The sequence below is a fragment of the Sedimentibacter saalensis genome (genome assembly GCF_007830175.1).
GTDB lineage: Bacteria > Bacillota > Clostridia > Tissierellales > Sedimentibacteraceae > Sedimentibacter > Sedimentibacter saalensis.
On record NZ_VLKH01000001.1, the window covers coordinates 173015 to 288357 of the forward strand.

General features: G+C 36.4%; 103 protein-coding genes, 2 pseudogenes, 2 riboswitches and 1 other annotated feature (2 of these 108 running past the window's edge). Of the genes and pseudogenes, 38 read left to right on the top strand and 67 right to left on the bottom strand.

Translation table 11 applies throughout. From position 1 onward, the window contains the following. The 8 genes from LY60_RS00765 to leuB form a co-directional block, all read left to right on the top strand. Positions 1-666, top strand: partial view of an L-cysteine desulfidase family protein gene (locus tag LY60_RS00765; protein WP_145078626.1) — the 3' portion only. Its footprint begins 621 nt before the window's first position; the window shows 666 of its 1287 coding nt (coding positions 622-1287); the start codon falls outside the window, past its left edge; it ends in the stop codon at positions 664-666. A gap of 67 nt (positions 667-733) precedes the next feature. Next, the gene (locus LY60_RS00770; RefSeq protein ID WP_145078629.1) at positions 734-1909 is read left to right on the top strand and encodes an amidohydrolase; all 1176 of its coding nucleotides are present in this window, start codon (positions 734-736) and stop codon (positions 1907-1909) included. A gap of 13 nt (positions 1910-1922) precedes the next feature. After that, positions 1923-3092 (top strand): amidohydrolase, encoded by a 1170-nt coding sequence (locus tag LY60_RS00775; protein WP_145078632.1) that lies wholly within the window; start codon positions 1923-1925, stop codon positions 3090-3092. 92 nt (positions 3093-3184) lie between these two features. Continuing rightward, positions 3185-4558, top strand: coding sequence for a S41 family peptidase (locus LY60_RS00780; RefSeq protein WP_145078635.1), 1374 nt, complete (start codon positions 3185-3187; stop codon positions 4556-4558). A gap of 148 nt (positions 4559-4706) precedes the next feature. Then, positions 4707-4945, top strand: a binding site (T-box leader). Positions 4946-5029: 84 nt separating this feature from the next. Then, positions 5030-6553 (top strand): 2-isopropylmalate synthase, encoded by a 1524-nt coding sequence (locus LY60_RS00785; RefSeq protein ID WP_145078638.1) that lies wholly within the window; start codon positions 5030-5032, stop codon positions 6551-6553. A 10-nt stretch (positions 6554-6563) separates the two neighbouring features. Continuing rightward, complete coding sequence (leuC, locus tag LY60_RS00790) at positions 6564-7829, top strand: 3-isopropylmalate dehydratase large subunit (RefSeq protein WP_145078641.1); 1266 nt, start codon at positions 6564-6566, stop codon at positions 7827-7829. Positions 7830-7851: 22 nt separating this feature from the next. After that, a complete protein-coding gene (gene leuD, locus LY60_RS00795; protein WP_145078644.1) occupies positions 7852-8346 on the top strand; it encodes a 3-isopropylmalate dehydratase small subunit in 495 nt (164 codons plus the stop codon). Positions 8347-8637: 291 nt separating this feature from the next. After that, positions 8638-9699: a 3-isopropylmalate dehydrogenase gene (leuB, locus tag LY60_RS00800; RefSeq protein WP_145078647.1), complete on the top strand. Its 1062-nt coding sequence runs from the start codon at positions 8638-8640 to the stop codon at positions 9697-9699. A 168-nt stretch (positions 9700-9867) separates the two neighbouring features. On the opposite strand, the gene yyaC is transcribed toward leuB, so the two are convergent. The 3 genes from yyaC to LY60_RS00815 form a co-directional block, all read right to left on the bottom strand. Then, positions 9868-10431 (bottom strand): spore protease YyaC, encoded by a 564-nt coding sequence (gene yyaC / locus LY60_RS00805; RefSeq protein ID WP_145078650.1) that lies wholly within the window; start codon positions 10429-10431, stop codon positions 9868-9870. 73 nt (positions 10432-10504) lie between these two features. Further along, positions 10505-11245: a DUF975 family protein gene (locus tag LY60_RS00810; protein ID WP_145078653.1), complete on the bottom strand. Its 741-nt coding sequence runs from the start codon at positions 11243-11245 to the stop codon at positions 10505-10507. A 21-nt stretch (positions 11246-11266) separates the two neighbouring features. Further along, positions 11267-11857 (bottom strand): TetR/AcrR family transcriptional regulator, encoded by a 591-nt coding sequence (locus LY60_RS00815; RefSeq protein ID WP_145078656.1) that lies wholly within the window; start codon positions 11855-11857, stop codon positions 11267-11269. 201 nt (positions 11858-12058) lie between these two features. Between LY60_RS00815 and LY60_RS00820 the strand changes: the two genes are divergently transcribed. After that, a complete protein-coding gene (locus LY60_RS00820; protein WP_145078659.1) occupies positions 12059-12718 on the top strand; it encodes a YczE/YyaS/YitT family protein in 660 nt (219 codons plus the stop codon). Positions 12719-12943: 225 nt separating this feature from the next. On the opposite strand, the gene LY60_RS00825 is transcribed toward LY60_RS00820, so the two are convergent. The 6 genes from LY60_RS00825 to ribD form a co-directional block, all read right to left on the bottom strand. Further along, entirely contained in the window at positions 12944-13420 is a 477-nt protein-coding gene (locus tag LY60_RS00825; RefSeq protein ID WP_246145330.1) for an acyl-CoA thioesterase, read from the bottom strand. A 103-nt stretch (positions 13421-13523) separates the two neighbouring features. Next, positions 13524-14198 (bottom strand): HAD family hydrolase, encoded by a 675-nt coding sequence (locus LY60_RS00830; RefSeq protein WP_246145331.1) that lies wholly within the window; start codon positions 14196-14198, stop codon positions 13524-13526. Continuing rightward, entirely contained in the window at positions 14182-14649 is a 468-nt protein-coding gene (gene ribH / locus LY60_RS00835; RefSeq protein WP_145078665.1) for a 6,7-dimethyl-8-ribityllumazine synthase, read from the bottom strand. Before ribH ends, LY60_RS00830 begins: the two co-directional genes overlap by 17 nt. Before the next feature lie 13 nt (positions 14650-14662). Beyond that, positions 14663-15856, bottom strand: a complete 1194-nt coding sequence (locus LY60_RS00840; RefSeq protein WP_145078668.1) for a bifunctional 3,4-dihydroxy-2-butanone-4-phosphate synthase/GTP cyclohydrolase II — start codon at positions 15854-15856, stop codon at positions 14663-14665. A gap of 8 nt (positions 15857-15864) precedes the next feature. Continuing rightward, complete coding sequence (locus LY60_RS00845; protein WP_019227507.1) at positions 15865-16518, bottom strand: riboflavin synthase; 654 nt, start codon at positions 16516-16518, stop codon at positions 15865-15867. A 1-nt stretch (position 16519) separates the two neighbouring features. Next, positions 16520-17629: a bifunctional diaminohydroxyphosphoribosylaminopyrimidine deaminase/5-amino-6-(5-phosphoribosylamino)uracil reductase RibD gene (gene ribD, locus LY60_RS00850; protein WP_145078671.1), complete on the bottom strand. Its 1110-nt coding sequence runs from the start codon at positions 17627-17629 to the stop codon at positions 16520-16522. 317 nt (positions 17630-17946) lie between these two features. Beyond that, a riboswitch (FMN riboswitch) is annotated at positions 17947-18060 on the bottom strand. A 198-nt stretch (positions 18061-18258) separates the two neighbouring features. Between ribD and LY60_RS00855 the strand changes: the two genes are divergently transcribed. Beyond that, positions 18259-18834 carry a TetR/AcrR family transcriptional regulator gene (locus LY60_RS00855; protein ID WP_145078674.1) on the top strand — a complete coding sequence of 192 codons (576 nt, stop codon included), beginning with the start codon at positions 18259-18261 and terminating at the stop codon, positions 18832-18834. Between the two features lie 24 nt (positions 18835-18858). Here the strand turns inward: LY60_RS00855 and LY60_RS00860 are convergent, their stop codons facing one another. Continuing rightward, positions 18859-19521: an HDIG domain-containing metalloprotein gene (locus LY60_RS00860; RefSeq protein ID WP_145078677.1), complete on the bottom strand. Its 663-nt coding sequence runs from the start codon at positions 19519-19521 to the stop codon at positions 18859-18861. Positions 19522-19771: 250 nt separating this feature from the next. Between LY60_RS00860 and LY60_RS00865 the strand changes: the two genes are divergently transcribed. Further along, positions 19772-20716, top strand: coding sequence for a 2-hydroxyacid dehydrogenase (locus LY60_RS00865; protein WP_145078680.1), 945 nt, complete (start codon positions 19772-19774; stop codon positions 20714-20716). Between the two features lie 127 nt (positions 20717-20843). On the opposite strand, the gene LY60_RS00870 is transcribed toward LY60_RS00865, so the two are convergent. The 5 genes from LY60_RS00870 to LY60_RS00890 all read right to left on the bottom strand — a co-directional run bounded on the left by LY60_RS00870 (position 20844) and on the right by LY60_RS00890 (position 25137). Further along, complete coding sequence (locus LY60_RS00870) at positions 20844-21320, bottom strand: anti-sigma-I factor RsgI family protein (protein ID WP_145078683.1); 477 nt, start codon at positions 21318-21320, stop codon at positions 20844-20846. A 153-nt stretch (positions 21321-21473) separates the two neighbouring features. After that, complete coding sequence (locus LY60_RS00875) at positions 21474-21911, bottom strand: hypothetical protein (RefSeq protein ID WP_019227498.1); 438 nt, start codon at positions 21909-21911, stop codon at positions 21474-21476. A 231-nt stretch (positions 21912-22142) separates the two neighbouring features. Then, positions 22143-23240 (bottom strand): hypothetical protein, encoded by a 1098-nt coding sequence (locus tag LY60_RS00880; protein ID WP_145078686.1) that lies wholly within the window; start codon positions 23238-23240, stop codon positions 22143-22145. Positions 23241-23269: 29 nt separating this feature from the next. Beyond that, entirely contained in the window at positions 23270-23581 is a 312-nt protein-coding gene (locus LY60_RS00885; protein ID WP_145078689.1) for a helix-turn-helix transcriptional regulator, read from the bottom strand. Between the two features lie 107 nt (positions 23582-23688). Continuing rightward, positions 23689-25137 carry a helix-turn-helix transcriptional regulator gene (locus tag LY60_RS00890; protein ID WP_246145332.1) on the bottom strand — a complete coding sequence of 483 codons (1449 nt, stop codon included), beginning with the start codon at positions 25135-25137 and terminating at the stop codon, positions 23689-23691. Between the two features lie 243 nt (positions 25138-25380). Between LY60_RS00890 and LY60_RS00895 the strand changes: the two genes are divergently transcribed. The 8 genes from LY60_RS00895 to LY60_RS00930 all read left to right on the top strand — a co-directional run bounded on the left by LY60_RS00895 (position 25381) and on the right by LY60_RS00930 (position 31947). Next, positions 25381-26034, top strand: coding sequence for a potassium channel family protein (locus LY60_RS00895; RefSeq protein ID WP_145078692.1), 654 nt, complete (start codon positions 25381-25383; stop codon positions 26032-26034). Continuing rightward, positions 26031-26696 (top strand): potassium channel family protein, encoded by a 666-nt coding sequence (locus tag LY60_RS00900; protein ID WP_170226060.1) that lies wholly within the window; start codon positions 26031-26033, stop codon positions 26694-26696. Before LY60_RS00895 ends, LY60_RS00900 begins: the two co-directional genes overlap by 4 nt. Positions 26697-26805: 109 nt before the next feature. After that, positions 26806-28344, top strand: coding sequence for a TrkH family potassium uptake protein (locus LY60_RS00905; RefSeq protein WP_145078697.1), 1539 nt, complete (start codon positions 26806-26808; stop codon positions 28342-28344). Then, on the top strand, positions 28320-28826 hold the full coding sequence (locus LY60_RS00910; RefSeq protein WP_145078700.1) for a DNA-binding protein: 507 nt from the start codon (positions 28320-28322) through the stop codon (positions 28824-28826). Before LY60_RS00905 ends, LY60_RS00910 begins: the two co-directional genes overlap by 25 nt. A gap of 44 nt (positions 28827-28870) precedes the next feature. After that, positions 28871-30331, top strand: a complete 1461-nt coding sequence (locus LY60_RS00915) for an ATP-binding protein (protein ID WP_145078703.1) — start codon at positions 28871-28873, stop codon at positions 30329-30331. Between the two features lie 9 nt (positions 30332-30340). Continuing rightward, positions 30341-31018 carry a response regulator gene (locus tag LY60_RS00920; RefSeq protein WP_145078706.1) on the top strand — a complete coding sequence of 226 codons (678 nt, stop codon included), beginning with the start codon at positions 30341-30343 and terminating at the stop codon, positions 31016-31018. Between the two features lie 96 nt (positions 31019-31114). Further along, positions 31115-31558, top strand: a complete 444-nt coding sequence (locus LY60_RS00925; protein WP_145078708.1) for a potassium channel family protein — start codon at positions 31115-31117, stop codon at positions 31556-31558. Continuing rightward, positions 31555-31947 (top strand): potassium channel family protein, encoded by a 393-nt coding sequence (locus LY60_RS00930; RefSeq protein WP_145078711.1) that lies wholly within the window; start codon positions 31555-31557, stop codon positions 31945-31947. Before LY60_RS00925 ends, LY60_RS00930 begins: the two co-directional genes overlap by 4 nt. Before the next feature lie 293 nt (positions 31948-32240). On the opposite strand, the gene namA is transcribed toward LY60_RS00930, so the two are convergent. Both namA and LY60_RS00940 read right to left on the bottom strand, forming a co-directional pair. Next, positions 32241-33272 (bottom strand): NADPH dehydrogenase NamA, encoded by a 1032-nt coding sequence (namA, locus tag LY60_RS00935; RefSeq protein WP_145078714.1) that lies wholly within the window; start codon positions 33270-33272, stop codon positions 32241-32243. 64 nt (positions 33273-33336) lie between these two features. Further along, on the bottom strand, positions 33337-34074 hold the full coding sequence (locus tag LY60_RS00940; protein ID WP_145078717.1) for a 3'-5' exonuclease: 738 nt from the start codon (positions 34072-34074) through the stop codon (positions 33337-33339). Between the two features lie 278 nt (positions 34075-34352). Here LY60_RS00940 and LY60_RS00945 point away from each other — a divergent pair, with 278 nt between their 5' ends. Both LY60_RS00945 and LY60_RS00950 read left to right on the top strand, forming a co-directional pair. Next, complete coding sequence (locus LY60_RS00945; protein WP_145078719.1) at positions 34353-35489, top strand: ComEC/Rec2 family competence protein; 1137 nt, start codon at positions 34353-34355, stop codon at positions 35487-35489. A 91-nt stretch (positions 35490-35580) separates the two neighbouring features. Further along, positions 35581-36780: a M20 metallopeptidase family protein gene (locus LY60_RS00950; protein WP_145078722.1), complete on the top strand. Its 1200-nt coding sequence runs from the start codon at positions 35581-35583 to the stop codon at positions 36778-36780. Positions 36781-37010: 230 nt separating this feature from the next. Here LY60_RS00950 and LY60_RS00955 read toward each other — a convergent pair whose 3' ends face one another. From LY60_RS00955 to proB, 4 genes are all read right to left on the bottom strand, one after another. Further along, positions 37011-38549, bottom strand: a complete 1539-nt coding sequence (locus LY60_RS00955; RefSeq protein ID WP_145078725.1) for an AbgT family transporter — start codon at positions 38547-38549, stop codon at positions 37011-37013. Positions 38550-38609: 60 nt separating this feature from the next. Next, positions 38610-39803 (bottom strand): M20 metallopeptidase family protein, encoded by a 1194-nt coding sequence (locus tag LY60_RS00960; RefSeq protein WP_145078727.1) that lies wholly within the window; start codon positions 39801-39803, stop codon positions 38610-38612. Between the two features lie 500 nt (positions 39804-40303). Continuing rightward, complete coding sequence (locus tag LY60_RS18085) at positions 40304-41548, bottom strand: glutamate-5-semialdehyde dehydrogenase (protein WP_145078730.1); 1245 nt, start codon at positions 41546-41548, stop codon at positions 40304-40306. Further along, a complete protein-coding gene (proB, locus tag LY60_RS18090) occupies positions 41549-42355 on the bottom strand; it encodes a glutamate 5-kinase (protein ID WP_145078732.1) in 807 nt (268 codons plus the stop codon). It abuts the gene before it with no gap. Positions 42356-42800: 445 nt separating this feature from the next. On the opposite strand from proB, the gene hflK reads away from it, so the two are divergent. Together hflK and hflC are read left to right on the top strand one after the other, a co-directional pair. Beyond that, positions 42801-43859: an FtsH protease activity modulator HflK gene (hflK, locus tag LY60_RS00975; protein ID WP_145078735.1), complete on the top strand. Its 1059-nt coding sequence runs from the start codon at positions 42801-42803 to the stop codon at positions 43857-43859. After that, a complete protein-coding gene (gene hflC / locus LY60_RS00980; protein ID WP_145078738.1) occupies positions 43859-44764 on the top strand; it encodes a protease modulator HflC in 906 nt (301 codons plus the stop codon). The genes hflK and hflC overlap by 1 nt, the downstream gene beginning before the upstream one ends. Positions 44765-44924: 160 nt before the next feature. Here the strand turns inward: hflC and LY60_RS00985 are convergent, their stop codons facing one another. From LY60_RS00985 to LY60_RS00995, 4 genes are all read right to left on the bottom strand, one after another. Then, a complete protein-coding gene (locus LY60_RS00985; protein WP_246145333.1) occupies positions 44925-46865 on the bottom strand; it encodes a flavocytochrome c in 1941 nt (646 codons plus the stop codon). 555 nt (positions 46866-47420) lie between these two features. Beyond that, positions 47421-47942, bottom strand: coding sequence for a nitroreductase family protein (locus LY60_RS00990; protein ID WP_145078741.1), 522 nt, complete (start codon positions 47940-47942; stop codon positions 47421-47423). 119 nt (positions 47943-48061) lie between these two features. Further along, a complete protein-coding gene (locus LY60_RS17910; RefSeq protein WP_170226061.1) occupies positions 48062-48208 on the bottom strand; it encodes a hypothetical protein in 147 nt (48 codons plus the stop codon). A 160-nt stretch (positions 48209-48368) separates the two neighbouring features. Beyond that, complete coding sequence (locus LY60_RS00995; RefSeq protein ID WP_145079755.1) at positions 48369-50114, bottom strand: flavocytochrome c; 1746 nt, start codon at positions 50112-50114, stop codon at positions 48369-48371. Positions 50115-50329: 215 nt separating this feature from the next. On the opposite strand from LY60_RS00995, the gene LY60_RS01000 reads away from it, so the two are divergent. Both LY60_RS01000 and LY60_RS01005 read left to right on the top strand, forming a co-directional pair. Then, positions 50330-52057 carry a sensor histidine kinase gene (locus LY60_RS01000; RefSeq protein ID WP_145078744.1) on the top strand — a complete coding sequence of 576 codons (1728 nt, stop codon included), beginning with the start codon at positions 50330-50332 and terminating at the stop codon, positions 52055-52057. Continuing rightward, positions 52042-52827, top strand: a complete 786-nt coding sequence (locus LY60_RS01005) for a response regulator transcription factor (protein WP_145078747.1) — start codon at positions 52042-52044, stop codon at positions 52825-52827. The genes LY60_RS01000 and LY60_RS01005 overlap by 16 nt, the downstream gene beginning before the upstream one ends. 273 nt (positions 52828-53100) lie before the next feature. Here the strand turns inward: LY60_RS01005 and LY60_RS01010 are convergent, their stop codons facing one another. From LY60_RS01010 to LY60_RS01020, 3 genes are all read right to left on the bottom strand, one after another. Continuing rightward, positions 53101-53907 (bottom strand): class I SAM-dependent methyltransferase, encoded by an 807-nt coding sequence (locus LY60_RS01010; protein WP_145078750.1) that lies wholly within the window; start codon positions 53905-53907, stop codon positions 53101-53103. 444 nt (positions 53908-54351) lie between these two features. Next, positions 54352-55797 (bottom strand): serine hydrolase, encoded by a 1446-nt coding sequence (locus LY60_RS01015; RefSeq protein ID WP_170226062.1) that lies wholly within the window; start codon positions 55795-55797, stop codon positions 54352-54354. 41 nt (positions 55798-55838) lie between these two features. Beyond that, positions 55839-57824, bottom strand: a complete 1986-nt coding sequence (locus LY60_RS01020; RefSeq protein WP_145078755.1) for a sigma 54-interacting transcriptional regulator — start codon at positions 57822-57824, stop codon at positions 55839-55841. Positions 57825-58039: 215 nt separating this feature from the next. Here LY60_RS01020 and LY60_RS01025 point away from each other — a divergent pair, with 215 nt between their 5' ends. The 3 genes from LY60_RS01025 to LY60_RS01035 are packed head-to-tail and all read left to right on the top strand — an operon-like array spanning position 58040 to position 62327. Beyond that, positions 58040-59425 carry an APC family permease gene (locus LY60_RS01025; protein ID WP_246145335.1) on the top strand — a complete coding sequence of 462 codons (1386 nt, stop codon included), beginning with the start codon at positions 58040-58042 and terminating at the stop codon, positions 59423-59425. A gap of 39 nt (positions 59426-59464) precedes the next feature. Next, positions 59465-61102: an amidohydrolase gene (locus LY60_RS01030; RefSeq protein WP_145078756.1), complete on the top strand. Its 1638-nt coding sequence runs from the start codon at positions 59465-59467 to the stop codon at positions 61100-61102. 52 nt (positions 61103-61154) lie between these two features. After that, a complete protein-coding gene (locus tag LY60_RS01035) occupies positions 61155-62327 on the top strand; it encodes a hypothetical protein (protein WP_145078759.1) in 1173 nt (390 codons plus the stop codon). A gap of 230 nt (positions 62328-62557) precedes the next feature. Here LY60_RS01035 and LY60_RS01040 read toward each other — a convergent pair whose 3' ends face one another. Continuing rightward, positions 62558-63145 (bottom strand): putative immunity protein, encoded by a 588-nt coding sequence (locus LY60_RS01040; RefSeq protein ID WP_145078762.1) that lies wholly within the window; start codon positions 63143-63145, stop codon positions 62558-62560. 243 nt (positions 63146-63388) lie between these two features. On the opposite strand from LY60_RS01040, the gene LY60_RS01045 reads away from it, so the two are divergent. After that, positions 63389-64069, top strand: a complete 681-nt coding sequence (locus LY60_RS01045) for a lysoplasmalogenase (protein ID WP_145078765.1) — start codon at positions 63389-63391, stop codon at positions 64067-64069. Positions 64070-64223: 154 nt separating this feature from the next. On the opposite strand, the gene LY60_RS01050 is transcribed toward LY60_RS01045, so the two are convergent. The 10 genes from LY60_RS01050 to ucpA all read right to left on the bottom strand — a co-directional run bounded on the left by LY60_RS01050 (position 64224) and on the right by ucpA (position 73716). Further along, a complete protein-coding gene (locus tag LY60_RS01050) occupies positions 64224-64688 on the bottom strand; it encodes a flavodoxin family protein (protein WP_145078767.1) in 465 nt (154 codons plus the stop codon). A gap of 12 nt (positions 64689-64700) precedes the next feature. Beyond that, the gene (locus tag LY60_RS01055) at positions 64701-65078 is read right to left on the bottom strand and encodes a ribosomal maturation YjgA family protein (RefSeq protein ID WP_145078770.1); all 378 of its coding nucleotides are present in this window, start codon (positions 65076-65078) and stop codon (positions 64701-64703) included. Continuing rightward, positions 65075-65395 carry a putative heavy metal-binding protein gene (locus LY60_RS01060; protein WP_145078772.1) on the bottom strand — a complete coding sequence of 107 codons (321 nt, stop codon included), beginning with the start codon at positions 65393-65395 and terminating at the stop codon, positions 65075-65077. Before LY60_RS01060 ends, LY60_RS01055 begins: the two co-directional genes overlap by 4 nt. A 137-nt stretch (positions 65396-65532) precedes the next feature. Beyond that, entirely contained in the window at positions 65533-65913 is a 381-nt protein-coding gene (locus LY60_RS01065; RefSeq protein WP_145078775.1) for a hypothetical protein, read from the bottom strand. 180 nt (positions 65914-66093) lie between these two features. Beyond that, a complete protein-coding gene (locus LY60_RS01070) occupies positions 66094-67521 on the bottom strand; it encodes an APC family permease (protein WP_246145336.1) in 1428 nt (475 codons plus the stop codon). Positions 67522-67672: 151 nt separating this feature from the next. Next, positions 67673-68755, bottom strand: a complete 1083-nt coding sequence (locus LY60_RS01075) for an ATP-NAD kinase family protein (RefSeq protein WP_246145337.1) — start codon at positions 68753-68755, stop codon at positions 67673-67675. A 133-nt stretch (positions 68756-68888) separates the two neighbouring features. Then, the gene (gcvPB, locus tag LY60_RS01080) at positions 68889-70472 is read right to left on the bottom strand and encodes an aminomethyl-transferring glycine dehydrogenase subunit GcvPB (RefSeq protein WP_145078782.1); all 1584 of its coding nucleotides are present in this window, start codon (positions 70470-70472) and stop codon (positions 68889-68891) included. Between the two features lie 31 nt (positions 70473-70503). Then, positions 70504-71889: an aminomethyl-transferring glycine dehydrogenase subunit GcvPA gene (gene gcvPA, locus LY60_RS01085; RefSeq protein WP_145078785.1), complete on the bottom strand. Its 1386-nt coding sequence runs from the start codon at positions 71887-71889 to the stop codon at positions 70504-70506. 219 nt (positions 71890-72108) lie between these two features. Then, a complete protein-coding gene (locus LY60_RS01090; RefSeq protein WP_145078788.1) occupies positions 72109-72885 on the bottom strand; it encodes a glucose 1-dehydrogenase in 777 nt (258 codons plus the stop codon). 30 nt (positions 72886-72915) lie between these two features. After that, positions 72916-73716, bottom strand: coding sequence for an SDR family oxidoreductase UcpA (gene ucpA, locus LY60_RS01095; protein WP_145078791.1), 801 nt, complete (start codon positions 73714-73716; stop codon positions 72916-72918). Positions 73717-74084: 368 nt separating this feature from the next. Here ucpA and LY60_RS01100 point away from each other — a divergent pair, with 368 nt between their 5' ends. Then, positions 74085-75077 (top strand): sigma-54 interaction domain-containing protein, encoded by a 993-nt coding sequence (locus LY60_RS01100; protein WP_145078794.1) that lies wholly within the window; start codon positions 74085-74087, stop codon positions 75075-75077. 26 nt (positions 75078-75103) lie between these two features. After that, positions 75104-76462, top strand: coding sequence for a glutamine synthetase family protein (locus LY60_RS01105; protein ID WP_170226063.1), 1359 nt, complete (start codon positions 75104-75106; stop codon positions 76460-76462). Positions 76463-76525: 63 nt separating this feature from the next. On the opposite strand, the gene LY60_RS01110 is transcribed toward LY60_RS01105, so the two are convergent. The 18 genes and pseudogenes from LY60_RS01110 to LY60_RS01195 form a co-directional block, all read right to left on the bottom strand. Continuing rightward, positions 76526-77674, bottom strand: a complete 1149-nt coding sequence (locus tag LY60_RS01110; RefSeq protein WP_145078800.1) for an ABC transporter permease — start codon at positions 77672-77674, stop codon at positions 76526-76528. Then, entirely contained in the window at positions 77625-78815 is a 1191-nt protein-coding gene (locus LY60_RS01115) for an ABC transporter permease (RefSeq protein ID WP_145078803.1), read from the bottom strand. Before LY60_RS01115 ends, LY60_RS01110 begins: the two co-directional genes overlap by 50 nt. Before the next feature lie 12 nt (positions 78816-78827). Continuing rightward, positions 78828-80078, bottom strand: coding sequence for an HlyD family secretion protein (locus LY60_RS01120; RefSeq protein WP_145078805.1), 1251 nt, complete (start codon positions 80076-80078; stop codon positions 78828-78830). A gap of 37 nt (positions 80079-80115) precedes the next feature. After that, positions 80116-81774: a TolC family protein gene (locus LY60_RS01125; RefSeq protein WP_145078808.1), complete on the bottom strand. Its 1659-nt coding sequence runs from the start codon at positions 81772-81774 to the stop codon at positions 80116-80118. A gap of 17 nt (positions 81775-81791) precedes the next feature. After that, a complete protein-coding gene (locus LY60_RS01130) occupies positions 81792-82073 on the bottom strand; it encodes a hypothetical protein (RefSeq protein ID WP_145078811.1) in 282 nt (93 codons plus the stop codon). A 352-nt stretch (positions 82074-82425) separates the two neighbouring features. Further along, on the bottom strand, positions 82426-84174 hold the full coding sequence (locus LY60_RS01135) for a HAMP domain-containing sensor histidine kinase (RefSeq protein WP_145078814.1): 1749 nt from the start codon (positions 84172-84174) through the stop codon (positions 82426-82428). Between the two features lie 2 nt (positions 84175-84176). After that, entirely contained in the window at positions 84177-84866 is a 690-nt protein-coding gene (locus tag LY60_RS01140; protein ID WP_145078817.1) for a response regulator transcription factor, read from the bottom strand. Between the two features lie 193 nt (positions 84867-85059). Continuing rightward, complete coding sequence (locus tag LY60_RS01145; protein WP_145078820.1) at positions 85060-85851, bottom strand: tryptophan-rich sensory protein; 792 nt, start codon at positions 85849-85851, stop codon at positions 85060-85062. 242 nt (positions 85852-86093) lie between these two features. After that, a complete protein-coding gene (locus tag LY60_RS01150) occupies positions 86094-87470 on the bottom strand; it encodes a hypothetical protein (protein WP_145078824.1) in 1377 nt (458 codons plus the stop codon). 69 nt (positions 87471-87539) lie between these two features. Further along, a pseudogene (locus LY60_RS01155) lies at positions 87540-87653 on the bottom strand (gamma-glutamyl-gamma-aminobutyrate hydrolase family protein); the annotation flags it as partial. A 46-nt stretch (positions 87654-87699) separates the two neighbouring features. Next, a pseudogene (locus LY60_RS01160) lies at positions 87700-88555 on the bottom strand (type II restriction endonuclease). Beyond that, a complete protein-coding gene (locus LY60_RS01165) occupies positions 88548-89327 on the bottom strand; it encodes a DNA-methyltransferase (protein ID WP_145078829.1) in 780 nt (259 codons plus the stop codon). Before LY60_RS01165 ends, LY60_RS01160 begins: the two are co-directional and overlap by 8 nt. Positions 89328-89337: 10 nt before the next feature. After that, complete coding sequence (locus LY60_RS01170; RefSeq protein WP_145078832.1) at positions 89338-90183, bottom strand: DNA adenine methylase; 846 nt, start codon at positions 90181-90183, stop codon at positions 89338-89340. A gap of 74 nt (positions 90184-90257) precedes the next feature. After that, positions 90258-91025, bottom strand: coding sequence for a TRM11 family SAM-dependent methyltransferase (locus LY60_RS01175; protein WP_145078835.1), 768 nt, complete (start codon positions 91023-91025; stop codon positions 90258-90260). Between the two features lie 104 nt (positions 91026-91129). Further along, complete coding sequence (locus tag LY60_RS01180) at positions 91130-91660, bottom strand: DNA adenine methylase (protein WP_145078838.1); 531 nt, start codon at positions 91658-91660, stop codon at positions 91130-91132. A gap of 91 nt (positions 91661-91751) precedes the next feature. Beyond that, entirely contained in the window at positions 91752-93512 is a 1761-nt protein-coding gene (locus LY60_RS01185; protein ID WP_170226064.1) for a hypothetical protein, read from the bottom strand. A gap of 118 nt (positions 93513-93630) precedes the next feature. Further along, positions 93631-94353: an NERD domain-containing protein gene (locus tag LY60_RS01190; RefSeq protein ID WP_145078844.1), complete on the bottom strand. Its 723-nt coding sequence runs from the start codon at positions 94351-94353 to the stop codon at positions 93631-93633. 42 nt (positions 94354-94395) lie between these two features. Next, positions 94396-97542 (bottom strand): DEAD/DEAH box helicase, encoded by a 3147-nt coding sequence (locus LY60_RS01195; RefSeq protein WP_145078847.1) that lies wholly within the window; start codon positions 97540-97542, stop codon positions 94396-94398. Positions 97543-98043: 501 nt separating this feature from the next. After that, a riboswitch (cyclic di-GMP riboswitch) is annotated at positions 98044-98127 on the top strand. A gap of 18 nt (positions 98128-98145) precedes the next feature. On the opposite strand from LY60_RS01195, the gene LY60_RS01200 reads away from it, so the two are divergent. Next, a complete protein-coding gene (locus tag LY60_RS01200) occupies positions 98146-98760 on the top strand; it encodes a hypothetical protein (RefSeq protein ID WP_145078850.1) in 615 nt (204 codons plus the stop codon). An 86-nt stretch (positions 98761-98846) separates the two neighbouring features. On the opposite strand, the gene LY60_RS01205 is transcribed toward LY60_RS01200, so the two are convergent. From LY60_RS01205 to LY60_RS01230, 6 genes are all read right to left on the bottom strand, one after another. Continuing rightward, positions 98847-100187, bottom strand: a complete 1341-nt coding sequence (locus LY60_RS01205) for a leucine-rich repeat domain-containing protein (RefSeq protein WP_145078853.1) — start codon at positions 100185-100187, stop codon at positions 98847-98849. Positions 100188-100231: 44 nt separating this feature from the next. Further along, positions 100232-100696 carry an MGMT family protein gene (locus tag LY60_RS01210; RefSeq protein ID WP_145078856.1) on the bottom strand — a complete coding sequence of 155 codons (465 nt, stop codon included), beginning with the start codon at positions 100694-100696 and terminating at the stop codon, positions 100232-100234. Between the two features lie 192 nt (positions 100697-100888). Next, positions 100889-102412: a GLUG motif-containing protein gene (locus LY60_RS01215; protein WP_145078859.1), complete on the bottom strand. Its 1524-nt coding sequence runs from the start codon at positions 102410-102412 to the stop codon at positions 100889-100891. A 671-nt stretch (positions 102413-103083) separates the two neighbouring features. Next, positions 103084-104280: an oxygen-binding di-iron domain-containing protein gene (locus tag LY60_RS01220; RefSeq protein WP_145078862.1), complete on the bottom strand. Its 1197-nt coding sequence runs from the start codon at positions 104278-104280 to the stop codon at positions 103084-103086. Positions 104281-104391: 111 nt separating this feature from the next. Then, entirely contained in the window at positions 104392-105078 is a 687-nt protein-coding gene (locus LY60_RS01225) for a Crp/Fnr family transcriptional regulator (RefSeq protein ID WP_145078865.1), read from the bottom strand. A gap of 146 nt (positions 105079-105224) precedes the next feature. Next, positions 105225-105644: a TerB family tellurite resistance protein gene (locus LY60_RS01230; protein ID WP_170226065.1), complete on the bottom strand. Its 420-nt coding sequence runs from the start codon at positions 105642-105644 to the stop codon at positions 105225-105227. Positions 105645-105860: 216 nt separating this feature from the next. On the opposite strand from LY60_RS01230, the gene LY60_RS01235 reads away from it, so the two are divergent. After that, positions 105861-106193 carry a LysM peptidoglycan-binding domain-containing protein gene (locus tag LY60_RS01235; protein WP_145078871.1) on the top strand — a complete coding sequence of 111 codons (333 nt, stop codon included), beginning with the start codon at positions 105861-105863 and terminating at the stop codon, positions 106191-106193. Positions 106194-106307: 114 nt separating this feature from the next. Further along, positions 106308-106499 carry an alpha/beta-type small acid-soluble spore protein gene (locus LY60_RS01240; protein WP_145078873.1) on the top strand — a complete coding sequence of 64 codons (192 nt, stop codon included), beginning with the start codon at positions 106308-106310 and terminating at the stop codon, positions 106497-106499. A 538-nt stretch (positions 106500-107037) separates the two neighbouring features. Here LY60_RS01240 and LY60_RS01245 read toward each other — a convergent pair. Continuing rightward, entirely contained in the window at positions 107038-107409 is a 372-nt protein-coding gene (locus tag LY60_RS01245; protein ID WP_170226066.1) for a zinc ribbon domain-containing protein, read from the bottom strand. 336 nt (positions 107410-107745) lie between these two features. On the opposite strand from LY60_RS01245, the gene nhaC reads away from it, so the two are divergent. The 4 genes from nhaC to LY60_RS01265 all read left to right on the top strand — a co-directional run bounded on the left by nhaC (position 107746) and on the right by LY60_RS01265 (position 113226). Next, complete coding sequence (gene nhaC / locus LY60_RS01250) at positions 107746-109176, top strand: Na+/H+ antiporter NhaC (protein WP_145078879.1); 1431 nt, start codon at positions 107746-107748, stop codon at positions 109174-109176. Positions 109177-109197: 21 nt separating this feature from the next. After that, on the top strand, positions 109198-110391 hold the full coding sequence (locus LY60_RS01255) for a M20 family metallopeptidase (RefSeq protein ID WP_145078884.1): 1194 nt from the start codon (positions 109198-109200) through the stop codon (positions 110389-110391). 97 nt (positions 110392-110488) lie between these two features. Then, positions 110489-112024: an amidohydrolase gene (locus tag LY60_RS01260; RefSeq protein WP_145079761.1), complete on the top strand. Its 1536-nt coding sequence runs from the start codon at positions 110489-110491 to the stop codon at positions 112022-112024. 32 nt (positions 112025-112056) lie between these two features. After that, complete coding sequence (locus tag LY60_RS01265) at positions 112057-113226, top strand: AfsR/SARP family transcriptional regulator (protein WP_212633433.1); 1170 nt, start codon at positions 112057-112059, stop codon at positions 113224-113226. A gap of 85 nt (positions 113227-113311) precedes the next feature. Here LY60_RS01265 and LY60_RS01270 read toward each other — a convergent pair whose 3' ends face one another. The 3 genes from LY60_RS01270 to LY60_RS01280 form a co-directional block, all read right to left on the bottom strand. Beyond that, entirely contained in the window at positions 113312-113536 is a 225-nt protein-coding gene (locus LY60_RS01270; RefSeq protein WP_145078890.1) for an HTH-like domain-containing protein, read from the bottom strand. Positions 113537-113822: 286 nt separating this feature from the next. Next, positions 113823-114770 (bottom strand): aldo/keto reductase, encoded by a 948-nt coding sequence (locus tag LY60_RS01275; RefSeq protein WP_145078893.1) that lies wholly within the window; start codon positions 114768-114770, stop codon positions 113823-113825. Between the two features lie 236 nt (positions 114771-115006). Next, a protein-coding gene (locus LY60_RS01280) for a potassium channel family protein (RefSeq protein WP_145078896.1) crosses the window boundary here: on the bottom strand, positions 115007-115343 show its 3' portion. The gene runs 500 nt beyond the window's last position; the window shows 337 of its 837 coding nt (coding positions 501-837); its start codon lies beyond the right edge, outside the window; the stop codon is at positions 115007-115009.

Sequence of the window (115343 nt, forward strand, 5' to 3'; positions counted from 1 at the left end):
ATGAACATGAGAATTGCAAATGTGGGTTTGACTGAAAACACCGGTGTTGGCATGGGAGATTATTTTTACAAAAATGCAACTGACGTATTTTCCATGGCCAAAGCATACACTGCTGCAGCTTCTGAAGCAAGAATGTCCGGATATCCCCTGCCCGTTATGAGCAGCGCAGGTTCCGGCAATCATGGACTTGTTGCAATAATACCGATCGCATTTATAGGAAACAAAAAAAATCTTCCTGAGGAAAAAATTATCCGTGCCGTAGCACTCAGTCATCTTGTTACAATATTTGTAAAAGTCCATCTTGGAGCATTGTCTCCCGTGTGCGGCTGCGGTGTTGCAGCAGGAGTTGGCTGTGCTGCAGGTCTTACATTTCTTTTGGATGGAAGCAGCAAACAAATAAAGTCATCCATAAACAACATGGTGGCAGGAATTTCAGGAATGCTCTGCGACGGAGCCAAGCTTGGCTGCTCGTACAAGCTGTCCATTTCTGTTGATGCAGCTGTTGACGCTTCTGAAATGGCCCTTAAAAACATATTTATTCCCGATGACAACGGCATATTGGGTGATACGCCGGAAAAAACAATAATGAATCTCGCTCATGTATCGAACATCGGCATGAAAAATACAGATGGAGTAATATTAGAAGTTATGCTTAACAAATGTTAGCATAATATATAGTAAATACATTTCCCGGGCTCACAGCCCGGGTTACTTTATAAATGAGAGGTGCAAAATGGATATTAAAAATTTAGCTGAGAAATACAGCGACTACATAATTGAGCGCAGGAGATTTTTCCATTCAATTCCGGAACTCAGTTTTGAAGAAGTGAAAACAACAGAAGAAATTAAACAAAACCTGGAATCTATGGGCATTGAAGTCGAAACCTTCCCTGACTACAACGGACTGGTTGGAACAATACGCGGCTCACAGCCCGGAAAGACTGTAATGCTCAGGGCTGACATAGATGCCCTTCCTGTAGAGGAACACACGGGTCTTAGCTATGCCTCCACAAACGGCAACATGCATGCATGCGGACATGATGCTCACATTTCAATGCTTTTAGGTGCATCAAAAATATTATGTTCTATGAAAGAAGAAATTAAAGGAACTGTTAAACTATTGTTCCAGTCTGCGGAAGAATCATGCTACGGAGCAAAATACTACGTTGAGAACGGAGTTCTTGATGGTGTTGATGCCATATTTGGAATGCACATCTGGGGAACGCTTGATGCTCCGTACTTCAACCTTGAAGCAGGCAACAGAATGGCTTCAGTTGACAATTTTAAAATAACAGTTGAAGGTGTATCATCTCACGGCTCAGCTCCTCACCTTGGAAAAGATGCTGTAATTGCTGCATCATCAATAATCATGAACATTCAGACAATAGTGAGCAGAATAAACAATCCTTTAAATCCTCTTGTTGTTTCCATAGGAACAATAAAAGGCGGGAAGAGGTTTAACATTATAGCTAACCATGTAGAAATGGAAGGAACCATAAGGACCCATTCCAGAGAAGTCAGAGCTGAAATTGAAGGGCATTTAAGAAACATAGTTGAAAATACAGCAAAAGCTCTCGGCTGCAATGCTCAGCTTGACTATACATACTATGCTGCTCCCGTAATCAATGAACATGACCACATAAACAACATAGTACGAAATGCGGCAGTGAAGCTTTATGGTAAAGAAAGCCTCACACCAATGCCAAAACTCATGGGCTCCGAAGACTTTTCATACCTTGCTGAAAATGTTCCTGGTTTTTACGGATTCATAGGTACAAGAAATGCAGACAAAGGTTATATTTATACAAATCACAACGATAAATTCACTGTGGATGAGAGTGTACTTCACAGAGGAGCTGCTCTGTACGCACAGTTTGCATATGATTTTCTTGAAGAAAAATCAAAATAGTATTGGAGGCATTATGACTATTAAAGATCTAGCTAAAAAATATGAAAATTACATAATAGAACAACGACGTTTTTTGCACGGGATACCTGAACTCAGCCTTAATGAAATAAACACCACAAAAAAATTAGTGGAAGAGCTGGAGAAAATGGGTATAGAAACCATACACTTTCCTGATTACAACGGATGCATAGGAATAATCAGAGGCGGAAAACCAGGGAAGACAATCATGCTAAGGGCAGATATAGATGCTCTGCCGGTTGTTGAAAAGACAGGTCTTTCATTTGCTTCAACCAACGGCAACATGCATGCATGCGGACATGACACCCACATGGCTGTACAGCTTGGAGCAGCAAAGATTCTAAACGACATCAGACATGAACTGCCGGGAACAGTGAAACTACTTTTCCAGTCAGGAGAAGAAGCAGGAATTGGTTCACATTATTATGTTGAAAATGGATACCTTGACGATGTTGATGCAGTATACGGCGCACATGTGTGGTCCGGAATAGAAGCAGGAAAATTCAATCTGGAACCAGGTGAAAGAATGGCTTCCTGCGACACATTTAAAATCATTGTAGAAGGCGTGTCATCACACGGTTCAGCACCAAACCTAGGCAATGATGCCCTTTATGCTGCTGCCTCCATAGTAATGAACATACAGTCATTTATGAGCAGAAGAAACAACCCTCTTGAGGCTGCTGTAGTTACTGTGGGAACCATAAACGGAGGGCAAAGGTTCAACATAGTAGCCAATGAAGTGGAGATGGAGGGAACGACAAGGGCATTTAACAAAAAAGTCAGAAACTCCATAGAAGGTGAACTCAGAAAAATAATAGAAAACACTGCAGAAGCTCTTGGGGTTAAGGCAACTCTGGAATACAACTACCTCACTCATCCAATAACAAATGAAGATGAACTCCTTAACAAAATAGCACACAATGCTGCAGTTAAACTTTTCGGAGAAGATTCACTTGTATCAATGGAAAAGGTAATGGGAGCAGAGGATTACTGCCACCTTGTGGCCGACAGACCAGGCTTCTTTGGATTCTTCGGGTGCTACAATGAAAAAATCGGAGCCGTGCACAACAACCACAGCGAATATTTTCTGGTTGATGAAAGCACATTATACATGGGGGCAGCCCTGGCAGCTCAATTTGCATACGACTACCTTACAGAAAAATAAATTTTTACGCTGAAGTTATTTTCAGCGTTTTTTCTTTACACAATTGCTTTTTTAAAATATACTTAAATGAGATTAATCTAACGAGGTGAAACATGAAAAGAAAAATATGTTTGTTTTTGGCTGCAGCCATGATGATTTTCTCTATGAACTCAGCAGCCTATGCAACGGAACTGGACAAGGAGAAATTTGAACAGGACGTTGATTTTATGGAAAAGGTAATATATTTTGTACTTGATAATTATCAGTATGAAGTTTCCCAGGAAGACGTGATGAACGGACTTTATGACGGTTTCTTTGGAGTACTTGATGATTACAGCGTATACTACACTCCCAAGGAATACCAGGCAATGCTTGAAGACACTGCAGGTGAATTTTCAGGCATAGGAGTTCAGATCATAGATGTTGACGGTAATGTTGTTGTATTGACTCCTCTTCCAGGCTCACCTGCCATTGAAGCAGGAATCAAAGCAGGAGATATCATAAAGTATGTGGACGGAAAAGACATTACAGGTCTCACTGTAAATGAAGCTTCCATGATAATCCGCGGACAGGAAGGGACAAAAGTTAAAATCGGCGTTGTACGAGACGGAAAAGACATAAATTTTGAACTTACAAGAAGAACAATTGTTACAAGCTCTGTGGAAGGAAACATTATGGATAACAACATAGGATACCTAAAGGTTACAGAGTTTTCAGATAACACTGTAAAATATGTAAAAGAAGAGCTTGCAGAATTTGACAAAAACAATGTAGAAAAAATAGTAATAGACATGAGAAACAACGGAGGCGGAACTCTTGATGCAGCAGTTGACATGCTCAACCTCTTTGTTACGGAAGGCGATGTTGTTTATGTGGACTATGCAACCGGAAAAGAGGATGTTTATACAAGCGATTTGAAAGAGCAAAAATATGAAATTGCAGTGCTCATCAATGAAGGAAGTGCCAGCGCCACTGAAATTTTTGCAGGGGCTGTAAAGTATAAAAAAGAAGGAACAATTGTAGGAACACAGTCCTTTGGCAAAGGCATAGTGCAGACGCTCTACCCTCTTATAAACGGCAGCGGTGTTAAATTTACAACTGCGGAATATTTTTCAGTTGACAGAACACCCGTACATAAAATAGGAATAACACCTGACATAGTAGTAGAAAACGAAACTATGGATTTATCACGTTTTCCTGCATTCAGCAATACAAACAAGCCGGTCATGGGCTCCGTGAGCCTGGATGTTCTTGCTGCAGAAATGATTCTTGATACTCTTGGATATGATGTTCCTGATCCTGATGGAGTTTATGACCAATCATCATTTAACCAGATGATAAAATACCAGGAAGACAATTCCTTGTACCCATACGGCACCATAGATTTTGCAACTCAAAAATCTTTGTACAGCTCACTTTTAGACCATGCTAAAAACAGCGTAGTTGATAAACAGCTCCAGACTGCTGTGGATGTACTCACAAAATAATATATTAATCACTGCATAAAAATACAAATTCAAGCCACGGTTTAACATTGTCGGCTTGAATTTTTTTTAGAAAATTTTTATAAAAATTTTTCTAAAAAGACTATTGACAAACATTTTTTTCTCTGTTACAATTCATAAAAATTAATCAACAAAAGCTGTGACGGAGAAAAAACTTTTCAATATGACAAGTTACAGAGAGTCGGCGTACGCTGAAAGCCGATACTGTCAAGAAAACACACTCGCTCCAGAGCTGATCGTCTGAAAACAGTAGGATGATACGTTGCCCCGTTAAAGGCTAAGATTTGTCAGAATCTGAATCGAGTGGTTTAGTGTATTTTTTTATACATAAACAATATGGGTGGTACCGCGGATATATCCGTCCCTGAGAGCTAATGCTTTCATGGACGGATTTTTTATTTCCATCGGAAGCCAGATTCTGCAATTACAAACAAACATTACAGGAGGTTTCAAATGGAAAGAATAGTAAAAATTTTCGACACAACATTAAGAGACGGAGAGCAGTCACCTGGCTGCAGCATGAACCTGAAGGAAAAAATCGAGATGGCCACTCAGCTTGAACGTATGAATGTTGACATTATTGAAGCAGGATTTGCTGCAGCTTCACCGGGAGACCTGATGGCAATTCAGGAAATTTCTAAACACATAAAAAATTGTACCATTGCCAGTCTTGCACGTTCTAACAAAGATGACATCGACAAAGCATGGGAAAGTTTGAAATATGCTGTTCGTCCGCGCATACACGTCTTCATTGCAACGTCACCAATACACATGGAATACAAGCTTAACATGACACCGGAGCAGGTTGTTAAGACTACTGAGGAATTGGTTTCTTATGCAAAATCTAAATGCAGCGACATTGAATTTTCATGCGAAGATGCTACAAGAAGCGACGTTGATTTCATCGCAAGAGTCATTGATACAGCTATCAAGGCAGGAGCAACAACAATAAACATTCCTGATACTGTGGGATACACAACACCTGATGAATATTACAACTTCATAGTTTCAATCACTGAAAAATGCCCGGCAATAAAGACAGTTGACATTTCTGTCCACTGCCACAATGATTTGGGCATGGGAGTTGCAAACACACTGGCGGCCATAAAAGCAGGAGCCACTCAAATCGAATGCACAGTAAACGGAATAGGAGAAAGGGCTGGGAATGCAGCACTTGAGGAAATAGTCATGGCTATAAAGACAAGAAAAGACTATTTCAAAGCTGACACAAGAATAGACACAAAGCAGATAATGAGAAGCAGCAACCTGTTAACAAGAATAACCGGCATCAAGGTACAGCCCAACAAGGCAATTGTAGGAAACAATGCATTTTCTCACGAGTCAGGCATTCACCAGCATGGAGTTTTGAAAAACAAACAGACTTATGAAATAATGACTCCTGAATCTGTGGGGCTTGACAAAAACAAGCTTGTTCTTGGGAAACACTCCGGAAGGCACGCATTCAGGGACAAATTGGAACAATTGGGTTACAAGCTGACAAACGAAGAACTGGATGAAGCATTCAAAAAGTTCAAGGCACTGGCAGACAAAAAGAAAGATGTATTCGACAAGGACATCGAAGCATTGGTTTCAAGACAAAAAATTGATGTTCCAAGAACATACGAGCTTCACAATTATGTAATTAACACCGGCAACGTTATAACACCTACAGCAACAGTTTCAATCAAAAAAGACAAAATGATCAGAGAAGAAGTTGCAACAGGCGATGGTCCCATATACGCTTCATTTAAAGCCATAGAAAAAATATTGGGCAGGGACTACCGGCTTGATGATTTCTCAATCAATTCAATCACAGAAGGCGAAGATGCACTGGGAGACGTTATGGTAAGATTGAGCGACAACGGTGAGAAGTTCGTTGGAAGAGGAATGAGCACCGATATTATTGAAGCCAGCATTACCGCTTATATAAATGCAATAAACAAAATGATATATGAAAAACAAAATATTGTACAATGAGGAGATTATCATGGGTATGACAATGACACAAAAAATCCTGGCAGCACATGCAGGATTGAATGAAGTAAAAGCAGGACAATTTATTGAAATGAACCTTGATCTGGTACTTGGCAATGACATAACAGCCCCTGTAGCCATTAAGGAATTCAAAAAAATGGGGGCAGAAAAAATATATCACAAAGACAAGGTAGTCATTGTTCTTGACCACTTTGTTCCAAATAAGGATATAAAATCAGCACAGCAGTGCAAAATATCAAGAGAATTCGCCAAGGAACAGGAAATCACGAATTTCTTTGATGTGGGACAAATGGGAATCGAGCACGCTCTTATTCCTGAAAAGGGACTCATTGTTGCAGGCGAAACATGCATTGGAGCAGATTCTCACACATGCACTTACGGCGCCCTGGGAGCTTTTTCAACAGGCATTGGTTCCACAGACATGGCCGCCGGAATGGCAACAGGTCAGGTGTGGCTTAAAGTTCCTTCAGCAATAAAGTTTAACCTCACAGGAAAGCCAAACAGATGGATAAGCGGCAAAGACGTCATTCTCTACATCATTGGAAAAATCGGAGTTGACGGAGCTTTGTACAAATCAATGGAATTCACAGGAGACGGTGTAAAGGAACTTTCAATGGATGACCGCTTTTCAATTGCTAACATGGCCATTGAAGCAGGCGGAAAAAACGGAATTTTCCCTGTAGATGAAAAGACCATTGAATACATGAAAGAACATTCAGTTAAAAATTATACTATCTTTGAAGCTGACGAGGATGCAGAATATGACCAGGTAATAGACATTGACTTAAGCACGTTGAAATCAACGGTATCATTCCCCCACCTTCCCGAAAACACAAGAAGCATCGATAATGTGGGCGAAGTTAAAATTCATCAGGCAGTTATCGGCTCATGCACAAACGGCCGCATAGAAGACATGAGAGTTGCAGCAGAAATATTAAAAGGCCGCAAGGTTCATCCGGATGTAAGAACAATAATCATTCCTGCAACACAATCTATTTACAAACAGTGCATCACTGAAGGGCTGGCTGAAATATTCATCGATGCGGGAGCAGCCATAAGCACACCTACCTGCGGACCATGCCTGGGAGGCTACATGGGAATATTGGCAGACGGAGAAAGAAGTATTTCCACAACAAACAGAAACTTTGTAGGCCGCATGGGCCACACAGGTTCAGAAGTGTACCTGGCAAGCCCGGCAGTGGCAGCCGCTTCTGCCATAGCAGGAAAAATTGCTGATCCAAGCGACATAGTTAAATAATTAAAATACCGGAGGAATAAAAATGATTGTACAAGGAAAAGTTTTCAAATACGGCAATGACATAGATACAGATGTAATCATACCTGCAAGATACCTGAATGTAACAGACCCCAAGGACTTGGCATCACACTGCATGGAAGACATAGACAAGAATTTCATCAATGAAGTCAAAGACGGAGATATCATGGTGGCACTGAAAAACTTTGGCTGCGGCTCATCAAGAGAACATGCTCCCATAGCCATAAAAGCAGCAGGCATATCATGCGTCATTGCTAAAAGCTACGCCCGAATTTTTTATAGAAATGCTTTTAACATCGGTCTTCCAATACTTGAATGTGAAGAAGCAGCAGACAAAATACAAGCTGGCGACGAAGTGAACGTAGATTTCAAAAACGGCACTATAAAGAACATAACAAAAAATGAAACTTATCAGGCAGAGCCGTTCCCGGAATTCATCGAGCAGATAATCAATGCAGACGGACTTGTAAATTACGTAAAAAACAAAATCCAAAAATGAAGAATTAATTTAGGTTGATGACAAGTTATTTAAATTAATTAACATCGGTAATTGTCGATGAATTTGAAATCACATTTTGTAGGGGAGGACTACTGTCCTCCCGAAAAAAATATTGAAATAGCAAAACGGGCGGATACAAGATCCGCCCCTACGTACTGGTTAATCTGGCATTAAGCGGTGAATCCGGATTTCAATGCGTAGGGGAGAGCCTTGTGCTCTCCCGCATTAATAACCTCGGGCGGATACAAGATCCGCCCCTACAATATGTAGAAATTAATAGCGGAGGGTTCAATGAATTATAAAATAGCAGTTATAAAAGGCGACGGAATCGGCCCTGAAATAGTTGATGAAGCCGTCAAGGTTTTAAATAAAGTAGGAGAAGTATACGGTCACACATTTGAATACACAGAGGCTCTTGCAGGAGGCGCTGCCATAGACAAGACCGGAGTTCCTCTTCCGGAGGAAACATTGGAAGTCTGCAGAAAAAGCCATGCTCTTTTGTTCGGAGCAGTTGGCGGACCTAAATGGGACAGCCTGCCAAGTGAAATAAGACCTGAAAAGGGACTTCTTTCATTAAGAAAGGAACTCAACTTATACACAAATATCAGACCTGCCATAATGTTCGATGAATTGAAGGACACATGCCCCTTAAGACCGGACATTGTTGAAGGAGGTTTAGATGTTGTAATACTGAGAGAGCTTACAGGAGGTATTTATTTCGGAAAGAAATTTACCGAAGGAGATTATGCCTGTGACTGCATGGAATACTCCAAGTATGAAATTGAAAGGATTGCCCATCAGGCATTTAAAATTGCCCAAACAAGAGACAAGAGAGTAACAAGCGTGGATAAATCAAATGTGCTTGAAACTTCAAGGCTGTGGAGAAAGACTGTTGAAGAAACAGCAAAAAAATATCCGGACGTAAAATTAAACCACATGTATGTTGACAATGCCGCAATGCAGCTTGTAACAAACCCCAAACAATTTGACGTCATAGTAACTGAAAACATGTTTGGAGACATTCTTTCTGACGAAGCAAGCATGATTACCGGTTCAATAGGAATGCTTCCATCTGCTTCATTAGGTGACAACAACTTTGGAATGTATGAACCTATTCATGGTTCAGCGCCTGACATTGCCGGTCAGGGAAAGGCAAACCCCATTGCAACAATTATTTCCGTATCAATGATGCTCAAATATACCCTGGGATTGCCAAAAGAGGCACAGTCAATAGAAGATGCTGTAAAAAAATCATTGAAAGATGGTTACAGAACCATGGACATTGCTAAGAAAGGCGAAAAGGCCATCAGCACACAGGAGATGGGAAAAATAATAACAGAAAACATCAAGTAAAAAAACAGAGGACCGTGAACTTGAATTCACATTTTGTAGGGGAGAACCTCGTGTTCTCCCGCAAAAAAGATGTTATTGAATCAACAGCACTGGCGGACACAAGATCCGCCCCTACCATATGTAGAAATTAGGTTTGTCAATAGTCTGAGGACCGTAAGGTCCTCATGTTTATGTGCTGCTTAGAGATGCCTGTTCATTAATGGCCGAAGAAAATCTGTTGTTCATGTCTGCTGCCAGAAGTATTCCTTCACATATGACTTCAGCCATTTCATAAATTAAGGAAAGCCTTGTATCCTGAACCAGGTCATGAAATTCCTTGTCGCTTGAATCAACAACCCCTATTATTGAAACATCCCCTATTTCCGGAAGCAGCTTCCCAATTCCCTTTCCGGGAGTTATGGAACCTTCCCGCACCTCTATTATTCCTTGGTTTTTTTTATTGCTTAAGCATGCATCAATCGCTATGATGCTATCATAATTTTTCTTTTTTAATGTTTTTATGTAATCGTTGATATTTATTGCATGGACAGGTTTTTCCAGCGTACCGTAAATATCGCCGCAAAAATTTTCTTTCATAAGCAATGTTCCGGTTAACGGACCCAGGCTGTCAATTATACATTTATCTGTTCCGATACATACCAAAGCAAAATTGTTTTTCATATGTTCAGCCAGATAATTTCCGATTTTTATGGCTGCAAAGCTGTTTTTGTAATGCACTTCCAATGGATTCAAAGGAAACACCCCCTATGCATTAGTATATACAGCCAGGGGGTGCTTTATGTGCAGCATTTATTCAATTTTATTTTTAATCGCGATAGTACCTGTCATAATCGTTGTATCCGTCTTGTGCGTTAAAATCATTTAAATTAAAATCGCCTGAAGTTGCCGTTCCGTTGTCCAGCGAAATTTTTCTGAGAGCCACATAAAGCTGTGCACATGTTGCATCGTAATAAGGATTCACGAAAAGCATTCCTATGACCAGCGCCAATAATCCCAGAAGATACCATCCCAAAAATGATATATCAAGTACAAAAGCTTCAAATTTGTTTCCATCCATCATTTTTCTGCTCAGGGTAATTGCCTCATTTGCCCCTATGTTTGGATTGTCTCCCAGTATGTACGGAACCATCCTGTACGAATATGCTTTTATTATGCCCGGAATAACAAAAAGCAGCGTCCACAAGATGTTGTAGACATTCATAAGAAACATTGTTGATACAATTCCCTTGTAATTCATGCTGTCAAAAGAAAACCCGTAACATCCCTTTGTATTTTTGTACTGTGAAAGCTTTACAAAATACCTCCTTGAACCAACTTCCAGCGAATATCCAACTAAGACCCTGAATACTAAAAGAAGAGTTACTACAACTAAAAAAATCATATAATATTCCGGATGACGTGCTAAATATTCCCCTGTATCTTCGCCTCTTGAACTTCCTCCTCTGCCTGTTACCAGCATCAAAACCAAGCTTACTAAAAAAGCATTCCAGTAGTTGTTTTTAAGAGACGCCTTTGCTAATGATTTAAGCTCTACCCTATCCCACATATTACCTCCTATTATAAACAGCTATTTAGCTGCAAATATTTGAACCAATAGCTTCATATATTTTCTCATTCCTTCACGCAAATTGTAGCTGCCATCATGGGATGCCCAGTCATAACACAGTCCCCTTGCGGCAATAAAAAGATATTCCGTTATTCCTTCAGGACCATAGTCTTTAATGATCTCCCCAGACTCCTGACCTTTTTTGATTGTGTCAATAAGAACTGCCTGCATATTTCTGCCCTTGGAAATGTATAGTTTATTTGCCGAAGCAAAAAGCTGCTTTGTTGTTTCAACACCTGTTATTTCATTGTACCTGGCATAATATTCAAAAAAATCAATTATATTTTCAACAGTGCTTTTTCCGCTGACATTAGGTCTTACTGTTTCTTCGAAATACACATCTCCCCTCTTGTATATTTCAATTAAAATATCATCCTTGGATTTGAAATAATTGTAGAAGGAACCAACAGACACACCAGCCTTGGTGCATATGTCGTCAATTTTCATGTTGTTGAATCCTTTTTGTTCCATGAGTTTTATTGCAGTCTTGTAAATTTTGTTTTTTGTAGCCTCAGCCTGAATTTTTCTGCTGTTTATTTTCTCTGCAGCCATTTCAGTCTCCTTACATTATATTTAAAGTATCATTTGAATTATAACAAATTAATTATGCAATTACTATTGAAATCATAAAATATTCAAATATTTTTTAATAATACTAAATTTATTCTTCCCTGAAAAATTATTGTCTTTATTTTGTTGACACCGGTGTTCAAAGACAATATAATGATTTCATTACATCAAGAAGGTGAAAATGTGGAAAATTATATTAAAAGAACTGCCAAAGTAATGTTTGGACTTGTACTATACTCAGTTGGTCTTTTGTTCAGCATCAATGCAAACATAGGACTTGCTCCATGGGATGCTTTCGGAATCGGAGTATCGAACTTAACTGGAATTTCATATGGAAATGTCAGCATATTGACCGGTATTATAATATTGTTTTCGGTTGTGCTTCTAAAGGAAAAAATAGGCATTGGGACAGTCTTGAACACCGTCCTCATAGGTATATTTGTTGATATTCTTCTTTCATTGAATATATTGCCTAAGATGACAAACTTTTTTGCCGGCTTGTTGGTTATGGTCATAGGTCAAGTAATAGTAAGCTTTGCCAGCTATTTTTACATAAGCCCCGGCATGGGATGCGGACCAAGAGACACACTCATGGTTGCTCTGGGCAAGAGGTTTCCCACTGTTCCAATCGGAGCAATCCGCGGACTCATTGAAGGCACAGTGCTTATCATAGGCTTCCTTCTTGGAGCAAAGGTCGGAATAGGAACTGTAATTGCAGTTTTCGGAATAAGCTTCATAATGCAGACAACATTCAAATACCTTAAGTTTGACATAAAGGCTGTTGTACACGAAAGCCTTTTCGATTCATTGAAAAATTTCAAGGTTATATTTGCAAAATCATAAATAAAAAGCTATGTTTCCATAGCTTAGACTATTGACAAAACTAATTTTCAAAAGTTGTAGGGGCGGATCTTGTAGAGGCCACTGAAAAACTATACATTTATTCACTGTCATTCTGAGGCGTAGCCGAAGAATCTCATGTTTTCAACAAAGATGAGATCCTTCACTGTCGTTCAGGATGACAGGAAAGACTTTTTCAGTGACGTCATCTTGTATCCGCCCGTATTATTAAATAATTTTGTTATCTTCGGGAGGACAGTAGTCCTCCCCTACATTTTCCCTTGTCGACTTTCTTGCCAAATATCTTTGTTTTCCTTCTTCAAAAAGTTTTTCTTCTTCTTCGTTCACAAGCTTCAATGGCGGTACAGCAACAGGTTTCCCATTTTTATCCAGGGCAACAAATGTAAAATAACCTGTCAATGCAACCTTGGGAGGTTCATCAAACCTCAGGTCCTCCACCATAACCGTTGCCAGAACCTCAATGGAACTTATTCCAACGAATGTAACCTGGCATATACACTTAACATAATTACCTATATGTATGGGAAGATGAAATTCCAGACTATCTACTCGCGCAGTAACAACGCTTGACCTGCAATGTCTCATTGCAGCTATACCTGATGCGTTGTCCATCATTTTCATTATTTCGCCGCCGTGGACATTTCCTGCTATGTTGGCATGCTCCGGCTGCATGAGACTTCCCATTATTATTTTAGATTGTTCTACTGTCTTGGCTTCTATTTAATACACCTCTTTCATTGGATGATTATATCAAATTGCATTAAACATTTCTACATTTTTATATTGCTCATACCAAAGTGAGAATTTCTCTTATGTCCTTGATTTTTGCAGAAGCCATGTCACCTTCTTTTTCTTCTCCGTAACCATACTGGCAGTAAACAGAATATATTTCGTTTTTCACCCCTGCTTCGATATCATGAAATCTGTCACCCACAATTACCTGATTCATAGGATAATTGTTTTTAATGATTTTTAAAACCTCATGTTTGGGAATGAAATCATACATTTCAGAACAAATGAAATCATCAAAATAACCATCGAGATTGAATGCAGCAACAGCTGCTTCCATGTACCTTACACTGCAGTTGCTTAAAAATACAAGCTTTAAACCTCTTTTTTTAAGTGATTGGAGTACTTCTGCTGCATTGTCATAAAGACAGCCATTTCCTGAAAGCAGCTGATTATGCATTTCTCTACCGATTATTGCTCCGGCTCTGTCTTTAAATGTTTCATCCAGATCTTTCATGAAATCGTCCCACATCTCAATCCTGGTGTACCCAAGCCATCTGGAAATTTCATCATCCTTCCACTCTCTTGATTCTGCTTTTTTATTTTCTACAAGAAAATCATAGGCCATTCTGAAAGCAGGCGAGTAAATTTTGATGCTGTTGTTAAGTGTTCCGTCAAAATCAAAATATATTGTTTTGACACCCGGAAACTTCATTTTACTTCTCAAGCTCATCAAAGAGATTTACCATTTCAATTGCTGTGCAGGCAGCATCATAACCCTTGTTTCCTGCCTTTGTTCCTGCTCTTTCAATAGCCTGTTCAATTGTGTCTGTAGTGAGCACTCCAAAGACTACCGGAAGTCCGGTTTCCAGAGAAACGTTGGCTATTCCTTTTGACACTTCGCTTGAAACAAAGTCAAAATGAGGAGTAGATCCTTTTATTACTGCCCCAAGGCATATAACGGCGCTGTACTTGCCGGACTGTGCCATTTTTTTTGCAGCCAGAGGTATTTCAAAAGCTCCCGGAACCCAGGCAACTTCAATTTCTTCTTCATTTACACCGTGTCTTTTCAGAGCATCCAGTGCTCCGGCCAAAAGCTTTCCTCCAATAAATTCGTTGAATCTTCCTACCACTATACCGTATTTCTTATTGTTTGATGTTAATCTTCCTTCATATATTCTCATGTTCATCCTCCTATTAAAATTGTAAATCGTGACCCATTTTTTCTTTTTTTGTTTTTAAATAAAATTCATTTTTTTCGTTGCTTTCCACCTGAATATTTTCCTTGCCTACAACTTCAATTCCAAAGCCTGACAGACCTATAATCTTTTGAGGATTGTTTGTCATGAGCCTTATTTTTCTGATTCCAAGAGCATATAATATCTGCGCCCCAATTCCGTAATCTCTTAAATCTTCCTCGAATCCAAGAGCAAGGTTTGCTTCCACAGTGTCCATTCCCTGGTCCTGCAGTGAATATGCCCTGATTTTGTTGATGAGGCCTATTCCTCTTCCTTCCTGCCTCATGTATAAAAGAACTCCTCTTCCTTCTTCCTCAATGCGCATCAATGCTTCATGCATCTGATCACCGCAGTCGCACCTTAAGGAACCGAAAGCATCTCCCGTGAGGCATTCCGAGTGAACCCTCACAAGCACAGGTTCCTCTGTCTCTACATCGCCTTTAACAAGAGCCACATGATGCTCTCCTGTGATTTTATTGATGAATCCTATCATTTTAAAATCACCGAATTTTGTAGGCATGCTTGCTTCAGCAACTTTTTCCACAAGCACTTCCTTTTTGCGCCTGTACTCAACAAGGTCCTTAATTGTAATAAGCTTCAAGTCAAACTTCTCTGCATATTTTTCAAGGTCCGGAACCCTTGCCATGGTACCGTCTTCATTCATTATTTCGCAGATTACTCCTGCAGGATATAGACCGGCCAGTCTTGCCAGGTCAACAGATGCTTCCGTATGTCCTGTTCGCACCAGCACTCCGCCGTCTTTTGCAACCAGAGGAAAAATATGTCCCGGTCTGTTGAACTCTGAAGGCTTTGCATCCTTTTCAAGCATGTGCTGTATAGTCTGTGCCCTTTCATGAGCTGATATTCCTGTTGTAGATCTGTTTGAATCAACAGAAACAGTGAATGCCGTTTCCTTTGGGTCCGTATTGTTTGTAACCATACTCTTTATGTTGAGTTCATCAAGCCTTTCCTTGAGCATTGGAAGGCATATGAGACCTCTTCCATACTTCGCCATGAAATTGATGTGCTCCGGCTTTACCTTTTCTGCAGCCATGAGCAAATCGCCTTCATTTTCTCTGTCCTCGTCATCAATTACTATTACCATGTTTCCTCTTTTGAGTTCCTGAATTGCTTCTTCAATCGTATTAAACATATTTCCTCCTATAAAAAACCATTGTCAGCTAAAAATTTCATATCTATTTTGCTTGTTTCCTGTTTTTCATCACTTTTGAAAGTAAGAAATCTTTCAATGTATTTTCCCACAATGTCACATTCAAGATTCACTTCATCCCCTATTCTTTTCTTAAGCAAGACTGTTTCTTCCTTTGTAACAGGTATGAGAGACACCCTGAATGAATTATTGTCTGTATCAACAACCGTAAGGCTCGTTCCGTCAATTGCAACAGAACCCTTTGGTATTATGTACTTAATTACATTGCTTGTAGTTTCAACCGTGAGCCAGGTTGCGTTGTCTTCATCCTTATATTCCTTTATGGTTCCTGTTCCGTCTATGTGCCCGGAAACTATGTGGCCTCCAAGTCTGTCACTCACTTTAAGTGCCCTTTCAAGATTGACAGGACTGCCTTTCTTAAGTTTGCCAAGGTTTGTCTTTCGCATGGTTTCAGGCATTACATCAACAGTAAATGAACTGTTTGTAAAACTTGCTACTGTCAGACATACGCCGTTTGTGCTTATGCTGTCCCCAAGCCTAACATTTTCAAGAACTTTTTTAGCCTTAATGGTTAGCTTCATGGACTTTCCTCCATTTTCAGCACCTTCCATTGTACCTACTTCTTCAATCAATCCCGTAAACATATTAACTATCCTTTCTAACATAAGCTTCAATCATTATGTCATCATCAAAATGGCTTATTTTTATATTCTTAAGACTCACTGCATCCTTAAGATGTTCAAACCCTTTTCCTCCAACCGGCGTCTTTGCTTCATCTCCTCCTATTATTTTAGGAGCAATGAAAGCCACTACCTTGTCTGCAAGTTTCCTTTCAATTATGGAAAAATTAAGAGTTGAGCCTCCTTCAACCAGTACACTGTCAATACCTTCGCTGCCCAGCCAGTCAAACAAATATGATAAATCAACTTTTGAATCGAATTCCGGAGTAATTACAACCTGGACGTTGTTAAACCCTTTCAATAGTTCTATTTTTTGTTTGTCGGCTCTGTCAGTTGTGGCAATGATAGTTTTTTTGTCTGAATCAATACTAAGCACTTTTGAATCAGGCGGTATTCTCAAACTAGAGTCAACAATTATTCTTGTTGCATCCGTTCCTCCGTTTTTAAGCCTTGTAGTAAGAGATGGATCATCTTTTATTATGGTGTTTACACCAACCATTATTCCTGAAACCCGATTTCTTAATTCATGCACATAATGTCTTGATTTTTCGTTAGTTATCCACATTGACTCCCCTGTGCTTGTGGCAATTTTGCCGTCTAATGTCATGGCAGTCTTCAGTATACAAAAAGGTTTTTTTTCTCGTATGAACTTTAGGAAAATTTCATTAATTTTTTGTGCCTCCGCCTCAAGAACACCTGTGACAACTTCGATGCCGTTTTGCATTAGTATGGATATTCCTTTTCCTGCCACTTTAGGATTTGGATCAATCATTGCAACAACTGCCCTGGCAATTTTCTTTTCAACCAATAGATCAGCGCATGGAGGTGTCTTTCCATAATGTGAGCAGGGCTCAAGTGTCACATAAATAGTTGATCCTTCCACATCTTCATGGGAATTGTTTATTGCATTTACCTCGGCGTGAGGACCTCCGTAATATTCATGGTATCCTTCGCCTATGATTTTGCCGTTCTTAACAATTATCGCTCCCACAAGAGGATTTGGACTGGTTTTTCCTATTCCCTTCAAGGACAAATCCAATGCTTTTTTCATATAAAACATGTCTTTAGATTCCATAGTCACCTCCAGGATTATAATTTCCAAAATTTCATCTTTTACTTCTTGATACCCAAATTTTATAATTGTATTCATAGTGCGGAAAATTGTACGGGCAAAAATTACAATTTCTCATTTTTCCAATCACTGAAAGCCTGTTCTTGTCATCCTGAGCGTAGCAAAGGATCTCGTTTTAGATTGAAAGATGAGATTCTTCGAGCAAGCTCTCAGAATAACAGAAATCTACGGTCTCAACAATTGGGTTAGGGCATAATAAAAGGTTCTGAAGATAGTCTTCAGAACCGTATGTTCAAAATTACGAATACAAAAATATATTCGTCTTTCTTCTCCCATCCAGACTTTACTGTCGGTCTTGGAATTTCACCAAGTCAACCTTTCGGCTCGCGGACTTTACCGCCGGTCGGGAATTTCACCCTGCCCTGAAGATATATTCAATTTATTGTGATTATAATACCAAATCATTTGATTGTCAAATATTTTTTATTAAATTTGTCAATTGATATATTTAGAGACAATTGATTCAGTCTGAACAAATATGCCAAAAATCCCACAAAAGAGGGATTTTTTGTATACTAAATCATTGATTTTTTTAATTCTGTATAATATAATCTTAATGGCGGTGATGAATCTTGAACTTATACAAATCAATCTCAAAGAAAAAGACAATCGTTGATGTAATAGTAAATTTAATGGATGAAGAAGGCCTGAAAAATGTCACCATAAAAGACATCTGCGAAAATGCAGACATTTCTATAGGTTCATTCTATCATTATTTCAGCTCAAAAGATTCAATTGTGCAGGAAATGTATCAGCTCATGGATGAATATTTTTTATTGAACAAAGACAATATATGCAGCCATTTTACTGCAATCGAAGATATAATTGATTTTGTCACACATTTTGGTTTATATGTGGAACAATGGGGTTATTATGCTAACCTTCTTGTAATTCGCACGTCTTTAGAAGAAGCAGCCAAAGGTTCTCTGAATCAACACAAAAAAATTTACAATGTCCTTAAAGATATCATAGATATAGGAATTGAAGATAAATTCTTTAAAATAAGCATTGATGATGAAGACCTTGCTTCAACAATATTTGTTATAATAAGAGGATATATGCTTGAATGGACAAAACGCGGAGCCAATTACCCCGTCAAGGATAATATGGTCAGACAAGTAAAATATCTTTTAAATTCCATTAGTTAAAATAAAATCCACCGAAGTGGATTTTTATTTTTCTTTGTATTCTCTGCACTTTTGCAAAAATACATGAATATTTTGTTTTTCTTTTCCTATGTCGCTGCCCTTTCTGCCCAGCCTGTCGCAGAACCCCAAAAGAGCTACTTCTTCTATGTCTGTTTCTTCCTTCATACTTTTTATGTCGGCAAATCCATTGTTCTTGACCACATGAAGTATCTGCATATGCCATCTTATTAAATGTTCAACCTGATGGATGAATTTATGGTCTGTGGTAAATTCTTTTAAGAATTCTCCAGCCATTACAGCTCCAACCTTCTCATGATCGTAAGATGTAATTTTGCCTTTTCTTTTTTTAGTTGTGTCTGGTTTTCCTATGTCGTGAAGCAGAGCTGCCCACATAAACACTTTTTCATTTCTGCTTTTATGTTTTTCTCTGGCAGCATAATCTATTACCATCATTGTATGGTTCCACACATTGCCTTCCGGGTGATAAACCGGCGACTGTTCGGCGTATTTCATGTTGTATATCATATTAAAGGGATGTTCCCTGAATATAGCCGTACTAGCTATGCTGTCAAAAAATTCGGAAGGTTTGTCATCCATCAGCAGGTGGTTGTTTATTTCATACAGTAAAATTTCTTTTGTTTCATCATCTGTTAAATCATAATTAAGCTCTTTTTGTTTTAGCTGCATGTTCACCTCTTTAATATCATTAATTTTATCATTATTATGATGCCAATGTAAACATAAAATATACTTTTGTATTAATGGCAGCATTTCCAATAATAAATACATTGGAAGTTCATGTTTTTATATAATTGAATTTTTTAATTTGTTTAATAAATTTCACTTTATAAATTTTTTATAATATTGACTAATGTAACAAAAACTTATATTATAATAACCATAAACATTAAAAATAAGCAAGAGAAGGTACTGAAATATGAAATTAGTTATAATCGAACCATTAGGAGTGGAGCAGGAAAAACTTCTTAAAATGGCAGAAGAAACTCTGGGAAATTCTTTAGAAATTGTTTACTACGACAACAGGACAACAGATACTCAAACACTCATTGAAAGAGGCAAAGATGCCGATATAATAGCAGTTTCTAACCTGCCCCTTAACAAGGAAGTTATTGAAGGCTGCAAGAATTTAAAAATGCTTGCAGTTGCCTTTACAGGAGTGGACCACATAGCCATGGATGCATGCAGAGAAAGAAACATAGTTGTAAGCAACTGTGCAGGCTATTCAAATGCAGCAGTAAGTGATCTTGTATTCGGACTTTTGATTTCACTTTACAGAAATATAATTCCTTGCAATGAAGTTGTTAGAAAAGCAGGTACAAAAGATGGCCTTGTTGGATTTGAACTTGAAGGAAAAAAATTCGGAGTTGTTGGAACAGGTGCTATTGGAAGCAGAGTTGCTTCAATAGCAAAAGCATTTGGATGCGAAGTTTATGCTTATTCAAGAACTGTTAAAGAAATTGAAGGCGTTAATTTTGTTGACCTTGATACATTGCTTTCAACATGCGATGTAGTGTCTCTTCACGTACCATTGAACAATGCAACAAAGGGCTTGATAAATTCAGAAAAATTATCGTTGATGAAGAAAAATTCAGTTCTCATAAACACAGCAAGAGGACCTGTGGTTGACAGCCAGGCATTGGCAGACGCTTTAAATCAAGGCAAAATCGCTGGAGCATGCGTTGACGTGTTTGAAGTTGAGCCTCCTGTTGATGAAGATCATCCTCTGTTATCAGCTAAAAATCTTATTGCAACACCTCACATTGCCTTTGCAACAAAAGAAGCTTTGGTAAAAAGAGCAGTCATAGTATTTGATAATGTTAAAGCATTTTTGGCAGGGAAACCACAAAATGTAATGAAATAAAATTAAGGGACTGGCATTAGTGTTCGTGTCATCCTGGAGCTTTAGCCCGAAAAATCTCAGCTTTTCAAAAGATGAGATCCTTCGCTATCGCTCAGGATGACATTATACCTAATAACAGTCCCTATTTTTATTCTGTGCTTTTTTGAGTAACATTGACAGCTGTTTCAATTTTTACATTTTCAACTTCACTATTGCCTTCAAGATAAGTCTGTACGTCCTTCTTTAGTTTTTCCATCAAATCGTTGGCTTTTTTTTCATCTTGATTAGAAATTGACAATGTAAACCCTGAATTGTTGTACTGGGAAACATATCCTCCTGATGATATTCCTTCTAGAGTTCTTTGAACAGCCTCCGAAATATTTTTGTTGTTAAGACTTAAATCTTCTACCATGTTGCTGATTTCTATGTTGCTCTCATCAGTTTCCACTTTGATCACTCTGTTGAAAGAATTTACTGAATACCTGATTGAAGGATTTCCTTTCAGGCTTATAACGCTTGAAGGAGTAATATATAAATATCCGCAATATGCGGCACCAGAAAACACAATTGATAAAACTACTATAAAAGCAAAAAATTTAATTAAGAATCCAAATATTTTTTTCATATATTCTCCCGTCACCCAGACTTCTATTGATACCATTATTAATATATATTTGGCTATAATTTATATATACCATTATTCCATAAACTTAAACAATAATACTGCAATATCCAAACATAACCAAAAAACCGCTTAGCGGTTTCTTGGCCTTAGCTTTTACAAAAACTTTTTAAGCCTGTCAATGTTATCCTGCTCAAGCTTTATAAACCTGTCTGCAAGTGCCTGAATTTCCTTATCTGAACATTGATGAGAATTTAAACTTTTTGTCATTTCTGTAACGCCCATTGTGTTTCCCTTTATAAGCATATCCGCCACATGTGATGGATTGTTGCTGATTAAGGTGTTGATGCCTACGCTCATTTTTGCACTCATCTTGTTGAACATTGAAATATCCTTAGGCTCACTTTTTCTTCTTTCCAGCTCTGTACACGCTTCACTGGCAATTTCCTCATATGTTCTAAGCTGGTACTTTAGCTCATCATATATGTTGTTGTTATCTACTTTTGTCAATAGGTTGTTGATTGTTTCAACTCCCATTTTAGCTCCGCGATATATTTCTGACAGGAAATCTACAGTACTTTTTCCATTTTCCATAGTTAACCTCCTTAATATCAATATTTTCTGCAAAAATGAATTATTTAGTCATGTATAATTTTACTATTTTTAAAAAAAAATTTCCGATTGCAGAACTCAGATATAACAAATCATTCAACTGCACATGGAGGGCATCACACATCCAAAGGAGCAATTGATTACTTGTCAATTCTGAATTCCGCAGCCGGAATAAAACAACAGTCCAGGTAAGTGTTCAGAAATTTTTTTAATTTATTTCATCTTTTCATAAGTTCTGTATGACATGAGTATTGCTGCTTCTCTTGTAGCCATTCCATAACCGGAAGCCTGCTGTGCTGTTGTTGTTGCCTTTGGCATGAAGCTGCCTGTTGAAGCATCACCCTTTATTATGCCAAGCTTTGACATATATTTTGTAGGCTGTACTGCATATTCGGAAATATTCGCCTGGTCAGGAAAATCCTTTATTCCTTCTATGCTGTAATCTCCATTTGGAGCAATAGCTTTAATTGTTCTGAAAAGCATTGTGGCACATTGCTCACGGTTAATCAAAACCTTTGGAGAAAATGTTGTAGGTGAAGTTCCTTGTGTAACGCCTATGTTAAGAGCCTTCAGTATCTGAGGATTTGTTGTGTCTGTAAAAGGATTGGCTGCCACAGTTTCAGCAGTTATTCCTGATGTTTTTTCATAAAGAACCAAAGCAAGCTCTGCAAATTCTTCTCTTGTGATTGGCTTTGTCATGTCTGCTCCCATGAGTATTTGTGGAATCAAGTCTGCTGCCTTTGCCTTGTCAAGTTCACCAACTGCCCATGAGCTAGCATCCTGGTAGAAGCTTTCCGATTTGTTAGCAAGTTCATTGGACCATGGAGAATACACGTAATCCCATTCTCCGGGGCCATCGCCGTAGTAATAGGTGTAAGAGAACCTATATCTGAAAGAATATGCCTTCGCCTTTATGTCAGTTTCAGTCATGCCTCCTTCATCAATCAGTTCAAATGTTCCATAGTATGTGTTTACCTTTCCCGGAACAGCATTTTCCTCATTTACCCATACAGAAAGTCCTCCGCCGTCTGCTAATGGTTCCTGGTCATCCCCTTCACCATATGTTCCTTCCATTTCCATGTCAACCCATCCGTCAGTCGGTCTTGCTTCATCCAGCTCTATAACTGAAACCGGCACAGTAACTTCCACACGGAAATATGGAACACCGTCCTCATTTTTCAAAAGCTCCAAATTGCTTATGGTCGGAGCTTGAAGGGTACTTGGAACCCCCTCCGGTAATTCAACTGCAAATGCAGCAGGCAAACACAACATCATCATTGCTGCCATCAGTAAAGCTGTAATTTTTTTCATTTTTTCCCTCCTTATAATTTAAAAATATATTAATGATTTCTTATGTCCCTGTACTTAATGATAAGTTCAGCCCTTGTTTTGATTTCGAGCTTCTTATACATGCTGGTCATGTGCGTATTGGCTGTTGGATACTTTACATTGAGTCTGTCTGCGCATTCTCTGAGGGAATAGCCTTCGAGGAGCAACAGGTACAGCTGGTATTCCCTGGGAGTGAGCCTTGATACTCTTTCAAGGCGTTCACTGTCAATGTCCGGCTCCCTCATGCCGGTTATCTGTCCTTCATCGACTTCTTCACTGTTATTTTTGTCTGGAATCAATATTTTTTTCAGTTTATCAAACATACCCGCCTCCGCAATTAATCCGAATCATTGATTATATTTTCAGTCAGAAAGCATAATTAGTCTATTCATTAGTTCAAATCAGTGCAAAAAAATAAGCCTCATTAGTTTTAATGAGGCTTATTTTTTATTGGATAATCCTTAAACAGCACAAATAGTTCCGTCCTGCTGTTAATTTTTAATTTTCTATACAACGATGTGCAGTATGTATTGACTGTTGGATAAGCAATGGAGATGATTGCAGATATCTGCCGCAGTGTGTAACCTTCCAGAAGAAGTTTGCACACTTCAGTTTCTCTTTTGCTTAAAGAATACTTTTTGAACATGCTCATATGGTCGTTGTCTATTTCTATTTTTTGCGAATCATCAGCCCATTCATCACTGTAATAAGTCCGTGTAAGTATGGGAGACATCATAAGAAAAACAATCATTATTCCGGCTGATATCAATGATGATATGACTGACAGATTAAAAACATCAACTTCATAAATAAGATTTCCAAGCAGTACTCCTGCCAGGCCTCCGCAGATGCCTATAAACAATATTGACAGCCTCACATATCTGAAACTGTTGTACTTCTTGCCTATTACTCCAAGTATGTAGTACATGTTTATCATTCCTATGGTGCTTCCTATTCCTATAAATATGGAAAATGCAGCAGTGAGAACTTCAATGTGGCTTATGAATGAAAAACATAAAAAACCCATTGTTATTGATCCAAATGTAATGTTCCATGCCAGATGTATTGCCTTTTGTGTGCGTTTGTAAACAGTGAAATACAAAATGCAGCCAATAAGACCCCCTATGTAATATATGTTCATAACAGGCATACTTGATGTTGTTGCTGCGGAGTTAAGCATTCCTTTGGCAATCCCTTTGCAAAGCACAGCAAAAACACAGTTTATAACAAGAGTCATGTAAACTCTTGAAGGCATTACTACAGATTCATTGTTTTCAAACAGTTCAGAATCTTCCTTGAAATATAAAACAGCAACAAGACCTGCAGCAAGCATGACAAATGAAAACAATGCACCTGACACTCCAGGAACAAAGCTGCTCTCTGTAGAATCTTTAATTATTGATAGAATATTGATCAAAATATTGCTTCCCACAACAGCGTAGAACTTTTCAGTGTTGTTCAAAACAAAGACAAAGGGAATCAAAATACTTATGTTTACACAGCCGAGAAAAATTCCTGTAATGGCTGCAGAAGATACCGACAGCACAGGAAAATCATTTTTAAAAAACAAAAACCCGGCCATTCCTACCAATATAAACACTGATCCAATTTTTGCAGTCCATGTATACCATTCTTTTTTTATCACAAAAACAAAGACAGCAGAAGAAATAAGGTTTACAGAATGAAGAATGTTTCTTATTCCAACACCATAAACTCTGTCCAAAAGAGGCGATGCCGTCCACCATGTAGTAAACACAATAACCCAGGCATAATAAACAACCCAGATGAATATGTATGGATAGTTGTTTTTGCGCACAACTCTAAAATTAACCACGTTTTCTGAATTTTCAGCTGCAATAGCTGTTCCCCTGTTCAGCATAATATCCTCATTTTTGGTAATCAATTTCCAGTTGATTATACTACACATGAACAGTCACATCAACAAGAAATTTGCGTTTATCCTTATTTAAGCACTATAACTAATCATAATCTTTATATAAAATTTATATTCTGCTTGTTTTCTTTACACCAAATTTATAGTGTTTCTGTTAGCATATGAAAGAAATAATCTGCTGGTCAATTAAATGTGTTCCAGCTAATTCAAATCAGGAAGAGAGAAAAAATGTATATAATAATAGTTGGCTGCGGAAGGCTCGGAAGCAATCTGGCAAAGCAGCTGTCGGATGAAGGCCATGATGTCTGCATTATTGATCGTGACAGCAATAAATTAAGCGTTTTGGGAACAGGCTTTAACGGCTTAAGGTTAAAGGGCATAGAATTTGACAATGACAAACTTATGGAAGCAGGAATAAATCAGGCTGATGCTCTGTTGGCTGTTTCCTCAGATGATAACATTAATATTACAGTATCCTTAATTGCCGAAAAAATATATCATGTTCCAAATGTTATATCCAGAGTGAGCGAACCAGGCAAGGAATATATTTATGACAAACTGGGAATCAAGACTCTGAAAACAATCAACATAGGTATTGCTAATTTAAAAAGGATGCTTAATTTAAACAAGGTGAATGTTATTCACAGCATAGATGAAGATTTTGAAATTGTAGATGTTCTTGTAGGAAAAGAAATTAAAGCAACAGTTGATAACATCGAAAAGAACTGTTCTTGCATTATATCTTTCATTGTTTGCGGAGAAGACAAGCTTATTCCTCAAAAAAACCAGATTGTTCACAGCGGTGACAGAATAATATGCACCATGCAAAAAAAGAACATGGATGCGTTAATCAATATGGTGGGAAAGGGGACAATTTTATGAAAACAATAATAATAGGCGGAGGAAAGGTCGGTTCAAACCTCTTCAGAACATTGCTTGAAAAAAATCATGATGTGGTAGTTATAGAACGAGACAAGGAAACATGCCTCAAAATAGCAGAAGATACAAATGCGGAAGTTATATGCGGCGATGGAACAAATTTTGATGTATTAATGGATGCAGGAATAGATGAAGCAGAAATAATTGCAGCAGTAACTGGAACCGACGAGGAAAATCTAGTCATTTGTCAGATAGCAAAATTCAACTGCAATGCAGCTAAAACAATAGCCCGGGTAAACAACCCCAAAAACATTCAAATGTTCAAAACATTGGGAATTGATAACATAGTGTGCAGCACAGAAGTAATTGCAAACTTAATTGAGTGCGAACTCGATAAAAACAAGTACAGAATTGTTAGCACAATTGAACGAGGATCCATGGTAATAGCCGAATTAATAATAGACGCTGCAAATGAATGGCGAGGCAAAATGATTCAAGAACTGTCTATGCCTGAAGAATGTGTGATTGTTTCAGTATTGAGGGATTCCTTTGTAATATATCCCAAGGGCAGCACAGAAATTATGGACAAGGATAAGGTCCTGGTAGTTGCAAGCAGAGCTGCATTGTCTGAAATAACCAGGAAAATGAATAAGAGGAAAATATGATGTCTTTAAATAAAACGGAATTAAAAGGAATTACAAAAGAACTTCTCACAATAGGAGCGTATGTTGCTTTGACATTTGGTGCTGCTTTTTTGATAATGAGGTGAGATTAATGAGTTCAATTAAAATTAAAAATCAAAACATGGGTATCATAAGCTACTACACAGGTTTTATCATACTCATAGTAACAACACTGATGATAATACCCATTTTAACATCACTGTTGTTCAGGGAATGGAATCCTCTGCTTGATTTCATAATCAGCATGTCAATATCCACCATTACAGGCCTTGCACTCATGTTGTACGGTATAAAGGCCAAAAAAAGCAAATCAAATATTCAGTGGAAGCATGGATTTGTTGTGGCTTCACTGTCCTGGATACTGCTGGCAGTCCTTTGTGCCATACCATACAGATTAAGCGGAAATACACTATCGCTTCTGGATGCTGTTTTCGATGTAATGAGCGGATTTACAACTACAGGAGTTGTTCTTACACAGGACCTGGACCACTTGTCAAACGGACTTAACATGTGGAGACACCTCCTCACATTTATTGGAGGTCAGGGAATGATTGTTCTTGCTCTTTCCCTTTTAGTAAAGGAAACAGGAGGAGCTTATAAAATTTATGCCGGTGAGGGAAAGGATGTAGAACTTGTCCCCAACGTAAAAGGAACAGCAAGGCAAATATGGAAAATAAGCATGGTTTACCTTATTATTGGAACTGCAGCACTTTGGATCAACGGAATAATAATAGGTTTACGTCCATCCTCAGCTTTTCTTCATGCTCTTTATATATTTGAATCGTCCTGGAGCACAGGAGGCTTCGCTCCCACTACTCAAAACATAATGTATTACCACAGCGCTTCATATGAAACCATAGCCATGGTAATATTCATACTTGGTTCACTGAACTTTGGTCTGCATTATGCCATTTGGCACGGTAACAGCAGAGAAATTTACAAAAACATAGAAACACAAAGCTTTTTTGCAACATCCTTCACAGCTTCAATGATTGCACTATTGTGGCTTTCAAAAATTGATGCATATTCGGATGCTGTCATGGGTTTAAGAAGAATTATATTCAATATACTATCGGCGCACACAACAACAGGTTTTGGTTCTGTTTATGCAAGACAGTTTGCCCTTGAATGGGGGGACTTTGGAATCATGATTTTAATCATTGCCATGCTCATAGGGGGCTCTGCATGCTCAACAGCCGGCGGTTTTAAAGGGTTAAGAGTTGGAATTGTCTTTAAGGGATTGATTATGGATGTAAAAAAGATTCTGTCTTCGGAAAGAAACATGAGACTTTATAAATTTCACCACATCAAGGACTACATTTTAGAAGACGGAGCCATTAAATCTTCAGCAATTATAATATGCTGCTACATGTTTACATTTGCAGCAGGCACAATGCTTGGAACATATTACGGCTATCCACTTTCAGAATCAGCATTTGAATCGGCATCCATAACAGGAAATGTAGGACTGAGCATTGGTATCACTGCTGCTTCAATGCCTGCTGTTATGAAAGTTTACTACATTGTGGCCATGTATCTTGGAAGGCTTGAATTTATTTCGGCATTTGCGCTGATTGGGTACATTTTCGGAGGTATTAGAAAAACATGCTTAAGCAAATTAAAACATTAATAATAGTAACTGCATTTATAATTTCATTTTCTGAAAATGTATATGCCGATGAAATAAGTGAAATTATTGACATCAGCAATCTCATTGAAAATGCAGCAGAACTTGACCAGCAGGAAGTTACGGTTTCAGGTGAAGCTGTAGGAGAAGCCATGAACAGGGGCAAACATTCCTGGATAAACATCAATGACGGTACAAACGCAATTGGTATCTGGATGAGTTCATCAGATGCACAAAGGGTTAAATATTTCGGAAACTATAAATATAAGGGAGATGTTCTGAAAGTATCCGGCATATTTAACAGAACATGCAAAGAACATGGAGGAGAATCTGATATACATGGGGCTTCCATGGAAGTTGAAAAAATGGGTCATGTGGAAAATGAACTGATTTCAGCCACAAAAATTACTGTTGCTGCCTTATCGGCAGTCCTTGCAGCATCTCTTATGACATTGTTCTTATTAGAAACCAGGCACAGCAAATAGATGAGCGGCAATTATTATACCAATCAATTACCGGGAGGAATGAGATGTTAACTCTGGATAGAAAGAATTATTCGAATATTATAAAGCAATGCGCTGTAACTATTTCTCTTAATGCATCCAGCACATTACTGTCGCTTATGATTGGGCACCTTGGGTTTAACGAAGCAAACATTGTGGTTATTTACCTGCTTTCAGTGTTGATAACGTCAAGATATACTAAAGGATATGCTTACGGAATCGTAGCTTCAGTTATATCCATATTGTCTTTCAACTTTTTTTTCACCATTCCTCTTTACACGTTCAAGGTTGAAGATAAATCATACTACTTTACATTCATTGTCATGCTGACTTCCGCTGTTTTTACAAGCGCACTTACAAGCAAACTGCTGCATTCAAAGGAAATGACAGATGACCGTGAAAAACAGGCTCACATATTGTACAGCCTCACAAGCTCCCTTGCTAAAGCCAGCGAAATATTGGATGTTGCCAAAGTGTCTTCTAAATGTCTGTCAAACCTTCTTGGCTGCGATATTTCCTGCATTTTAGCAAATGACAAATCCAAATCACAAATTCTTACAGTAAAAAGAGGATGTTTTGATATTAACAACATAGAAGCTGACTGGAATGAAATTGAAATAATTGTTAAAAATCATCATTCCTTCCCCATTAAAATTCGCGGGAAATGCATAAGCTACATTTGTTTTCCTCAGGAAATGGATGAAATGATAGAAAGCAACAAATTTCTTTTTGATTCAATTGTCATGCAGATAACCATAGCCATGGAAAGAGAAATTCTTATAGAGGAAAAAGAAAACGCAAATACTGAAACACAAAACGAACGTTTCAAAAATAACCTTCTACGCTCCATTTCTCATGACTTGAGAACTCCATTGACAAGAATCACAGGCGCATCGGAAATGTTGTACCACAGCCTCAAGGAGGATGAGAGTCTTAAGCTTGTGTCCGAAATATATGAAGATTCAAGATGGCTTACAAAGCTTGTTGAAAATGTCCTAAGCCTCACAAGAATTCAGGAAGGAAGGCTGGCACTCAATATCAAGGAAGAAGCAGTAGAAGAAATTGTTGCAGAGTCCATTGCACGTGCGTCTAAGTACTATCCTGATCACAAAGTTTCAATAAATCTACCGGATGAAGTTTTATTTGTGCCAATGGACGGAAAGCTTATTGAGCAAGTTCTTATAAACTTAGTAGACAACGCCATAAAGCATACAACTCCGCAAAATGAAATTATTGTATCCATATGGCCTGAAGGCGGCAAGGTATGGTTTGAAGTATATAACAACGGCCTAAGCATTAATGAAAATGACATTCCAAATCTTTTTAAAATGTTTTACGTTGGCAGCAACAAAATACCTGATTCCAGACATGGTATGGGTTTGGGCCTTTCCATATGCAAGGCCATAATTAATTATCATGGCGGTGAAATTTACGCAGAAAATAATGAAGAAGGCGGTGCAACCTTCAAATTTTACTTAAAGGCATAGGAGGTAAGAATGTTTTTAATAGTCGAAGATGATAAACAAATACGAAACTTCATAAATTTTTCATTAAAATCACAGAATTATGACTGCATGGAGGCTTCTACCGGAAAAGAAGCCATGAACATCATTGCAACCCAGAACATCTCAATGATAATACTGGATCTTGGCCTGCCTGACATGGATGGAATAGACATCATAAAAACAGTTCGGGGCTTTTCTGACATTCCCATAATTGTTGTTTCATCAAGAGACCAGGACAACGAAAAAGTAGAAGCACTGGATGCAGGGGCAGATGATTATCTTACAAAACCATTCAGCATTAAGGAATTCCTGGCAAGAATAAGAGTTGTTTTCAGACACAAAGGAAACTCAAAAACAGAAGTTTCCAAAATATACAAAGTTGCAGACCTTGAAATAGACCTGGAGAAACACATTGTGCTGTTGGAAGGCAAAGAGGTGCACTTCACACCCATGGAATACAACGTGCTCACTCTTCTTGTTAAAAATGCCGGCAAAGTACTTACTCACAATTATATATTGAAAGAAGTTTGGGGCTCATATATAGAAAGTGATATGCAGTCTCTTAGAGTATTCATGGCAAACATACGGAGAAAACTTGAAAAAAGTCCTGCTAAGCCGCGATATATATTGACGGAAGTTGGCATAGGATACAGGTTTGCAGATGAATAACATGGTATATGTCTTAATACATTTTTTATATTATTTGTTACATGTTAATACTGTCTTTATATAATATTTTGTACAATTGAACAAGAGGTGAATAAAATGAATATTTTTAAAAAACAAAACAAAGAGCTTGCAGTCATAGCAGGATGCGGCGAGTTCGGTTCAAAAATAGCTGTCTTACTGCAAAAGAAAAACATGAATGTACACATTATTGACATAGATGAAAATTCATTTTCAAAGCTTTCTCCTGAATTTGATGGTTTTACAATAACAGGAGATGCTGCAGACATTGACCTGCTTGAATTTGCAGGTGCCGGTAAAGCAAGTATAATCATTGCAGCAACAAATGATGACAACACAAATATAATGATCGGACAGATGTCTAAGCATTTGTATAAGGCTGATGAAGTTGTTGTAAGAATATATGACTCCGCAAAAAAATTTTTATGTGCCGATATGGACATAACATCCATATGCCCATGTGTACTTTCGGAAAATGAATTTAAAAGGATTATTTCAGATAAGGAGAGCATAGCTGTATGAAAATATTATTAGTGGGCGGTCACACGAAGCTGAGTTATTTAGCAAAATTGTTGAAATCCAGCGGACATGATGTAACAATTGTAAATGCGGATAAACAGTTATGCGAAATGCTCTCTGACAGCCATGAGGTATTTGCCATATGCGGAGACGGCACCAAATCCTCCGTACTTGAAAGCGCTAATGCTGCAAAAATGGATGCAGTGATTGCACTTACGGGAAATGATGCTTCAAATCTCATCATATGTGAAATTTCCAAGAAGCAGTTCAACATAAAAACCACGCTTTCAATTGTTAATAATCCCCAGAACATAAACATGTTCAAGGAACTTGGGGTAGATAAATGCATCAGTGCAATTCAAATATTTGCAGATTTCATAGAACAGATGTAGTAAATATCAATGTTTTGCAAAGATGCGGGCGGATACAAGATCCGCCCCTACATATTGATAATACTTATTTTCACTATGAATTTGAAATTCCAGATCGTAGGGGAGGACTACTGTCCTCCCGCGTATAACATAAATTCAACCCCCGGGCGGATACAAGATCCGCCCCTACAAATTGATAATATTTACTTTCACTATGAATTTAAATTCCAGTTCGTAGGGGAGGACCTCGTGTCCTCCCGGATATAACATAAATTCAACCCCCGGGCGGATACAAGATCCGCCCCTACAACGTACTATCTTTTTCTTAGTCTTCCTCTTTCATACTGAACAGGCCAGTTTGTTTCATTGCTGAGCTCATAGTCTGCCTGCAAAGGCCAGTATGGATTTCTTAATAAGGCTCTTCCAATAAAAATCAAATCAGCCCTGTTGTTTTGTAGAATTTCTTCAGCCATGTTTGGATCTATTACCAGTCCTCCTGCAACGACAGGCAGGACTGTTTTTTCCTTTATTATTTCGGCAAATTTCACCTGGTATCCCTGGAATGCTTTTGGAGCTACGCTCACCACTCCTCCTGAACTTACATCTATCAAATCTAGGCCGTATTCTTTCACCAGGTTGATCAATTCTGCCAGATCGTCAGGATGATTTCCTCCATCAACATAATCCTCGGCTGTGACTCTCATCATTAAAGGCTTTTCTTTAGGCCATACATCTCGAACAGCACGAATTATTTCCTTTAAAATTCTTGCTCTGTTTTCCGGTGAACCGCCGTATTCATCAGTTCTCTTGTTTGTAACAGGAGACAGGAACTCATTAATAAGATAACCATGAGCACCATGAATTTCAAGCACATCATACCCAGCCTGTTTTGCCCTTTGAGCTGCAGCCTTAAATGCTGCAACTACTGCCTTAATATCTTCTTTAGTCATTTCAGCAGGAACCCTGTATTCTTCATTGAATGCTATTGGGCTGGGAGCTATTATTTTTTCGCTTTCAGCTTCACACTTTCTTCCTGAATGGCCTAGCTGAATTCCTATTTTAGCTCCATTTGATTTGACTGCTTCAACAATTTTTTTAAGTCCATCTATGTGAGAATCATCCCATATTCCCAAGTCTCTGGATGATATTCTTCCTCTTGATTCAACTGCAGTTGCCTCCTGTATGATCAGTCCAACTCCTCCCACTGCTCTTGAAGCGTAGTGTATGACATGCCAGTCAGTGACTTTACCATCATCTCCTGCAGAATACATGCACATAGGAGCCATTATGATTCTATTTTTCAATTCTAAATCCTTAATAATATAGCTTGCAAAAAGTTTTGACATATTCCCTCCAAAGTTTTTATACTAATTTAATGATACCCATAGATAAAAATATAAAACATATTAGTCATTTTAAAAATTGCCCTGTCTTTCCCATTTTGTATGACAAGATGATTATTGATTTTTCTTCCGGTGTCAATTCACGCTGATACATCTTTTCAAACTGCTGCAGCAATCCTTCAGTATCGATTTTTTTCCTTGGATTAATTATTCTTGGTCTCACATAATCAGGATCGTATTCTTTTATTTCAACTGAAGAATTGTACAATCTTTTAAAAATTTCTGCCGTATAATACGCATCGTTAAGTGCATCATGAAAATCTGAAGAAACAGGAATATTCATCAGTTCAACCACATGTTGAAGCCTAAGTGGATTTTTCTGTGGAGAATTAAAATATGCGGATGCATGATGCTGAATATTGATATACCTTTTAGGCAACAGTGTCAAATCAAGACCATGGTATGATGAATTTCTGAACAGTTCCTTAATATCGGACATTCCCCACATACAAAGAACTGAATCAACTCCTGCAAAGTTGATGAATTCACTAAAAACAGATGGAAATGTTTCCTTGTCCATCAGCTGCTCTGTTTCGATGCCTGTAAGCTTAGTTATGAAAGGAAGGATGCTTGAATAAATTGTAGGCTTAACAAGCCGGTTGAATGTACCAACAGCATTAAAACTTTCATCAAGTTTAACTGCTCCTATTTGAATTATTTCAAAAGGATATACCGACCTTTTATCGCTGTTTGTCAGTGCTTTAATATTTTGATTAAATTCAGAATCGAAAACAACAAAGTTCATAGGAAACTCCTCAATTGTAATTATATTATTCTTGCACCGGATCAATAGAATATTCAATTCATTTTATTAGTTTTATACATCATGATGTGTTGTCTGTCAACTTTTTATTTCAATCATGTTATTTCATAATTTTCACTGTTGTGTTACAATATTACATAATGTTATGAAGCAGTAAGCTCTTTCAAAAACCGGATGCTGGCCGGTTTTTATTGTTATTGTACTCATCGCACAATAAAACTTAACATAACATAGTATAAAACAAGAAAGAGGATGATTTTATGAAAAGCACTAAAAGAAATATATTGATTTTATTTTTAGCACTGATGACTTATGTTTTAGCATCATGCGGAGTAAATGCAGAACAGGTTTCAAACACAAGCCAAGAAACAAGCAATACATCAGACAAGAATTCAGGGCTTATTGTGTACTTTCTGGATGTTGGCCAGGCTGACTGTACGCTCATACAGCTGCCAAACGGAGAAGAAGTCCTAATCGATGCAGGGAACTATGGAGATGGCAGTTATATAAAAAACTACCTTGAAAATCTCAATGTGGACGACATAGAATACTTTATTTTAACCCATCCCCATGAAGATCACATTGGTTCTGCAAAAGAAATAATAAACAACTTCACCGTAAAAAAAATCTATATGCCCGATGTGTTAGCAAGCTCAAATTTATATGAGAGCACGATGCTTGCAATTGAAAACAAAGACATTGAAACAATATTTGCAAAACCGGGATTAAAAATAATCGACAGCCCTGGTTTAAAATTGGAACTGTTATCCCCAAAGAGCATGTATTATTCTGAGCTAAATGAATATTCTGCAGTTGCACGACTGGAGTATGATAATACATCATTTTTGTTTACAGGAGATGCTGAAAGCGTATCTGAACTGGAAATGCTTGGGGGAGGCTTCAATCTTGATTCAGATGTATTAAAAGTAGGCCATCACGGGGGACGAACAAGCTCCAGCATTGATTTTCTTAAGGCTGTCACTCCTGAATATTCCATCATTTCGTGCGGAGAAGACAACAGCTATGGTCATCCACACATTGAAACACTAAACAGGCTTTCAGACATAGGCTCTGACATTTACAGGACTGATGAACTTGGAACAATAGTGGCTGTATCAAATGGAAAGGATATATCAATAACAAGCGATGAAGTTATGGAAATTCCATTGGCACCTCTTGAGATTTTAAATACACCGCCGATTCCAGACTCTTCTGAGGTCAAAGAAACTCCAGTAATTTCCGAAACAAATTATGTTGGAAACAAGAATTCCCTTGTTTTCCACAAGACTGACTGCAGCTCTGTTGCAGACATGAAAGAATCAAACAAGGTATTTTTCACCATAAGACAAAATGCCGTGGACCAAGGCTACACTCCCTGCGGTAGATGTAATCCATAAGTTATTTATATACATTTATGTAAATATTTTTGACTTCTAAAAACCATTGCTATATAATGAATTTCAGAAAATTAAAATAAGGGGTGATCATATGACTAATATTTTAGAAGAAGCAAAATCTCTGCAAAATTCCATAGTCAAAGACAGGAGATACATTCATCAGAATGCAGAGCTTGGAATGGACTTACCGGTAACCACAGCATATGTAATTGAAAGGCTCAAATCAATGGGCTATGAACCTGAGGTTATAACTAATTCAGCGGTGGTTGCACTGGCTGGCGGCAAAAAGGAAGGCAAGACAATATTGTTAAGAGCTGACATGGATGCTCTTCCCATAGTGGAGGAAAATGGACTTGAATTTAAATCCATTACAAAAAACATGCATGCTTGCGGACATGATACTCATGCAGCAATGCTTTTGGGAGCAGCTCAAATTCTTAAAAATCATGAGGATGAAATTGAAGGCACTGTTAAATTGATGTTTCAGCCTGCTGAAGAACAGCTGTCAGGAGCAAAAGCCATGGTAGAAGCAGGCGTTCTTGAAAACCCTAAAGTTGATGCAGCTATCATGATCCATATTTTTTCCGGCATGCCTGTTCCGGCAGGAACACTGATTATTCCTAACCCAGGATACTTCACATCATCCGGAGACATGTTCCACATAGATATAAAGGGAAAGGGCGGTCATGGAGCTATGCCTCAGGACTGTGTAGACCCTCTTAATGTAATGGCTCACATACATACTGCTCTGCAGGAAGTAATAGCAAGAGAAATTGCACCGTCCAACACAGCAGTAATAACAATCGGACAAATGCACGGAGGAAACGCTTCAAATATAATTCCTGACACCGCCTTTATAGAAGGAAGCATAAGAGCATTCAGCAGCAATGACAGAGAATTCATGAAAACAAGAGTTGTTGAAATTGCAAAGGGAGTTGCTTCAACATTCAGAGCAGAAGCAACGGTTGAATACAGAATTAAATGTCCTTCAGTATACAATGATCCTGAACTTTACAAAAAAGTAGTAGAAATAAATAACCAGTTGTTAGGTGAAGATAATACGCTGGGATTTGAAAAAGCATTCCCCGGAGGTAAAATGACAGGTTCAGAAGACTTCGGATACGTAAGCGAAAAAGTTCCTTCAGTTATGATGGCATTAGGCGGCGGCTCTCCTGAACAAGGATTCCCCTATCCTCAGCACCATCCAAAAGTAGACTTCAGCGAAGATGTGTTCTACATAGGTTCGGCAGTCTATGCAAACACAGCAATAGAATGGCTGAAAATGAGTTAATATTAAAAATATTGTAATAACAACCTATTTTACAAAAAATTGTAGGCGGACCTTGTGGAGGCCACTGAAAAACTATACATTTATTCACTGTCATTCTGAGGCGTAGCCGAAGAATCTCATGTTTTCAACAAAGATGAGATCCTTCACTATCGTTCAGGATGACAGGAAGGACTTTTTCAGTGACGTCACCTTGTGTCCGCCCGTTTTATTTTATTTTTAAATTCAAAACTCTATGGTAACAGCAGCGGTCCGCCAGGTCCCAGCGGCAGCTTTGTAAAGTACCAGATTAACAAAAGGGCAATCCATCCAATCATGTAGAAAATTGAGTATGGCAGCATTGTGGCGACCATTGTGCCCAGCCCAAGGTTCTTATCATACTTTCTGCCCAGTTCAAGCATCATGATATAGTATGCCAACAAAGGAGTACATACGTTTATAACTGCATCTCCTATTCTGTATACCATCTGAGTAAATGCCGGGTGGAATCCAAGGAACATGAACATAGGAACAAATATAGGAGCAAATATTGCCCATTTTCCTGATGAACTTGCAAGGAAAACATCAAGTGGAATAATGAACAGTATGAGCAGGATCATTACAACAGGAATTGGGAAACCTGAAGCCTGCAGTGCATTTGCACCCTTTATTGCCAGAACGATACCCATGTTAGACCATGCAAATATATTTGAGAACAAAGCCATCATAAATGTAAGCGCAATATATCCGCCCATTTCAGACATTGACTGGTTTAATGCCTTAACCATTGCTCTTGAATCTTTTATAGTTCCTGTAATTCTTCCGAAAACCATACCAGGGATAAAGAAAGCCAAAGTAATTAATACGACAAGCCCTTGCATCAAAGGAGCCTTGCTGCTAATAATTTTAAAAGTTTCAGGATCTCTTAAAATACCATGTGACGGTGCTGTTCCTGCAACTACTAAGGCAAGCAATACTAACAATGAAATACCAGCAGCTTTCATACCTTTGCGCTGTATATCCGTAACTTCTTCTATACGTCCTTCTACTTGAACGTTCTCCAGTTTTCCCAACCTTGGTTCAACAAATTTCAGTGTAACCCATACGCCAACACCTGTAACCAATACTGTAGATGCAAGCTGGAAGTAATAGTTCATCATTGGGTTTGTTTCAGCAGGCAATCCTGAAATTTGAACTGCATTTTCAGTGAAACCTATGAGAAGCATATCAAGAGATGTTGGTATGAAGTTTCCGCCGAATGCTCCTGCAACAGATGCGTATGCAAGCATCATTCCGGCAAGAGGATTTCTGCCGATTGATAAGAATATCAATGCTCCCAGAGGAGGCATTACGATGAATCCAGAGTCACCTGCTGCCATTGAAAGTATTGATAACATAATAAGTATTACAATAATCTTAATAGGCGATCCTTTAACATTTCCAAGCCCGTGTTTGATTGCAATTTGTAAAAGCCCTGATTTTTCACAAAGGCCAACGCCCAGCATGCAGACAAGTACAACACCCAGAGGTGCAAAACCTGTAAAACCGGATACAGCACTTGTAAGAATCTTAGTCAATCCAAAGACTGAAATCAGGTTTTGAACAACCAATGTTTCCCCTGTAACCGGATGAACTGCAGACATTTTGAAAAGTGAAGCAACTAATGATAATACCATCATGAAAACACCTAAATACAAAAATATCATAAAAGCTTCAGGCAATTTATTGCCTATTTCTTCTATTTTATCAAGAAACTTATCAAACTTTGATTTCTTTAACTTTGCTTGTGCCATTTTACTTCCTCCTTGTTTTTTAACTATTAATATAAATTAGAATTAAGATATAAATATTTCTCACTGCTTATTATTATTAAGATAATCTATGGCACATTGAGCCATAACAGCCGAAGCCTTTGTAAGTATGTCTTCATCAATATTAAATCGAGGATTGTGAAGAGGATTTGTCAATCCCTTTGAAGGATTATAAGTACCTATAACAAAGAATGATGCCGGAACCTTAAGCTGAAAATACGAAAAATCTTCTCCTCCCATAGTTGGACTGACCATTCTGACTACATTTTCACTTCCTAATATTACTTTACCTGCTTCTTCAATATAACTGTTAATTTCATCATTATTTACAACCGGTGGGTAATGTGGGTCATAAATAAATTCATAAGTTGCATCATTTGCTTCGCATACACCCTTAATAATATTTTCTACCATCTTAGGAACCTTTTCTCTTAACTCATATGTCAGTGTCCTTATAGTTCCTTCCATTTGTACTTTTTCAGGAATTATGTTGTGCGTAGTTCCCCCCTCTATCCTGGAAATTGTAACAACCGCAGATTCAACAGGACTGATTCTCCTGCTTACTATAGTCTGCAGTGCCATTTGAACCTGGCATGCTGTTGTGATAGGATCTATGCAGCTGTCAGGCACTCCGCCGTGTCCACCTTTACCATAAATATTAATCAGTATACGGTCAGGTGATGCCATCATTGAGCCATACTTGACTCCTATCTTACCTGATTCTAAAGAAGTCCACACATGCGCTCCTATTGCAGCGTCAACATGAGGGTTTTCCAAAGCGCCGTCTTCTATCATCCGTTCTGCCCCGCCGTCATTTTCTTCATCAGGCTGGAATAAAAATTTTACATTTCCGTGAAGTTCATCTTTATACTGCGACAATATCATTGCTGCTCCAAGCAGCCATGCAGTGTGAGAGTCATGTCCACAGGCGTGCATCAGGCCCGGATTTTGAGACTTGTATTCAACATCGTTAAGTTCTTCCATTGCAAGGCAATCCATATCTGCTCTCATGAGTATTGTTTTTCCTGGATATTTGCCTGTTAATGTACCTATTACTCCTGTTTCTGCCACATTTGTTCTAACTTCAAGTCCTAATTCCCTCAACTTATTTGCCACAAGTTCTGATGTTCTCTTTTCCTGTCGTCCAATTTCCGGATGAGCGTGTATATCCCTCCTAATCCTTATGAGTTCATCCTTAATTGCTTCTGCACTCTTAAGTATGTCTTCCTTTTGCAAAAAACCACCTCCATTCCCAAATTTCACTAAATTGATAGAAGTATAGCATATTAAATAGACACAATCAATAAATAATTTAAATTTTATACATTTTTTTCTTATGAAAACAATCCTCTTATCAGTAATTATATATAATAAAAAACCGATATATGATTTATTTTTATTCCATTTAAGTTTTCCGGCATTAAAATTTGTTTTTAATTTTATATATCTTATGTTTACAAATCACAAAATATGAACATCACATTTTTCTTTAAATTACCGTGGTTTGTCCCAATGATACATAGATTTTATGACCCCTTGATTTTGTCAGTTATTCTAAGTTTATCCATGGTATACGCCATTGAAAACCCTTAATAAAATTATATTAATTTTGCATATATTCTAATAAATAAGTCTTTATAATACGGACATATGTACAAAAACAGAGCGGCATAAAAATACCGTTCTGTTTTTATATTTTCATATATAATTGTTGCTCTGAAATCCTGCTTATTCTGCTATCTGATTTGTCCGTTTCCGTAAATTATATACTTTGAAGTTGTAAGTTCCTTAAGGCCCATGGGACCTCTGGCATGCATTTTTTGAGTGCTTATTCCTATTTCTGCTCCAAATCCAAATTCAAATCCGTCAGTGAACCTTGTTGACGCATTGACGTAGACGCAAGCAGCATCCACCTGGTTTAAAAATCTCTGTGAATTTGTGTAGCTTTCAGTCACGATTGTCTCAGAATGTCCCGTTCCGTACTTGTTGATGTGTTTGATTGCTTCATCTATGCTTTCAACTACCTTGACTGAAATAATGAGGTCGAGAAATTCTGTCCCATAATCTTCCACTGTTGCTGGAATTACATCGCTGCATATTTTCACTGTTTCTTCACAGCCTCTTACCTGAACATTTTTTTCCTTCAGTCTTTTAACTGCTTCAGCCATGAATTTGTCCTTGATATTTTTATGTACAAGGAGACTTTCACATGCGTTGCAAACGGAAGTTCTTGATGTCTTTGCATTTATGAGGATGCTGTACGCCATTTCAATGTCTGCAAACTCATCTACATACACGTGGCAGTTTCCTGTTCCTGTCTCTATGACAGGAACCGTAGCATTTGCGAGAGTTGTCTTAATCAGTCCTGCTCCGCCCCTTGGTATGAGCACATCAAGATAATCATTGAGTTTCATGAACTGTGAGGCTGTTTCCCTTGAAGTGTCTTCTACAAGCTCTATGGCGCCTTCATGTATTCCTGCCTGTGCAAGAGACATTTTCATGATTTTCACCAGTTCCTTGTTTGAATTGATGGCATCACTTGATCCTCTTAACATGACTGCATTTGATGACTTAAGACATAGAGAGGCAGCATCCACAGTAACATTAGGTCTTGATTCATAAATTATCCCTATTACACCTAAAGGAACTCTCTTTTGTCCTATGAGAAGACCATTTGGTCTTTTTTTCATGGACATTACTTCACCAACAGGATCTTCTAGTTCAGCAATCTGCCTTACACCTTCAGCAATTGATGCTATTCTTTCCTCATTGAGCATGAGCCTGTCAACCATCTGAGAACCCATTCCCTTGTCCATGTAATTTTTGATATCCAGTTCGTTTTTTTCAATTATTTCAGCCGAATGGAGCACGAGGTTTTCTGCTATTTTTTTCAATGCATCATTTTTCAGCTGAGTTGAGATGTTCATGAGCTCGTAAGAAGCTTCTTTTGCATTTTTTCCCTTTGCTTTAAGTTCTGACATTTACTTACTCTCCTTCTTTAGAAATAATGTTCCCACAGCCTTTCCGTCAAGCACATCATATATAAGTTCAGGACTTTTGCCGTTTACTATTGCCATATCAATGCCGCTTGCAACTGCTATCTTTGCTGCAGCGATCTTTGTTGCCATGCCGCCTGTTCCTACCAAACTTTGCGAACCCCCTGCGACGCTTTCAATTTCTTCAGTAATTTCCCTTACAACAGGGATTAATTTTGCATCAGGATTGTTTTGAGGATTGCTGTCATACAACCCATCAATGTCACTTAATATAATGAGCAAATCAGCACACACAATCTTTGCCGTAACAGCCGACAATGTGTCATTGTCACCGTATACAAGTTCTTCTATTGCAACGCTGTCATTTTCATTTACAATGGGAATAACATTGTATGTGAACAATGTTTCAAACGTATTTGTTACATTCTCCTTAAGCAGTGGATTCTCAGTTATATCCCTTGTCAAAAGAAGCTGAGAAACTGTCTGGTTGTATTGTGAAAAAACCTTGTCGTAGGCAAACATGAGTTCACATTGTCCCACAGAGGCTGCTGCCTGTTTTTCCTTTGTTGTCTTTGGTCTTTCCTTTAAGCCCAGTTTTGATACTCCGGCTGCCACTGCTGCAGATGTTACAAGAACCACATCTGTGCCTTCATTCTTAATATCACTCAGCACCATTGCAATCTTGTCCATCATTCTGAGATTTAACTTGCCCGTGTCATGAGTGAGTGTTGAACTTCCCACTTTCACAACTATTCTTTTGTGTCTTTTATCTGAAATGTTATTGATTTTCATTGTCTTCCTCGTCTTATATAATCTTATGTTACATTTTAACAACTTTCCTGAGAATTGCAATGTTTTTTTAAAACAGCCCCAAAGCCTCCATTACTTTACGACAATTTAATTGCATTTTTTGGACTTAGAGTCAAAAACAAGCGCTGTTTTTTGACGTTAAGCAATCATTTTTATGCTATTATGCACTATATTTTTTACGCACAAAACTTCAAGTGTTACCCTTAAGTTTTGTGCATTATTTAACATTAAAAATCTTCCCTTGACTTTATCAATTGAATTTTACCATATCCTTCTTTAAGCACATACTTTAAAAAAGCTGAATAGATAATAATATCTTGGATATATATGATATTTATGATATAATTCAAATACCAATACTTTGTAAACTAAGTCAGCATTGACTACGTTAAAATTGCATTATTGGGAAATCGTTTAAGGGGGAACTATGGATTACAGAGAATTGCTTTTTAAATTGCAAGGCTTTTTACAAAAGCAAAAAGAAAAGGGATTTGAAAATCCCGAATTTAAAGAAAAAAAACCAAGACGCAAATTCCATGGTAAGACTTTTTTGGTCTTGCCGCTGGTAATTGTTGCTGTATATGCAATACTGTCATGCCAGTACACTGTTGAAGAAACAGAACAAGCTGTTGTTACAACTCTAGGTAAGGTGACAAGCGTCGAAAGTGCAGGGCTGCACTTTAAGCTGCCATATCCCATACAGGGAGTAACAAAGGTTGAAGTAAACAGAACTCAAAAGTTACAGATTGGTTACAAAAGCGGCAGCGAGAATCAAGGCTACTCAGATAATACTTCGGTACCAGACGAAGCAAAAATGATTACCGGAGATTTCAACATTGTAAACATCGACTTCTTCATTGAATGGAAAATTTCTGATCCGGTTAAGTTTTTGTACAATTCTGACGAACCTTCACAAATTTTGAAGATGATTTCACAGTCATCAGCAAGAAGCATAATAGGTTCCAAGAATGTAGACGGTGTTCTTACTACTGAAAAATCAATAATACAGGCAGAAATCAAAGAAAAGATAGTGAACAAGCTTGGAAATTATGATTTGGGAGTACAGGTGCTGGACGTAAAAATCCAGGACAGCCAGCCTCCGACATCAGAAGTTATAGCTGCATTCAAGGACGTTGAAACAGCAAAACAGGAAAAGGAAACTAGAATCAACGAAGCCCTGGCATATAAAAACAAGACACTGCCTGCAGCAGAAAGCCGTGCCGACAAACTCATCCGTGATGCAGAAGCGTACAAGGAATCCAGAATCAACGCAGCAAGAGGCGATGTTGCAAAATTCAACGCCATGTACACCGAGTATGCCAAAAATAAAAGTATAACCAAGACAAGAATGTATCTGGAAACAATCGAAGAAATATTGCCGGGAGTTACAGTCTATGTTGATTCCACTGAAGGCGGAGTTGAAAAAATGCTTCCATTGAAAAGCTTCACCACAGATACTGAAACTACAACAGGAGGTGCAAACTAATGCAGGAAACTAACGAACCTAAAAAGAAAAGCAGCCTCGGCGCCATCCTCAAATTGCTCATATTAATCATATTATTTGTTGCAGTTACAAACACTGCATACATTGTCCGTGAAAATGAATATGCATATGTTACAAGATTTTCAAAATTTGTAAAAATACAGGATACAGCAGGAATTCACTTCAAGGTTCCAATGCTTGACAAGGTTGAAACAATTCCGCAGTACAGAATGATGTACGACATACCACCTTCAGAAGTTCTCACCGGAGACAAGAAGACATTGGTTGTTGACAATTTTGCAGTGTGGAGAATTGATGACCCTCCTAAATTCATGAAAACAGTAAGCAGAATCTCTGAAATGGAAAACCGTATTGATGCAGTTGTTTACAGTGCAGTTAAAAATACACTGGGAACAATGAATCAAGCTGATATTATAAATTCAGATAAAGGAAGCATCGATTACGTCAATGTTAAAATCACGGAAATAGTAAATGCACAACTTAAAAATTACGGAGTTTCAACAATTGCCGTTGAAATTAAAAGGCTTGACCTTCCTTCAGACAATGAATCTGCAGTATACAACAGAATGGTTTCTGAAAGAACACAAATGGCCGAAAGCTACAGGGCAGATGGAAATCTGGAAGCCAGCAAAGTTGTCAATGAAACAGACAAAGAAGTTGGAATACTTCTGTCAAAGGCAGAAGCAACAGCAGAAGAGCTCAAGGGACAAGGCGAAGGTGAATACATGAAAATCATAGCAGATGCATACTCAACAGAAGACAGAGCAAGCTATTATGAATTCATACGCAGTCTTGAAGCTTTGAAAGCCACCATGAAAGGTGACAAAACAATATTCCTTCCGGCAGACAGCTACATCGTAAGAGTTCTGAACGGTTCACTGGAATAAGTAACTAATCATTAAATAAAGGCGGCAATTTATGACTATCCATAAACTGCCGCTTTTAAATTTCATACTTATGTCTTGAATTAAGTGTTTAAAAACAGAACCTTGAAAATTATATATATTCCAAGGTTCTGCCTACTTATTTTAACATTTTAAACTACTATTACTTAACAAAATCAGGAACATTTCCTGTCACTGAAACTTCACCTGCAATGTATCCATGAACCATGGCATCCGGAATAGCATTAGAGCCAAGTCTGTTTGTTCCGTGTACACCTCCGGTAACTTCTCCTGCAGCATAAAGACCAGGTATTACCTTGCCCCATATATCCTGTACTTCTGTTCTTTCAGTTATTGTAAGTCCTCCCATTGTATGGTGAACTGAAGGCCACTGAGGAATTGCATAGTATGGACCTTTATCTGTTTTCAGCATTACACCTTTGTCTATAACTTTTCCAAAGTCAGGGTCCTTGCCTGCATCAATATATCCGTTGTGAGTATCAATAGTAGCTTTTAAAGTTTCGCCGCTCATGTTGATTGATTTTTCCTTGTATTGATGAGCATTTATTATTTCAGCAAGTTCTTCCAAAGTATCTGCTTTGAATATACGTTCAGCTTCCATGCCGCTTTGAAGCTGTGATTCTGTAATGAATCCCGCCTTGTCAACTATATCCTGTCCGAATATTGAGAATGTTGGGAATCCGCCGCTTTCCTGCGCTGCTCTTGAGCATACGTCACGTCTTTCACCTTCATTTACATATCTCTTTCCATTTACATCAACATAAACAATTCCTGAACTTGGACCACTGAAAGGAATTACAGCATATGCATCCAAAACTCCGTTGTTTGGATTAGCAAATGGATAAAGTTGAATGTAAGACATTTGTGTAGTGTTTGCTCCAACTTCCTGTGCCATTATTATACCTTCGCCTGTTGCTCCTACATGGTTTGTAGTAGGCAGATCAGCAGTGAGGGCAGGCACGTGTTTTGAACGCATTTCAACGTTTCCACTGAATCCTCCTGTTGTAAGGATAACACCTTTTTCTGCCTTAACATTTTTAACGCCGTCTTTTGTTTCAATTTTTATACCTATTACTCTTTGTTCACCTGTTGTCTCTCTGTATATCTGAGTCATCTTGGTGTTCAGCATAACTTCAGTTGAAGTTTTTTCAAGCATTTTCTTTTGAACAGCAACAATGTCTGCTCCTATGCCGTTAATTGTAGTATATGTACGATAACCGTAGTGTCCGCCTGGTCTGGTAATGGATTCACGCACTTGAAGTCCGTTATCTAGCAGCATGTTAAGCATTACAGGTGAACCATAAACAAAGTTTTTAACCAACTTCACATCACCCATATAGTCTCCGCCCTTAATGGTATCCTCAATATGTTTTTCTGCTGTATCTGGTTGAAGACCTAGCTTAGTGTAAAGTTCGTCTGCTATCTTACTTGTATAAGAAGCATAAACGCCGCCGTTTATTTGTGAGTTTCCGCCTAATACCGGCATTTTATCTATAAGAAGTGTGCTTGCACCTTGAGTGGATGCATTGTAAGCAGCTGATAATCCTGCAAATCCTCCGCCTATAACAACTACGTCATAAGTCATATCCCATGTAGACGGTAAATCCTTTGTTCCCATAGGTGGTCTTGCATCATCTGCTGTCTCTGCTGCAGCTTCTGCAATATCAAATTCAGCAACAACTCCGCCTGCCATTTCAATTGCTTTAGTAGCTGCTTCAATTATGGCGCTGCTTGTTCTGGTAGCTCCGGTAACAACATCAATACCAATGCTTTGCTTTTCTACAATTTTTGCCGGTATTTCTTTTAATGCAGCATCAGAAACTCCCTGAGTTTCACTTTGTGATACAACCTCAACTGCTTCAATAGCCTTTTCGCTTAATGTTACTTTCACTTTCATCGGATGCATACCAGTAACATCAACAACATACTCTCCTGCTTTCATAGGAGTGATGTTCACTTCCTGTTTTGGTTCCTCTTTTTGCTCTGGTGTCGTGGTATCGGTTGTTTTTGGTGCGCAAGCTGCCATGGAAAACATCATGCACAAAACAAGAATTAATGATACAACCTTTAATGCCTTTTTCATTTACCCTTCCTCCAATTTATTTTATTGTTGAATTCTATTGAAGCCTTCCGAACCAATGCACAATATAAATGTATAAACTACGTTCAAAGACATCAGAATCTTCAATAAATTCTTATATAGTAATGGCCTATATTTCACTTAGCCAAAACTGCCACATATGTACACTTGCAATATCGACTAAATATTAACACTTATAGGTATTATTGTCAATCGTTTAACAATAAAAAATAATAATATATTTTTATTATTTATGCACTTTATCATTCATTTTTCTAAAATAAAACGCTCTATAATAGGACATTCTTCACCGAACTGACTCATATTTATGCGTTGACTTCATTGTTATGTTAGGTTGTTCAATAAATTTAAATAAAATATAAACTCAAGTTCGACAATATTCGATATTTTTTTAACTATTATATGTATTATGTTAATTTATTAAAATGGTATATTTGCTTTCAAATAAGTATGAGTTGTTCATTATCTAAATAAAAAGAGACCGAAGCATAAATCAATCTCAGCTACGGTCCTTTTATTAATTTTAATTACATTAAATTACTTCACAAAGAAAACTCGGTTGTCATTTCTTGCCGGAGGTGCAGGCAGTTCACAGTCAGGATATCCCAGAGTGAGTGCACCAACTCCTATGAAGTCTCCTTCAACTCCCCATTCCTTTAGAAGAGCTAATCCTTCTTCACTTTCAAACATCTGTTTTTCCCTGTGTACCCAGCATGCTCCCAGTCCCAGTGAATATGCTGCATTGTACATGTTTCCCAGAGCAAGGCTTCCGTCTTCAACTGGTGTTCGTTTATTTTTGTCAGCCAGCACAAGCACGATTGTAGGAGCACCATAGTATGTATCTATATCTTTTCCGAAAAATTCGGCATTCATCTTTGTAAGTTTTTTAATCACATCTTTGTTCTGAACAACAATGAATACAGCAGACTGTTGATTGGCTCCGCTTGGTGCATATAATCCTGCTTCTAAAACAGCATTCAGTTCTCCATCAGTTATTTGTTCCTGTTTGTACTTTCTTATAGTTCTTCTTTTAATCATTGAGTTAATAGTTTCATTCATAATTTTACCTCATAGTTTTTTTATATTTTTAATCATTATTAATCTTTTATACCAAGCTCCGCGTCCCATACAATTCCAAGTCCTGCAGCACCTAACTCGCGTTATACAATAGGGAAGTCTCACTTCAACGGAAATCTAAGTATTCTCATGCCCAGAACAGCAAAACTGTCCGGACACGAAATGAATGCATCTGCATAATTACGAAGAATCAGCCATCCCAAAGTGCTTGGTACCCCACAGGCAACCCCTTCTCTTTGAATTATCACTACAATATAACATGATTAAGATTTACTGTAGCAAGCATGCTAATTATTACTAAATACTCCGTCCTACTATTTAATTATATACAAATGCGTACAAAAAGCTATCCCTCAATAAAAAAATGCCAAGACAAGTTAGTCTAAAGCATTTTTTTATTGCTAATATTTACTTAGCTGCATTTTGTCCGGCAATTCTTCCAAACACTGTTATGTCTGCAAGAGCATTGCTCCCTAATCTGTTTGTTCCTTGTATTCCTCCGGTTACTTCACCTGCTGCGTAAAGTCCTTCAATTACATTTCCTTCAGTATTCAACACCTGTGCTTTTGAATTGATTTCTATTCCTCCCATAGTGTGGTGAACAGCCGGTGCAGCTTTGCATATATAGAACGGCCCAACTTCCACAGTAGAAGGCAGGCTTCTTTTATTAAATTCAGGATCTTTTCCGTCAGCCACATAGCCGTTATATCTGTCAACGGTAGACTGCAATTCTTCTGCATCTATTCCGAAGAAATCTGCTGCTTCTTTAATTGTGTCAGCCTTTACAAGAAGGTTATTTTTATAGAGATACTCAAGTTCCGGTCCATGATTTTCCTGAAGCTTGCTGGCTTCAAATCCTTTTTGATCAAGCAGTTCATAGCACACATGACCAGTTTGAGCCTTGATTGCCATTGACATCACATCACGTCTGCCCAACTCTTCAACAAACCTCTTGCCTTCCTTATTTACTATAATAGTATGACCGTACAATCTTGCATCATCATAGTAAAGTAGTGTTCCGGTCAAAGGGTCGCAGATTGGATAGGTCTGAATATATTCCATTCCTAAAAGTGAAGCACCAATTTCTTCAGCCATTACAATTCCATCGCCTGTACTTCCCACAGAATTAGTAGAAAGAATAGTTTTATCTATTTCAGGATTATATTTTACTCTCATTTCAATATTAGATCCAAACCCTCCTGAAGCAATTATTACAGCCTTATTTGTGGTAAATGTATAATTTGCATCTTTTCCTTCAGCTTCAACTCCGATTACCTTGCCTCCATTGTCTGTAATCAAAGAAACAGCCTTTGTATTTAAAAGTATTGGAATATTCAATTCCTTTGCCTTAGCTAATTGTTTTGTGATTATTTCTTTTCCGCTTGCTCCTGACGGAATCAAGCTTCTTTTAACAGAATGGCCTCCAAAGAACATTAATTCTTCTTCCCATACAACTCCTACTTCATCTCTTAGCCACTCAGCCCCTGCAAGAGCATTTTCTGCCATGGTCCTTACCAGTTCTTCCTTAGCCTTATAGTCTCCGCCTTTTAGTGTATCCTGCACATGTTGTTCAACACTATCCTCTATACCTTCTTTCTTTTGAAGCCAGTTGTTTGCAGCTGCATATTCAGCACCTGAAATTAAAGTATTTCCTCCAGCAAGAGGCATTTTTTCAAGAACTATTACATCTGCTCCAGCATTTTTGGCTTCTATGGCTGCAGTAAGTCCGGCTCCTCCTGCACCTATAATAACTATATCATGAGTTTCTTCAATTTGTTTTTCATCGCTTGCATCCGAAGATACATCAATTTTTTTAAGCATGTCAGGAGTTGCTCCTGCTGCAGCAAGCGCAGCATTCACTGCCTCAAGAAATCCCTTTGAAGTCAGCGTGCAGCCTGAAACTCCGTCTACATCAACACTGTTCTTTAATATGATGCTTTCAGTCAAAGTATCCATTGCAGAATTGAACCCAGGTGTTTCATTGTTGCTAAGTACCTTAATATCAGTTATTGTGTCATCAACTATAGTTGTTTCAATTTTTATTTCTCCGCCTTTGCCGTATCCTATTCCTTCATACACACCGTCTTTTATGGATGATCCTTTTGCATCTGCCTGTTCACTCTTGCTGCAGCCAGCAAGGGTCGCAACCATCATAACTGTCAATAAAAATGCTAAAATCCTTTTCAATTTTTACTCCTCCGTTTTGTTAAATATTTATTTATTTGTGTTATTAGTTTAACATCTTGAATTCATAAAGTATTTACACTAATATGCTTATTTTTACACTTTAATTCACATGTTGAAATATCCGGACAATACTGTATAATGATATATAGTCCAATATTAATAGAAATACAAGGTGAATTATTATGTCATTACGTTTAAAAATTATCATATCATTTGTGCTATGTATTGCTTTTGCTATTTCTCCTATCCTAATAATTTTGGAAACAACCGTTAAAACTTCAAATATGGAACAGGCAGAATATCAGACTTTACAGCTTATCAATTCAAAATCAAATGAAATAGGTTCCTGGCTTAACCAGCGAATAAGCGAAATCAGAATAATTCACGAGCATGCTTCTACTAAGAATCTTGATCTTGTTACCTTAAAGCCTTATTTGACAAATTTAAATAAAGTCCTGAGCAATCAATATGGAAATTTCAATGAGACTTTCGCAATAGGAGCTGTTGATGGATATGGATGGGTAAATGATAATATTACTATAGACATATCAGGGCGTGATTATTTTGAAAAGGTAATGTCATCCCCCAAAGAATACATAATTTCAAAACCTATAATTTCAAAGTCAGACAGTACCCCAGCTTTTATAATATGTTATCCTATTGTTAACGATAATGGCGATAAAGTTGGATTCATTAACGGCGCAGTAAACTTGGATAAAATTTCCGAAATAGCTGCCGGCATTGATGTTTATGATGGATTTTCGTGGATAATGAATGAAGATATGGATATATACTCTATATCAAAAGAGGAACTTACAAGCAAGTATATTGAATCAGAAGGATTATCTGAAATAATAAGGAGTTCGATGGCAGCAAATTTCGGAACAGTTGCCTTAAAAGATAAATCCGGCAATGATTCAACCGTATTTTACTCTTCAATTCCTTACACGGAAGATTTAATGCTCTGCACCATGATTAAAAATACAAACATTTTTGCCCAGACCAACGATATTATAAACATGATATTTAAGGTTGGAATAGTTTTGTTGTTGTCTGCAGTTCTATTTGCAATTATGGTATCTGGAACAATTGTAAAACCCCTGCAAAAATTAAAAATTCAAATGGTTGAAGTATCTAGCGGAAACCTTGATTCATTTTTCAATTACAGCGGCAGCGATGAAATATCTGTCTTAGGAACAGTATTCAACCAAATGTTGATGGATATCAAAAAATTAATTAAACAGGTTTATGATGTACAAGCCCAAAAAAGAAATGCTGAACTTAGGGTGTTGCAGTCCCAAATAAATCCTCACTTTTTATATAATACTCTTGACACCATACAGTGGAAAGCTTTAGATTACAACGCCTATGATGTTGCAGACATGATTAATTCACTTTCAAATTTTTTCAGATTGTCACTAAGCTGCGGAAAAGAATTCGTTACAATTTATGATGAAACTGAGCATGTGCGCAATTACCTGGAAATACAGAAGATGCGCTACAAGGACAAAGTCAATTACAATATTAATTTAACAAAACAAATTTCGCAAAACCTAATACCTAAAATGATAATTCAACCGCTTGTAGAAAATTCTATCTACCATGGGCTAAAGCTTAAAAAACAAAAAGGAACTATCAATATTGACATACTTCAAGATAATGATCAGGTAAAAATTGAGGTGGAAGATAGCGGGTTGGGAATAAATATTGAGAAACTTATGGAAATCAGAATCAACCTTTTGAATTCCATTGAATCAGAACATTACGGGCTTTATAACATCAATGAACGCTTAAAGCTCACATTCGGAGACAAATATAGCATCACTATTGATAGTAAATATGGAATCGGAACAAAAGTATCAATTAAAATACCAAAGATAAGTGAGGGATTTCAGTGTTCAGAGCTGTAATAGCAGATGATGAGGAAACAATTCGCAATGGATTAAAAAAATTAATAGAATCTTATGACCTAAATTTGTCAGTCGTAGGAACAGCACAAGATGGAGAAGAAGCACTTCAATTAATAAAAGATTACCAGCCCGAACTGATTATTATAGATATAAACATGCCATTCATGAACGGGCTTGAAGTAATAGAGAAATCAAGAATAATAGATACAAACGCTAAGATAATCATTATTTCTGGATATGATCAGTTTGAGTATGCACAAAAGGCGCTGGAACATGGTGTTTTCAGCTATCTGCTCAAACCGATACAATACCGCAATTTTAAAAATATCATTATTAAAGCTTTAGATTCATACAGAGAAAGAATGTGGGAACTAAATAAACTGGCTGAAAGCAATACAATTGAATTAAGCAGCAAGTGTATCGGCAATCAGGCAATTGTTTATATTAAAGAAAATTATTCTAAAAATGACCTTACTTTGAATCTTATTGCTGAACAGCTGCACACAAGCCAATCAAACCTGACAAGGATAATTAAGCACAAAACTGGAGAAAACTTTACAGATTATCTGAATAAACTCCGTATTGACATGGCTATTAAATTATTGCTTGACAAGGACAAAGACTTCACTATAAATGACATAGCCAATATTGTAGGATACAGCAGCCAACATTATTTCAGCAGGGCATTTAAAAATTATATGGGCGTTTCACCAATTCAATACAAAAATAAGAACAATAAATGTTACCATAAAAAATCCCCTCTATGGTAATTGGTATAACCCTAATCCTTCTATCAAAAGGGATTATATAATAATACATCTGATTCTAAATTTAATAATATTATAGATAATTAATGATTAATAATTTGAGGTTTCCTTATAATTGGACAGAGATGTGCATTGAGCAGGAGATACGGCAATGTTTGATTCTATGAGTGAGCCTTATATTTGTTATCATCGGGAGGACACGAGGTCCTCCCCTACAACAAGCTGATCCCTATAATATAGTAGGTCGCATGTTTTTTGTATACTTGAAGAATATTCTTAGTTTCGAAGCTCAAAAATAAATATTCTCTGCGCTTCCCTTGCTGACTTGAAAAATTTTGTAATATTAAACATTAACCTGTAGTAGCTGTTCAGGAACTTCACCCTGTAATCGTCATTGAGATACTTTGTATCGATGTGAGTGATACCTGAAGCATATTTTTCAATTTCGTGAGGACCGTCTGAGCCCCACTGAATTTTAGCTTCCGTCTTACCCAGAGAAGGCTGGTATTTTGAATATTTGACTGTTGTTTTTGAAAACGCGTCAAAAATAATTTCAGCATTTGTAAATTTGTTTTTAAGTTGGATGAGAAGTTCTTCAACTTCATCTTCGTTTAAGTACATCAAAAGACCTTCAGCAATGACAAGGACAGGTTCATCTTCATAATCAATCTTATCAATCCAGCTGTAATCAGTTACGGATGAGCCAATCATCCTGTAGTTGATTGTTTCCTTGTAAAACTGTTTCTTGATCTTGATAACTTCCGGAAAATCAAGGTCATACCATCTCTTTGCTTTTCTTTTAACCCTCAATACTCTTGAGTCCAGGCCGCAGCCCAAATGCAAGACAATGCATCCGGGATTTTCGTCTATGAATCCTTTTGTAAAATCGTCAATAATTGCTGCCCTGAGGCTCATAAACACCTGAATTTTTTTCGCAACCTTAAGCTTTTTGAAATCATAATCTATGCTGTCGATGATTTCTTCTGCCTTTTTGTCGGAGATAATTTTTTTCTCCTTGCTCATGCGAGCCTTGCCGTACAAAGGTATGAAAAGAGTTTCGCTTCCATTGCTTAAACTAATCATTATAACATCTCCTGTTACACAATTTTTATAATTGTTTATTTGATCGTGCAATATTTAACAATAACTCTTGTATTGTTGCTCCTATTTTCTATTATATACTTATTTTCAGATATAGCCATACCTTATTCACAGCATTGTGTTACATTTATTTAACAAAAGCATTATTATAAGCTTACACTCAGACTATCACAAACCCAGACACTTTCATACTGAACGATAGTGAAGGATCTCATGCTTATTAAAAACATGAGATTCTGCAGTTTCGCACACAAATTTATTTATTCGCTATCGCTCATATAAATTTGGTACTCATTGCGAATGACCTACCGCTATTTTTCAGAAAAAAACCTGAAAAATAGGGTTAGGTCATCTTTCGAGCTATGCCCTCAGAATGACAACGTCAAAAATTACTTTGTCATCAACATAAGTTTAAGCGCATGTTTATTAGAGCTTTGTGAAAATTATGTCCGGAACCATTTCTTCAAAACGAACAGCAACAGATTTTACCGCTCCGTTTTCTGTCTGAAAACTTACAGGCAATGAAATTGTATATATGTCTTCCAGCACGTCATCTGCCCGGAACACATCCTTGTGATAATGCTTTAAACATATATTCATATCACGGTATAACATGTAAATATTATCATTTTCATAAATGATTTTAACATTGCCATAACCGTCATCATGATATGTACCCTCATAATTTTTCAAAGGAAGTGTTGGCTGAGTACCAGGGATTTGTTCTTCTGTGAAATAATTCAGTTCGCAGTCGTGATAATCTTCTTCTTTTGGCAGTTCTTCACCATGGAACTTCTCTGTCCAGTTTTCAGGCTCTTCTCCCAGTATTTCATCAAGAATTGTATACAGCGAGCTGTACATAAACGGCACAGTTGGCGAATGAAGATTTGTAAGAATTACCACACCTGCTTTATCATCAGGAAGAAATGATTGTATGGAGCTGAAGCCTTCTATTTTTCCTGTATGCTTAAAAAACGCATGACCTTTGTAATACCCTCTTCTCCATCCCATTGAATAATCGCTGCACTCATAAAATCCTTCTCCACATCCAATGGAATCTTCCATGGAGGACAAGACAGTGTGCATCTCTTTAAATGTCCCGGATTTAATCAAGACAGTGCCGTCTTCTTTTTTTCCTCCGGCAATGTGCATCATGAGCCATCTTGCCATGTCATTGGCAGTGGAATTAACTGAAGCAGCAGGGCCTGCCAGATCCACATTCCACAAATCAACAGCACAGCTTTTCATGTTTCTCACACGGTATGGCAAAGAATAATCCAAATCCTTTTTCATCTCTTCAACTGAGCAATTTGTGCGTTCCATGCCCAGAGGGCTGAAAATATATTCCTTCATCAAATCATCCCACGTCTCTCCTGTTGCACATTCGGCAACATAGCCTGCCAATGCATACATTACGTTGCTGTAAATGGCTTCTTTTCTATAGTCTGAGCATGGATTTATGTATCTCATCCTTCCTGCCAGGTCATCCCTGTCTGTGTCTCCGGGCCACAAGGCATCATGAGTTCCAAAACCTGTCATGTGAGAAAGTATGTCTCTCAGCGTCATGTTCCTTGCTGCAGGATCCTTCATCACAAGATTAGGTGCATAAGTTGTCACCGGCTCATCATAATTTAATACACCTTTGTCCACAAGAATTGAAATAAGTGCAGATGTCATGGACTTAGAACAGGATGCTATTCCAAACATTGTATCAGCCGTTACAGGCAGATTTTCTTCTGCATTTCTAAATCCCAATCCAATTGACTGCATCAATTTCCCATCTTTAATCACTGCAATTGAAACTCCGGGTATCTTCCAATAATTCATTTCACTTTCAATGGTCTTGATTGTTTTTTCAGATAAATTTCCCATAATTCCTCCCTCAATTATTATCAGCTTAATTAAAGCAATTTTCATGCCATGTTTAGAAAATTCATGCCCTTTTCTGTTATTCTGTTGCCTGATCTTCCCTTTCTTATTTCAATGAATCCATTCTGGCTCAGCGATTCCAATATCACCCTTGTCCTGGCATCACTTATTCTGATTCCTCTTTCCTTCAAATAATATATTATGCCTGTCCTGCCTATTCCATGAAAATCGTCCGTGTTTTTACTGATGATTTTCAATATTTCAATTTCATCTGCTTTGGATTCCTTTGGAGCAATTTTTGTCTCACTTTTTGTAATTCCCTTTGGAAACTCTTCCAGAGTCATGAAATAATTTGCTGCACTTTCAAGCTCCCTCACATTGCCCGGCCAACTGTATTCCATTATTGATGTTTTTTCTTCGTCAGTTACCTTTGAATAATTTGAACCCAGAAAATATTTAAGAAGCAAAAAAATATCTTCTTTTCGTTCCCTGAGAGGAGGAATTTTTATCGGAATAACGTTGAGCCTGTAAAATAAATCGCTCCTGAAGTTGCCCTTGTGCACTTCTTCCTCCAGATTTTTGTTTGTAGCAACTATTATTCTTACATCAATGTTGATAACACGGTCACTTCCTATTCGCATTATCTGTTTTTCCTGAATAACTCTCAAAAGCTGACTTTGTACGTTGGGAGAAATGTCTCCGATTTCATCCAGGAACAATGTTCCCGTGTTTGCCTGTTCAAACAATCCTATTTTTCCGTTTTTGCTTGCACCGGTAAACGAACCGCCTTCATAACCAAACAGCTGACTTTCCAGAAGAGACTCTGGCAGCGAAGCACAGTTGATTGCAACAAATGGCATCTCCTTTCTGTCTGAAAAATTATGGATGGACTGCGCCATGAGTTCCTTGCCTGTTCCGCTTTCTCCTTGTATGAGTATGGTGAAATTTGTGAGGGCTGCCTTTTTTGAAAGGCTTATGCAGTGCATCATGGCATTTGATTTGTGTATAATTTTTTCAAATGAGTATTTTGCAAAAAGACCTTTCTTCACCAGGTTATTCTTCAGATTGATTTCCAGATCCCTTATGTCTTTTTCATGCCTGAATATGAAATTGTATCCTATGGCATGGTCCATAAGCATTACAGGAGATTTTTCAACAGCATAATTTTCTTCATTAATCTTTATAAGCTTGCTTTTAAAATCTGCACAGCATATGAGATTACAAATTTCCCCCTCAACAAAATTATCTATGCTCTTGTCTGTATAGTCGTCATATACATTGAAAATACGGTTGAGTTTTTCATTGGAATAAACCAGGTTGTAGCTGCTGTCCGTCAGCAATATTCCTTCATAGGAATTAAATATCATTTTGTCAAGCATTTCACCCTTTAGATAACTGTTCAGGTAGTTGCTTTTAAAAACAGCGTTAGGCTCCACAATGTCGTTCATGTTCTTTATGATGTTGCGGTTCACAGACTTATGGCCCAGCCTCAGTTTCTGCATTATTCTGATTGTGGTGTCATATCCTATTTCCCTGTATCCAATGTTAATAACCTTTTCGATGTGAGGCGGAATCAGGTTCATCTCATCAGGAGTGATGGCAATTTTAATATCATTGTAAAAATTGTTCACATCCAGCCTTTTTTCATAGGGTATGAAATTGATGTTGCTTATGCCCAGTTCATAAAATGTGTTTGTGGTCTGAATGGTGCTTTCATATGAATCGTTCACAACAAGTATGTCTGTGTTGTCTGCAACTTTTCTTATTTCATTGACAAATTTTTTATTTATTCCCCTTGTCATTACAACAACCTTGTCAAAGTCAGTAATGTGTTTTTTCAAAATATAAATCATGTGTTCGTACAAAACCAGGTATATGTCACCTTCTATCATTTCATGTTCACCCAGTTCTGTTAAAAACACATTTTCAACCTGCACATAATTTTCAAAAATAGATTCCACACATCTTTTAAGGTATTCAATAACGTTCCAATTTTCTCTGTTATTATATATCATCAATATGGTCTTCATAGTACCTCCAAAACTTTTACCTTATTATAACACAAATAAGATATTAATAGGATTATTTTCTATTTTTATCCTATTATTTTGTTGTCACAAGGATAATTTGCTCCACAAAACCCAGTCATATTGTAGTGATATAATAGAATTATACTTGGCACAGTAATTGCTTGATTGTTATTTGAGTAACAAGCACTATTAAATCAATTATAAAGGAGAAGAGTATGAGTAAAAATGAAGCTACAAAGATGATGGAATCCACAAAATCCGAATTCAAACAAGAAATCGGCGTATTCGGCGGTGTGAGCATCATCGGTGGAATCATGATTGGTTCCGGAATTTTCTATTTAGGTTCTTATGTTTTGATGAGAACAGGCATGAGCATGGGTCTTGCCATATTGTGCTGGATCGTGGGAGGTATTGTATCACTGCTTGGAGGACTTTGTTTTGCAGAACTTGGTGCTTCAAGACCTGTTGCTGGAGGTATGGTTGTTTATTTGAATGAAGCTTACCACCCTATAGTTGGATTTTTGTTTGGTTTTGTAAGCTGGCTTATTAGTGGAGCAGGCTCCATTGCAGCAATTGCTGTTGCACTGCCTACAGCTCTTAGAAGTTTCTTTGACCTGAGCGACATGACAATCAAGTTAATAGCAGTTGCTCTGATTGCAGCACTTACAGTTTATAATTACATGGGGGTTAAAAAAGCATCCATACTTCAAAATGTTTCCATGGTTGCTAAACTTATTCCAATAGCAATCATCATGTTCGGAGCATTAATATTCGGAAAACAAACTCCTGATTTAAGTATGGTTCCTGCTGACGGCAGCGCTGTAAGCTTCACAAGCATATTAGGAATGATTGCCTTTGCAACTGTTGCAACATTGTGGGCATATGAAGGATGGACTAATTTAAACACAGTAGCTGAAGAAATGAAGAACCCTAAGAAAAACCTTCCACTTTCTTTAATAATTGCAATCGGCGGCATCCTTGTACTTTATACATTGTTCAACTACTCAATTTACAAAGTGTTGCCACATGATGAGATTGTTGCCATGATAAATGCAGACAACTATTATCTGGGAACGGAAGTTGCGAAGAGAATATTCGGCAACGTGGGCGGTACAATTGTTCTTGTAGGTATGATTATATCAATGTTTGGTTCATTGAACGGTATGATTCTTACATTCCCCAGAACTTATTATGCAATGGCAAAAGAAGGCCACTTCTTCAAAAGCTTTGGAAATTTACATCCTGAATACAAAGTTCCTTCAACTGCAATCATTGCACAATGCATAATTTCAGTTATACTGGTATTAAGCAGAAACCTTGACCAGCTTACAAGCATGGTTGTATTCACAGGAATGCTGTTCAACGTACTTGTTGTAGGCGCAGTACTTGTATACAGAAAAAAATATCCCGATCTTGAAAGACCTTATAAAATCTGGGGATATCCTGTTACTGTATTCATAACAATTTTAATATTCGCTGGTCTTATGATAAATACATTCATCGAAGACCCTGTAACAGCTCTTATTGGTTTCATAGTTCCAGCAATAGGCTGTGTTGTTTACTACTATTTTGACAGAAAGCTGAAAAAAGAAAGCATATAATCATAAAATTTCATAAAAGGCGTGTATGGAGGCAAATAATTGATAACTTTATTTAAAAACGGAAACATCCATACAGTAGATGCTTCAAATCCCAACGCAGAAGCATTTGTTGTACAGGATGACAAGTTTACATATGTGGGAACCCTGGATGGCGCAAGAAATTATTTAAATGAAAATGGACGTGCCCATGTGGAAATTGATATGGCAGGACGTCTGGTCTTGCCGGGACTCAACGATTCCCACATGCATTTTGTGCATTATGCCAAAAGTCTCAGGAGCATCAATCTCACAGGAACCAAAAGCATCCGCGAAGTAAGAGAACGCATTGCAGAAAGAATGAAGGATGAAAAGCTTAACGGCAGCACATGGGTTGAAGGCGAAGGCTGGAATCATGATTATTTCACTGATGAAAAAAGATTTCCAAATAAATTTGATCTGGATGACATAACAGGCGAAGTTCCTGTACTTGTAATGAGAGCATGCTTTCATATAGGAGTGCTGAATTCTGCAGGGCTTAAATTAATGGGAATAACAAAAGAAACTGCGCCTAAGTATGGAAAACTTGTGGAGCTTCTTCCTGACGGAGAACCAAACGGTGTAATCAAGGAAAGTTTGCTGGATAATGTGAAGTCCATGATTTCAACGCTGGATATGCAGATATTAAAAGAAGTGTTGGTTAAAGCTCAATACGAAGCATTTGCACAAGGTCTCACATCAGTGCAGAGCGATGACATAGGATATATGCCAAACAGCAATTACGACATGTTGTTCACTGCTTTGAAGGAATTGGACGAATCCGGGGATTTGAACATCCGTATAAGCGAACAGTGCTTGTTGATGGATAAGACTATCGCAGAAGACTTTTTCAACAAAAATTATCATTACGGCTACGGCAATGACAAGTACCGTGTTGCATGCTTAAAAATTTTAAGTGACGGTTCTTTGGGCGCCAGGACGGCAGCTCTTCGAAATCATTATAGTGACGATGAAAGTACAAAAGGAATTGAAATGTTCAGTCAGGAAGATTTGAATGAATTAGTTCTTCTTTCACACAAAAAAAATTGTCCTGTAGCAATTCACGCCATAGGAGACAGGGCAATAGAAATGGCTCTTGATTCCATAGAAAATGCAAAGAAACTAGATCCTTCCCACAACCCGCGTCACGGCATTGTTCACTGCCAGATAACAGATCATAATTTGCTTGATCGTTTCAAGGAGCTTGACGTACTTGCATTCATACAGCCAATATTCATTGATTATGACATGAACATAGTTGCTGACAGAGTGGGAAAAGAGCTGGCCAATACATCATATGCATGGAAGACAATGGTTGGCAAGGGAATTCACGCATCATTCGGCACAGACTGCCCTGTAGAATCATTTAACACAATGCCTAATATTTACACTGCAGTTGCAAGGAAAAACATTAACGGCCATGAGAAAAAGATTTATCTGCCAGAAGAAAGACTGTCCATGAATGAAGCAATAAAAGCATACACTATTGAAGGGGCATATGCTTCCGGGGAAGAAAACATAAAGGGTACAATAACATCAGGAAAGCTTGCAGATTTTATATTGCTCGACAGAGATTTGTTCAATTTAGAATCTGAAGAAGAAATTCTTGACACGCGTGTTGTTGAAACATATGTAGGGGGCAAAAAAGTTTACAGCTTATAAAAAGGGTGCCATGCAGAAATGCATGGTATCCGGTTTTTTGTTGGAGGAAGTTATGAAAGATTATGTTGTAAAGATATCAGAAAAAAATACAGGAGTTCTGGCTGTACTGGGTCACGCCGGAATAGGACACGTCCACAGCCACTCAGGCTTTGTGCAGGATGATTCTGCAGGTTTTGCAGTTGTTGCTTCCATAATGAAGGAAGCTTTTAAGGTTGACACAACCATACAATATGTTACAGGAAATTCTGAAACAGGCTCCATAACCGTCGAAACATATGGAGGGGGAATAGGAACGTCCCATACAAGAAGAGGGCTCACTCCGCAGGAAGTGCACATGCTCAGAAGAGCTGAAGGCGAAGACGGCATATATACCCAGACTGTGGCTGTGAAAACTTTCGGCAGGATGTACGGACAGGGAGCCATGGAAACACCAGTTGCACTCCAAGGTGCAATAGCTTTGGCAGTAATGGATTCATTTTGCAAAAAATTTCCCCACAAAATTCTAACAACCAATGAGAAATATGACCGACTCATAGACAAAATGTCAGGAACTGTTGTTGATATAAACGGAATACCTGTATCACTTCTTTTGAACATAAACGGTTCTGAAGGAGGAATAGGACCTGCTGAAGACAATGAAGGAAACACCGCCCTAGGTCAAAAGGGAGAAATCATGAAACTCCTTGGAACTCAAGATGTTCCAAACATAATAGTTGAAAGTAAATCATACGTGCCGTCCCTGTCAAAGGAGATAAATTGCAGCACATTTTTATTCCGTGGCCAGGAAATAATTGACAACACAGACGTTGCAAAAGCGCTGGCAAGTGCAGCCAACGACTTGAGTCTCCCATATATTTTAAAAAATGATTCACTCCCCATATCAAAAGGAAATCTGGAAAATGCAACTAGAAATTTTGCCCGAGAAATAATAAAACTTGGCGAAAGACTGTCAGGAGCCCAATCAGCAATAGACAAAACATCAATCATAGCTGAAATTGCAAGAATGGTCAGTGAAGATGCAGGAGGAATAAGCTTCATGTCAAATGATCTCCACGACACAGCAAGGGCAGCAGGCATAGTTCCTGGAACAGCCTCTGTAATGTCTCTCCTTGTGCCGGAAGATTATATAAATTACTGGAAAATTCCAGTTTTAACTCCTGAAGATGTTGAGCAATATATGAGAATAATTTTTTGTGCAGCAAAAAAATTAATTTCTGAGTGTTAGCTATGCCATTCTGAGAGCTTTAGCCCGAAAGATGCCCTAACCCTATTTTTTAGTTTTTATGAAAAATAGCGGTAGGTCACTCGCAATGAGCACCAAATTTATGTGAGTGAAAGCGAACATAAATTTGTGTGCGAAACTGCAGAATCTCAGAATTCTAAATATGAGATCCTTCGCTAAAGCTCAGCATGACATTAATGCTTAATGCAACAGCCTATTTTGCTCAATACTTATTATTTTAACTTTCTTTCTTCCCATAATAATCTTTCCTTGTTAGGTATGGAGTCTTTCAATAGGAAGTCAGCCCAATCAAGTTTTAGTTTATCGGTATTTTCATGCCAGTAAAGCAGACGTTCTTTATAATATTCTGTCTTTTCGATGACTGGTTTGTAAAAATCATTTTTATCATATTTTAAGACTATTGAAGTTAATTCATACATGGGCAGACCTATGGCATGTGTTTCTACATGCACTGTAGCACCAGCATGGCCGATAGCGTGGCACAAATCACCATATTCGTCATCATCAATTTCTTTTGCCACAGCATGTGAATCCAGTATTGCTCGTTTTGCTATGGGCATTTTGATTTTGCCCCTTGCCCAAGCTTCGCAAAGCTCCAAACATGCTCTTGGTCTTTGCTCATCAGGATACTTTTCTTCAAACTGCTTCAGAGGCATTTTTGCACAATCCAACGCCCACATAACAAGTGTTCTGTGACTTTGCAATCGAATTAATTCTAATAACTCCTGTAAACACTGACTGTCACGAGAAAATAAAATTTTATTTCTTTTCTTTATTTTGATTTCTACATCTGAAAACATATATACTCCTAAATTTTCAATTTTGAAATTATTTTTTAATATTATATCATATCGTTCATAATTTTTTGCATGTATCTAAAGCCATTTTTACAGATTACACTGTATACCCGATATTTACCGTTATGATTTTAAAGTTATAATTTATTCAAAATGAACATCATTTAAGAATGTGGTTTTAAATATAAATATTTTGGTATATATCCAATAAGTAGTGTTTTTCATATTATATAACGAGGTGAAAATATGGAAAATAGTTTGATTGTATTAAAATTGATTTCAGTTGTTTACTTGTTTGTGCTGCTTCCCGTCTACATTGTTCATGTGAAAAATCACGAACGTACTGAAAAACCAAAATTAAAACTGGCACTTTCTATTGTGTTTTGTTCCTCGGGACTAATTGGAGCTACCCTTAATGATTTCAGCCTGTATGCTGTCTTCATTTTGTTGGGTCTTATGTTGTCCCTGGCGGGAGATTATTTTCTCATTTATCTTGAATCCGACATAAAAAAATACACAACCGGTATATTGTGTTTTGGTCTGACCCATTTGTCCTTTCTTATTTCAATGTTACTAGCAGGAGGGTTTTTCCTGCCCAACCTTTTTGTTTCCATAGTCATTTATGGATTGCTGATATATTATGCAAACAAGAAGAAAATCGACTTTGGCGAAGTTAAGTATGCCCTATCCGCATACAGCTTGTTAATTGTCCTCATGACTGTCAAGGCTCTGTCCATGATTTATTTCTCTCCTTACCACATGGTATCAAGACTCTTCATGGCACTGGGAGCGTCCTTGTTTATATCATCAGACATTTTTCTTTTAATATATGAGTACATGGACGGTAAGTACAAGTTCAGAATTCTTAACAGCATTGCGTATTTCACGGGACAACTGCTGATTGCAGCTTCACTATTCTATACATAATTAATCACTTCACAAAGAACCACAAATTAATGGGGCTGTTTCATTAAGCATTATGTCATCCTGAGCCATGGCAAGAATCTCAGCTTTTGAAATTCTGAAATTCTTCGGACTAACTCTCAAATGATATAAGTCGCTAATGCAACAGCCACATCTTTTAAATCTTAACCCATTTCTTAGCCCTTTCAATTTCTCCGTCCCTAAGAGGGCCTTCAGTATCATTTACTATAAATCCTTCCGGCTGCTTAGCAAGAGTTCCTCCCTTTTTAACCAGCTTTTCCCCTATTGGTTCTGCTGCATAACCAAAATGCTTAACCATAAAATTAAGAACCTTGTTGTCGATTTTCTTCACATCAGACCTTGTGTCAAACGCCAGAACCTTTATACCTGCAAGCTCTCCGGCAGGCAACATGTTAAGAAACTCAGACACTTCCTTTGTTGGTTTAAATCCCCTTGTGGGAGAACCAACAACCAGCAAATCCACCCCTTCCAGCAGTCCCTGATGATACTTCCCTACATGGACGGCAGATGCTTCACCAATTTCCTTCATTGATTCCTCCATGGCCATAGCCACGGTCTTTGTATTTCCGAATACAGAGTCATATACTATCAATGTCTTCATTAGAAATCACCCCTATCGTAGCCGAATCGGCAAAAGTTCCAACACAAGTATGATTATAAATCCAATGAAATAACAAAACAAATCCTTCACATCAAAAGTTGAACCAATCAATATTCTGGCAAAAGTATTTTCTTCCAATCCTAAAAGACTGATTAATTGAAAATATTGCAGAACCTCTACAAGAGCAGCAAATATAAACACATAAAGAGGCATTAGCTTAACTTTGTCAGGAACAAAAATCCTAACAAAGAAATAGACAACCCCTACCACAAGGACATCACCAACGTAGGGCCTTATGAAATCATCATGTACATATATGGCAATTGCAATCTCAACCATCAACAATATCAAGAACGCAATGGCGTAATATGCTCTTTTATTCCTTATCATTGAACTACAACTGCTGTTCCCGATACCGTAACCATGAGCATGTTGTTAGCCTGCCCAAGCACCTCGTAATCAACGTCAACGCCGACTACGGCATTGGCTCCTAGGCTTGCAGCCCTTTGCATCATTTCATTCAGCGCACTTTCCCTTGCATCAATCAGCTCGCCTTCATAAGATCCTGACCTTCCCCCGAAGAAGTTTGTTAGTCCTGCTGCAAAATCCTTTACAAAATCAACTCCCGAAACAACTTCTCCAAAAACAATTCCCCTGTATTCAACTATTTTTCTTCCTTCAACAGTAGGTGTAGTAGTTACTATCATATTGCCCTCCAAATAACATTCTCTTTCTATAATTTATTCCATTTTCACACATTAATGATATAATTTGTGTCTTTATCTGTCAACCAATATAAAACATACCTACAACAGTCGTTTGAAAAAGTGTTTATTTTTTAATGTCATTCTTTTTTTCTTATACTTTTTAAAAAGTGATGGACTGTCTGAACAATAATTCCTGCAAACAGTCCTGCTGTAACAAACATGAACAATGACAGTATGCCTGCCAGGTCTCCCCAGCCATCTAAATTGTCCATAAACCTGCGAAACATTTCAAAATATCCGATTGCTATACCTGCAATGAAAAATATCAAAGCATATTTTAACTTATAGAAATGGAAAACAGCCGATATGCCTCCTAATATCAATGAAAACAATGCATAATATGCTATGTTTTCTGTTATTACTTCTGTGTTATTAATAAATCTTATCCCTGTGTACATCAATACAAATGATATTGCTGCTATGATTAATCCTATGATTATTGATTTATGTTTTTTCATGCCATGCTCCTTAAAATTCATTTTATGTTAATATTATTATACCTGAATTTTGCCGGCATAAACATGTTCTGTTCAATTCGGTTTTTATTTGTACCCTTACAAAACATCAAAACTAAAAAGCGACAATGTGATTAAACACATTGTCGCTTTTTCGCAGAAATCAAATTTGTTTATATATGATTAATATTCTTTATTACCATCAGGTGTATACATAATAACTGATGAACTCTTCCATCTGCCTAATACCATGTACATCCACAAAAATGCTCCAATTATCAAATAAATCCCTAAGCTCTTCCATGATCCTATTCCCAAGCCGGTTGCGCAAAGTAATACAGCTAACAAAGCAAATGCAAGTGCAAGAACTCTCATTCCCATTCCGCCTTTCAACTTGAATGGTGCTTCCCACTCAGGATGTTTTTGTTTTATACGAATAGCCGAAATCATGGTTAATGCATAAGCTACTGCACAGCTGAACGACATTATATTGAAAAAGTCATTCATGAAAGTCGAAGAATTCATGATAAGCAGAAATGCCAGGCTTATAACCAATATGAAGATATTTGGCAATATAGGCTGGTGATGTTTATTTACCTTTGACCAGATTGGTGGCAGGAAATTCTGTCTGCCCATTGCATAAATCAATCTGACAGCTGAAATCCAGAATCCCAGTATGCACGTTCCGATTGTAAAAAGGATTGCAAATACACCAAACAACAATGGCCATACCCTCCAACCAAGCATATCTTCCATTAATGTTATAGTGATAAAAGATTTTGTTACTACTCCGTTTTCAAGACCGATTAATTGTTCCCACGGAGCCATTCCACCTAATGCAAAGAAAAACAAAGTGTAAAGAGCTCCGCATGTCAATATGGATCCTAAAATTGCCTTAGCACTATCTTTTATAGGAAATGTGCCTTCTTCAACCATTTGTGGAACAGTTTCAAATCCAAAATACGGTGTTATAATCAAACCCAAGCCAATTACCCAGCCTTGCATTCCCCCGTCTCTCAAAACTGATCTGAACATAGGTCTCAAGTTATCAAAACTCCAATACGGACTGGTGAAGAACATAATCGAAGTTAATACTATACCTATTAATGCTCCAAAAAGCATAAATGTTTGAACCTTACCGGCTATTTGAATGTCATTTAAACTTAAAAATGTATAAACCACCAGTACAACAGATGAAATTATGGCTATATCCTTAGCTGTCATGTTGAAGTTTCCAACATGGTCAACCCATGCAATAATTCCCATCATTCCAGAAGCTGGCACTGTTACCCATGCAGCCATAATAAGCCAACTTGCCCAAAACCCCATATGCTTGTTCATTCCAATCGTATTGTAAAGAAGTTCTCCTCCAACTCGTGGAAATAACGAAGCCAGTTCACAATAAACAAATCCTATTGGTAAAACAATTATGGTCATTAACAGAAAAGCTAACCATGTGCCAGGTCCGCAGTATGACATAAATATTGTGTCCCAATACCCGATGAATGTCAAAATAGCGCCTGTAGCTAGAGCATAAACATATAATAGTCTTAAATTTCTGTTTAATCCTTCAGGTTGATTGTTTTCCATTTGAATATTTTTCTCTGACACTTTACTTCACCCCTTCAATTATTATTTAAAGTGATACGATTCGAATATATTCAAGGAATTAAACTCTTCAAAGCACATTGTTATACCATTTGCTTTTCTTCTTTCAAAAATCAACTGCTTTCTATAACTTTTGTTTGTTGTATATTAACTATCATGATATTACTTTAAACATAACAGATTCATCATAACCTACAATAACTCTGGCATAACCGCTAAGCTCCGAATTTAATACTTCGTCGCCGGTATCAACCAATAATGACTGTCCGAAAAGAGAATACATCTTGTTCTTGGTTGCAATTATTAATATGTTATCCAAACCAACCTTTCTAATGACTCGATGGCTTATTTGCTGATTACCCCTTCCAAACAAGTACCCCTGGCCGCCAATTACAGTAATGACAATCTTTGCTTTACTATACTTATCCAGATATGACAATATAGTATTTTCATTTACGTCATTGGCTATTACTTGATTATTGCAAACCAAATCCACTCCCAGAAGCGTGTTTCTCAGTTTCAATTTATCCATAACACCTCTGACTGTTGAACCTGTCCCCATTATATAAAGCACATCTTTTTCCATATTTAAAGCAATATACCTGGATACCAAGTCTAAAGCTGCTTCTTCTCCTGTTGCCCTACCGCTTTTTAGATTTTGAACCATCTTTGTATCGTAAGGTACCTTCATATAACCATATAATCTGGCATTCACAACCCCTTCTCTGAAAGCATCCTCGTCAATATCCATTACTTCCGATAATCTTAAATCTTTAACCTTTCCTTGTAGAAATTTCAATACAAGTTTACCGGCTGTTTTCGGGTTAATTGCATAAACGGCAGAATGTATTTTACATCCTCCGGGTATTCCCAAAACAGTTATTCTGTCTCCCACTGCATCCAAAATATTTCTGGCAGTTCCGTCTCCTCCTGCGAAGAGTATCAATTCCACACCTATTTCATACATCTCTTTGGCAGCTCTTATAGTGTCCTCCGGCTTTGTATTTGAAGAATGCATATGATTAATGACTATAGGTTCTAACCCACATGCCCTAACCTCATTTTCCCCCATTTCATTCGGATAAGTATATATTTCTAAGATGTCATCGTCAAATTGCTTAATCTGACTTATAGCAACTATAGCTTTGTCTGGACACTCTGGTTTTGCTCCTAATTCAATCGCTTTGGCTAATATTTCTTCACCATCTGATCCTTTTAAGCCAACTTTCCCCCCCATACCTGCTACCGGATTTACAATAATTCCGATTTTTTTAGCCAAAATTACACATCCCTTCTGTTGTTTGAAATATTGTCAGCAGCCTTAACTATAACAAGGATGTTATAGTTAAAGGCTACTGATATAAATGTTGTTACTTAACCTTAATATATTGGTCACCATGTTTCCTGAGGAACGCTCTCCAGGTTATAGCCCATTTAGTCGGATCATCAAGGTCTTCTGGATTAGCCAGGTCGTGTGATGCACTCTTATGGGGAGCGGTCAACACAACTTCAGGGTTTGTATAAGCTTCTTCAGCAGCTTGTTTCAGAGCTTGGTAATATTCTTCCAAGTCACACTTGCTGTATGTTTCACACGGTTCCAGAGTCATTGGTTCAGGAATAACCCAAGGATGGTGAGAAGCCCAATACCATGGAATACCGTAATCATTTATTCTCTTATTAATATCATTTGTTCCTACTCCAGTATCATTGTACAGTTCTTCCCATGAGTATCTGCATTGTTCTTGTCTCTTGATTCCGTTGCCCAAGAATGCCTCGCCGCATCCTTTGATTGAGAGAAGAAGTTTTTCAAGATAGTTGTTATTCAATACTGAAATAGCTGCACATTCTTTCATGCCTTCAACGCCATGCATCATAGCCCAGCTGTATGCCTTCAATATAACTCCGGCAACTCCAAAATACTCTCTTACCTTGCCAAAGCTGTCAGGCATATCGTAATTTAGATAGTATTTTTCACCATTAAACTCGACTGTAGGCTTAGGTAAAAACTTAGTCAAAAATTCTCTGCAGCCAAATGCTCCGCATGCAGGACCTTCTCCGCCGTGAGGCGTTCCGAATGTCTTATGAATATTGAAATGGCACATGTCAAATCCTGCTTCTCTTGCCCTGACAACTCCCAAAAATGCATTTGCATTTGCTTGGTCATAGTAGCATAGGCCACCTACAGAATGAACCAAATCAGCAAATTTATCTATATTAGGATTGTATATACCTATGTCTTCCGGATTAGTCATAAAAATGCCGGCCAGATGATCGCCTGTTTCCTCCACGGCTTTCTTAAGAGCTTCATAATCTGGAACTCCTCTTTCATCAGGATACAGTGTGATTACCTTGTATCCTGCAGTGGCCGGAGCAGCTGCATCGCATGGGTGAGAGAATATGGTCGTGATTATTGTGTCTCTCTTGTAATCCATTCTTGAATTGTGATATGCCCTCAAAACCGAAGCAGCACAGTAAACTGCCTGATTACCTCCGCCTGGCTGAAAACTGAATTTGTCCATACCTGAAATTTCCTTCATAATATGTTCAAACTTATAGTATATTTCAAGAACACCTTGTATTGTGTCAACATCTTGATCCGGATGTACATATGCAAAATTTTCATTTAAAGCCAAAGTTTCGCACAATCTTGGATTGTATTTCATTGTGCAGGTTCCTTCGCTCAAATCGTTGCTGACATTTGAACCCATGGTCTCCTGAGTAAGGTGAATGTAATGTGCCAGAACATGCTTTTGGTCAACTTCAGGCAATAAAAGAGGTGATTTTCTCTGTACGTTTTGAGGTAATAAATCAGAAGCATCACCAACCAAAGCCACTATTTCTTCCTCAACCTCTGGAGTTAATATTCCCCTCGTTCCGGGAGTTGAAAGTTCATAAATCATTGGTTCATCCCAACAAGCTTCATGAAAATTTTTCCTTAAATATGCTTTACTCATCTATATATCTCCCTTCATTTATTCTTTTAAATTACATTTCTCTAAATGCTTTTACTAATGAATCAATATCATCTTTAGTCAACATTTCGGTTACAGCATACAATGCGCTGTTGCCTAGAGCCGGAAAATCAACAGTCAGGTCTATTCCGCCAAAAATATTTTTTTCGAAGAGGGCTTTATTAATTTCCTTAACTGATTTTCCAAGACCATCGAAATTAACTACAAATTCCTTAAAGTTGCAGCCATCATAAATTTTAATGCCCTCAATTTTAGACAGCTCATTTTTAGCATAAGCTACTCTTTGCAATATGCCATTTCCAAGGTCCTTCATTCCCTGTGGTCCCATTAATGCCAGGTAGACAGCTGCAATCATGCCATGCAATGCTGCGCAGGTTCCTATGAAGTCCTTGCCTTTTTCTCTGGAACCGTAAGAAGTTCTTTCGAAAGCAACTTGGCCAAAGCCATACTCGCCTTCTTTAACTGTCGGCAATACTCCGAACAATAATGAAGGGTATTCAGCTACAAATTTTTCTTCATCTCTGCAGGCAATGAATCCACCCAAGCCTCCTCCAAAGGACATATGAATTCCTAAAGGCTGAAGTTCACCAAGTGCATAATCAGCACCAAAGCTTCCGGGTGCCTCCAATATTCCCAATGATGTAGGATCAACACCGACAGCCACCAATGCTCCTTTTTCATGAGCAATTTTTACAATTTCTTCATACTGAGTTTCTATAAAACCTAAGTAATTTGGATTTTCAAAATAAACACATGCTGTATCTTCAGAAATTTTACTTCTTAAATCTTCTAAATCCAGACACATATTTTCATAATCAAATTTAATTTCTTTTACTGTAATGTCCGGCTTGCAGTAGTTTTCATTTACTAGCTTCCTTTGAGGGCCGATTGCTTCAGATACAAGAATTTCTTTCCTTCCTGTAGTTCTCGAAGCCATTCTTGATGTGATAGCTAAAGCATTTGCCCAATCATAGGTAGGAGTATTGCATGCATCAAATCCTGTCAAATCACCAAGCATACTTTCGCTTTCAAACAGTATTTGGAATTTACCATGGTCAGAAAAAGCTTCGCCAACATATGAGGTTAAGATTTCATCCCTGCCGCCAATGGTATCACATACAGCAGGAACATAATGATTCCAGGTTCCTCCTCCCAAGAAGCTAATGTAACTTTTGCAATTTTTATTTTTAGAAAGAATATCTTCTACATGTCTTTGAAGTCTGGCTTCAGAATGAATAGGAGCAGGTATATTCATTTCACCCTTAAACCTAAGGCGTTCAGGAATTTCCTTGTAAATGTCTTCAACACTGTTCATGCCTAATTCATCCAGCATTGCTTTTTTTACTTCAGGAACAGAATTAGGAATATATGGATATACCACGTTACATTTATTACTCATCAATTTTACCTCCATTTACATTTAAATTTAAAATCAATGTGTGTATAGCTATCGCTTAATTAATAATGACAATAATTTGATAAAATACAAGCATTATAATTATTTAAATTCAAATTACCCTCCTTTTAAATAACTGCAGCTGTAACTTTTCATTTTGATTCCTCCTTGATTGAATATTTGATATAAAATAATAATTTTTATTAACCTCGACTAAAACATTTATTGAGCTGTCCATCCGCCGTCAATTGTTAATTCAGACCCCGTCACAAAAATGGATTCATCAGATGCCAGGTATAAGTCACCGTAAGCAATATCCATTGGTCTTCCAATATATCCTATGGGGTGCAGCTTGCCGACGTTTGAAAAATATTCATCATCGGAAAGGCCTGAATCTGATGCTTCCTTTTCAGTTAAAGAAGTATGCACATAGCCTGGATGCACAGAATTAACCCTGATTTTATAACCTTTTTTGCCGCAATGAAGTGCCGCTGCCTTAGTAAGAATAGTAACAGCTCCCTTCGAAGCACAGTATGCCGCCAAATCCGGCTCTCCTACCTGGCCATCTATTGATGATCTGTTTATAATTGAGCAATTTTCACCGTTTTCTTTCATTGCAATGATAGCATTCTTGGTTCCCAAAAATACACCTTTGGAATTAATGTCCATGACGTTATTCCATTCTGCTAAAGTTGTTTGTTCAATGTTTTTACCTAATGAAACCCCAGCATTATTTACAAGTATATTAATTTTCCCATATGTTTTAATGGTCTCAGAAATGGCATTATCCCACTCTTCTTCCTTTGCTACATTCAATTTGATAAACATAGCTTCACTGCCATCATTTCTTATTGCATCGACTACCTTTTTCCCTTGAATTGCGTCAATATCGGTTATAACAACCTTTGCTCCTTCTTTAGAAAAAAGAAGTGCATCTGCTTCCCCAATCCCCATTGCTCCACCGGTAATCATTGCCACCTTGTTATCAAGTCTGCCCATTCTATACCCCCTAATTATGTATTGTTTTATTTAATCAACATAAGCAACAGCCCCAAACGTTTCAGGCAATGTACTGCCGCCGTCTATTACAATTTGAGTTCCTGTTATGTAACTTGCATCATCTGAGGCCAAAAATGCTACCGTTTGACCAATTTCCTGTATAGTCGCAAGTCTCCTTAATGGTACTGCCGCAGCAATTCCTCTCTTGACAGCATCAGGATCATCCGGATTTGATTCTCTTGCAATTTGTTGTGCCATTGGAGTATCCACATAGCCTGGGCACACAGCATTGACACTTATTCCAAATCCAGCCATTTCAATGGCAAGAGCTTTAGTCAGCCCCCATATAGCAGCCTTAGATGCAGCATATGCTGTTTCACCCGTATCCACTACCATTGGACCTGTTACAGAAGACATGTTGACAATTCGCCCGTATTTCTGCTTTATCATGTATGGAATTACTGCCTTGGAGCAGTTCCATACGCCATTTATGTTTATGTTCCAGTGTAAGTCTCTTGTCCTGTCATCCATGTCCAAAAATGACATCACCTTAATGATTCCAGCATTGTTTACAAGAATATCTATTTTTCCATACTCTTCTGCAATTTTTACCATTACATTATTAACAGAAATAAAGTCACTTACATCTGCAGTGAATGGAATTACACCGTATCCTTGCGCCATTAATTTCTGAGCAGCACCATACACTTTGTCCGAAATATCAACCATGGCCACAGTACAGCCACCTCTTGAAAGCACCTCAGTTATACCCAAACCGTTTCCCATGGCAGCCCCGGTTACCACAGCTATTTTTCCATTGAATTTTCTCATAGCTTTGTACAGCTCCCTTCTAAATTCATATAGAAAAGTCACATTTAAGTTTTACATCTAATTGATTTCAAAATTATATTAGCAATATTCATACCTATTTTTTTACATTCCATGTCTAATAAAAAATATCGATTTGATAACCTGTTAAAATTCAGCCTAAACAAGACAAGTTGATTGTCTTTGAAATGTCGAAAATTGATAAAATGTTATCAACATTTTGTTATATGCTCTTACAATTTACTAAATTTATCGAAAAGTTGATTCAATATTTTCATAATTCGAGTTTTTTCTTTTTTAATACCTGCTATAATTCATTTAAATATTAGTGATTTACCCCATTTTCATTTTTGAACCAATGGAGTGCAATTATGGACCAACAAAGTGTATTTTATAGTGATGAAATGAAAGATATATTTAATATGGCTAAAAGATATGCCCAGTTTAAAACGACCATCTTAATAAATGGCGAAACAGGTGTCGGTAAAGAAGTTGTGGCTAAACTAATACACAAATACAGCAACCGAGCAAGCATGCCGTTTTTAACTGTTAATTGCGGAGCAATACCGGAATCTCTCCTTGATTCCGAACTATTTGGGTATGAAAGCGGAGCATTTACAGGTGCCAACACTAAAGGAAGCATGGGCTTATTTGAATCTGCTCATAAGGGCACCCTGCTACTGGATGAAATAGGCGAACTATCCCCTCTTCTTCAGGTAAAGCTACTCAGGGTATTGCAGGAGCATGAAGTTAGGAGAATTGGTGGAAGTTGGTCCAAGTCAATTGACGTCAGAATTATTGCATGTACCAATGCTGACTTATGGAACTTAGTTGAGAATGGAACTTTTAGGAAGGACTTGTATTTCAGATTAAGTGTAGCAACAATCACAATACCGCCTTTGCGTGAAAGAAAAGCAGACATTCTGCCTCTGTTGGAACAATTTTTGCATGAACTGATAAGTATGTATAACATTGACAGAACATTTGATAAATCTGCATTGTACGTAATTACTAACCATACATTTTACGGCAATGTAAGGGAATTGAGAAATATTGTTGAGTCCTCTTACATTACAGCTCTAGATAATATAATTACAATAAATGACTTACCAAAATATTTGATTGAATCCTCATCAATTAATTTAAAAACCATTACTGAAAATTGCTCTCATACATTAGATGAAATGCTCAATGATTATGAAAAAGAAATCATTACAAATGCGCTTACACATTCCAACACCATACGAAAGGCTGCGATTAAACTTGGTATAAGCAATACAACATTGCTTCGCAGAATAAAAGTGTACAACCTTGAAGAAAAAATCAACCATCATGATGATTTTGAAGCAGACATAATTACATGACGATATTTTATAATGGAGGTGATTACATGTCCAATAAAATCATTGATGAAAAGAATGTTTACATAGAACATGTAACTCAGTTAATTCAGGAAAACAGAATCAAGACCGTAATAGTATGCGTAAACGACAATTCAAATATTAATCGTTCAAGGTTTGTTTCAGTGGAACACTTCATGTCAAGTGTTGTTAATAGCGGCATTGGTTTATCTTCTGCAGTTTTTGCATTTGACACAAAAGGTGAGTTAAATGACAAAGTCGGAGGTGGTTACAAAGGGGGGTTCCCAAGCTGTGTGGTTAAACCTGACCTATCCACATTTTCCATAGTTCCATACTTGCCTAACACTGCAAGGGTAATCGGCGATGTTTATGACTCATTTGGAAATCTCATAGAATACACACCTCGAAACGTATTAAAAAAAGTGATTTCTCTTTATAAAAAAGAAGGAATCACTATAAGAGGAGCTTTCGAATATGAATTTTTTATTTTCGAAAAAAACAATGACTTATTAAAACCAATCTACAACAGTATACAATGCTACTCAGAAGTTCATGAGCCAGTGCTGATAGACATAATTCAAGACATCATGAATAATTTATCAGCAATAGGTGCAGGCCCTGAAATTGCAAACACTGAATATGCATCAGGGCAACTGGAGATTACAAATTCGCCATTTTATGGTGTTGAGATAGCCGACATGGCCTCTTATTACAAAATGACTATTAAAGAAATAGTCAAAAACAAAAATCTTATTGCAACCTTCATGGCAAAACCAAAGGCAAGACAAAACGGAAGTGGAGCTCATCTTCATATTTCCTTTTATGATGAAGATGGCAACAACCTGTTCAGTGGCAATAATTTTCCGGATGGTTTATCAGATATGTGCCATCATTTTATTGCCGGACAGTTAAAGCATGCCAACGGACTTTGCGGCTTGGTTAATCCTACTGTGAACAGCTACAAAAGACTTGAAGAGTATAGATTTGCACCAACTTCTATATCATGGGGCTATGAACACAGAGGAGCTATGATAAGAGTTCCTTTTGCAAGAAACCAAAATACCAGGATAGAAAATAAATTACCAGGATCAGATACTAATCCGTATATCACATTAGCTGCAGTATTGGCAGCAGGACTGGATGGTATTAAAAACAAAATTCAATCACCAAATTCATGCAACGGCGACACAACATATGAAAATTATTATGAAAGATTTCCCACTACCTTGATAGATGCCATAAGTCAATTAAAAAAAGATACCTACTTTAAAAATATCATGGGAGAAGAATTCATTAATCAATACATACTTCTTCGGGAATATGAATGGAACAGGTATATGAAACACGTCAGTGACTGGGAAATATCTGAGTATCTGGAGCAAATATAAAAAACGGTTGTTTATGTTAAATACCTAAAACACAAACAACCGTGTTATCATAAGCTGTTATTTTCACATAATCTCAGGAACCATAACCTTATTGAAAGTTTTTTTGTAGAAAAAAATTCCTATGGGAAGCCATACAAAAGCAAAGAGGACCATCTGCAGAATGTTAGGAATTGTTGCACTAAAATCCATGCCTTTTATTAAAACTTCCTGAACAATCTTGGCATAATTAATTACCGGCCAGCATGCTCTGATTAATATTTCCAGCAGTCTTGGCATTTGGTCAACAGGCCATACGCCGCCGCAAGAGCAAAATGTAGGAAGAGACAACATAAATTCTATTTGGGAATACTTCACCCTGTCCTTTGTCATGGAAGCAATCAATAGTGATGGCCCCGTAAGCGCAATAAGAAAAACCACAGTCAAAAGAAACACTGTCCATATGTTTCCTATCATAGGCACATGAAAAAGCTTGCGGAGAATGACAATGCAGATGGTGACAGCCGGAAGTATACCAACAAAACAAGCACTGACGGCAGCAAGAACCTTTGACAGTACATTACCACTGTTAATGTACTCATTGTCTCTGATAAAAGTTGATCCCATTGCAGAAAGCATCAATTGCTGAACAAATACTGCCAGGAAGCAGAGCATCAAATAATTCATATATGTCATCTTTGGATCAAACAACATTCTTTCTCCTACATTGTAGACAAGGGCCATGTCCTGGGCTATTTTTGGAGATACCCCTTTACCCTGGATAAGCTTCATCTCAATTCCGGCAGATATTGACTGCGTAATTAATGTTGCCTGAGCAATTGCATTGTTTGCCATAACAATATTTGTGCCATCAGTAATGGCTAATATTTGTGAAGACTGATACGTAGATACCTTACTTTCAAAACCTTTAGGAATGCAAATTCCCATTTGTACGTCCCCATCATCAATAAGTCTTTCAAGTTCTGCTCTTGTGGCTGGGTAATTTGTTACTTCAAAACGTTCATTGCTCAAAAAATAACTGCCCACAAGATTGCTGAGAGTAGAACCGTCTTCGTCCAGAATGGCAATGGGTATATCCTTAACATAGTCATTGTAGTAAATTCCTCCAAAAAACAATGTTAAAAAAATTGGTCCTATAAACAGAAGAATCATCATTCCTTTATACTTAAATATCGAGCGGAATTCCCGTATGAATGTTTCCTTGTATGTCATCATCCATCACCTCCTTGTGCTCAGACTCTCTGTCAGCAATAATCATAACCAGTTCTGTCAATATCAGAATTACAGCTCCAAATACAAACAGATATGAAACATCACCAATAATCTGCTGCAGTGATGTCCCTTTTAAATATATGTCCCTGATATTATTTGCATAATGTGCAAATGGCATGTACATGGCAAAACTTTGATAACCTGCAGGCATGGATATAATTGGCCATGTTGTTCCTGCCATAGCCGAATTAGGAATAAATAAAACTGCACCGCCAATCAGGCATACCATTCTGTTTTTTATCAATGAAGATATCATTACGCAAAAGGCAGACACTGAAAAGCTGAGTCCTATTGTCAGAATCAGTAAACTCATTAAATTTCCTTTAAACGGCACATTAAATAATCCAATTTGAAGAATCATGCAAATCATCATGCTCAGGCTTCCAAACAGCGTATAGAACAAAACCTTGCCTGATGCATAGCCTAGTCTTGTCATCTTTTCTTCATAAAATATTTTTTGATCAACAGATACTGTAGCGGTCAGTGCTATTGCTGATTGAATATATCCTGCCAGAAGAACCGGCGTCAAAAAAAACTCAAAGCTTTTTGACGAATTATACAGCACTCTGTTATTGAACTGAAAAGCCTGAGCAATGTTGTAGGCTTCTTTATAAGACATATTAAGCCTTCCTGTTAACTGCGAAATGGCGGCACCTGCCTTATAGGTCAACAGAATTTCTGTTGCTTTTGCTTTAGCCGTGCTTGTGATCGACAAATGGCTGCCGTCATAAACCATCAATACAGTTGGAGATTTTAATGAAGCTATATCGTTGTAAAAATTTTCAGGAATAATCAACCCGGCACGAACCTTACTGTTCTTCATTAATTTTTCAAGCTCCTGCTCATTGGCTGGATAACTTGTTACCTTAAAAGTCTCATTTTGATCAAATTTTTCTACCAACTGACGGCTGAATGATGAATTATCATAATTGATGACTGCTATGGGAATATCAGTTATAACTCCTTTGGACAATTCAACACCAAGCAGTATTACAACAAATAAAGGTATTATAAAAAGAACCAATAAGTTTATTTTATTTTCAACAAAGCTTGCACACTCTTGTTTGAAGCTTTTTGCTAACATCTTCCCCACATCCTAATTTGCAAAATTTACCATGGCGGTCATACCAGGTCTGATGGATTGATCCAAATTATCAATTTCTATTTTCACCCCAAATGAAACAATATCAAAACTTCCATTTTCATTTGTTGCCTTTTTAACTGCAAAATCAGGTTCTTTATTTATTGTTACTACAGTTCCTATGTATTTTTTATTTTTATAGGCAGCTAATGTTACATCAACAGTCTGTCCTTCTGATACCCCTTCTAATTTATTCTCGTCCAGATTTATGCTGATCCAGCATTTATCAAGATTGCTTACAGTTCCAATTGAAGTGCCAGTTGATACAAGTTCTCCTTCGTCAGAATTTATTGCAGTAATTGTTCCGTCTATTGGTGATTTAATAACTGTATCTTTCAAATACACTTCCACTTCCTGCAAGCCGGCTTTTGCCTGGTCAAGTTTGCCTTGAGAAGCAGCAAGTCCGGCCTGGGCCTGACTGACCTGTGCCAGTGCAATGTTCGAAGCCTCACATGCCTGGTTGAGCAATGAATTGCTTGACAATATGCCGGCTTCAGCCAATGACAGCTGTGCGCTTGCAGCCTTTTTGTCTTCAGTTCTTGCTCCTTCTTTAGCCATGCTTAGAGTTTGTTCTGCCACATTCATTTGAGTCTTGATTTCCTCCAGCTTCTGATTGGAAATTGCTCCTCCCTCATTTAAAACAACTGCTCTGTCATATGTGGATTTCCATAAATTATATGCGCTTTCCGCCTGGGCAACTTCCTGAGTTCTGGCTCCATTTTCAGCTTTCTCATTAACAGCAGCAGCCATATTTCTTTGGCTTTGACTGGCAATGACACCTGCCTCGGCTTGCTTGACTCTTTCCTGTGCCACCTCATAAGCCCCCTGTGCCATCTCAAGTGCTGCCTGTGAAGCATCTACGCCTGCCTGTGCCTGTGCAACCTGTGCTTCTAATTGTAATTTTTTTGCTTGAATTTCTTCACTGGATATTTCCACTATTGGGTCACCAATCTTGACTTGTTGTCCTTCCTCAACATAAAACTTTACTATACGACCGGGTATTTTAGTATTGATGCTTACGTCCTTGGCAGATACAATGCCTTGACGGGCACCCGATTCCATACTTCCTCCATATATTTTTGTAGTGCCGATTGTAATTCCTAAAGCACATACAATCACAACTAATGCTATAGTAATGCTTTTAATATTTTTGCTGAACCAATCCTTATTTATAGTCTTATTTAGTTTTTCCAATAAACCTTTCATAAATTATTCCGTCCTTTCTTTTCTGTTTTAGATATATTTAATGAATGATTATTCCTGCATCATTTTGATATTTTATTTTTGCCATTGTATAACCGTAACTTATTTGAGCCACTTGTGCTTCAACCTCTGATAATTTTTCCTGAGCAGCAATTAGCTCTATGATTGTCCCTGAGCTTTCCTGAAGATTCATTTGTTTTAGCAAAGCATTCTCTGCACCAAATCCCTGCTCATATTTCAGATTTGCAATGCGAACAACCTCTTCTGCGTTGGCTACAAGTTCTGTTGAAGCCAACAGCATGTCTCCGGCTGCTGTCATTGTTTCATATGACTGGTTGATTTCTGAAGTCACTGTGGTTTTTGCTTTATCAAGCTGCAGCCTTGCCCCTTCTGTCAGCAACTTTGCTTCTTTAATTCCATTTCTATTTGCTTTGTACTCAGCACGGGAATTCAATATTTCTTCATTGAGTTCATAAATTTTTAGCTGGCCAAGGGCCTTCTGTATTTCTATTCTGTTTGTCAACCCACTTTTCAGTCCATCACTTAAGTTTTCTTCTGTAACTTTGTCAAACATAGAATCTTGCAGGGTTATTTCCGTATCCATGTTTAAATTCATGTTTTCCTTAAGCTTCACAAGAGCATTTTTATAATCCGCTTCAGCAAGTCGGCAGGATATTATTGTGCTGTCATAATACATCTTGCTGAGAAGCAGATCATCTTTTGCTTTCATTCCGTTATCATAAGAAAGTTTAACCATGTTGTATTGTTTTTCACCCCGTTCCATGGCTACTTTTTTCAACTCATATACTTTTCTTGCATACAGTGCATCATAATAATTTTTTTGAATTAACATGGCAATTTGGTTTTTATATATGTTTTTGGCGTATCTGGTGACGTCAAGATTTACGCCGGCCATTGTAATCATAAGTTTGCCTGCATCAACTGCATCAAGGCTAACTAAAGAGCCGTAATCAATTTTTGCATCCAGTTTTTCTGAGGTGTCTTTAAGAATATCTTTAAATTCTTCTTTTTTTGCTTCAAGAGTTGATTTGGCCTCCTTTACTGCAATGCTGTTTTCATCTATTTTAGACTGGTTTGAAGACAATTCAGCCTCTATGCCTTGCTTTATCAATGAAAACATGCCATTTGCAGTTTCAGATGGAATTCCAATTCCAATCAATGTATCAAGAATATTTGAACCTGCCGGAATAACAATTTGATTGCCGTTTCCATCATTAATGGGATTGCCGTGAGAATCAGAAAGAGGTATGGAAATTGGAGCTATGCCTTTTGATAATAGACTTTCTGCCTGATCAACTTGTCCCTGTGCTGAATCAATTTGTTCTTCTGCATCATCAAGTTTATCCATGGCCTCCTTGAGTGTATCCTTTGCTTTTTTCAAATCTGAAGAATTTTTCTTTGCATTGCTTTCTGAAATAATTGCAAGCTGAATTTTATTTTCCAGCATGTCAATGCTCTTGTTGTTTTCCAGTCCATATTTTACTGCTGTATCCACAGTCAAGTTCATAGTTTCCTTCGCCTTTTCACTGCTTGATGAATTCAAGGCCCCCTCCGGCTCAAGTGAATAGGGAGCTGCTGTAGGTTCATCTTTAGACGTTGTATCTGCATATACAGGACAAATTGCAAACAGCAAAATCGCCGAAGCACATGTACATGCTGTTATCCTTTTAATATTCATATCTTTTTCCTTTCAATTTAATATTTACAAATATGTATTTCAATTTCATTGGATTTAACATCCAATTGTTTTAATAAATTTGCTGTTTCTATTCCCATATCCTCCAAAACTACGTGCTTCACACTCCTTCTTTCTATACAGTCATTAAGTATTTCAACAGGATTATCAGAAAAAAATGTGAGCATTTGTGCATCTGAATTTTTAGAAATCAAGAACAGGTGCTCCAATTCCTTGCTTAACTTATTGCCCCATTGGCATTTTTTCTGTACATTAATCACATATAGCTTTGTACCAGTCATGTCTGCAATTTTTCTGCCTTCTCTTATCAGTCACCCGCATTCAAATTTAGCTGTTGTACAAACAAGCGTGATATTTTCGTTTTTTATTGTTGTGTCCGGCATTTTTATACCTCTTTTATATCTTGTTCTTAACGTTATTATCATATTTCATCAATATGGCACCAATATGATATGAATTTGAACAATTGTGAACAATAAAAACGAGGCTGTTGCATTAAGTATATGTCATCCTGAGCGGCAGCGAAGGATCTCATCTTTTGAAATTCTGAGATTCTTCGGGCTAGAGCCCACAGAATGACACGATACTACACTAATGCAACAGTCTCGTTATCATTGTTGTCTTATATTAATATTAAAGGTCACATATTTGAACAGTAAATTCAAATGAACTTCCTGCCCCATACTCACTTTTAACTTTTATTTTTTCACCCATTAAATTTAATATTTCTTTTGCTATGGATAATCCCAGCCCTGACCCTTTTTTTGTTCTGGACTTATCGCTCTTATAAAACCTGTCAAAAACAAACGGCAAGTCTTCTTTTTTAATGCCTGTTCCTGTATCCTTTACCGTAACAAGCACATCTTTTGGCCTGACTTCAGTAATAATTTCAATTTGACCGCCCTTTTGAGTAAATTTATAGGCATTGTCCAACAATATCACTAGAATTTGCTCAATCCTGTCGTAGTTTGTGTAAACCTTGGGCAATGGAGCCGGATTGTAAACAAGATTGATTTCTTCGTCATACAGATTATATCTCTCATATACCATTTCTATTATAGAATCCAGATCAACTGATGTTTTTTCAATAACAGCTTCATTCATTTGCAGTCTTGAAAGTTCCATTATATCATCAACAAGTCTTGAAAGCCTCAGACTTTCCTTATAAATAATTTTATAATATCTTTTTATGTCATCTTCATCGGTTACAAAAGAGTCCATCAATGGCTCTATTAAACCTCTGATTGATGTAAGAGGTGATCTGAGCTCATGAGAAACATTCGCAACATAATCTCTTCGCATTTTTTCTAATTTTTCTAATTCCGTAATGTCCCTGAATAAAACTACAGCACCAACAACATTATCTTTTTCATCTTGTATGGAGGCGATCACTATTCGCATAATAACATTATCATTTTCATAATTTTTTACTATGGAATATTTTCCTTCTATGGCCTGAGTCAGTTCATATAATTCATCATTTATGACATGAATATCGTCTACATTCTTACCCTTTACTTCATCTTCCGTCAGTTCAAACATTTCTAAAAACACTTTATTAAAATGTGTGATTTTCTTGTTTTCATCTACAGCAATCATGCCCTCATCAAGACTGTTCAATACCTGGTGAAGCCTGTTTTTTTCAATGAAAAGCTGTGAAACATTCTTATAAAGATCAATGGACATTTTATTCAATGTCCTTCCCAAAAGCCCAATTTCACCTTTTAATGTTTCGTCTGCCCTAGCGGAAAAATCTCCCTGACTCATGGAAATTGCAGCTTCTACAACATTTTTAACCGGTTTTGTAATTCTTTTTAACACCACGTAGGAAAGTACAATTACAAAAGGAATTACAACAATCATTGCAATTAAAAGCGATTGAAAAAATCTTTTTCTTTCCGGCAGAAAATCAGCCATATCTACCAATACAAAGACGGCACCAATGCTTTTATCTTCCTTCACAATCGGTACACCTACCAAAGCAGCCGGATTGAGCTTTGATTGGTATATTTTTTCATATGTTTCATGTCCATTAAGCACTTCATCCAGAGATTTATTCATCATAGTATTAATTGTTGAATCCTTAAGTCCTTCAGCAGTAAAAACAACTGTTCCATCTGCATTTAAAACTGAATATCCTCTGATATACTCTTTTAATGAATTCATCAATATCTTTTCATATGTATCCTTGCTGATGTTCCCATCCTGATATTGTATGGTGCACTCAGCAACTACAGAAATGGCCGGCACAAATTCCTTGACCCTGTTATCTGCCTTAATGCCTTCCCATAACAACACACCCAGAAAGGCAACTAAAACAGAAGAAATTAATATGGCAATGGATATTAAAATTGTTATTCTTCGAATTAATAAATTTTTCATTATCAGTCTACCTCAAATTTGTAACCCACACCGTATACGGTTTGCAATCCCCAGTTCATCTCTTCCTGAGGCAGCTTGGCCCTTATTCGTTTAATGTGAGTATCAACTGTTCGAGTGTCTCCGTAATAATCACACCCCCAGACCCGATCAAGAATCTGTTCTCTGGAAAAGACTTGTCCCGGATTTGAGGCTAAAAGATATAATGTTTCCACCTCTTTTGGCGTTGAAATAATAACCTGATCATCGTATTTAACCTGATATTTTTTAAGACTGATTTCAAGATGCTCAAAGAATAATGTTGACGGCTTGCCATCTGCCACATTTTCCAAAATGCGTCTTCTTATTGCTTTAATTCGGGCAACAACTTCCCTGGGGCTAAATGGCTTTACAATATAATCATCAGCACCGAGTTCAAGTCCCAGTATGCGGTCAATTTCTTCACCCTTGGCAGTCAGCATTATAATTGGCACCGAGCTTGTTTTCCTGACTTCCTTGCACACTTCCAATCCATTTAATTTTGGCATCATAATGTCTAATATTATTAATGACGGCATAAAACATTTAATTTGTTTAAGTGCTTCTTCTCCGTCATAAGCTGACAAGCAGTTAAAATTTTCGTTTCTTAGATAGATTTTTAATGATTCATGAACTACCGGATCATCATCACATATTAAAATACTTATTCCTTGCATTTTTGCTCTTCCTTTATTTACTTTATGGCACTAACTACAATCAAACTTTTATGCCACAATAATAACATAATATATTTAACACCATAATCTGTCAACTTTATACACAAAAAACATATAAATCCAAGAAAAGCAGGTCGCTTTCTTGGATTTACTACATTATCATTGTATAAAACTTTTAAGTAACTACCAATTGTCATTTTCTTTTATAGTACAATAAGTAAACTTCAGATAATATAAAAATAATCATGCATGCAATAACAGTGTAAATTACAGCAGGATATTGACCGTCAAAGCCGCTTTTTGATGTGTGTTTTATGTAAATGCCTGCATATGCCCACAACATTACAAGACCGTATGCAATGTCCTTGTTAATAATCATGGTTAACGTTCCAATCAGCATACCTGTGATAATAATTATTACTGCCCATGTGGGTTCAGATATTCCAAATCCGTCCCATCCAATACTGACTAAAAGTGTTGTTGCATTGGCAATAGTTGCTACGGTAATCCAGCCAAAATAAACACTGAACGGAACATTTATAAACAACTTTTCCTTTGCTGTTAACCTTTCATTTTTTATTAAATAATTAATGAATATGAGGCAATCAAGGATTACTAACATCAGTACCATAGACAAAGGAATTTTGTTATAATGCCATGAAAATATCCAGGCTGCATTGGCAACAGATGATATTGAAAAAACTATTCCCACCTTGTTCAGCAGGTTTGCCTTGATGGTATCTGAATAATCCTGAAAAAATCCCAGCAGATAAAGTGTAAAGGCAGCCAATAACAAATAAATTAATCCCCATATAGAAAATGTTACTCCAGCAGGCGCAAACAAATTGGGATATGAATTGGAAACTTCACCTGTTGTTTGTCCATTAATGGGCAGAATATTAGCCAGAGCATTGACAACAATCATTATCAAAAATGTTACAACAACACTAATTTTAACAGAGCTTTTAACTTTATTAGCAAACATTTCAATTCCTCCTATTGGTATATTTAATCTTGAAATACCATTCTATTATTTTACATAATACCACCGCAATTTTTATCCTCTGAATAACTCATTGTCTTCAATTAAAATAAATACTTCCTGTAATTATTATATTCAATTAAAATCATAGTATATCTGAAAGGCATTGCAATCATTGAAAACATATGAAGCCAAGAAAGCAGATTGTTCTTGGCTTCATAATTTAATATTATTGAATAAATTGATTAATTCACATTTAAAACAGTGACTCCAACTATATCTTCATTTTCATCCAGCAATGTGAACATATTGTATTCATATTCCATCAGTTCAATTGGTTCTCCATCAATAAATTCACCGTTTTTCCTGTGAGCAGTAGTTGAAGTGAAGAATTTACCTAACGTTCTTTCAATATCGTTGCTGTAGTCATTGTCTGAAACGCCGCTCTGTCCATAGTAAACAGCATTTCTCATGCTTTCAGGAAGTTTAGTTCTGTCTATATTTATAAAGTATTTACCGTCTGCCTGTTCAATACTGTACGCTTTAGCCGGTATCTGGCTGATTTTGCTTAACTTTTCCGTCCTGTACTGTGCGAACTCTTTTTCAGATTCCGACTGTAATTTTTTCATGCTTTCGGAGGCTTTAATGATTACATATTTATGTTCACCTTCAGTTATATTTTCAGGCACTATGCAATAATAGTTCATTATATATGAATTATCATAAAACCTCACAATTGTATGCATATCCTGATAATATGTTTCACCTGTCTGATTGTTATAGCCTTCGTTCTTAATATTTCTTTTTTGATTATCCATCAGAAAAGCTGATCTGGCCATATATTCATCGTCAGAAAAGTCTTCCTGTCCGTTTGTACTGTAAGCTAATTTGTAATACACTTCCTTAATCTCCGGACTTAACTGACTGTAATAAAAATCAATTTTTAAACTTCCGTTTGATTTATACACCTTCACAGGCAAAACTTCATAATCTGCAACACCTGCATCATAAGCAGCCTGTGCAGAGACAACACCATTTTCAACCAATTTTTCAGACAACAAAACACTTTCACCCTTAACAGGCACCTTGAGTGTTCTATAAGAAAGCATCGCCATTTCATTTCTTCTGAACTCTAATGAGTTAAGTTTTCCGGCTTCTTCTTCAGTAATTATTCCTTTAGTCACTGCATAGTTCATAGCATCCAGATAACTGAAATCACCGTCACCATATCCTAAAGAACGCAGCATGAATGTTGTATAATCCCTGGCAATTGTTGTTTGACTAGAACCAAACAGATTGTTACCCAATCCTTTTGTATAACCCTTTTCGTACATGTAGCCAACAATGTTGTCAGCCCACTCAGGTACATCTGTAAAAGGATGTTCATAATTCTTTTCATTTGCTTCCTGTTCTGCTCCAAGCAGCCTCACCAGCATTGCTGCAGATTCAACACGTGTTGGTACCCTGTCAAGCTCGTACCCATTTTGTGTGCCATTAAAAAGCCCCATGGCATTAAGCTTGGAAGCTTCATTTGTGTAATCCATCCTGTTCTCAGCTAATGCTGTTTGAAACGAAAATAAGATTGCAACTACTAATAACAATAAAAAATATTTCTTTTTCATTTTATCCCCCTTGGTATTATAAATTTATTTTAAACATTATTAAAATGTCTATGACTATAACATGTGTTCAAGCACTTTAATTCCCCCAGCTCTCTCGATCCCTTCCATATATCCAGGCAACATCCAGTAGCTTTCTTTTATTTCATCATATAATGGAACAATACCTATCATAGGTTTTTTCATAGTTAGTCCTCCACAGTTATACATCTGCTTTCTTTTCTATCCCCAATTATACAAACACCTTGTCCATTATTCCATTCTCAAGATCATCAATGCTATAAATGTGTTCCATAAAATCGAATGTTTCTCTAAGGTTCCCTCTTGCCCTATTCCAAGCTGTCCCATCTGTAAACCATACAAAAGTGAATCCATCTACTGTATCAGCTTCTTGTGATTTTATAACTTCTAGCAGTTTCATTCAGTTTAGAACCACCAGAGTTTCCTCCATAAAAGTTTGTTTCAATTCCATATATCATGTTATCTGTCTTAACAACAAAATCAAATCTTTTTCTAGCTTTACCGTTATTTGATAATGCAGATAGATCAATATTCCATTTCTTTTCTATATCGGATAAATACATTTCCTTGTAGTACTCATTAACGTGTGACCTTTTAAGAAATTCCTCTATCAGATTTTCCATTTGATGTCCACCACGATTTTTTCTGCCATTTGAATCTAATCCAGTTTCTACACCCAGAACATAGTCAATCAAATTATTTACCAAATGTTTTTCTATTAAATTAAACAACCCCGTTTTTCTCATGAAAACTTTATACTGTTCAATACTGTAATTTCTTTTTTTAAAATCATATAAAAATGCACCTTCATCATCTTGCGCGTAAATTTCAGATTGTCTTACAGCAAGCAATAATGGGATGCACTTTAAAGTTTCTGGATATCGGTTAATTATGGTTTCAAACTCTTCTTCAATATTCTTAGAACCAATTAAAGAATTCAAAATATTTAATTCTATCTTGTACTTTGCAACATTTCTATATACTTTTTTGAAATCAATATAATAATCATATCCTGAAATACTAAATTTAAATTTTGATAACCACTCATCAAAGTTCCTATTAGTCATTAATTTTCTCCAATCTATTTTTTGTGATATTCAAATATTCTTCTACATTGTCAATACCAATAAATTGTCTCTTGAATTTCTTTGCGACTACTCCAGTAGTTCCAGAACCACAAAATGGATCTAGTATTACGTCATTCGCTAAAGTAGATGCTAATATTATTCTTTCTAATAAATATTCCGGTTTCTGAGTTGGATGTTTTCCTTCCCTTTTTTCAGATGGCTTAGTAAGACTCCCCTCCCAAACATCTTTCATTTGCTTACCATTATTCGCTTTTTTCATATCATGATAATTAAACAAATGCTTAGCATCGTTCTTTTTTGCCCACAAGACAGTCTCAGTCGAATGAGTAAAACATTTGCACGCTAAATTCGGAGGTGGGTTTGTTTTTTCCCAAGTAATATTGTTTATTATCTTATAACCCTCTTCTTCCAAAGCCATTCCAATGGAATATATATTATGCAGTGTTCCAGATATCCATATAGTTCCGTTTGGTTTTAAAACTCTTTTACACAGTTTTATCCACTTTTTGTTAAAACTGTGTTTCTCTTTGTAATTTTTGCCCTCATCCCATTCACCCTTGTTCACAGATACCATCTTTCCGCCTTTGCAAGTTATCCCATTATTGCTTAAAAAATAAGGAGGATCCGCAAATATCATATCTATGCTTTCAGACTTAATTCTCTTTAAGAGCTCGAAGCTATCCCCCAGATATAGCTGTGAATTGACACCTTCATAATATGGCTCAATCTTAGGTTTAATAAACTTGTCCATTAAATCGCTCCTAGTAGTTGTAAATAATTATTTCTTCGCCAACTCGATTATTTGCATCTGAGTTAATCATTCTTTTTACGCTTACTATATCAATTTTAATTTTTCTTTTATCAAATAACTCTTTATATAAATTAATTATAAAATCAGTGTTATGATTTGTAAGCATGCAATAGCAGCCATTATTTACTAACTTTTCAAATAGTACAGCTAATCGTTTATGGCTTTCTATATCAAATCCTTCTTTTGTATATGACTCAAAAGATGTAGGATTTATAGGGGCATAAGGACTATCGAAAAAAACAAAGTCTCCTTCTTTTGCATCATCACATGCTTTCTCAAAATCTCCATCCATTATTGTTATTGCCTTAAGATATTTAGAAATTTCCATTATATTATTAATTTCATAAGAATCTCTTATGCTATTATTATATGGCACATTAAACAGGCCCTTACCGTTAACGCGATATAGACCATTAAAACAATGTTTATTAATAAAGATAAACATCGCTGCAAGTTCAGCATCATACTGTTCCATCATAAGTTTATCATTATATTCATCTCTCTTTAGATAATAATATTCTTTTCCACCATCTTTAATATTATTATCTAAAACATCTATTAGTTTTATTAGTTCTAAAGGTGATTGTTGTATCTGTCTATAACAGTTTATTAATGACTTATTCAAATCATTAATTACTGCAGTTTTAGGTTGCAAATTAAATAATACTGCTCCCCCACCAACAAAAGGTTCAAAATATCTATTATATTTTACTGGCATTCTTTCGCCAATTTTATCTAACAATTGTCTCTTACCGCCAGCCCACTTGACAAATGGTGATATATTTAATTTATTCATTATTTTCTCCGTTTATAAATTCTAGCTATTTCATTATAATGTTTTTTGATTTTATAAACAACAAATATTAAAGTTTATTTTTCAAATACAAATATATACTCATGAGCTATTAGCAAAAAGTCGCTGCACTTTCCTATCCAAAACTTTGTTGATTTACAATTATGCTGTTCTTTAATAATTATTTCCTTTGACTTAAAACCAGAATTCAAAAAACATTCCATCACTTTAAATCCCAAAGGAATGACATTACCATTCTTACGCATATCACCCATCATTATTGCGCAAATTTTACCAGTTTTTAAAACCCTATATGCTTCCTCTGCAACTTTGTGCATTTCAATTATGAACTCAGAAAACTGCATCAAGGAGATATCTCTACCATTATCAACACTGTAATTAATAATATCTGCATAAGGAGGATGTGTACATATTAAATCAATGCTTTCATCTCTAATAAAGTTTAAGTTCCTTGCATCTCCATGAAGAAGATAAATTCTAATATTCTCATTATAATCAAATTTCAAGTTTGTTTTTGATTTTATTAATGATGAATCATTTACGTCAACACCAATACCATTTCTTCCTAATAATTTAGCTTCTACTAATGTTGTCCCACTACCAACAAATTGATCAAGGATCCACTCATTTGGAATGCTATATCTTAAAATAATATTCCTTGGTATATATGGAGACCAATTTCCACGAAAATCACCTGAATGAGTGGCCCATTTGCCCCTGTCTGGAAATGACCATAACGTAGTCGTTTCTAGACTAAAATTATCAGGTTGTAAATTAATTGACATTACCTCCCTTGTTTTAAATGGTTTTATGTACTCGAACATTAGTTCTGTATATAGTATATTCAACCATACCCTTCTTGTCAACTTAATTTTTTATAAACATGCACAAAAATGGATTGTTTAAATCAATCCATTTTCTTTTTTCTTTAAATATGCATTATTCCGTTCCATAACATATCACGTCCTGAGTAATTCCAATACCTTATATCTTGTTCAATAAAAAGCCATTTCAGTGTTTTTAAAATTAGTTCTGTAGTAAAACCTGTTTTAAAATTTAGTTTTTGATAATCATTGATAATTAAATCATTGCAGTTATAAACTTGTTTCATAAGTTCAAATAGTTCCTTATATAAATTTGGCTCAAACTTCTTTTTTAAAGATAAATCACTTATAATATCCTCATGTTTAGGATAGTTTCGATACCGCTGACCGAGTGTACTAAAATTTATATTTTCTATGCATACAAGAAAATCAAACCCATTATGCAAATTAGCTGGTCTTCTTAGATATATTCTATCACCATTTATTAGTGTTTCTACATAATATGTATATCTAGATGCTAACTCTCCACTTCCTTTCCCACATACTTCAGAAGCAAATTGTTCTACAACCCTCATACGGACTTCATTTCTTGAACCATTATTGCTAAATAAAATTGTAATATGATTTTCTGACATATTTCCTCCATTCAAATACTTAAATTAGTTTTATTATTGTGATTACATGCATAAACTATCAATTCACTTTCACCTTTTTCAAACACTAAAATTATTTTAATATTTCTTTGTTAATTTTATAAACTCTTAGTTTTTTTTTCTTTTTAAAATTCAAATTCAATAGCATATATAATTCATCCTTATATGCTAAAACTTGTGTATAAAAATGATTATATGCACTTCCGATTGCGCCATTGAATAATATCATTTCTGGTCTTGCACTCCCACAATTTAAAATGTGTTCATACGAAATCCCAGGATATTGATCAATATAATAAATTTTTTCAATTCCAGTTTGACATGCTTTTTTAGAACACAACTCACAAGGACTAGCTGTTGTAAATAAGCACCCACCCTTTACACCCATGCTACCTAAACTTATTACTTGAAGAAAAGCCATCTCTTCTGCGTGGATTGACCTAGTATACACTTGATTCTTTTCTTTTTTAAATGAGTTATATGCATCTTTAAAACAATATGAACACATTCGCCCAGATAATCGCTTAAAGTCAATATCTTTCGTACGTTCTTTTAGGAACTCTTTAAATTCTAAATTAGTGCGTTCATAAACACTCATTCCAACTTTGTCATCCTTATCATTCCTAATTAATGATTGCAAATCTCTTAAATTACATGGTACTTGATTTGAAGGGGCACTATTCCATCCTACAGATAAAATGTTATAGTCACGGTCCGTTATAACTGCTCCAACTTGTCGTGACAAACATCCAGAATTTAATTTAGAGTTGCATGCAATTTGCATACAAAATTCAATTTTTGTTGGATTAACTAAACCCGGGTGCATTATTAGACTTATATAACGAATAACTTGTTCTTTAGTATATGAGTAACTTCGAGTGGCTGAATTTTTGTTATTTATATGCACATCTGCAATTTCTATAGTCTTCTCTATATCTATTTTATAATAATCTTCAATTAAGTTATTTCTATTAGGATATTCTTTCTTATCTAGTTTATCAATTTCAGCTTTAGTAAAATTTATTTTCTGAAGGCGTTCCCTCCTTTCTTTATCGACTGAATTAATAGAAAACAAGTAGAATGAAGAATATCTATCTTTAAAAAAAGTAACTTCAAATGGATTTCTAAAAGCATCGATTACAACAAGTATTTTTTTCTTTTCTTTTATATTCCTTCTTCTTAAAATCTTTATGAGCATATTAACTCTTTGAGGCAATTTAAAAACATTTTCAGGTATAATATCATTGCTAAATGCATTTCCAGATGCACGTATATTGTCGCCTATAGTTTGTAAAATTCGTGTATATAGATCATCATTTCCAGTATTTATTATCATTCGCTTAAATTTTTCAAAAAACGATGGAACTTCTATAAAATAAAATGAATAAATATCATCATCTGCTGGTACATTTTCACCGTTCTCAGTTTGTTTTTTAGTTTCTTCTAAGAACTTAATCCTTTTTTTGTGCATTTCTTCGTATTCTTCACTTATATCACTCATATCAAGTATAGGATCAAAATTGATATGAATATAATCATTAAAGTCTTTAAGAGAATTTTCCAAAACAAATGTAAATATGACATTTTTCATTTCTATAACTTTAAATGGTTCCCAGTTTACCTTTGAATAATTATAAATAATCTCATATTGGCGTTTTTCATTACTGCCATCATTAACTGGTCTAGTTGGTTGTAGCTCTTCAAAAGTTTTAGATAATAAACTTGCAACAGTTGAACATCCAGAACCTGTTCTGCCAGTTAAACCAATTATTATGAAATCTTTCCTTTCTGAATAAAGTTTTTCTACTGCTTCACTGTTTAGTTCACTTAACATAATAATACTCCCTCCACAAATTTGTGATTTCATAAATACTATTTCACTATAAAAATCTATACTTCTTAATCACTTTCTTCTACAATTTTAATACTAAATCGATATACCAAATATAATACTACTTTTCTTTTAACACATATCTACACTTAGGATAATTACTGCACCCAATAAATGCACCGTATTTACCATTTCTTTCAACAAGATTTCCACTACATCTTGGACACTTTCCGGTTTCAGTTTTATACTTATACTCCTGAATATTTACAACATGTTCTTGTCTTGCAACCCTATCAGTGTTATTTGCATTAATAATACGTTGATATATGCTTGTTAATGCTGCTTCTGATATAATCCCTGTATCATACATTTTTATTATGCTAAGCAGTCCCAGACTGTACACAACATGCGATGTCACTTCTAGCTTCTTAAAATTAGCATTCAAGGTAAAGACTACTATTGGAATATACTTAACATCAGGATAATCAACAAGTAAATCTTGGAGAGCCTTAACATGTCCTTTGTTTTGCAATATAGGATTATAGAATTGATTTTTCGTCTTATAAATTACTTGTGTCCAATTTATACTGTTTTCATTACCAAATATCCAACCACTGTAATTTTTTGTTTCGATAACAAAGATCCCATAATTGGAAACTACAACATGATCAATTTGTGCTGTTTTTCCATTATTTGTTGGAATTAATACATCATTTATAACAATATACTTTTTCTTATTCAGAAGCTTCAGTATTACTCGAATAAAAAATTCTCCAAAGAAACCCTTAACTGTTGGCAAATTAAGTATAAAACCAGCTATTGCAATAGCAATTAGATAATACATAAATCCTCCAATTCAAATAATTTTATTTATAGAACACCAACACTATCCCACCATCACATTGCTGCTTGCTTTCTTCTTGATGAACTCTGGCATTTTGTTGTCCAGCTTCCACACTATGTTCATTGGTTTACTGCCCTTGTAAGTACTGAACTTCGCTGTTCCTAGGCAGTAGTATGGTTGAGTGACTCCATTTATGGATTTCTTCTCCCTCACAAAGAGCATAACCTTGCTGTTCATGGATTCATGGTTTATGTATCTTTGACCTGTTTGAGAAGTATCTGTTGTTCCACTCTGGGATTGCCAGTGGAAATATTCATCATCTATGGCGTAATCGTCATACATTGTTGTTTCAGAGTAGTCCTTTTCTGACTTGTTCAATGTTATGAAGAATATATCAGTCTTTTTATCCTTCAGGTACAATACGCCTTCCCTGAAAGATGATTTCTTGTCAGGTTTATTTTCTTCTAATGCTGCCAAGATTTCAGCCATGGAGTATTGGCAGTGGAGCTTCAACGGACATGGATAATCCAAGTCTAAACTTTGCTCCTTGAAATCTATGTTGTCTTTGTTGTATCCAAGCACTGAAATGATTTCTTTACATAGAAAGTCACATTGCTTCAATTTTGCAATACTGTCTTCAAAGGAAGCAAAGTTCATGACATTGAGAGAATCCTGCCAAATGGTGTAGTAAAACATGTTTAGCATTAACTTTTCATTTTGATCTAAGTCTTGATAACTGAAGCTATCAGATTTTAAAATTTTGACAATAAACTCTATCCAATCCATGGAGTCTATGTGCAGCAATCTCTGCATAGCTTTTGATTCTTTGCTGTATATGTCAGAATCGAAATTTATTGCACCAACTTGTCCACAGAAATGTGAAAAACTATTTAGTTTGTACACATCTTTTAGTTCCATGTTGTATTCTTTGCAGAACTCAACCACATTCAGATGTTTTCTTCCTGCTGCGTAATCACGAACCTTGTTTGTTATAGATCTTTTATTTAGTATTACATTCTTAATACTTTCCAATATATGTTCCTTGGCCACTCGTTCCAGCTGTATGAAACATCCTTTAGGAAGATTAGGAAATTCATTTAATATTTCTTTATATATTGAATTGCCAGTGTTTCCTGTTAACGCCCTAAACTTTTTCTCGTAAACGTCATAGCTTTTGTTAGCCTGCCCTACAAAATCAAGCACGGTCAAGCAATCCTTGCCTTCTTCAAGCCTTAATCCTCTTCCTAGTTGCTGTAGAAAAACCGTGATGCTTTCAGTGGGTCTTAAAAAAAGCACTGTGTCTACTGAAGGTATGTCAACGCCTTCATTGTACAAGTCCACTACAAAAATAAAATTGATTGCTCCATTTTCAAGATTTGATTTAGCATTGTCTCTTTGATTATCGTCAGATTCAGAAGTAAGGTATATTGATGAAATACCTACACTGTTGAAAAATTTGCTCATGAACTGTGCATGTAGCTGACTCACGCAAAATCCCAGCCCCTTTACTTGTTGAATGTCCTTTGCATATTTTTCAAGACTCCTAACCACAAGCTCTGCTCTTTGGTTGTCCTTGGTATATATCTTTTCAAGTTCAGTGACATCGTAACCGCCTCTTCTCCACTTGATACCCTTTAATGTTTCAGTATCTGTAACGGCAAAGTAATTGAATGGGCAGAGCATCTTTCTGTTTATTGCTTCTCCCAAACGAATTTCTGCAGCAATTCTGTTATCAAAATATTCAGTTACATCTTTTCCATCCATTCTTTCAGGAGTAGCAGTCATTCCCAGTAGTATCTTAGGTTTAACATATTCCAATAATTTTCTGTAGCTTGGTGCCGACGAATGATGAAATTCATCTATTACAACATAATCATAGTAATCTTCCCTGACATTTTCAGTAAATTCCTTTGAATTGTACATCTGTATTGAAACAAACAGGTGTTCCTTTTGTGTAGGGACATATTCTCCCACCCACTTGTCTCCAAAGTTTCTGTCTTTTAAAACCTTTCTGTAGCAGTCGATGCTTTGCTCCAGTATCTCTTTTCTGTGTGCAACAAAAAGAAGTCTGTTAGCTGACTTTGGGTTGTTCTTCACAAACCTTTTATAGTCAAATGCAGAAATTACAGTCTTGCCCGTTCCGGTTGCTGCAACTATTAAATTTCTGTAGCGATTGTGGATTTCTCTTTCAGCCTGAAGCTTATCTAGTATTTCTATCTGATGAGAAAATAGAATTATGTCAAAGTTGAATTCCTTATCCCTTTGAATATTATTTTTGTTTGCGCTAAGTGATATTTTCAGTTTTTCTCTGTCGCTCTCATCATCTTTGTTGAACGTGCTAAACTCATTGTCATGCCAATAGGATTCAAATGTTGCGCTGAATTTTTTGATAATGTCTTTAGATGTGTATTCAGATATTTTAAGGTTCCATTCCAATCCGCTTGTCAATGCTGCATTTGAAAGATTTGACGAACCTATATATGCTGTTGAAAATTCAGTGTTTCTGTAAAACATATATGACTTGGAATGTAATCTGGTTCTTTTTGTGTCATAGGATATTTTTATTTCAGTATTGGGGAGTTTGGACAGTTCAAAAATTGCCTTGTAGTCCGAGGCACCCATGTATGATGTTGTTATTATTCTTAGTTTTTTAGATTTTGTGAATTTATTTAGGGCTTCGATTATTTGAGACAGGCCGCTCCATTTTATAAAGGATACGAGCATGTCTATTCTGTCTGATGTGTTAATTTCCTTGATTAGTTCGCTTCCGAGGGATGGTTCGTTCTGGGCACCGGTAAATAATGAATTGGCGGCTATGGATATGATCGGTCTGATTTTTTTGTTAGTGTAGTCGTCTATTAGAGTTGTTTCCATTTTGTCCAGCATGGCAAGCAGTAGCTTTGCGTATTCGCTGATTATGAATTCATCAAAATCGCCGATATCAATTTCCTCCATCAGCATTTTGATGATTTTATTGCATACATCAATCTGGACATTGAGCTTGTCTTCTCCTGTTATTCTGCTCAACGCCTTAGTTATGACTTTAGCCATGTATCCGGAAAGCACTGAACTGCCTTCCTCCTTGTCAATGCCCTTTGTGTGGAAATAGCTGCTGTTTCCAAGAGCATTCATGTCATTGGTAATATTTTTGTTTATTACCGATTCGTATATTCCCTTACTAAGTTTCATCCCCCGACCCCTTGTAAGAACATCATTATCTATATTTTGTATAAATTATGTAACGTTTACATTTAGCTAATACCATTATACAACTTAAACTGTACCATAAACAGGACAGTGATAATTTTTTACGAAAATTTTATTTTTACAAACAACTTCACCTTTTATTATACAATATTTTACAAGATATTCCAAACTATTTTTAAACTTTTTATATATCCCAATAATCTGGTGCTGTTCAAATTTTGAAATTATTAAATTTCAACATAAAATATTGAAATTTTAAATGTTTTCTAGTTGGGAATTTATATATTATTGATTCGCAACATTTAAAAAACATGAATAAATAACTAAATTAGTTACGAAAAAATTGACAATCCTATATCATATATTTTATAATAAAATTACCTAATACGGATAATATTGCATACGACTTATTGCAGTGGAAATTAAGTAGAATGTTTAATTCTTTTAATTTAGTTTTGTGATAGTAATAAGTAGCGAGTTAGGGTGAGATTGGGACGCGGAGAAGTGTAGCCTTTATATGGACACTTGGGCTATATGGAGCTAATAGTGTAACCGTCCCTCTAAAAAATACTTAGGGGGTAACAAATGAAAAAAGTCATATCAATTATTTTAGTATTCGTATTTCTGTTAGCTATGCAAACGATAGCAATAGCAGCGCCAGCTCCAAAAACAGTAGATGTGTTACTTGATGCATCTTCTACTACCATCAAAGTAGGACAAGTAGTTACTTTAACAGCAATTACTGATAAACAAGGTTCCGGTTATATTGATTCATGGGATGAAGCTGAAAAAATCGATACAATACATGATACAGAAGCAGAAACTTATGTATCTACTGCAAAATTTACTGGAATTACACCAGGCACTTATACCATTACTTATGAAATAACAATGAGTTCCGGTAAAAGTGATGTTACATTTAATGGAGTTAAAAGTGTAGAAATCACAGTCGTACAAGATTCAAAGATTAAAGGAGCTGCCATATATAATGTAAAAGTTACACCGACATATAATCCTAATGGTCATTTAACCGGATATGATGCCGAAGGAGATTTGTACGCTGTTTGGGATAATGGTGACGAAACATACTATGGCAAAGTTGAATTTAACTTTAGTCCTAATCAAGAGTCAAGAAACTATGATGTAATAATTGAAGGCGTTACATACACTGTGAAGGATATTCAACGACCTGCTAATTAAAACCAAAAAAGACATTGAAGCCCATCACACTTCAATGTCTTATTTTTTATAAATGATGCGCTTTACCCTTATTATATTTCTAATTATTATTTTATAATTTGTATTTCTTCTTTATTTGCAATATTATCAATTACTGTATAATCCTTTATAGGATTATCAAGAATACTTATTCTTTTTAAATTATGCAATTCTGACAATACGCTTATATCAGTAATTTTATTATTAGGCACCATTATATTTTCTAGATTAGCAAATTCTTTTAAGTCAGAAATATCATTTAAGTTTCCATTAACAATCCACAAAGATATTAAATTTTTATTGTTTTTTAAATATTTTAAGCTGCTGATTTCAGTTTCACTAAAATATACAGTTTCTAATTTATTTAAATCTTCCAAAACTGTAGGATCTTCAAATTTAGAATTCAAAATTTTTAGCCATTCTAAATTTTCTAAATTACTAAAGCTTTCGTCTTTACCAATGAAATTATCAATCATATCCAGACTATCTAAATTATTTAAACTATTAATATTTTTTAATCCTCCTGAAACATGTAAGTATCTAAGATTATTTAAATTTTTAAACTTAGACATATCCAATACTGCAGGTTCACCTGAGATGTTTGATATGTCAATAAAAGCTAAAGTCTCTATAATATTTTTGTCATTATCTGATATTAAGTATAATTCATCAATATTTAAATTACATTCGAATAAATCTAAAGACTTTAAATAGTTAAATTTATTTAATGCAGAAATATTGGTGATATTACTATTTTGAATTATTAAAGATTCTAAATTTGTTAATTCTGAGATTGTATTAATATCAATATTTGAAATGCTATTTCTATAACCAATATTAGCTGACGGGCCAATATAGCTAAGATCCAGTGTTCTGAGCTGTGATAAATTATTTAACGGTTTTAGATCTTCTATATAATTATCAGATATATCAAGGTTTGTTAAATTACCGTAATTCTCTATACCGGATAAATTTTGAATCTTATTAAAGCTAAGATTTAATAAAATTATGTTTGAACTATTTTTATATGTATGTATAGAATCTATTTCATTATTATAAATAGAAATTTCACTTAGATTATTAAAATTATCAATATCCTTCATAGATGTTATTAAACCTGTCTTATTTTGATATTCTTCAGGTATTTCACATTCTTTTATGTTTGTTTCTATTTTCCAATTAGAACTTATTTTAAGTTTTGTAATATCATTTAAATCCCTTATATATATATCTTTATCAAAATTATTTAAATAATATCTCATTAGTGCTTCAAAATTTTTATCTTCCCATACTATTACAGAATTATCATTGTCAGATGTATTACTTATGGCAGCATTGTTGCTTTTTGAATTACATGAACAAAGGAATATCATCATTAATACTAATACAATAATAAAAATTTTTTTCATTTAAATCCCCCCCTATATACGGCTATAATTTATCTGATAATTTTTTAATCCTCCAAGACAAAAAGATTTTTTTCGTAATCCTTTACAAAATATCTTTTGCCTTTTTGAATTATAGTATGGCCCTCCATCTCAAGAAGCATCCTTTGATTGTCAATACCATCAGGATATTTTTCATTGAGCTCACCATCTTTTTTTAAAGTTCTCCAGTACGGAGTTTCATCTATTTTTCGTTCAACCGAAGCACGAGCAGCTATGTTCATGAATATGCCCGCAGTTAAAGGGCATGTAAAATCGGCATTGTGCTTTCTTGCCAAATAATTACGTACATAATCTGCTGTAATTAACTTGCCATATGGGACCCTTCTCATGATTTCGTCATAAGCAATGGGAGGTGCAATAAGCATTTTAGTACCTCTATACATTGAAATAGTTTTTGGATCAGTAATTTCAATTACTGTTGGCATATCCTTTGAGTCATGTAACTTTTCATTAAATGATTTCTTTGTCATATTTTATCCTCCATTTAATTTGACTTCACATTTATGGCTACTAAAAACACGCAATAATTTCATCTTTTATTATACAATTATCATACTATACTTTTTCCATTTATTACGCTAATACATTTCTGAAAGTCTTTTATAATACTCATCCTCAGGAATATCTGCTATGTCATTTTGTGATTCATCAATTGGAGTGTCTCATGAAGGTTTCCAGTTAGAAGTAGTGCTGTTATAAAAACACTCATATATATCGCCTTCATTTAATCCAACAAATGAGCCCACACATCTTGAATCTACCATTGTTTTAACCCAGACGTCAGCTCCGCAGTTCCTTATGTCAGCCCATACGTTATGGCCTGCAAAACCTCCAATGCCCATTGGCATATCCACATCATCATAAATTTTATCACATGTGACAATTCCGCTTACAGAACTGTTTGTAACAATAGTCCTGTGATTGGAGCCTATCAGGCCTCCAACCCAGTCTTCACCATAGACTTCTACATTAGCCTTGCAGTTTATAATTTCACTGCAAAGCGAACTGTCATCTGTTTTATAATCATATGTTGTCTCTCCCACAAGCCCGCCTACATTACCGATTCCTTTTACAGATCCGCTGACATAACAGTTTTCTACAATTGCACTTAACATTCTGCCGGCAAGAATTCCTGATGATACGTTATAAAAATTATTTTCATAAACTATATTCGCATTTTCAATATTCAAATTATTCACATGAGCACCATTTCCTAAGACGGAGAAAAATCCTAAATATTCACCCATTTCATTTGATTCACTGGATTTCCCCACACAATTCAGGTTGGATATCGTGAAGTTATTTCCTTCGAAGGTTCCTGTGAATCCCATGTTGTTTGGATTTCTTTCATCAAGATAACTCATGTACGATTTGCTTATTCCAATGGGTGTAAATTCCGCATTGCTCATATCTATGTCTTTTGTGAGTGTGTAAGAAGCATTCATTTCATTATATACTTCACTGTTTACTCTTTCAGACATAGCAAGAATATCATCCGGGCTACTGATTTCATATGTTTTTTGAGCAAACAAATCACCGTATCCATTTTCAGTGTATATCTTTTTTGCATTTTCTAAATCTTTTATATTTTCAATATTTTTTATTCGAAATCTCTGTTCTCCTGCCTTTATTTTATCTGCAAGAACAGCTGGAATTTCATCCTCTGTGAGATAACATGGTTCTACTGTGTATATTACAGGGTAAAGCCAATGTCTGATACCATCTTCATCAGCAATAAACCGTCCATAGAGCACGCTTATATCTTCAACGCTGTCGTTAATTTCAAATGGCTCCAGAATTATATCCTTATATTGATCCAAATAACCGGCATAAGTAATATTCTCTTTTTCTATAATTACATCGTCACTGAAAAACAAAGGTGCAAAATCATAAATTTGTTCATATGGCATTGAAAATATATTATCCTTGATGAATTCTTCATCTTTGCCATATTCATGTAACATGCCCATAGCAAAGAACCCGGGCACATAAGGGTCTAAGTTTATGCCCAGTGCATATTTTTCATACAATCTTGTTAATTCGTGAAGATTGGAATAATCAACCTCAGCCTTTAAAACAGGTATTTCTTCTTCAGCTGGTTTATTTGTTTCGATATCTTTGTCTGTTATACTGCATGAGCAAAGAAGCAGCAATACTACCAGTATAAATATTATTTTATTTTTCATATATCCCCCAATACTAAAAATAATTTAAATATGAGATTCTTCAGGCTGCGCCTTCAGAATGACAATACTATGGTGCAATTTGATTTTAACATATTTTGGGTAATTTTGAAATGTGAAAGAAGTATAAAGAATAAACAATTTATAGTTGGGGTGGTTGTGAGAAGAAATGCGGGAGGACACGAGGTCCTCCCCTACAACAACGTATTCGCATGTTATTTTTTGGATGGTGAACATGTTATTTATTTGGGGAATGTTAATTGAGGTTTAGGTTAATTTTTGTGGCGGGGGTGGTTGGTGGAAGGAATGCGGGAGGACACGAGGTCCTCCCCTACAATATCGCATTTGTATGTTATTTTTTGGATGGTGAACATGTTATTTATTTGGGGAATGTTAATTGAGGTTTAGGTTAATTTTTGTGGCGGGGGTGGTTGTTAGCGCAATTGCGGGAGGACACGAGGTCCTCCCCTACAATATCGCATTTGTATGTTATTTTTTTGGATGGTGAACATGTTATTTATTCGGGAATGTTAATTGAGGTTTAGGTTAATTTTTGTAGAGGGGGTGGTTGTTGGCGCAATTGCGGGAGGACACGAGGTCCTCCCCTACAATTTGGCTGAATTGTGATTTAGCATAAACAAAAAGGATGCACTTTGTGCATCCTAGATCTGTTGTTATTTTGTTGTTTTGCAGAGGGCTTCGGCTATTGCTGTTGCCTTGTCCAAGTCTTCTGTTTTTGGATTCCAGTTGCATTTTATTTCCGGTTCCACAACCTTGAATCCTGATTCTGTGAGTCTTTCTCTCAGCACCTTTGTTGACTCGCCGCTCCATCCGTAGCATCCGAATACTGCTGCTTCCTTGTTTTTAAACTTCAATTCTCTCAGGAATTCCAGCCATCCTCCTACTGAAGAAAGAATATTCTGTCCAACAGTTGGTGAACCTACTGCAATTGCCTTTGACTTGAATACTTCAGTCATTATGTCATTCTTATCTGCATGAGAAATATTGAATATTTTAACTCTTGTATCTGGTGATATTTTTGATATTTCTGAAGCTATTTTATGTGCCAACTGCTTTGTGCCATCCCACATTGTATCATATGCAATTGTAATCTGGTCTTCCTGATATTCCTTTGACCATTCATAGTATTTATTCACTATTTGAAGCGGGTTATCTCTCCAGATTGCACCGTGGCTTGGTGCGATTATTTCTATTGGGAGATTCAAACCTACAACTTCTTCTACTTTCTTTGTAACCAGCGGTGAAAGAGGATTTAAAATATTTGCATAATACTTCATTGCTTCTTCCCACAATCTGCACTGGTCAGCCTTGTCATTGAAAAGTTCCTCTACTGCATAGTGCTGTCCAAAGGCATCATTTGAAAACAATATGTTGTCTTCAGTCAAATATGTTGCCATGCTGTCCGGCCAATGAAGCATTCTCATTTCCACAAACACAAGCTTTTTACCATTTCCTATATCGATGGAATCTCCGGTTTTTACAACTTTATAATTCCACTCTGGATGATGATACTGACCTGTCAATGATTTTACTGCGTTTGCTGTGCAATAAATGGGTGTATTCGGTATTTTTTCCATCAATGCAGGCAATGAACCGCTGTGGTCTATTTCTCCGTGATTCATTACAATGAAGTCTATTTTCTTTAAGTCGATTTCAGATTCAAGATTGTCCACAAATTCTGTTGAATGTGGCTTCCAGACAGTATCTATGAGCACTGTCTTTTCTTCTTGAATCAAGTATGCATTTTGACTTGAGCCGTTGTTTATGGAATAATCTGCTCCATGAAATGATTCCAGCTCCCAATCCATTTTTCCTACCCAATAAACATTGTTTTTTACTAGCTTTTTCATATTTTTCCTCCTAAGTTTTCACGAACATAATATTTCTTATTTATATCCCTATTATAGTGAACATGGAAAAACGTAACTGTGATTTAAATCATTTATTTTATATTTTTTTATTTAATTTCTATTTTCATAAATTTCTCTCAGTGCTTCTTTATTGATGATTTTAATTTTCTTATGACCATCAAGCTGTATGCATCCTTCATCTTCAAGTTCATTGAGCTTCCTGCTTATGGTCTCCCTTGTAAGATTTATATAAGCTGCAATATCATCCCTGGACAATTCAATTAATTCTTTTTTTATGCGGGTATTTCTATATAGAAGAAAACCTGCAAGTCTTGATTTGGCATCATTGATGGATAAAAGCTCTATAAGTTCATTTGCCGAGGACAATTTGACGCCCACAACGTTGAGAAGTTTGACACCTACTTCTGGCCTGTTCATTATCATTTTCTGAATATCTTCTTGTGAGATGATGCATACCCCTGTGGGCTCCAATGCCACAGCATTAACATCATACTTTCCTCCTCCGAAAATGTTCTGCTCTCCGTAAATATCACTTTCAACAAGGATGTCTGTCACATATTCTTTTCCATCCATGGAATAATGATTGAGCTTGACTCTTCCGTAACGCACAATGATGATTTTATCTGCCGGGTCTGATTCCCGGAATATGATATCACCCTTTTTGTAATCCAAATGCTCAGATTTAGATATGAGTGCATTATGTTCTTCAAAAGTAAGCATGCTAAAAAGTGCAATCTTTGATGTGCATAATCCGTTGAACTTGCAACTACATTCCATATTTTCATCTCCGGTTAAATGTATGTCCTAAAACTACCATTATCATTATACCATATATTTCTATATTAATAACACTGTATTTTATGACATGTTTCATTTGCTCTGATTAATAAAGGCAGCAGTAACTTCGTTATTTGTATAATTTTTTACGCTTCATTAGAAACTTCAAGCACTTGTTTTGTTTTTTTGCTGAATTCAATATTTTCATTGACAATACCTTCTATCTCCACAAGTTTTTCAGCTTCAACCTTTAGTAATTTTGTAACTCTCTCCATTGATTTTCTTTCGATTTCCGAGTATTGTCCGTCAGAATGACATATATTCACCAAATCGTACATGAGCTGTAGTTTTGTCTGTCTGTTTTTTATTCTTGAAAGGATATTCTTAAGTGCCTTTCCGTCTGCAACTTCTTCTGTCAGCATATTTACCTTGTCCATGGTAATTCCCATGCGGCTAGCAATATTCTTTAAGGCAGTTATCTCTTCTCCAGATATTACTCCATCGCATGATACAATAAACATTATCGCCTGCAAGTAGCTATTCTTTTCTTCCTTACGCAAATTCATCTGAGGCTCCCCTTGATTGATTATTTCGATATTATTAATCATAATATATATCGGCATTTTTGTATAATTTGTTAGTTTAAACAGAGATGTAAAAAGGTCCTCTTTTTATATTGGCTAACTCAGGTTCTGTAATCGTGAACAACAGAAAGGAAAAACTAATAACACTTTTATACCAATAGCATAAAATACATTACTAATAATAAAGGAGTGATTTTTATGCTACCAGCATATTTTGGCACCTTGACGCATACTGTATCTCCGGGAGATTCTCTCTTTAATATTGCAAAGAAGTACAACACAACAATAGAAAATATCTTGAAATTCAATGATATTCCCAATATAAACATGATTCGTACGGGACAGCAGATTATAGTTCCAATGTCGCCTCCGGAATCAATTCTCTACACCGTAAGACCGGGAGATTCCTTGTACAACATTGCATTAAGGCATGGTACTTTCGTTGACAATTTAATCAGATTCAACTACCTTAACCCGCCATATATTATTTATCCGGGACAACAGTTGATAGTAACAGCGTCATTGAAATAAATTATTTTTCAAACAAAATTTAATATCACAATATTGTTACAATATGCTTATCGATGCATAATCCTGACTGTCAGGATAAAAATAATCATATCTTGAAAATAGAAAGGAAATATTATGACTGAAAAAAATTCAATTGCACCGGAAGCTCGACAAGCATTGGCAGATTTTAAAATGGAAATGTCCAAGGAACTTGATCCTGGCATTAAAAACAGTATGAGCCTTTCTGAGTATCCTATAGATATGAATGATCTGGATCCTGAAGATATAAGTCTGGACAATGAAATTCAAAACAGATATCTGTTTTAAAAAAACAAACATCCCGCGCATATGCACGGGATGTTTTTGGAGAGGGTTTCATCTTTTTTATATCGGTCTTAATAATATGTTTATATTATATATTATTGTCCTTAATTTTAGCTTAAACTTTTAATATTTCTTTTAAAACAAATATCCCGTCATTGGCGGGATATTTGTCCTTGGGGGAGGAGTACATTTATTTTAAAATCAGTAGATTGTAATTTTATATTTTATTATGTTAACTCATGTGTATTTGTATTGTTAACTTTTCTATATGATATTATTCTTATGTGTTGAAAAGATGTTGACAATATGATTGTTTCATGAAGCAGAAAAATTATAAAAAAAATACACCTTTTGGTGTATGATTCATCCGGAATTTCAGATTCATGGTAAGATATCATTTCATCGATACGTAGGGGCGGATCTTGTGTCCGCCCGGGGTTATTGATTTATTAAATGCGGGAGGACACGAGGTCCTCCCCTACGATCCGGGATTTCAAATTCATCGCTAATTTCGGGGTTTTAATTTAAATTATTTTGAATATTATTTCAGTGGTGCGCCGCAGTTCGGGCAAAATTTAAAATCCTGTTCTGATTCAAATCCACAGCTGGGACAGGTATTCAAGCCGCAGTATCCCATGTGTACAGGCTGCATGTCTTCATCTCCCAGGTATATGTCTTCTCCTTGTCCATGTTCAAGAAGCGCTGCTTTTTCCTTGTTTGTTACAAGGTAAAGACTGTTACAGCATGTTGTTTTAACGTATATTTTTTTGCTGAACTTGAAAACAGGTATAAAAAATAAATTCAGCACATTACATTCCATGAATGCTTGGTATCGCCCGTACTTATTGCAGCAGCTGCACAATATTGTTTTGTTGAAATTAAGTTCCTTTCGTTGAGGATAAACTCCTGCCATAAAAAACATCTTATCACCATTTTCTTTTAGTTTGTTTATATTATATTGATTGTCGACATAATGTTCAAGTGTTTAATTTGAAGTATTCAGAGAATTGTTTTGCTTCTTGTGAATCATCCTTTATAATATTATATACCACGAAATTAAAATAACTTGATATATACTTGCATGATTCATTTATATTTAATGTTTTGAAAGCGTTTAAAAAGTGTTTGAAATGGATTTTATGTGTTTACTAAATTTTAAACAACAAATTATTTATTTAAACAAATTTATCAACAACAAAAAAAACACGTTGTTATAAAATTATATTAAATAAATAAGGAGGGTGAAGTAATGGAGAATACTTCTAAAAAACCATCATTTGCGATATCGCTTTTGATAGTAGCATTTTTATTCGTAATTATAATTGTTCAGGTTTTTGTTGCAGGCAGTCCTGATATTCACATGACACTTGTGTTTTCAATTTCATTTGCAGTGGTTCTTCTGCTGGCTACAGGAACAAAATGGTCTTCTGTTGAAGATGGAATAATGCATGGCTGCAAAATAGCAACGGTTCCGATGCTGATATTGATGTTCATAGGAATGTTGATTCCGGCACTGATTGCATCAGGTACAATTCCGGCATTGATTTATTACGGACTTAAAATAATCAATCCAAAGGTATTTTTATTGACTGCAGCTATAATATGCAGCATAGCGTCCATGTGCACAGGAAGCAGCTGGACTACAGGTGGAACATTCGGAGTTGCATTTATGGGAATAAGCATAGGCCTTGGAATACCTCCGGCTATTACAGCAGGAGCAGTTGTTTCAGGAGCTGTAATCGGAGATAAGCTGTCACCTTTGTCAGACTCAACAAATCTTGCAGCAGGTGTAAGTGAAGCGAACTTGTTTACTCATATAAAAAGTATGCTGTACACAACAGTTCCTGCGTTTATAATTTCACTTGTAATCTATACGCTGTTGGGCATGAAATACAGTGCTTCAACAATAGACACCACTGCAGTTGATGCAATTCTTCAAGGAATTTCAGCTAATTTTAACGTAACCCCAATGTATGCACTGATAAGCCTGATACCTCTTCTTTCTGTTATCATAATGGCTGTAAAAAAAGTTAACGCACTTGCAGCAATGGTTATTGCATCGTTAATAGCCATGGTTATCGCAATAGTTGCACAGGGTTACAGCATTCTTCAGATGATGTCATTCATGAACTATGGTTTTGGAATTGAAACAGGTGTTGCAGATGTTAATAAGCTTCTGAACAGAGGCGGTATTCAGGCAATGATGTGGACTGTGTCTCTTGGCTATCTGGGGCTTTCCTATGGAGGAATTCTTGAAAAAACAGGAACTTTGGAATCATTGCTCGACAAAATGGCGGGGCTCACAAGAAGTGCAAGAAATCTCATCATTACACATATTATCTCTTCAATAGTTGTAAACTTCATTTCAGCAAGCCAATATGTTGCAATTATTATACCCGGAAGAATGTATCTTCCTGCATATCAGAAGCTTGGCATAAGAAACGATGTTGCCTCAAGAACCTGCGAAGATTCAGGAACAGTGACATCACCGTTGGTTCCATGGGGGCTCTGTGGTGTATTCTTTACAGGAGCGTTGGGAGTAGGAACTATGGAATACCTTCCTTATGCTTTCCTTTGTTACCTTACTCCGATAGTTGCAATAATCTATGCAACAACAGGAAAATTTATATGGAAAAACGAGGAAACATCTGATTCGACTGTTGAAAATATAGCAAAATAATCATGAAAGTAATGGTGTAATATGTATAAAATCGAAAAGGAACATACAACAAAATTGCTGATGAATCTTGTCTCTATTGACAGCCCGTATTTTGAAGAAGACAATGTCATGGACTTTGTCTATGAATGGTTTATTCAAAACAATATGGAACCACTCATTCATGAATATCATGAAAAAAAAGTTACAGGATTTAAAGGAAAGAATATTGTTGTTAATTTAGAAGGAAAAAAGAGCGGACCCGTAATCTGCATAAACGGTCATCTGGATACGGTGAGACTGTGCAACGGTTGGACAGTAAATCCCAAAGGTGAAATTATCGGTGACAGACTTTACGGTGTAGGAGCTTTGGACATGAAATCCGGGTGTGCTTCAACCATGATTGCCTTAAAGGCATTCCACGAAAATCACAGTGATTTTAACGGCAAAATAATTGCTACATATGTGTCTGTGGAGGAAGGTCCATACGGAATGGGAACAAATTCCCTGATCGAAGATGGCTACCTGAACGATGTTGACTTCTCAATTGTAACAGAGCCCAGTGCCGGTTTTACTGGCGAGAGTTTCCCTAACATATGTCTGGGAGCAAGGGGCGGATATGGTCTTGAGGTTGAGTTTTTTGGAGTATCTTCACATGCAGCAACTCCTGAAATGGGAATAAATGCAGTCAGCGATGCGTCTAAATTCATATGTGAACTTGAAAATATAGACTACAAAAAAGATCCTCACCTTGGCAAAGGATCAGCATGTGTGGTGGCTGTGGAAAGTGACGGAGGAGCATGCAGTGTTCCTGATTACGCAAAGTTAAGACTGTTCTGGCACATAGTTGTTGGAGAAAGTGAAAAGACCATTACTGATGAAATAGAAAAAGCATTAAAAAGAGCAAACATACAATGCAGGTACAACATTAAATTCAGAGAAGCACCTTCAGAAGGGTCCAAAGGATTTTTGCCATACACTATAACCGGAGAAGAACCGCTGGCTAAGGATTTTATGGAAACAATAAAAAATGTGTGCAAGACAGAACCAAGCGTTTCATATTTTCAAAGCATAGGAGATTTTAACTACCTGGGGTCTCGTCTGGGAGCACCGGCAGTAATATTCGGAGCAGCAGGAAGCAATTTTCATGGAATTGATGAGTATGCAGAATTAGAATCTGTTTTTAAAACTGCTGAAGTTATTTACGCTTTTCTTGAAAAAGTTTTGTGCAATCAGTGATTAAGGGAGGCAGTAATCTGCCGCCCTTTATTGATGTTAATCAATATATGTGCTATAATTTTGTTAGTATTGTAATGGATGCATTTGGAGGAGTATGATGCACGCTGATATTTTAATAAAAAACGGAAGTTGCATGACAATGGAAAATAAAGAAATAAAAAATTGGATTGCAATCTCTCAAAGCAGAATTATTGCTTTAGGTACAGGAAATGATTATGAAGATATTGTCCATGAGGACACAATAGTATTGGATGCAAAGGGATGTACTGTACTTCCTGGATTTATTGACAGTCATTTTCATGTGGTGCAAACTGCCCTTAATTCTGTCAGCTTGGATTTAAGCGGTGTTATGACACATGCGGAAGTCGGTGAAAGAATTAGGGAAGCATCAAAATCATTTATTGGTGACTACATCAGGGGAATTCGGCTTGAAGAAGGACAATTTGTTGAAAAAACATTTCCCGGGAGAAAGCTGCTGGACCAATATTGCAATGATGTGCCTGTTGTACTCAACTCCCTGGAATATCAGGTAAGCATGCTCAACACCTGCGCAATGCTTTATTTTAAAATACCCTTTACTGCAGAGGGAATCGAAACAGATGAAAAGCAAATGCCGACGGGCATATTCAGAAAGCAGGCCAATGCCATACTTCGTTCAAACATATTAAAAAACATATCTGATGAAGTACGAAAAAATGCAGTTTCAGGAATCATGGAAACACTTCTGAAGAATGGAATAACAACCGTAAATGCAATGGAAGGCGGAACATTGTACAGTGACAAAGATGCAGATTTTGTGTTCGAAAACAGCAGAAATTTTCCAATTGACATGGAATTGTTTTATCAGACCATGGACATTGAAAAAATAAAATCCATGGGATTAAAAAGGCTGGGCGGATGTTTGTACATAGACGGAACTCTGGGAGCAAGGACGGCTGCATTGTCATTTGAATATGCAGACCGGCCGGGAACCATGGGAAGTCTTTGTTTCAATCAAATGGAAATAAATGATTTTGTACTGAATTGTTACAAAAACAACCTGCAGCTTGCATTGTACACCATAGGAGACAGAGCAATAGAAATTACACTTAATGCTCATGAAAATGCACTCTACCAAACAGGCATCACAGGCCTTCGTCACAGGCTTGAACATGCTGAGCTGGCTACTGACAGGCAGATTAGAAGAGCAAAAGAACTTGGCATAATTTTTTCAATGCAGCCAACCTATGAATCATATTGGGGAGGACGAGGTAAAATGTATGAGCAGCGGCTTGGAGACAAATATACATTGTCAAACCCCTTCAGAGAAATTATTGAAAAAGGTGTTGTAATATGCGGCGGCTCTGACAGCGACGTCACAGAACCAAGACCACTTCTTGGAATTCATTCGGCTGTGAATCATCCGGTCGAAGAGCACAGGGTTGATGTATACGAAGCATTGAAAATGTACACCTGCAACGGAGCCTATGGAATTTTTCAGGAAAAAGAAAAGGGTATATTAAAGCCAGGATGTATTGCTGATGTAGTTATATTGGATGATGATATTCTTAAAAAAGCAAAGGATAAAATTGAAGAAATAAATGTATGTGTCACAATAAAATCCGGAGAAATACTTTACAACAGTCTTGTGTAAGATAGGATAATGATATGCTGAGCATTAGTTTTTTGGGTAAATCAAGATTTGAATACAATGGCAAAATAATAGAGGACCAGCTGGGAAATAAGGCCTCTGCTTTAGTATGCCTTCTTGTGCTCAATGACAAGAGATATTTGAGCAGGGATAAAATTATAGGGTATCTTTGGCCTGACAGCAATCAGGAAGCTGCAAAGTACAACTTGAGATACAATCTTTGGCTTATCAAGAAAAACATAGGTGAGGACAAGAATGGAAACCCCTTCCTTAAAGTAGACAATGACTGCTGCTGCATAAACAAAAATTTTGAATTTGAGTGTGATATTTTTGATATTATGAAATTCAAGCCAAGCGAAAATGATTCTGTGGAGAGTATTTTAAAATTAAAAAAACTTTTCAGGGGAGACTTGATGGAGGGATGTTATTTTAATAAGTGCGATGAGTTTAACAATTTAATCATATACGAAAGAATAAATTTCGAACAACGCAAGGTTAAAATTCTCAAGCGACTGGCCGATCTTTATGAAAATGAAGACTGTTATGAGGAATGCACTGAAGCAATTAATGAAATTCTCGAAATAGAACCTTTTGATGAAGAAATGGTTCTGAAGCTTCTGGATATTCATTCAAAAAACGGAAAAAGAGCATCTGCTATAGCATACTTCAACAATTTCTGCAACAAGCTTGCATGCAGCCTGGGTATACCTCCGTCAAACGAACTGAGAAACAAATACAATGAAATAAGACTTTCCCTATGTGATAATAATGAACCAGAAAATTCCTTACTCAGCAGCACTGTATCTGCAAATCTTCAAATAAGCAGTAAGGTGAAAATTACTTCACGCTGTATGAAAAACATTGATTATTTCTGGATTTCAGATGTTGTGGGCAAGATTGCCGACATGGCTGACGAGCATACAATAAATAATCTCTCTGTTAAGGAAATTATGGACCTGGGTCACATACAAGAAAACATAATGAAATATGTCAGCGTCAAGACTGACCACGAAAGTGAACATAAACGAGAAGTTATGGGAGTCTGCATAGTCAATGCTTTTGTGAAACTTATTGAAAGCTTCGCCAAGGGGCGAGATGTTGAAATTTTGATTTTAAATTTTAAAAACATTGATGAAGTGTCTGCCAGTGTTGTTGAATATCTTAAGAGTAAGGAAATACACGGACTGAATTTTGTTGAAAAATAAAACCGCTTCTTTTACAGAATGATTAACTAATAAGATCTGAAAAATAAGCGGTTTATATATTTTATTTAATTGGATATATTTTCGTCTAGATTGGTCTTACGAACTTAGAAAGTTTCACGCCTTTTCTCAATTCAATTGAATATGATGGGTGAAGTCCTGAAGCGCGGACAATATTTGTAGATTTGTAGTTTTGTTTTAAAATAATCTGTGCAAATTCAATTCCAAATAGCAGAATATTTGTGCTTTCAAATCCTTCTTCTGCTTTGTCATGCATTTCCTTTAAAATTTTTCCTAAATCCTTTTCAGTCATGTAATCACTCCTTAAGTTTGAAACTCATTTTAATTATTATATCATATTATTACATTTTTTTCAATATTTATAGAGCTGTATTACGATAACTTAACATTCATCTATTGATTATCGTTGGAAAATAGATTATAATGAAAGATTTTTAATTTCGGCTTAAGTGAGTTAGAGACTGGTTTCTTTAAGTTTATTCATTTTTATGAAATCCTTGTCATTTGATATTGGCTTTTAGAAAACAAAAAACAAGCATATTACAATTGCGTAATATACTTGTTACAACATTTAATATTTATATCATTCTTATGGCAAAATGAGGACATGAAGCAATGCAGTATCCACATTGTATGCATTTATCCTGGTCTATGAACGCTTTGCCGTCTACCATGCTTATGGCTTCGCTGTGGCAGTTTTCAACGCATGTCTTGCAGGCAAGACATACATTTTTTATGACCTTGACCATTTTTTTATTTTTCATTTTTATTATTCCTTCAAGGTCCTTTTGCCCGTTGAAATAATTCACATTGTATAGAACTTCTTCCCTGCTGATCATTCCAATTGCTATAGAATAATTGTCGCTTAGGTTTCTGGCAAACTTCATGCTCTCATCATAATCATCAATCAGCGTTCCGCCTCCCAATGCTTTCATGAGATAAATTCCTTTACCTTTTTGCTCGCATTTATAGATTGCCTTTTTCATGTCTTCAACACTTCCGTTTATTATTCCTCTTCCAACCTTGTTAATGAGGGGGAAAACAACATCTATGTCGTCGCGCTCTGAACATAAATCAACCAGCTCAACATTGTGTGTTGACACTCCTATGTTTTTAACTATACCCTTGTTTTTATAATCCTTCAGACATTCGAGAGCCCCTTTTCTCACTTCAAAAAGGTCTGTCCCCATCTTTGCAGAATGAAGGTGGAAGATGTCAATATGATCTATGCCCATTCCTTCCAATGCTTCCTTAACTGCAACGTCCATGTCTTCATATGTAGCTGCTGCAGATTTTGTTGCAATTATAGGCTTGTCCGCTCTTTTATCCAAAGCAAGCTTTATATGGTCATATGTCCTGTACATCTGTGCTGTGTCAATGAAATTAATTCCCATATCAAGGCCGTAGGACAGAACATCTGCAGCATCTTCAACAGATAAATCCTTCTGAAGAGGCCCAAACGGCAGACATCCAAAACAAATTTCAGTTACTTCATATCCTGTTTTTCCTAATACAACTTTTTTCATGCTTACCTCCATTATGCTATATATTTTGCACTGATTATATAAAATTCAAAAATGAGATCCTTCGCTGCACTCAGGATTACAGTACTAGACATTGTCATTTGCTTAAGCCGGGTGATTATCCGAAGATCTCTCTAGTTATAATTCCATGTTAAATATTATATATGATTTTATTATTTATTTCCATAATTATATATTATCCTCATAATTTAGTTGCCTGCTATCAGAAACAAATTTTATTATTTTTCTACTGCTTCAAAGTCTTCCCAAAAATTCTTTATTTTTTTGTATGTAATTTCTTTTTTAATGTAGACTTGTTTGCTGTATGTAATTGGTTTAAAGCATTTGCCGGGAATTATTTCATTTGCGTAATATTTTTTCCTAAGTGCAATTTGATTGAGGCCATAGCTTCCGGTCAGTGACATGTTTATTCTGAAACGGCTTTCCAGAGAATCTGTTTCTTTGTTAAATTGAACTGCCTTTTTTGCTTCTTCATAAACATTGAACTTCCCAAATGTATTTTTAACTGAATATGAATAATCAAGCTTCCCAAGATATGTTATGTTGTTGTCCGTT

What these genes read in the sequence shown, in the direction of transcription:
- LY60_RS00770 (WP_145078629.1), top strand. Translation starts at nt 734, where the DNA reads ATGGATATTAAAAATTTAGCTGAGAAATACAGCGACTACATAATTGAG.
- LY60_RS00775 (WP_145078632.1), top strand. Translation starts at nt 1,923, where the DNA reads ATGACTATTAAAGATCTAGCTAAAAAATATGAAAATTACATAATAGAA.
- LY60_RS00780 (WP_145078635.1), top strand. Translation starts at nt 3,185, where the DNA reads ATGAAAAGAAAAATATGTTTGTTTTTGGCTGCAGCCATGATGATTTTC.
- LY60_RS00785 (WP_145078638.1), top strand. Translation starts at nt 5,030, where the DNA reads ATGGAAAGAATAGTAAAAATTTTCGACACAACATTAAGAGACGGAGAG.
- leuC (WP_145078641.1), top strand. Translation starts at nt 6,564, where the DNA reads ATGGGTATGACAATGACACAAAAAATCCTGGCAGCACATGCAGGATTG.
- leuD (WP_145078644.1), top strand. Translation starts at nt 7,852, where the DNA reads ATGATTGTACAAGGAAAAGTTTTCAAATACGGCAATGACATAGATACA.
- leuB (WP_145078647.1), top strand. Translation starts at nt 8,638, where the DNA reads ATGAATTATAAAATAGCAGTTATAAAAGGCGACGGAATCGGCCCTGAA.
- LY60_RS00810 (WP_145078653.1), bottom strand. Translation starts at nt 11,245, where the DNA reads ATGTGGGATAGGGTAGAGCTTAAATCATTAGCAAAGGCGTCTCTTAAA.
- LY60_RS00815 (WP_145078656.1), bottom strand. Translation starts at nt 11,857, where the DNA reads ATGGCTGCAGAGAAAATAAACAGCAGAAAAATTCAGGCTGAGGCTACA.
- LY60_RS00825 (WP_246145330.1), bottom strand. Translation starts at nt 13,420, where the DNA reads ATGGGAAGTCTCATGCAGCCGGAGCATGCCAACATAGCAGGAAATGTC.
- LY60_RS00830 (WP_246145331.1), bottom strand. Translation starts at nt 14,198, where the DNA reads ATGAGCTTGAGAAGTAAAATGAAGTTTCCGGGTGTCAAAACAATATAT.
- ribH (WP_145078665.1), bottom strand. Translation starts at nt 14,649, where the DNA reads ATGAGAATATATGAAGGAAGATTAACATCAAACAATAAGAAATACGGT.
- LY60_RS00840 (WP_145078668.1), bottom strand. Translation starts at nt 15,856, where the DNA reads ATGTTTAATACGATTGAAGAAGCAATTCAGGAACTCAAAAGAGGAAAC.
- LY60_RS00845 (WP_019227507.1), bottom strand. Translation starts at nt 16,518, where the DNA reads ATGTTTACGGGATTGATTGAAGAAGTAGGTACAATGGAAGGTGCTGAA.
- ribD (WP_145078671.1), bottom strand. Translation starts at nt 17,629, where the DNA reads ATGGAATCTAAAGACATGTTTTATATGAAAAAAGCATTGGATTTGTCC.
- LY60_RS00860 (WP_145078677.1), bottom strand. Translation starts at nt 19,521, where the DNA reads ATGCAGCTAAAACAAAAAGAGCTTAATTATGATTTAACAGATGATGAA.
- LY60_RS00865 (WP_145078680.1), top strand. Translation starts at nt 19,772, where the DNA reads ATGAAATTAGTTATAATCGAACCATTAGGAGTGGAGCAGGAAAAACTT.
- LY60_RS00870 (WP_145078683.1), bottom strand. Translation starts at nt 21,320, where the DNA reads ATGAAAAAAATATTTGGATTCTTAATTAAATTTTTTGCTTTTATAGTA.
- LY60_RS00875 (WP_019227498.1), bottom strand. Translation starts at nt 21,911, where the DNA reads ATGGAAAATGGAAAAAGTACTGTAGATTTCCTGTCAGAAATATATCGC.
- LY60_RS00880 (WP_145078686.1), bottom strand. Translation starts at nt 23,240, where the DNA reads ATGAAAAAAATTACAGCTTTACTGATGGCAGCAATGATGATGTTGTGT.
- LY60_RS00885 (WP_145078689.1), bottom strand. Translation starts at nt 23,581, where the DNA reads ATGTTTGATAAACTGAAAAAAATATTGATTCCAGACAAAAATAACAGT.
- LY60_RS00890 (WP_246145332.1), bottom strand. Translation starts at nt 25,137, where the DNA reads ATGCTGAACAGGGGAACAGCTATTGCAGCTGAAAATTCAGAAAACGTG.
- LY60_RS00895 (WP_145078692.1), top strand. Translation starts at nt 25,381, where the DNA reads ATGTATATAATAATAGTTGGCTGCGGAAGGCTCGGAAGCAATCTGGCA.
- LY60_RS00900 (WP_170226060.1), top strand. Translation starts at nt 26,031, where the DNA reads ATGAAAACAATAATAATAGGCGGAGGAAAGGTCGGTTCAAACCTCTTC.
- LY60_RS00905 (WP_145078697.1), top strand. Translation starts at nt 26,806, where the DNA reads ATGAGTTCAATTAAAATTAAAAATCAAAACATGGGTATCATAAGCTAC.
- LY60_RS00910 (WP_145078700.1), top strand. Translation starts at nt 28,320, where the DNA reads ATGCTTAAGCAAATTAAAACATTAATAATAGTAACTGCATTTATAATT.
- LY60_RS00915 (WP_145078703.1), top strand. Translation starts at nt 28,871, where the DNA reads ATGTTAACTCTGGATAGAAAGAATTATTCGAATATTATAAAGCAATGC.
- LY60_RS00920 (WP_145078706.1), top strand. Translation starts at nt 30,341, where the DNA reads ATGTTTTTAATAGTCGAAGATGATAAACAAATACGAAACTTCATAAAT.
- LY60_RS00925 (WP_145078708.1), top strand. Translation starts at nt 31,115, where the DNA reads ATGAATATTTTTAAAAAACAAAACAAAGAGCTTGCAGTCATAGCAGGA.
- LY60_RS00930 (WP_145078711.1), top strand. Translation starts at nt 31,555, where the DNA reads ATGAAAATATTATTAGTGGGCGGTCACACGAAGCTGAGTTATTTAGCA.
- namA (WP_145078714.1), bottom strand. Translation starts at nt 33,272, where the DNA reads ATGTCAAAACTTTTTGCAAGCTATATTATTAAGGATTTAGAATTGAAA.
- LY60_RS00940 (WP_145078717.1), bottom strand. Translation starts at nt 34,074, where the DNA reads ATGAACTTTGTTGTTTTCGATTCTGAATTTAATCAAAATATTAAAGCA.
- LY60_RS00945 (WP_145078719.1), top strand. Translation starts at nt 34,353, where the DNA reads ATGAAAAGCACTAAAAGAAATATATTGATTTTATTTTTAGCACTGATG.
- LY60_RS00950 (WP_145078722.1), top strand. Translation starts at nt 35,581, where the DNA reads ATGACTAATATTTTAGAAGAAGCAAAATCTCTGCAAAATTCCATAGTC.
- LY60_RS00955 (WP_145078725.1), bottom strand. Translation starts at nt 38,549, where the DNA reads ATGGCACAAGCAAAGTTAAAGAAATCAAAGTTTGATAAGTTTCTTGAT.
- LY60_RS18085 (WP_145078730.1), bottom strand. Translation starts at nt 41,548, where the DNA reads ATGTCAGAACTTAAAGCAAAGGGAAAAAATGCAAAAGAAGCTTCTTAC.
- proB (WP_145078732.1), bottom strand. Translation starts at nt 42,355, where the DNA reads ATGAAAATCAATAACATTTCAGATAAAAGACACAAAAGAATAGTTGTG.
- hflK (WP_145078735.1), top strand. Translation starts at nt 42,801, where the DNA reads ATGGATTACAGAGAATTGCTTTTTAAATTGCAAGGCTTTTTACAAAAG.
- hflC (WP_145078738.1), top strand. Translation starts at nt 43,859, where the DNA reads ATGCAGGAAACTAACGAACCTAAAAAGAAAAGCAGCCTCGGCGCCATC.
- LY60_RS00985 (WP_246145333.1), bottom strand. Translation starts at nt 46,865, where the DNA reads ATGAAAAAGGCATTAAAGGTTGTATCATTAATTCTTGTTTTGTGCATG.
- LY60_RS00990 (WP_145078741.1), bottom strand. Translation starts at nt 47,942, where the DNA reads ATGAATGAAACTATTAACTCAATGATTAAAAGAAGAACTATAAGAAAG.
- LY60_RS00995 (WP_145079755.1), bottom strand. Translation starts at nt 50,114, where the DNA reads ATGATGGTTGCGACCCTTGCTGGCTGCAGCAAGAGTGAACAGGCAGAT.
- LY60_RS01000 (WP_145078744.1), top strand. Translation starts at nt 50,330, where the DNA reads ATGTCATTACGTTTAAAAATTATCATATCATTTGTGCTATGTATTGCT.
- LY60_RS01010 (WP_145078750.1), bottom strand. Translation starts at nt 53,907, where the DNA reads ATGATTAGTTTAAGCAATGGAAGCGAAACTCTTTTCATACCTTTGTAC.
- LY60_RS01015 (WP_170226062.1), bottom strand. Translation starts at nt 55,797, where the DNA reads ATGGGAAATTTATCTGAAAAAACAATCAAGACCATTGAAAGTGAAATG.
- LY60_RS01020 (WP_145078755.1), bottom strand. Translation starts at nt 57,824, where the DNA reads ATGAAGACCATATTGATGATATATAATAACAGAGAAAATTGGAACGTT.
- LY60_RS01025 (WP_246145335.1), top strand. Translation starts at nt 58,040, where the DNA reads ATGAGTAAAAATGAAGCTACAAAGATGATGGAATCCACAAAATCCGAA.
- LY60_RS01035 (WP_145078759.1), top strand. Translation starts at nt 61,155, where the DNA reads ATGAAAGATTATGTTGTAAAGATATCAGAAAAAAATACAGGAGTTCTG.
- LY60_RS01040 (WP_145078762.1), bottom strand. Translation starts at nt 63,145, where the DNA reads ATGTTTTCAGATGTAGAAATCAAAATAAAGAAAAGAAATAAAATTTTA.
- LY60_RS01045 (WP_145078765.1), top strand. Translation starts at nt 63,389, where the DNA reads ATGGAAAATAGTTTGATTGTATTAAAATTGATTTCAGTTGTTTACTTG.
- LY60_RS01050 (WP_145078767.1), bottom strand. Translation starts at nt 64,688, where the DNA reads ATGAAGACATTGATAGTATATGACTCTGTATTCGGAAATACAAAGACC.
- LY60_RS01055 (WP_145078770.1), bottom strand. Translation starts at nt 65,078, where the DNA reads ATGATAAGGAATAAAAGAGCATATTACGCCATTGCGTTCTTGATATTG.
- LY60_RS01060 (WP_145078772.1), bottom strand. Translation starts at nt 65,395, where the DNA reads ATGATAGTAACTACTACACCTACTGTTGAAGGAAGAAAAATAGTTGAA.
- LY60_RS01065 (WP_145078775.1), bottom strand. Translation starts at nt 65,913, where the DNA reads ATGAAAAAACATAAATCAATAATCATAGGATTAATCATAGCAGCAATA.
- LY60_RS01075 (WP_246145337.1), bottom strand. Translation starts at nt 68,755, where the DNA reads ATGGGGGGGAAAGTTGGCTTAAAAGGATCAGATGGTGAAGAAATATTA.
- gcvPB (WP_145078782.1), bottom strand. Translation starts at nt 70,472, where the DNA reads ATGAGTAAAGCATATTTAAGGAAAAATTTTCATGAAGCTTGTTGGGAT.
- gcvPA (WP_145078785.1), bottom strand. Translation starts at nt 71,889, where the DNA reads ATGAGTAATAAATGTAACGTGGTATATCCATATATTCCTAATTCTGTT.
- LY60_RS01090 (WP_145078788.1), bottom strand. Translation starts at nt 72,885, where the DNA reads ATGGGCAGACTTGATAACAAGGTGGCAATGATTACCGGTGGAGCAATG.
- ucpA (WP_145078791.1), bottom strand. Translation starts at nt 73,716, where the DNA reads ATGAGAAAATTCAATGGAAAAATAGCTGTGGTAACCGGGGCTGCCATG.
- LY60_RS01100 (WP_145078794.1), top strand. Translation starts at nt 74,085, where the DNA reads ATGGACCAACAAAGTGTATTTTATAGTGATGAAATGAAAGATATATTT.
- LY60_RS01105 (WP_170226063.1), top strand. Translation starts at nt 75,104, where the DNA reads ATGTCCAATAAAATCATTGATGAAAAGAATGTTTACATAGAACATGTA.
- LY60_RS01110 (WP_145078800.1), bottom strand. Translation starts at nt 77,674, where the DNA reads ATGATGACATACAAGGAAACATTCATACGGGAATTCCGCTCGATATTT.
- LY60_RS01115 (WP_145078803.1), bottom strand. Translation starts at nt 78,815, where the DNA reads ATGTTAGCAAAAAGCTTCAAACAAGAGTGTGCAAGCTTTGTTGAAAAT.
- LY60_RS01120 (WP_145078805.1), bottom strand. Translation starts at nt 80,078, where the DNA reads ATGAAAGGTTTATTGGAAAAACTAAATAAGACTATAAATAAGGATTGG.
- LY60_RS01125 (WP_145078808.1), bottom strand. Translation starts at nt 81,774, where the DNA reads ATGAATATTAAAAGGATAACAGCATGTACATGTGCTTCGGCGATTTTG.
- LY60_RS01130 (WP_145078811.1), bottom strand. Translation starts at nt 82,073, where the DNA reads ATGACTGGTACAAAGCTATATGTGATTAATGTACAGAAAAAATGCCAA.
- LY60_RS01135 (WP_145078814.1), bottom strand. Translation starts at nt 84,174, where the DNA reads ATGAAAAATTTATTAATTCGAAGAATAACAATTTTAATATCCATTGCC.
- LY60_RS01140 (WP_145078817.1), bottom strand. Translation starts at nt 84,866, where the DNA reads ATGCAAGGAATAAGTATTTTAATATGTGATGATGATCCGGTAGTTCAT.
- LY60_RS01145 (WP_145078820.1), bottom strand. Translation starts at nt 85,851, where the DNA reads ATGTTTGCTAATAAAGTTAAAAGCTCTGTTAAAATTAGTGTTGTTGTA.
- LY60_RS01150 (WP_145078824.1), bottom strand. Translation starts at nt 87,470, where the DNA reads ATGAAAAAGAAATATTTTTTATTGTTATTAGTAGTTGCAATCTTATTT.
- LY60_RS01165 (WP_145078829.1), bottom strand. Translation starts at nt 89,327, where the DNA reads ATGGACAAGTTTATTAAACCTAAGATTGAGCCATATTATGAAGGTGTC.
- LY60_RS01170 (WP_145078832.1), bottom strand. Translation starts at nt 90,183, where the DNA reads ATGAATAAATTAAATATATCACCATTTGTCAAGTGGGCTGGCGGTAAG.
- LY60_RS01175 (WP_145078835.1), bottom strand. Translation starts at nt 91,025, where the DNA reads ATGTTCGAGTACATAAAACCATTTAAAACAAGGGAGGTAATGTCAATT.
- LY60_RS01180 (WP_145078838.1), bottom strand. Translation starts at nt 91,660, where the DNA reads ATGTCAGAAAATCATATTACAATTTTATTTAGCAATAATGGTTCAAGA.
- LY60_RS01185 (WP_170226064.1), bottom strand. Translation starts at nt 93,512, where the DNA reads ATGTTAAGTGAACTAAACAGTGAAGCAGTAGAAAAACTTTATTCAGAA.
- LY60_RS01190 (WP_145078844.1), bottom strand. Translation starts at nt 94,353, where the DNA reads ATGTATTATCTAATTGCTATTGCAATAGCTGGTTTTATACTTAATTTG.
- LY60_RS01195 (WP_145078847.1), bottom strand. Translation starts at nt 97,542, where the DNA reads ATGAAACTTAGTAAGGGAATATACGAATCGGTAATAAACAAAAATATT.
- LY60_RS01200 (WP_145078850.1), top strand. Translation starts at nt 98,146, where the DNA reads ATGAAAAAAGTCATATCAATTATTTTAGTATTCGTATTTCTGTTAGCT.
- LY60_RS01205 (WP_145078853.1), bottom strand. Translation starts at nt 100,187, where the DNA reads ATGAAAAAAATTTTTATTATTGTATTAGTATTAATGATGATATTCCTT.
- LY60_RS01210 (WP_145078856.1), bottom strand. Translation starts at nt 100,696, where the DNA reads ATGACAAAGAAATCATTTAATGAAAAGTTACATGACTCAAAGGATATG.
- LY60_RS01215 (WP_145078859.1), bottom strand. Translation starts at nt 102,412, where the DNA reads ATGAAAAATAAAATAATATTTATACTGGTAGTATTGCTGCTTCTTTGC.
- LY60_RS01220 (WP_145078862.1), bottom strand. Translation starts at nt 104,280, where the DNA reads ATGAAAAAGCTAGTAAAAAACAATGTTTATTGGGTAGGAAAAATGGAT.
- LY60_RS01225 (WP_145078865.1), bottom strand. Translation starts at nt 105,078, where the DNA reads ATGGAATGTAGTTGCAAGTTCAACGGATTATGCACATCAAAGATTGCA.
- LY60_RS01230 (WP_170226065.1), bottom strand. Translation starts at nt 105,644, where the DNA reads ATGAATTTGCGTAAGGAAGAAAAGAATAGCTACTTGCAGGCGATAATG.
- LY60_RS01235 (WP_145078871.1), top strand. Translation starts at nt 105,861, where the DNA reads ATGCTACCAGCATATTTTGGCACCTTGACGCATACTGTATCTCCGGGA.
- LY60_RS01240 (WP_145078873.1), top strand. Translation starts at nt 106,308, where the DNA reads ATGACTGAAAAAAATTCAATTGCACCGGAAGCTCGACAAGCATTGGCA.
- LY60_RS01245 (WP_170226066.1), bottom strand. Translation starts at nt 107,409, where the DNA reads ATGGCAGGAGTTTATCCTCAACGAAAGGAACTTAATTTCAACAAAACA.
- nhaC (WP_145078879.1), top strand. Translation starts at nt 107,746, where the DNA reads ATGGAGAATACTTCTAAAAAACCATCATTTGCGATATCGCTTTTGATA.
- LY60_RS01255 (WP_145078884.1), top strand. Translation starts at nt 109,198, where the DNA reads ATGTATAAAATCGAAAAGGAACATACAACAAAATTGCTGATGAATCTT.
- LY60_RS01260 (WP_145079761.1), top strand. Translation starts at nt 110,489, where the DNA reads ATGCACGCTGATATTTTAATAAAAAACGGAAGTTGCATGACAATGGAA.
- LY60_RS01270 (WP_145078890.1), bottom strand. Translation starts at nt 113,536, where the DNA reads ATGACTGAAAAGGATTTAGGAAAAATTTTAAAGGAAATGCATGACAAA.
- LY60_RS01275 (WP_145078893.1), bottom strand. Translation starts at nt 114,770, where the DNA reads ATGAAAAAAGTTGTATTAGGAAAAACAGGATATGAAGTAACTGAAATT.